This window comes from Paenibacillus sp. J31P13 (assembly GCF_056269295.1).
The window spans coordinates 173015-288357 of record NZ_JBWDNR010000006.1 but is presented as its reverse complement, the minus strand read 5'-3'; the positions used below and the strand labels follow the sequence as shown (position 1 = coordinate 288357).

General features: G+C 43.6%; 101 protein-coding genes and 2 riboswitches (2 of these 103 running past the window's edge). Of the genes, 25 read left to right on the top strand and 76 right to left on the bottom strand.

Annotated elements, in window-relative coordinates:
- The 4 genes from AC0YOD_RS21055 to arfA form a co-directional block, all read right to left on the bottom strand.
- On the bottom strand, positions 1-907 hold the 5' end (the start) of the coding sequence (locus tag AC0YOD_RS21055; protein WP_475801288.1) for an ABC transporter ATP-binding protein. 941 nt of this gene lie to the left of the window's left edge; 907 of the gene's 1848 nt are visible here — the first part of the coding sequence; its start codon is at positions 905-907; its stop codon lies off the left edge, out of view.
- Positions 900-2630: an ABC transporter ATP-binding protein gene (locus tag AC0YOD_RS21050; RefSeq protein ID WP_475801287.1), complete on the bottom strand. Its 1731-nt coding sequence runs from the start codon at positions 2628-2630 to the stop codon at positions 900-902. Before AC0YOD_RS21050 ends, AC0YOD_RS21055 begins: the two co-directional genes overlap by 8 nt.
- A 172-nt stretch (positions 2631-2802) precedes the next feature.
- The gene (locus tag AC0YOD_RS21045; RefSeq protein WP_475801286.1) at positions 2803-3723 is read right to left on the bottom strand and encodes an ArsR/SmtB family transcription factor; all 921 of its coding nucleotides are present in this window, start codon (positions 3721-3723) and stop codon (positions 2803-2805) included.
- A gap of 98 nt (positions 3724-3821) precedes the next feature.
- Positions 3822-5330 carry an arabinosylfuranosidase ArfA gene (gene arfA / locus AC0YOD_RS21040; RefSeq protein ID WP_475801285.1) on the bottom strand — a complete coding sequence of 503 codons (1509 nt, stop codon included), beginning with the start codon at positions 5328-5330 and terminating at the stop codon, positions 3822-3824.
- A gap of 323 nt (positions 5331-5653) precedes the next feature.
- On the opposite strand from arfA, the gene AC0YOD_RS21035 reads away from it, so the two are divergent.
- From AC0YOD_RS21035 to AC0YOD_RS21025, 3 genes are all read left to right on the top strand, one after another.
- Positions 5654-6565, top strand: coding sequence for a sensor domain-containing diguanylate cyclase (locus tag AC0YOD_RS21035; protein WP_475801284.1), 912 nt, complete (start codon positions 5654-5656; stop codon positions 6563-6565).
- 95 nt (positions 6566-6660) lie between these two features.
- A complete protein-coding gene (locus AC0YOD_RS21030) occupies positions 6661-8112 on the top strand; it encodes a SpoVR family protein (RefSeq protein WP_475801283.1) in 1452 nt (483 codons plus the stop codon).
- A gap of 246 nt (positions 8113-8358) precedes the next feature.
- Positions 8359-8577: a glycine zipper 2TM domain-containing protein gene (locus AC0YOD_RS21025; RefSeq protein ID WP_475801282.1), complete on the top strand. Its 219-nt coding sequence runs from the start codon at positions 8359-8361 to the stop codon at positions 8575-8577.
- 79 nt (positions 8578-8656) lie between these two features.
- Here AC0YOD_RS21025 and AC0YOD_RS21020 read toward each other — a convergent pair whose 3' ends face one another.
- Positions 8657-9568, bottom strand: coding sequence for a LysR family transcriptional regulator (locus AC0YOD_RS21020; protein WP_475801281.1), 912 nt, complete (start codon positions 9566-9568; stop codon positions 8657-8659).
- Positions 9569-9693: 125 nt separating this feature from the next.
- Here AC0YOD_RS21020 and AC0YOD_RS21015 point away from each other — a divergent pair, with 125 nt between their 5' ends.
- On the top strand, positions 9694-10734 hold the full coding sequence (locus tag AC0YOD_RS21015; protein ID WP_475801280.1) for a YeiH family protein: 1041 nt from the start codon (positions 9694-9696) through the stop codon (positions 10732-10734).
- 99 nt (positions 10735-10833) lie between these two features.
- Here AC0YOD_RS21015 and AC0YOD_RS21010 read toward each other — a convergent pair whose 3' ends face one another.
- The 3 genes from AC0YOD_RS21010 to AC0YOD_RS21000 form a co-directional block, all read right to left on the bottom strand.
- Positions 10834-11946, bottom strand: a complete 1113-nt coding sequence (locus AC0YOD_RS21010; protein WP_475801279.1) for a DNA alkylation repair protein — start codon at positions 11944-11946, stop codon at positions 10834-10836.
- 203 nt (positions 11947-12149) lie between these two features.
- On the bottom strand, positions 12150-12890 hold the full coding sequence (locus AC0YOD_RS21005; RefSeq protein ID WP_475801278.1) for a polysaccharide deacetylase family protein: 741 nt from the start codon (positions 12888-12890) through the stop codon (positions 12150-12152).
- Positions 12891-13052: 162 nt separating this feature from the next.
- Complete coding sequence (locus AC0YOD_RS21000) at positions 13053-13766, bottom strand: YhcN/YlaJ family sporulation lipoprotein (protein ID WP_475801277.1); 714 nt, start codon at positions 13764-13766, stop codon at positions 13053-13055.
- Between the two features lie 196 nt (positions 13767-13962).
- Between AC0YOD_RS21000 and AC0YOD_RS20995 the strand changes: the two genes are divergently transcribed.
- Positions 13963-15501 (top strand): FAD-dependent oxidoreductase, encoded by a 1539-nt coding sequence (locus AC0YOD_RS20995; RefSeq protein WP_475801276.1) that lies wholly within the window; start codon positions 13963-13965, stop codon positions 15499-15501.
- Positions 15502-15554: 53 nt separating this feature from the next.
- Positions 15555-16772, top strand: coding sequence for an MFS transporter (locus tag AC0YOD_RS20990; RefSeq protein ID WP_475801275.1), 1218 nt, complete (start codon positions 15555-15557; stop codon positions 16770-16772).
- 74 nt (positions 16773-16846) lie between these two features.
- Here the strand turns inward: AC0YOD_RS20990 and AC0YOD_RS20985 are convergent, their stop codons facing one another.
- From AC0YOD_RS20985 to AC0YOD_RS20965, 5 genes are all read right to left on the bottom strand, one after another.
- Positions 16847-17737 carry a transglutaminase family protein gene (locus tag AC0YOD_RS20985; protein WP_475801274.1) on the bottom strand — a complete coding sequence of 297 codons (891 nt, stop codon included), beginning with the start codon at positions 17735-17737 and terminating at the stop codon, positions 16847-16849.
- Positions 17734-18729, bottom strand: coding sequence for an alpha-E domain-containing protein (locus AC0YOD_RS20980; RefSeq protein WP_475801273.1), 996 nt, complete (start codon positions 18727-18729; stop codon positions 17734-17736). Before AC0YOD_RS20980 ends, AC0YOD_RS20985 begins: the two co-directional genes overlap by 4 nt.
- A gap of 17 nt (positions 18730-18746) precedes the next feature.
- Positions 18747-20204: a circularly permuted type 2 ATP-grasp protein gene (locus AC0YOD_RS20975; protein ID WP_475801272.1), complete on the bottom strand. Its 1458-nt coding sequence runs from the start codon at positions 20202-20204 to the stop codon at positions 18747-18749.
- 243 nt (positions 20205-20447) lie between these two features.
- Positions 20448-21446 carry a protoglobin domain-containing protein gene (locus AC0YOD_RS20970; RefSeq protein WP_475801271.1) on the bottom strand — a complete coding sequence of 333 codons (999 nt, stop codon included), beginning with the start codon at positions 21444-21446 and terminating at the stop codon, positions 20448-20450.
- Between the two features lie 187 nt (positions 21447-21633).
- The gene (locus tag AC0YOD_RS20965) at positions 21634-23529 is read right to left on the bottom strand and encodes a PrkA family serine protein kinase (protein WP_475801270.1); all 1896 of its coding nucleotides are present in this window, start codon (positions 23527-23529) and stop codon (positions 21634-21636) included.
- Positions 23530-23764: 235 nt separating this feature from the next.
- On the opposite strand from AC0YOD_RS20965, the gene AC0YOD_RS20960 reads away from it, so the two are divergent.
- The gene (locus AC0YOD_RS20960; RefSeq protein ID WP_475801269.1) at positions 23765-24496 is read left to right on the top strand and encodes a DUF2161 family putative PD-(D/E)XK-type phosphodiesterase; all 732 of its coding nucleotides are present in this window, start codon (positions 23765-23767) and stop codon (positions 24494-24496) included.
- Here the strand turns inward: AC0YOD_RS20960 and AC0YOD_RS20955 are convergent.
- From AC0YOD_RS20955 to trmL, 3 genes are all read right to left on the bottom strand, one after another.
- On the bottom strand, positions 24480-25676 hold the full coding sequence (locus AC0YOD_RS20955) for an aminotransferase-like domain-containing protein (protein WP_475801268.1): 1197 nt from the start codon (positions 25674-25676) through the stop codon (positions 24480-24482). The genes AC0YOD_RS20960 and AC0YOD_RS20955 overlap by 17 nt on opposite strands.
- Before the next feature lie 332 nt (positions 25677-26008).
- On the bottom strand, positions 26009-26257 hold the full coding sequence (locus tag AC0YOD_RS20950) for an AbrB/MazE/SpoVT family DNA-binding domain-containing protein (protein ID WP_475801267.1): 249 nt from the start codon (positions 26255-26257) through the stop codon (positions 26009-26011).
- A gap of 175 nt (positions 26258-26432) precedes the next feature.
- A complete protein-coding gene (trmL, locus tag AC0YOD_RS20945; RefSeq protein ID WP_475801266.1) occupies positions 26433-26897 on the bottom strand; it encodes a tRNA (uridine(34)/cytosine(34)/5-carboxymethylaminomethyluridine(34)-2'-O)-methyltransferase TrmL in 465 nt (154 codons plus the stop codon).
- A 146-nt stretch (positions 26898-27043) separates the two neighbouring features.
- Between trmL and AC0YOD_RS20940 the strand changes: the two genes are divergently transcribed.
- The gene (locus tag AC0YOD_RS20940; protein WP_475801265.1) at positions 27044-27760 is read left to right on the top strand and encodes a response regulator; all 717 of its coding nucleotides are present in this window, start codon (positions 27044-27046) and stop codon (positions 27758-27760) included.
- Between the two features lie 84 nt (positions 27761-27844).
- Here AC0YOD_RS20940 and serC read toward each other — a convergent pair whose 3' ends face one another.
- The 19 genes from serC to metA all read right to left on the bottom strand — a co-directional run bounded on the left by serC (position 27845) and on the right by metA (position 50008).
- On the bottom strand, positions 27845-28933 hold the full coding sequence (serC, locus tag AC0YOD_RS20935; protein ID WP_475801305.1) for a 3-phosphoserine/phosphohydroxythreonine transaminase: 1089 nt from the start codon (positions 28931-28933) through the stop codon (positions 27845-27847).
- Between the two features lie 201 nt (positions 28934-29134).
- Positions 29135-30559: a type I glutamate--ammonia ligase gene (gene glnA, locus AC0YOD_RS20930; protein ID WP_475801264.1), complete on the bottom strand. Its 1425-nt coding sequence runs from the start codon at positions 30557-30559 to the stop codon at positions 29135-29137.
- A 246-nt stretch (positions 30560-30805) separates the two neighbouring features.
- Positions 30806-31867, bottom strand: a complete 1062-nt coding sequence (gene aroF / locus AC0YOD_RS20925; protein ID WP_475801263.1) for a 3-deoxy-7-phosphoheptulonate synthase — start codon at positions 31865-31867, stop codon at positions 30806-30808.
- Between the two features lie 392 nt (positions 31868-32259).
- Positions 32260-33252 (bottom strand): 4-hydroxy-3-methylbut-2-enyl diphosphate reductase, encoded by a 993-nt coding sequence (locus AC0YOD_RS20920; RefSeq protein ID WP_475801262.1) that lies wholly within the window; start codon positions 33250-33252, stop codon positions 32260-32262.
- A gap of 60 nt (positions 33253-33312) precedes the next feature.
- Positions 33313-34827, bottom strand: coding sequence for a sensor histidine kinase (locus AC0YOD_RS20915; protein WP_475801261.1), 1515 nt, complete (start codon positions 34825-34827; stop codon positions 33313-33315).
- A 4-nt stretch (positions 34828-34831) separates the two neighbouring features.
- On the bottom strand, positions 34832-35524 hold the full coding sequence (locus AC0YOD_RS20910; protein ID WP_475801260.1) for a response regulator transcription factor: 693 nt from the start codon (positions 35522-35524) through the stop codon (positions 34832-34834).
- A 106-nt stretch (positions 35525-35630) separates the two neighbouring features.
- Positions 35631-37307, bottom strand: coding sequence for a S1C family serine protease (locus AC0YOD_RS20905; protein WP_475801259.1), 1677 nt, complete (start codon positions 37305-37307; stop codon positions 35631-35633).
- Between the two features lie 189 nt (positions 37308-37496).
- A complete protein-coding gene (locus tag AC0YOD_RS20900; protein WP_475801258.1) occupies positions 37497-37910 on the bottom strand; it encodes a YugN family protein in 414 nt (137 codons plus the stop codon).
- 79 nt (positions 37911-37989) lie between these two features.
- Positions 37990-38655, bottom strand: a complete 666-nt coding sequence (locus tag AC0YOD_RS20895; RefSeq protein ID WP_475801257.1) for a response regulator — start codon at positions 38653-38655, stop codon at positions 37990-37992.
- Positions 38656-38658: 3 nt separating this feature from the next.
- Positions 38659-39672 (bottom strand): sensor histidine kinase, encoded by a 1014-nt coding sequence (locus AC0YOD_RS20890; protein WP_475801256.1) that lies wholly within the window; start codon positions 39670-39672, stop codon positions 38659-38661.
- Positions 39673-39692: 20 nt separating this feature from the next.
- Positions 39693-40733 carry a cell wall-active antibiotics response protein LiaF gene (liaF, locus tag AC0YOD_RS20885; protein ID WP_475801255.1) on the bottom strand — a complete coding sequence of 347 codons (1041 nt, stop codon included), beginning with the start codon at positions 40731-40733 and terminating at the stop codon, positions 39693-39695.
- A gap of 362 nt (positions 40734-41095) precedes the next feature.
- Positions 41096-41230, bottom strand: coding sequence for a hypothetical protein (locus tag AC0YOD_RS20880; RefSeq protein WP_475801254.1), 135 nt, complete (start codon positions 41228-41230; stop codon positions 41096-41098).
- A gap of 60 nt (positions 41231-41290) precedes the next feature.
- On the bottom strand, positions 41291-41854 hold the full coding sequence (locus AC0YOD_RS20875; protein ID WP_475801253.1) for a 3D domain-containing protein: 564 nt from the start codon (positions 41852-41854) through the stop codon (positions 41291-41293).
- Between the two features lie 60 nt (positions 41855-41914).
- Complete coding sequence (thrS, locus tag AC0YOD_RS20870) at positions 41915-43852, bottom strand: threonine--tRNA ligase (protein ID WP_475801252.1); 1938 nt, start codon at positions 43850-43852, stop codon at positions 41915-41917.
- Positions 43853-44302: 450 nt separating this feature from the next.
- Positions 44303-45235, bottom strand: a complete 933-nt coding sequence (locus tag AC0YOD_RS20865; RefSeq protein WP_475801251.1) for a putative sporulation protein YtxC — start codon at positions 45233-45235, stop codon at positions 44303-44305.
- A gap of 185 nt (positions 45236-45420) precedes the next feature.
- Complete coding sequence (mqnC, locus tag AC0YOD_RS20860) at positions 45421-46557, bottom strand: cyclic dehypoxanthinyl futalosine synthase (protein WP_475801250.1); 1137 nt, start codon at positions 46555-46557, stop codon at positions 45421-45423.
- Positions 46558-46723: 166 nt separating this feature from the next.
- Entirely contained in the window at positions 46724-47896 is a 1173-nt protein-coding gene (locus AC0YOD_RS20855; protein ID WP_475801249.1) for a trans-sulfuration enzyme family protein, read from the bottom strand.
- 3 nt (positions 47897-47899) lie between these two features.
- Entirely contained in the window at positions 47900-49063 is a 1164-nt protein-coding gene (locus tag AC0YOD_RS20850; protein ID WP_475801248.1) for a PLP-dependent transferase, read from the bottom strand.
- Positions 49064-49090: 27 nt separating this feature from the next.
- Positions 49091-50008, bottom strand: a complete 918-nt coding sequence (gene metA / locus AC0YOD_RS20845) for a homoserine O-acetyltransferase MetA (protein WP_475801247.1) — start codon at positions 50006-50008, stop codon at positions 49091-49093.
- A gap of 133 nt (positions 50009-50141) precedes the next feature.
- Positions 50142-50250: riboswitch (SAM riboswitch) on the bottom strand.
- A gap of 391 nt (positions 50251-50641) precedes the next feature.
- On the opposite strand from metA, the gene corA reads away from it, so the two are divergent.
- The 5 genes from corA to AC0YOD_RS20820 all read left to right on the top strand — a co-directional run bounded on the left by corA (position 50642) and on the right by AC0YOD_RS20820 (position 54974).
- Positions 50642-51577 (top strand): magnesium/cobalt transporter CorA, encoded by a 936-nt coding sequence (corA, locus tag AC0YOD_RS20840; protein ID WP_475801246.1) that lies wholly within the window; start codon positions 50642-50644, stop codon positions 51575-51577.
- 156 nt (positions 51578-51733) lie between these two features.
- Positions 51734-52636 carry a LysR family transcriptional regulator gene (locus AC0YOD_RS20835; RefSeq protein WP_475801245.1) on the top strand — a complete coding sequence of 301 codons (903 nt, stop codon included), beginning with the start codon at positions 51734-51736 and terminating at the stop codon, positions 52634-52636.
- Positions 52637-52664: 28 nt separating this feature from the next.
- Positions 52665-53474, top strand: a complete 810-nt coding sequence (locus AC0YOD_RS20830) for a histidinol-phosphatase (RefSeq protein ID WP_475801244.1) — start codon at positions 52665-52667, stop codon at positions 53472-53474.
- Between the two features lie 154 nt (positions 53475-53628).
- On the top strand, positions 53629-54474 hold the full coding sequence (locus AC0YOD_RS20825; protein WP_475801243.1) for a DMT family transporter: 846 nt from the start codon (positions 53629-53631) through the stop codon (positions 54472-54474).
- Between the two features lie 191 nt (positions 54475-54665).
- On the top strand, positions 54666-54974 hold the full coding sequence (locus tag AC0YOD_RS20820; RefSeq protein WP_475801242.1) for a winged helix-turn-helix transcriptional regulator: 309 nt from the start codon (positions 54666-54668) through the stop codon (positions 54972-54974).
- Between the two features lie 45 nt (positions 54975-55019).
- On the opposite strand, the gene AC0YOD_RS20815 is transcribed toward AC0YOD_RS20820, so the two are convergent.
- From AC0YOD_RS20815 to AC0YOD_RS20805, 3 genes are all read right to left on the bottom strand, one after another.
- A complete protein-coding gene (locus tag AC0YOD_RS20815; protein ID WP_475801241.1) occupies positions 55020-55193 on the bottom strand; it encodes a hypothetical protein in 174 nt (57 codons plus the stop codon).
- Positions 55194-55416: 223 nt separating this feature from the next.
- Entirely contained in the window at positions 55417-56031 is a 615-nt protein-coding gene (locus AC0YOD_RS20810) for a DUF2812 domain-containing protein (protein ID WP_475801240.1), read from the bottom strand.
- Positions 56018-56350: a PadR family transcriptional regulator gene (locus tag AC0YOD_RS20805; RefSeq protein WP_475801239.1), complete on the bottom strand. Its 333-nt coding sequence runs from the start codon at positions 56348-56350 to the stop codon at positions 56018-56020. The genes AC0YOD_RS20810 and AC0YOD_RS20805 overlap by 14 nt, the downstream gene beginning before the upstream one ends.
- An 883-nt stretch (positions 56351-57233) precedes the next feature.
- Here AC0YOD_RS20805 and AC0YOD_RS20800 point away from each other — a divergent pair.
- On the top strand, positions 57234-58523 hold the full coding sequence (locus tag AC0YOD_RS20800) for a lytic polysaccharide monooxygenase (RefSeq protein ID WP_475801304.1): 1290 nt from the start codon (positions 57234-57236) through the stop codon (positions 58521-58523).
- Positions 58524-58673: 150 nt separating this feature from the next.
- Here the strand turns inward: AC0YOD_RS20800 and AC0YOD_RS20795 are convergent, their stop codons facing one another.
- From AC0YOD_RS20795 to AC0YOD_RS20785, 3 genes are all read right to left on the bottom strand, one after another.
- The gene (locus AC0YOD_RS20795; RefSeq protein ID WP_475801238.1) at positions 58674-59639 is read right to left on the bottom strand and encodes a metallophosphoesterase family protein; all 966 of its coding nucleotides are present in this window, start codon (positions 59637-59639) and stop codon (positions 58674-58676) included.
- Positions 59640-59685: 46 nt separating this feature from the next.
- Positions 59686-60537 (bottom strand): DMT family transporter, encoded by an 852-nt coding sequence (locus tag AC0YOD_RS20790; protein WP_475801237.1) that lies wholly within the window; start codon positions 60535-60537, stop codon positions 59686-59688.
- Between the two features lie 160 nt (positions 60538-60697).
- On the bottom strand, positions 60698-61459 hold the full coding sequence (locus AC0YOD_RS20785) for a DeoR/GlpR family DNA-binding transcription regulator (RefSeq protein WP_475801303.1): 762 nt from the start codon (positions 61457-61459) through the stop codon (positions 60698-60700).
- Positions 61460-61718: 259 nt separating this feature from the next.
- Here AC0YOD_RS20785 and AC0YOD_RS20780 point away from each other — a divergent pair, with 259 nt between their 5' ends.
- Entirely contained in the window at positions 61719-62366 is a 648-nt protein-coding gene (locus AC0YOD_RS20780) for a formylglycine-generating enzyme family protein (RefSeq protein WP_475801302.1), read from the top strand.
- Positions 62367-62543: 177 nt separating this feature from the next.
- Here the strand turns inward: AC0YOD_RS20780 and AC0YOD_RS20775 are convergent, their stop codons facing one another.
- Complete coding sequence (locus AC0YOD_RS20775; RefSeq protein WP_475801236.1) at positions 62544-63329, bottom strand: SDR family NAD(P)-dependent oxidoreductase; 786 nt, start codon at positions 63327-63329, stop codon at positions 62544-62546.
- 236 nt (positions 63330-63565) lie between these two features.
- Between AC0YOD_RS20775 and AC0YOD_RS20770 the strand changes: the two genes are divergently transcribed.
- Entirely contained in the window at positions 63566-64219 is a 654-nt protein-coding gene (locus AC0YOD_RS20770) for a TetR/AcrR family transcriptional regulator (RefSeq protein WP_475801235.1), read from the top strand.
- A gap of 121 nt (positions 64220-64340) precedes the next feature.
- Here the strand turns inward: AC0YOD_RS20770 and AC0YOD_RS20765 are convergent, their stop codons facing one another.
- Positions 64341-65627 (bottom strand): amidohydrolase, encoded by a 1287-nt coding sequence (locus tag AC0YOD_RS20765; protein ID WP_475801234.1) that lies wholly within the window; start codon positions 65625-65627, stop codon positions 64341-64343.
- Positions 65628-65774: 147 nt separating this feature from the next.
- Between AC0YOD_RS20765 and AC0YOD_RS20760 the strand changes: the two genes are divergently transcribed.
- Complete coding sequence (locus AC0YOD_RS20760; protein WP_475801233.1) at positions 65775-66776, top strand: MerR family transcriptional regulator; 1002 nt, start codon at positions 65775-65777, stop codon at positions 66774-66776.
- Positions 66777-66864: 88 nt separating this feature from the next.
- On the opposite strand, the gene AC0YOD_RS20755 is transcribed toward AC0YOD_RS20760, so the two are convergent.
- The 5 genes from AC0YOD_RS20755 to AC0YOD_RS20735 form a co-directional block, all read right to left on the bottom strand.
- Complete coding sequence (locus AC0YOD_RS20755) at positions 66865-67878, bottom strand: zinc-binding alcohol dehydrogenase family protein (protein WP_475801232.1); 1014 nt, start codon at positions 67876-67878, stop codon at positions 66865-66867.
- Positions 67875-68834, bottom strand: coding sequence for an aldo/keto reductase (locus AC0YOD_RS20750; RefSeq protein ID WP_475801231.1), 960 nt, complete (start codon positions 68832-68834; stop codon positions 67875-67877). Before AC0YOD_RS20750 ends, AC0YOD_RS20755 begins: the two co-directional genes overlap by 4 nt.
- 86 nt (positions 68835-68920) lie before the next feature.
- On the bottom strand, positions 68921-70420 hold the full coding sequence (locus tag AC0YOD_RS20745; protein WP_475801230.1) for a UxaA family hydrolase: 1500 nt from the start codon (positions 70418-70420) through the stop codon (positions 68921-68923).
- Positions 70417-71907, bottom strand: coding sequence for a tagaturonate reductase (locus tag AC0YOD_RS20740; protein ID WP_475801229.1), 1491 nt, complete (start codon positions 71905-71907; stop codon positions 70417-70419). The genes AC0YOD_RS20745 and AC0YOD_RS20740 overlap by 4 nt, the downstream gene beginning before the upstream one ends.
- Complete coding sequence (locus AC0YOD_RS20735; protein WP_475801228.1) at positions 71904-72734, bottom strand: amidohydrolase family protein; 831 nt, start codon at positions 72732-72734, stop codon at positions 71904-71906. Before AC0YOD_RS20735 ends, AC0YOD_RS20740 begins: the two co-directional genes overlap by 4 nt.
- 199 nt (positions 72735-72933) lie before the next feature.
- Here AC0YOD_RS20735 and AC0YOD_RS20730 point away from each other — a divergent pair, with 199 nt between their 5' ends.
- Positions 72934-73818, top strand: coding sequence for a helix-turn-helix domain-containing protein (locus tag AC0YOD_RS20730; RefSeq protein WP_475801227.1), 885 nt, complete (start codon positions 72934-72936; stop codon positions 73816-73818).
- Positions 73819-73908: 90 nt separating this feature from the next.
- On the opposite strand, the gene AC0YOD_RS20725 is transcribed toward AC0YOD_RS20730, so the two are convergent.
- The 4 genes from AC0YOD_RS20725 to AC0YOD_RS20710 all read right to left on the bottom strand — a co-directional run bounded on the left by AC0YOD_RS20725 (position 73909) and on the right by AC0YOD_RS20710 (position 81626).
- Positions 73909-77844 carry an S-layer homology domain-containing protein gene (locus AC0YOD_RS20725; RefSeq protein WP_475801226.1) on the bottom strand — a complete coding sequence of 1312 codons (3936 nt, stop codon included), beginning with the start codon at positions 77842-77844 and terminating at the stop codon, positions 73909-73911.
- Between the two features lie 561 nt (positions 77845-78405).
- Entirely contained in the window at positions 78406-79170 is a 765-nt protein-coding gene (gene sdhB / locus AC0YOD_RS20720; RefSeq protein WP_475801225.1) for a succinate dehydrogenase iron-sulfur subunit, read from the bottom strand.
- Between the two features lie 2 nt (positions 79171-79172).
- Positions 79173-80930: a succinate dehydrogenase flavoprotein subunit gene (gene sdhA / locus AC0YOD_RS20715; protein ID WP_475801224.1), complete on the bottom strand. Its 1758-nt coding sequence runs from the start codon at positions 80928-80930 to the stop codon at positions 79173-79175.
- Between the two features lie 24 nt (positions 80931-80954).
- A complete protein-coding gene (locus AC0YOD_RS20710; RefSeq protein WP_475801223.1) occupies positions 80955-81626 on the bottom strand; it encodes a succinate dehydrogenase cytochrome b558 subunit in 672 nt (223 codons plus the stop codon).
- 308 nt (positions 81627-81934) lie between these two features.
- On the opposite strand from AC0YOD_RS20710, the gene AC0YOD_RS20705 reads away from it, so the two are divergent.
- A complete protein-coding gene (locus AC0YOD_RS20705; protein WP_475801222.1) occupies positions 81935-82843 on the top strand; it encodes a LysR family transcriptional regulator in 909 nt (302 codons plus the stop codon).
- Positions 82844-82901: 58 nt separating this feature from the next.
- Here AC0YOD_RS20705 and AC0YOD_RS20700 read toward each other — a convergent pair whose 3' ends face one another.
- Together AC0YOD_RS20700 and AC0YOD_RS20695 are read right to left on the bottom strand one after the other, a co-directional pair.
- Entirely contained in the window at positions 82902-83564 is a 663-nt protein-coding gene (locus tag AC0YOD_RS20700) for a potassium channel family protein (protein WP_475801301.1), read from the bottom strand.
- Between the two features lie 18 nt (positions 83565-83582).
- Complete coding sequence (locus AC0YOD_RS20695; protein WP_475801221.1) at positions 83583-84923, bottom strand: TrkH family potassium uptake protein; 1341 nt, start codon at positions 84921-84923, stop codon at positions 83583-83585.
- 90 nt (positions 84924-85013) lie between these two features.
- A riboswitch (cyclic di-AMP (ydaO/yuaA leader) is annotated at positions 85014-85214 on the bottom strand.
- Positions 85215-85458: 244 nt separating this feature from the next.
- Here AC0YOD_RS20695 and AC0YOD_RS20690 point away from each other — a divergent pair.
- Positions 85459-87084, top strand: coding sequence for a CPBP family intramembrane glutamic endopeptidase (locus tag AC0YOD_RS20690; RefSeq protein ID WP_475801220.1), 1626 nt, complete (start codon positions 85459-85461; stop codon positions 87082-87084).
- On the opposite strand, the gene uvrC is transcribed toward AC0YOD_RS20690, so the two are convergent.
- Positions 87053-88975: an excinuclease ABC subunit UvrC gene (gene uvrC, locus AC0YOD_RS20685; RefSeq protein ID WP_475801219.1), complete on the bottom strand. Its 1923-nt coding sequence runs from the start codon at positions 88973-88975 to the stop codon at positions 87053-87055. The two genes, AC0YOD_RS20690 and uvrC, sit on opposite strands and share 32 nt — an antisense overlap.
- Before the next feature lie 209 nt (positions 88976-89184).
- On the opposite strand from uvrC, the gene AC0YOD_RS20680 reads away from it, so the two are divergent.
- Positions 89185-89331, top strand: coding sequence for a YqzM family protein (locus tag AC0YOD_RS20680; RefSeq protein WP_475801218.1), 147 nt, complete (start codon positions 89185-89187; stop codon positions 89329-89331).
- 167 nt (positions 89332-89498) lie between these two features.
- On the opposite strand, the gene AC0YOD_RS20675 is transcribed toward AC0YOD_RS20680, so the two are convergent.
- The 7 genes from AC0YOD_RS20675 to AC0YOD_RS20645 form a co-directional block, all read right to left on the bottom strand.
- Positions 89499-89738 carry a YezD family protein gene (locus AC0YOD_RS20675; RefSeq protein WP_475801217.1) on the bottom strand — a complete coding sequence of 80 codons (240 nt, stop codon included), beginning with the start codon at positions 89736-89738 and terminating at the stop codon, positions 89499-89501.
- A 25-nt stretch (positions 89739-89763) separates the two neighbouring features.
- A complete protein-coding gene (cysW, locus tag AC0YOD_RS20670) occupies positions 89764-90648 on the bottom strand; it encodes a sulfate ABC transporter permease subunit CysW (protein ID WP_475801216.1) in 885 nt (294 codons plus the stop codon).
- A 53-nt stretch (positions 90649-90701) separates the two neighbouring features.
- Positions 90702-91535: a sulfate ABC transporter permease subunit CysT gene (gene cysT / locus AC0YOD_RS20665; RefSeq protein ID WP_475801215.1), complete on the bottom strand. Its 834-nt coding sequence runs from the start codon at positions 91533-91535 to the stop codon at positions 90702-90704.
- Positions 91536-91572: 37 nt separating this feature from the next.
- Positions 91573-92688, bottom strand: a complete 1116-nt coding sequence (locus AC0YOD_RS20660) for a sulfate ABC transporter substrate-binding protein (protein ID WP_475801214.1) — start codon at positions 92686-92688, stop codon at positions 91573-91575.
- A 331-nt stretch (positions 92689-93019) separates the two neighbouring features.
- Positions 93020-93967, bottom strand: coding sequence for a primosomal protein DnaI (dnaI, locus tag AC0YOD_RS20655; RefSeq protein ID WP_475801300.1), 948 nt, complete (start codon positions 93965-93967; stop codon positions 93020-93022).
- A gap of 20 nt (positions 93968-93987) precedes the next feature.
- Entirely contained in the window at positions 93988-95529 is a 1542-nt protein-coding gene (locus AC0YOD_RS20650; RefSeq protein WP_475801213.1) for a replication initiation and membrane attachment family protein, read from the bottom strand.
- A 106-nt stretch (positions 95530-95635) separates the two neighbouring features.
- Entirely contained in the window at positions 95636-95926 is a 291-nt protein-coding gene (locus tag AC0YOD_RS20645; RefSeq protein WP_475801212.1) for a YuiB family protein, read from the bottom strand.
- A 164-nt stretch (positions 95927-96090) separates the two neighbouring features.
- On the opposite strand from AC0YOD_RS20645, the gene hemQ reads away from it, so the two are divergent.
- On the top strand, positions 96091-96837 hold the full coding sequence (hemQ, locus tag AC0YOD_RS20640; protein WP_475801211.1) for a hydrogen peroxide-dependent heme synthase: 747 nt from the start codon (positions 96091-96093) through the stop codon (positions 96835-96837).
- Between the two features lie 67 nt (positions 96838-96904).
- On the opposite strand, the gene AC0YOD_RS20635 is transcribed toward hemQ, so the two are convergent.
- From AC0YOD_RS20635 to AC0YOD_RS20595, 9 genes are all read right to left on the bottom strand, one after another.
- On the bottom strand, positions 96905-97921 hold the full coding sequence (locus tag AC0YOD_RS20635) for an ABC transporter substrate-binding protein (protein ID WP_475801210.1): 1017 nt from the start codon (positions 97919-97921) through the stop codon (positions 96905-96907).
- A gap of 46 nt (positions 97922-97967) precedes the next feature.
- Complete coding sequence (locus tag AC0YOD_RS20630; protein WP_475801209.1) at positions 97968-99029, bottom strand: ABC transporter ATP-binding protein; 1062 nt, start codon at positions 99027-99029, stop codon at positions 97968-97970.
- Positions 99013-100686, bottom strand: coding sequence for an ABC transporter permease (locus AC0YOD_RS20625; protein ID WP_475801208.1), 1674 nt, complete (start codon positions 100684-100686; stop codon positions 99013-99015). Before AC0YOD_RS20625 ends, AC0YOD_RS20630 begins: the two co-directional genes overlap by 17 nt.
- A gap of 40 nt (positions 100687-100726) precedes the next feature.
- Positions 100727-101824, bottom strand: a complete 1098-nt coding sequence (locus tag AC0YOD_RS20620) for an ABC transporter substrate-binding protein (protein ID WP_475801207.1) — start codon at positions 101822-101824, stop codon at positions 100727-100729.
- Positions 101825-101982: 158 nt separating this feature from the next.
- Positions 101983-103254: a PTS ascorbate transporter subunit IIC gene (locus AC0YOD_RS20615; RefSeq protein ID WP_475801299.1), complete on the bottom strand. Its 1272-nt coding sequence runs from the start codon at positions 103252-103254 to the stop codon at positions 101983-101985.
- Between the two features lie 11 nt (positions 103255-103265).
- A complete protein-coding gene (locus AC0YOD_RS20610) occupies positions 103266-103565 on the bottom strand; it encodes a PTS sugar transporter subunit IIB (protein ID WP_475801206.1) in 300 nt (99 codons plus the stop codon).
- The gene (locus tag AC0YOD_RS20605; protein WP_475801205.1) at positions 103562-105649 is read right to left on the bottom strand and encodes a BglG family transcription antiterminator; all 2088 of its coding nucleotides are present in this window, start codon (positions 105647-105649) and stop codon (positions 103562-103564) included. Before AC0YOD_RS20605 ends, AC0YOD_RS20610 begins: the two co-directional genes overlap by 4 nt.
- A gap of 98 nt (positions 105650-105747) precedes the next feature.
- Positions 105748-106017 carry a hypothetical protein gene (locus AC0YOD_RS20600; protein WP_475801204.1) on the bottom strand — a complete coding sequence of 90 codons (270 nt, stop codon included), beginning with the start codon at positions 106015-106017 and terminating at the stop codon, positions 105748-105750.
- Complete coding sequence (locus AC0YOD_RS20595; protein ID WP_475801203.1) at positions 106017-107210, bottom strand: NAD(P)/FAD-dependent oxidoreductase; 1194 nt, start codon at positions 107208-107210, stop codon at positions 106017-106019. Before AC0YOD_RS20595 ends, AC0YOD_RS20600 begins: the two co-directional genes overlap by 1 nt.
- Before the next feature lie 437 nt (positions 107211-107647).
- Here AC0YOD_RS20595 and AC0YOD_RS20590 point away from each other — a divergent pair, with 437 nt between their 5' ends.
- Positions 107648-108649 (top strand): NAD(P)/FAD-dependent oxidoreductase, encoded by a 1002-nt coding sequence (locus AC0YOD_RS20590; protein WP_475801298.1) that lies wholly within the window; start codon positions 107648-107650, stop codon positions 108647-108649.
- 90 nt (positions 108650-108739) lie between these two features.
- Positions 108740-108982 (top strand): hypothetical protein, encoded by a 243-nt coding sequence (locus AC0YOD_RS20585; RefSeq protein ID WP_475801202.1) that lies wholly within the window; start codon positions 108740-108742, stop codon positions 108980-108982.
- Between the two features lie 4 nt (positions 108983-108986).
- On the opposite strand, the gene sda is transcribed toward AC0YOD_RS20585, so the two are convergent.
- The 4 genes from sda to AC0YOD_RS20565 all read right to left on the bottom strand — a co-directional run bounded on the left by sda (position 108987) and on the right by AC0YOD_RS20565 (position 112606).
- On the bottom strand, positions 108987-109130 hold the full coding sequence (gene sda / locus AC0YOD_RS20580; protein ID WP_475801201.1) for a sporulation histidine kinase inhibitor Sda: 144 nt from the start codon (positions 109128-109130) through the stop codon (positions 108987-108989).
- Positions 109131-109501: 371 nt separating this feature from the next.
- A complete protein-coding gene (locus tag AC0YOD_RS20575) occupies positions 109502-110173 on the bottom strand; it encodes a YheC/YheD family protein (protein ID WP_475801200.1) in 672 nt (223 codons plus the stop codon).
- Between the two features lie 112 nt (positions 110174-110285).
- Positions 110286-112457 carry a DNA topoisomerase III gene (locus AC0YOD_RS20570; RefSeq protein WP_475801199.1) on the bottom strand — a complete coding sequence of 724 codons (2172 nt, stop codon included), beginning with the start codon at positions 112455-112457 and terminating at the stop codon, positions 110286-110288.
- Positions 112454-112606, bottom strand: coding sequence for a hypothetical protein (locus tag AC0YOD_RS20565; protein ID WP_475801198.1), 153 nt, complete (start codon positions 112604-112606; stop codon positions 112454-112456). Before AC0YOD_RS20565 ends, AC0YOD_RS20570 begins: the two co-directional genes overlap by 4 nt.
- Before the next feature lie 522 nt (positions 112607-113128).
- Between AC0YOD_RS20565 and AC0YOD_RS20560 the strand changes: the two genes are divergently transcribed.
- Positions 113129-114280, top strand: a complete 1152-nt coding sequence (locus tag AC0YOD_RS20560) for a metallophosphoesterase (protein ID WP_475801197.1) — start codon at positions 113129-113131, stop codon at positions 114278-114280.
- A gap of 70 nt (positions 114281-114350) precedes the next feature.
- On the opposite strand, the gene AC0YOD_RS20555 is transcribed toward AC0YOD_RS20560, so the two are convergent.
- A protein-coding gene (locus AC0YOD_RS20555) for a GNAT family N-acetyltransferase (protein WP_475801196.1) crosses the window boundary here: on the bottom strand, positions 114351-115343 show its 3' portion. It continues 36 nt past the right edge of the window; 993 of the gene's 1029 nt are visible here — the last part of the coding sequence; its start codon lies off the right edge, out of view; its stop codon occupies positions 114351-114353.

The window sequence follows — 115343 nt, the reverse complement described above, 5'->3', positions numbered from 1 at the left end:
GCACGAATATAGCCCCGATGCCTGCAATGATGGCAAAGCTTAAATTGTTCAGTGCATTCATTAGCTTTGGTATAAAGCCCGATATGGTCTGAGCCCAAAAGCCTGACACTCGAATACGTTCATTGCGCTGCTTAAACTCGCCGATAACCGTATCCTCCTGCGAGAAAGCTTTTACAATTCGCTGACCGGAGAGTGTTTCTTCTATATAACCATTCAAATCTCCTAGATTGCGCTGCTGAGCCTTGAATAAGCGTCCAGTTTGCTTCGTGATCCATTTCATTCCCAGCACCATAAGTGGCACAACGATAAATGTTAGTAAAGTAAGCATAGGACTAAGCGACAGCATAACAGAGACAGTTCCTATTAATAGAAGAACACTGGAGAACACTTGAATAACGGAGCTGTTTAATGACGCGCTCACATTCTCAATATCATTCGTCACTCGGCTCATAAGCTCTCCATGCTGACGCTTGCTGAAATAAGAGATGGGCAATCTATGCAAATGCTCAAACAATTGAACGCGCATACGATAAACCGTCTTCTGAGAAATCGTGATCATCCAAATGCTCTGCAGCCACATCGTTAAGGAATAAAGTGCATACACGGCCGCCATCCCGACTAGATAGGTTACAAACCCGCTTCCTCTATTCAATAAAAAATGATCGATCGCAGTACCTGCCAAATAAGGACCAAGCAGAGAAAATGCTGAGCTTAAAACAACCATTAAGATAACGGAAACAAGCTTTCTTTTATACTCCGTCAAATATCCCCACATCTGCTTTAATGTGCGAGAGGTGTTTTGAGCTCTTTGCTTTTTCTTCCCCTTGCCTGTGCCTCCTGCTGTTTGTTCTTCTATGATCCGTTCTGGTTTTGTATAGTGAAAGGGCTCCATAATGGACTTAAACATGGGACACACCTTCCTTTCCAAACTGCGATTCATAGATTTTCAGATATAAGCTTGATTCCCGAATGAGCTGATTATGCGTACCCTGAGCAATGAGTTCGCCTTCGTCCAGCAGCAATATTTGATCCGCTTCTGCGGTTGAGCTTATTTTTTGAGTAACAAGAAATGTCGTGCATTTCATAGCCTTTAGCGCTTGCAATAAAGCCATTTCAGTCCCAACATCAAGAGCGCTTGTGCTATCATCGAGAAGCAAAACAACCGGCTTCCGCACGAGCGCACGCGCAATCGTCAACCTTTGCTTTTGACCTCCTGATAGATTAACCCCCTTCTGACCAACAATGGTGTCGTATTGCTCAGGAAGCTTCATTATGGTTTCATGTATTTGAGCCATCTTAGCGGCTTCTATTATTTCTTCAAGCGTAGCGTCTTCCTTGCCCCAACGAATATTTTGTTCCACACTGCCTGTGAACAGCATGATCTCTTGCGGAACATATCCGATCCTTTTGCGCAGATGCTCTAATTTCATTTGACGATTATCATTTCCATCCATCAAAACGGTACCGCCCTGCACATCATATAGCCTTGGAATGAGCTGAAGAAGGGAGGTCTTTCCTGATCCGGTTGCCCCTAAAATGGCGATGGTTTGCCCCTGCTTTGCTTGGAATGAAATATCTTTCAATATGGTCTGATCCGTATCCGGGTATTGAAAGGATACATTTTCAAAGGAAACATCACCCGTTCTTAGCTTCATTGAAGCATCGCTTTCATTTGTATCCTTAAGATCGATATCGGTTAACAAAATATCCTCAACCCGCTGTGCAGAGGCGCGAGCACGTGAGAAGTTGACCACAATCATCGACATAATGGAGAGAGCTCCTGTCGTTCTCGTCGCGTAATTGACGATAGCTATTACTTCACCAGATGTGGCGCCATTTGTATCCAGCTCGATTCGACCAAACCAAAGAACAGCGATTACACTAGCATTCATAACAAGCATGACGATCGGCATCGTCGTCTCCGTCAGACGCAGTGCCGACACGGTCCGATCCACCAGTTGCTCGCTAGAGCGTGCAAATCGCTTGGATTCATGCTTCATTCGAACAAACACTCTTATAATGCGCATACCTATTAAATTTTGCTGCATCATACCATTTACCCCGTCAAGCTGCTGTTGGACGGAACGAAACAAGCCTTCACCCTTTTTAAGTACCCAAAAGAGGAAAATAGCTAGAACGGGGATAGCTGCAGCGAGCCACATGGCAAGCTTCGGTTGAACAATAAAAGCCATCACAATGCTGCCAATAACAAGCAAAGGAGCGCGAAGCATAATTCTCAAGCCCATGAACACTGTATTTTGAAGCTGCATAACGTCGTTGGTAAGTCTCGTAATGAGGGAGGATTCCGGGAAACGATTAAAGTTCGCGAAGGAAAAGGCTTGCACCTTTTCATACAGCCGTTCTCTTAAATCAAAGCCAAAGCTCTGACTCACATGAGCAGCATAGAAGGAGCTTAGTATACCGACAACGAAAGCTAAGATGGAGCAGACAATTAGTACACCGCCCCATTTCAACACAATCGATAAATCATTATGACCGATGCCGTCATCAATAATTCTGGATATGATAAAGGGCTGAAACAACTCTACCATTAACTCCATCAGCATTAGTAATATAGCAATGACGACGGCAACTCGATATTTTTTCAAATAAGAGAACATAGTCCGCATCTTCGTTCCTCCAAGCAGTAATGGATTCTTTCGCTATTAGGCGCGAATATACCCATTATAGCCCTTTAGCTCAAAAATGGCATTTATTATGAACCGAAATGATGCTGGAGAGTTTGAAAAGTGGAGGTTGGATACAGGGAACATAAGCTTACGAAATCCAAGATGCCTTTCTTTACGTGCCTTTGACATCCTCATAAAATACACGGAACATGATGTCGTGGTTGTAGTTGCCAAATCCCTTTCCATATATGGTCAGACCGCCCACATGGACCGCCTCTTCCTTCACTCCGATACGAAAAGTCCAAAAGTTTCGCTCTAAACCAATTTCACCAATTCCCACCGATGACATCTGCTGCCCATCGATAAACGTTCCATCTTCTTGAATTCTGATGACCTTCAATAAGCCGTATTGGTTAATGCGGTCCTGCCACCATGCCGGCGAGAATCTGCCTCGTACATCTCCGTAGTCGCCAGGGCTTGTCCACATGCCTATATCCAGTCCATTTAGTGCAAAATCGATATCAGAAGGCCAGTTTTCATTAACGCCCGGCGCTTCAGACCCAAGCTCCATCGTGATTTCCAATGCAATGGGACGCTGCCCTGCAAGCAAATAATTCGGAACCTTATATTCGACATAGCCTTTGCCAAACCATAAAATACCCGCATTCATTCGCTCCGGCTCCAAGAAGAAGCGCGGATCATCAAACTGACCGATCATTTTATCGACTGTCGCAATTCCGCAGGTTGGAAACACCTCGAATTGTGTAAAATGTCCTACCGGCACGCTTACCTCATGCACCTTCTTAACATCTTGTGATGGATATGGCAGCTCTATTGAAATAGAACGTTCAGCGATCGTGCATATCTTATGTGTTCCGCCATGCTTGCGGACCATCTTTGTCTGTACTATTCCAGCCTTCTCCAGCTTGCGAATGTGCATCGTCACGATTGCGCTGCTCAGTCCAAGCGCTTCTGCAAGCTCCTTCACATTCATGGAATCGGATGCAAGCAAATTAATGATAGAAAGTCGAACGGGGCTTGCCAGAGCTTCATATAAAGGCAACCATGCTTCTTCTGTATTTGCGTGAATCATTCTATCTCTCCCTTCCTCTGTCTTATAACAATAGAAGGGCATCCCAAAGACTGCAATCGCAGCTTTCGGATACCCTCGGCTAGTGTATGCTTTTATTATTATAGCTTAATACGAATAACATTCCATGATGCTTTACCTAATGTAGCTTCAATTTTGCCGCCAGCGCCAATAGCAGCGTTACCTGAAGTATGAGGCGTTACGCGGTTTGGTGCATCTGCTGTATTCGTCATTAGCAGATCCTCATGCTCAAGTACAATGTGCTCGATCACTTGGAAGGCGCCAAAGCTGCGAAGATCGATCTCAAAAGGCAATGCCTCTTCAATGTTGCGGTTAACTGCGAAGATCGTTACTTCTTCTTTCTCTTCATTATGTACCGCAACCGTCTCTAGGTATGGTACATCTGTAAAATCCTTCGAGTCGTATTTTGGGGACTTAACGAGCGGTACAAGTACCGTTCCGCGTCCAAAAATACTTGTATGCATATACGGGAAGTATATGGTTTGCTTCCATGCAGGACCGCCGTTTTGCGTCATGATTGGAGCGATGACGTTAACAAGCTGTGCGATACATGCCATTTTCACCCGATCTGCACGTTTCAACATACTTATAAGCATACAGCCTACAACAAGCGCATCCTCATGATTGTATACATCTTCAAGCTGAGGCGGAGCAATTTGCCAAGGATCAAGCTTTCTATCATGCTCATTGGAATGGTACCATACATTCCACTCATCAAAAGATAAATTAATCTTCTTCTTGCTGCGTTTTTTCGCTTGGATATAATCACATGTAGAAATGACACTATTGATATACGAATCCATACTCATGGACTGCGCAAGGAAGTTCATCGTATCTTTTTGTGAATTATTATAGTATTGGTGAATGGAAAGGTAATCAACTGTATCATAGGTCAAATCCAGAACAGATGCTTCCCATTCCGGGAATGTCGGCATACCGATATTAGAGCTTCCACAAGCTACTAGCTCGATTGAAGGATCAATCAAACGCATTGCTTTACCTGTTTCGTTAGCCAGACGACCGTATTCCACTGACGTTTTATGACCAATTTGCCACGGTCCATCCATTTCATTGCCTAAGCACCATGTTTTTACGTTATGCGGATCCTTGTAGCCATGCTGAATACGAAGATCACTCCAATAGGAACCAGATGTATGGTTGGAGTATTCAAGAAGGTTGCGCGCTTCGTCTATGCCGCGTGTGCCTAGATTAACCGCCATCATTGCTTCTGTATTTGCTTTTTTACACCAATCCATAAATTCATTAAACCCAACCCAGTTCGGTTCAATTGTTCTCCAAGCAAGCTCAAGCTTACGAGGACGCTTATCGACAGGGCCAACGCCGTCTTCCCAGTTGTAACCGGATACAAAATTACCTCCTGGATAACGAACGATCGGTACATCCAGCCCTTTTACAAGCTCAAGCACATCTTTACGAAATCCATTTTCATCGGCTTCTGGATGATCCGCTTCATAAATGCCTCCGTAAACTGCGCGACCTAGATGTTCGATGAATGAACCATAAATCCGTTTATCAACCTCACCGATTTGAAAATCCTTATCTACGATCATTGATGCTTTGTTTGCCATCTTCATCCACCTCGTCGTTAGATTAATAAGCGCATTAATTAGTAACTCAATCATTAACAATGATGACTATAGTAATATTTAACTACAGGTCCGTAATTAATTCAAGCATTAATTTCACTTAACTGAATTAATGATTTAGTTAATTCAAAACGATGGGCAATAGAAACATAAAAAGAGAGACTAAAGATGGTTACTATTCTTTTATAAAATGGGTCGAATTTCCTAATAAAACAGGATTGTTCCCTTGAGTTAGTCCTCTTTTTCGACTACTATGGAACTATAAGGCAATTATTCTTTTCCAGACAACAGCAGGAGTTGATTCCATGAGCAGCCATGCACGCTCACTAGAAGATGCAGCCGAGCATATCATAGACACCCTGAAGCATTTCCTACAAGTAAATACATTGTTTATTGCTACGAATGACGGTTTTTCCAAACGCATTTTGAGAGCGTTTAACCGTCATGAGCAAATGATCGACCCCGACCAAGCCTGCAATTCATTGCCGTTAAGCTTAGGCGGGCTTGTTTTCTCACAGCCTGATTCTATGATTAATATCGCTAATACGCTCGAGGACCCTAGAACAGCGGCTTTACCTCTTTCTGAGCAGCTTGGACCGTGCTCATTTGTTGGAATAGCTGTAAAAACAAGCGGCGATCAGTTATTAGCCTCCATCTGCTTGATGGATCGTGAGCCAATAACCTTAAATGAGAATCAACTCGCCTTCATCCAATCTCTGTCTTCTTTATTCAGCTATATTATTGAGCTGGAAAATGCGAGCGTTACAGACAGTTTGACAGGCCTTTACAATAGACGGTATTTGTCCCATTTATATCGCAATGAATCGGACAAGCAGTTTAGCGTCATGTTTATCGATATCGACGATTTCAAAGAGGTCAATGATTCATTTGGCCATGATTTTGGCGATCTGCTTCTATTGGAGATTTCTTCAAGACTCAAACGCAGCGTTCGAAAGACAGATATATTAATCAGGTATGGCGGCGATGAATTCGTAATTTGCTTTCAACATTTGGTAGACAATCATGATATCGCTTTCGTTGCTGAGAAGATCCAGGCTTCTATTAAGGAGCCCTTTTCCATTAACGGACAGCCCATTCACATATCAGCAAGCATTGGAGTCAGCTCAGCACCCGGTCGAGGCTGCAGTCTTATGGATCTCATCAGCGATGCCGACCATGCCATGTATGGTATTAAACAAAATGAAAAGAACCCTTAATCGGGTTCTTTTTTTGTTTTATTCACTGACATAACCTTGGCCATCCGTTCATACACATGGTATGAATCGTATTTTCGAATGCGGAGGGATGACGAATGAACCAAGATGAGATTCGCGCGCTGGAGCGATCCATCGATGAAATAACTGAAATTGCGCAAGGGTTTGGACTCGACTTTTACCAAATGCGATATGAAATATGTCCGGCTGATATCATCTATACGTTCGGCGCATACGGCATGCCAACCCGCTTTAGTCACTGGAGCTTCGGGAAGACCTTCAATAAAATGAAGATGCAGTATGATTTTGGTCTGAGTAAAATCTATGAGCTCGTCATAAACTCCAATCCTTGCTACGCTTTTCTTCTGGATGGAAATTCCCTGATCCAGAACAAGCTCATAGTCGCTCATGTCCTCGCTCACTGTGATTTTTTCAAGAACAACGCTCGCTTCGGGGTTACGAATCGCAACATGGTTGAGAGCATGTCTGCTACTGCCGATCGCATCCATCAATATGAGATGGATCACGGAACAGAAGCTGTAGAGAAATTCATCGATGCCATTCTTGCTATTCAAGAGCATGTTGATCCCACGCTTATAAAGCCCTATCAACTCGATAAGAAGCGGTATATCGAAATGGTTCAAAAAGACAGTGAACGCTCCGAATGGAATATTCCCGCTTCCCAGTATGATGATATATGGAATTTAGATCCCGATCGGATAGCAGCAGCCGCTTCAGCCGCCGATTCGCAAGCTCTCGATGCCAAGCGATTCCCTCCGCGCCCAGAGAAGGATATCGTATGGTTCATTGAAGAATACTCGCCGACTCTTCAGGACTGGCAGCGTGATATCTTATCCATGCTGCGTGACGAGATGCTGTACTTCTGGCCGCAAATAGAGACGAAAATCATGAACGAAGGCTGGGCTTCCTACTGGCATCAACGCATCATCCGGGAGCTGGATCTCACAAGCGAGGAAACGATTGAATTTGCCAAGTTAAACTCCTCCGTTGTCCAGCCGTCTCGCCACAGTCTCAATCCTTATTATTTGGGACTCAAAATATTCGAGGATATCGAGCGGCGCTGGGATCATCCTACGAAGGAGGAGCAGGCTCGCTTCGGGAGGGTGCCTGGGAGCGGACGTGAGAAGATGTTCGAGGTTCGAGAGCTCGATTCCGACACCTCCTTCATTCGCAACTATTTAACAAAGGATCTGGTTAATGATCTCGATCTTTATATTTTCGAGAAGAAGGGTCCGGAATGGAAAATCACCGATAAGTCATGGGAAAACATCCGTGACCAGCTCGTTTACTCCAAGGTGAATGGCGGTTTCCCCAGCCTAATGGTCAAGGATGGCGATTTCAATCGGGTCGGTGAGCTTTATCTCATTCATGAATACGAGGGTATGGAGCTGGATCTCAAATATGTGGAGCGCACCCTGCCAAGTGTAGTCCAGCTATGGGGCAAAAACGTTCATTTGGAAACGTTCGTCGAGGATAAAAAGATTGTGTTCAGCTGTGATGGGAAGAAAACGAGTCGTAAATTTGTATAATGAATATGATATTAACTCTCCCGTATTCGCTTGAAAATGTACTAAATGTGAGAAAAGGCTGCCAAAAGGCAGCCTTTTTTTAATTGCTTGTAATTAAATATTATGTCTCCAATCAGATCTATGGAACTGAAGTTCTTGATTACATTACTTTTCTAAATCAGAATCATTTCCGTTTGGTTAGGGCAATATAAGCTTTGGCACTGCACTGAAAGTAGCAATGATTATAAAAATGAAGGAGGGATAGGAATGACTAAATACAACGAACGCGATCGTAATGAAGATTCTAATAATGTTGACGCTGCAGAAGCTGTAGGAACAGTGGGCGGCGGAGCTTTAGGTGCTGTCGTAGGTTCCGTTTTGGGTCCTGTAGGAACTGTTGTAGGTGGAGCCGTAGGCGCAGCGTTGGGCAATAAAATGGGTGAAACTGACGAGGGTAATGACGACGAAACTCGTCGAGAAGAATAAACGAATGAAAGGCTGCCACTGTCAGTGGCAGCCTTTTTATATCATTATTGTCCTTTAGAATCCTGAAAATGTTCCAGTCCTAATGGCTTCCTGATGCAAAAGCAGTCAATTCTTTATTATGACGCAGTAGATGGAGAAATTCTTGGAGTGCCTTTGTCTGGTACGGGGATGTCGTAATCATTGAAAACTGCCTTAAAAACGGCAAGCCCTTGACATTAAGCACCTGCAGATCGCCATTACGAAGCTCCTTTTGAATCGCCCACTGTGATAATAAGCTGATTCCTAATCCCGCTTCAACTGCACCCTTGATGGGCTGGGTACTGCTGAAAACCATCATGTTAGCTGGGTTGATCTCGAAGCGTTGAAATAGGCTCTCAGCCGCCTCTCTTGTACCAGATCCAAATTCACGCAAAATCCATCTTTGTTCTTCTAGTTCATTTATTACTACCTCATCACCTTTATGTATAAGCGGATGATCGGGCGATGCTACGACAACCATATAATCTGCTGCAAATTCCTCTGACCGCAGTTGACTATCCTCTTTGAAATGACCTTCCACTATTCCGACATCGAGTTGATGGTCCATCACTAATTTAGCAATTTCAGCTGTATTGCCAATCGTTACGGTTGGCTTGATATCAGGATAGACTTCCTGCATTTTTGCAATAATACGAGGAAGAGCATATTCTCCAAAGGTATAACTTGACCCAATAGAAAGAGGTCCGCTTGCTTTATTTGTTAGATCATCCACAAGGTTTTGCATCTTCGTATAAAGTCCCACGATTTCTTTGGCATGATGATACACAATTTCTCCGGCTTTTGTTAGTCTTACATATTTATTCGTTCTCTCCAGCAGCCGCACACCCATATTTTCTTCAAATATACGGATGTATTGACTAACCGCAGGCTGTGTCATATGTAATTCTTCGGCCGCTCTGGAAAAATTCCTTTTCTCTGCAACCATCACAAAGACCTGCAATTGTTGATCCATTTTCCTTCTCCTTTCTACTGCAAGGCTTTTAATTTTATTATAACATTTCACTTATGATTATAATTATAAATAGTTATTTTTCTTATGATCAGAATTGAACTATAGTTAGTTCAGGAGGTGTTCAAATGGCTTTAGCAAATATAAACGCAAGGAATTATGCAGCAAAAAGGCCATCCTCACTAGCATTATGGACCAGCGGGGTAGCATTCACGCTTCTTATTGCTTTACTAGGTTACTTGTTAGTGTTAGTGCCTGGATTTGATCATGTGGGGCAGATGGCATGTGCGATCATTATCGCTGTTGTTTATCGTCAAATATTTGGGTATCCGGAGGTCATTCGTTCTGGAATCGCCTTTTCCTCCAAACATCTACTGCGAGCAGCCATCATTCTTTATGGATTGAAGTTAAATATTGCGACTGTTCTGAATGATGGAATTGGACTTTTACTTCGTGACACCGGAGTCATTGTTTTCGCTATCTTTCTAACGATTTGGCTGGCTAAACGATTCAAAGCTGATAAAATGATTTCGTTGTTGCTTGGAGTTGGAACAGGGATATGCGGGGCAGCCGCAATTGCTGCAATTGCACCCATTGTTAAATCCAAGGATGAAGATACCGCAATCAGTGTCGGTATTATCGCATTGATGGGAACGATCTTCGCCATTGCCTATACCATCTTGCGCCCGTATTTACCGCTCGATGCCATTCAATATGGCATTTGGTCAGGAACGAGTCTTCATGAGGTAGCCCATGTGCCGCTGGCAACCGCACCTGCCGGAGAAGACGCTCTAACCATTGGCCTATTAGCCAAATTGGGACGAGTCTTTTTACTGGTTCCAGTCAGCTTTGTATTTATCTATATCATGAAGAGAAAAAATAAAGGTTCCAAAGATATAGCTGCCCAGATTGAGTTTCCATGGTTCCTTGTAGGCTTTATTATCTTAAGTATTTTAGGAAGTTATGTGTTCGGTCATTCCATTCCTGTGCCCGATAGCGTTATGAGCGTTGTTTTCACTTTAACAACATGGTTACTAACTGCAGCAATGGTCGGACTTGGGCTGAATGTAAGTCTGAAAGATTTACGTACGCGAGCTTTGCGACCACTCATTGCGATGACTATTACTTCAGTTGCATTGTCCGTTATTGTTTTCTTTACCGTTTTGTAATGCTTCAATTTTGAATCATATTGCAATAGAGAGCATTTTGCCGCTTAAAGGAAAAGGAGGAAAGGGCGTTCCATAAGGAGCGCCCTTTCCTCTTTCACTCTATTTCTCTTCATCTTGAAGCATAATAACCGTTTCCGCAACTTCAACCCCATTGACTGAAAGCGTAATACGATGCTCCCCTGGATAATGGCGTCTGGTTGTCAGATCCGCCCAGCGATGTGTCCGAATACCTTTAAGAACCGATCCGCCTGAGACAGTCTTATCAGATAACAGAAACAGTTTACGAGAAGTATTTCCCTTTGCCTTCACAAAATAGATCCCATATTCGATCCTTATTCGTACCGGATCTCCGTCTCTAATAGTAAGCTCATAACACAGTTCAGAGTTGCCGCCAAACGGCAGCACTGCAGGTTCTACTGATAGCTTCGCAAAGGTCGTGAGAATCATTCCTTCTCCCGCTTCAGCATAACCGAATAATGCCAGAATTTCTGGATCAGCCTTACGGATCAAGGTTCTGCATCCATGTCGAACAATCCAATCTGTATGCGGGTGAACGCCGCTCCAGCGCCTAGCTGTTTCCAGCACAGTGGCTGGATGATCCTTGGCGATATCATTTAGATTATTAGCCACACTTTTGCGAACGTACAGAGATGAGTCCTCCTTCAGCAACTCCAAAACAGGCAGCAGCGGAGAGGGATCTCTCTTAAACATACCAAGCGCTTGTCCCCACGGCAGACGTGGACGGCAGCCTTCGCTTGCCAGCCGACGAACATGCTCACTGGGATGCTTCGCCCAAACCTCCATCTGACGCATCATTCGCTCCGGATCTCGCAGCAGGAATGGTCTAACGGCAAACTCCGAGGATGATCTGGCGGTGAATCGCTCCAAAGCCTTCATGGACAATGCCCAGTGCTCTTCCCCCTGACCGTACACCTCTACGAAATCAGGGAAAAATAAATAAGGAAAACCAACGCAGGATTCGTCTATTGCAAATAATACGTTTAGTGCTTCTTCATATCGTTTTGGCAGATACTTTCCTAGCATCTCTGAGATTTTCCGCATTCGTTCTTTTAGTTTAAGCTCATCCCAGCTCTCGTCTATCGTATCGGCAATAAATGCCGGAGTGTCAAATTCCTTATATACGGCTTTTATTTTCTCACCAAATCCCGTGATAAAGCTTTCATCATACATATCCTTTAATGGTTCAGCCATCTTTAATCTCCTTCCAAGGCAACCGCACCTGTTTGGTGCTTTAACTTATTTCCATCATAACAGCCAAACCTAGACAACAGTAGGTCAAGTTAACCTGTTATCGTTTTTCACAAAATAAAAAAACCTGACGCAATAACGCCAGATTCATTTAGAGTATGCCAAGCCTATAAGGGATCTACTCTGATGAGTGGGGGCCCTATAGGCTATATTTTAGGGATCTTATTGTTGGATTGCTCTGACATTAGATCTGATACGGTAACGAATTTGAAGCCTCTCTTATCAAGCTCAAATAAAATCACCTCTAATGCTTTTACCGTTTGCAAAGAACCTTGAATATAATCATGAAGTAAAACGATATCACCATTTCTAGCATTATTCACTACTTTATTCACGATTGCATTTACGCCTGGGCTTCTCCAATCATTCGTATCCTGATGCCAAGACCACATAATTGTTGTATAACCGAGTGTTTTAGCAATTTCAATTGATCTTTCATTATAGTAGCCTCCAGGCGGGCGAAATAATAATGGTTTTTTCCCCGTTAAGGCTTCTAATGCTTCATCGGTTTTCACAATTTCCTCTCTAATCGTAGCGGAGTTGATCGATCGTTTGAAGTATACATGATTGAACGTATGGTTAGCTACCTCATGCCCTTCTGCAACCTCTCGCTTTATCGTCTCTGGAAATCGTTCTACTTTATTGCCTATAACAAAAAAAGTAGCTTTTGCATCGTATTGTTTTAAGAGATCCAATATTTTCTCTGTCGTGTTTGGATAAGGTCCATCATCGAAGGTAAGGGCAATCAGCTTATCCTCCATGGGAACCTCCCAAATAACCTCTCCTCTTTCCTCATAAAAATATCGATCCTTCTTGATCGGATTATCAAATCCAGCCAACATCATGAGAACGAGCACTAACAATATGCTTCGCTTAACGATTACCAATATATTTCCTCCTGGCCTTTTACTGCATTTGATTATGTCTAAATTCCTTTTGACGTCATTGTAAACAATTGTTCATTACTATGTATAATGCCCTTGCAGTCTAAAATTTATTAAATAGCGGTTGGCAGCTTCGAAGAGCTGCCGACCGCTATTTTACAGTTATTAACGAAGCGGTCTTGTTACCGCTGCGCCAATATCACGAATCATAAGAGCTACATCATTGGCCAATGTTTTTACAGGATGAGCCGAACCCATATTAACATTCATCGTGTTAATTCTTTTATGCAAATTCGGATCAGATGTCACATGAATATTGTAGTGCGGATATTGATTTTTCAGCGCAGCATGAACTTGTTTTTCAATCGTCGCTTTTTTGCCAGAGTTGCTTACATCAATACCAACAATGGCGTCTTTATTATTAACTACAACTGTTGCTTTCTTCACTCCGCTTACTAATCTTGCTCGATCAGCAAGCTGTTTCGCTTCTTTGTGATAATTTACACCCACTCGATTTACATCATTACTTTTCATTCCCAATCCATCTGTTGTCGTACCTCTATTGGTTATACCCAAACCATCAGTTGTCGTACCTCTATTGGTCATGCCCAATCCGTCAGTTGTTGTTCCCATTCTGTTATTCGTCATGCCTGTTGTGTTATCAGTAAGACCAATGCCTGTTCCATCTACATAATTTCGATTATCCGCAATTCTTCCTGTATTGTAAGGCATGGTGGATCTCGTACCAATACGGTTTACATCATTTTTCATCCGTACTGCTTCTTCCCTTACCGTCCTACCTTGACCACAAGCAGTTAAAGATAATCCCAGTGTTAGTACCATTACAGACATTACGATTGGCTTCACATGTTTATTCACTCATTAACACCTCCTGTGTAATGGTTATAAGGTCTGCAAAGTTCGAGTAAACATACATGGGAAAATTACATGAGCTTGCTTCTGCATGAAAGCTAAAAAATGATGCTGACGATTGTGAAGAAGCAGCATTGATTGGATTAAATGTTAGCTCTTTGCATAGATTAAAAGCATCAATTCAACGAGAAGGAGATCCGTAATGACAAAACCGTTTTCCATTCCACAATTTCCTGAATCCTATTGGATAGCTTCTAATTCAGAAGAGACGGAGACGACATACCCTAAACTTGAGGAAAGTATAGAAACTGACGTCACCGTTGTTGGGGGAGGTATTTCCGGCATCACAACCGCTTACCTTCTCATCCAGAAGGGATTCAAGGTCGTTCTATTAGAAGCAGGCAAGCTCCTTAACGGTACAACGGGACATACGACAGCCAAAATAACAGCGCAGCATGATCTGATCTATGGGGAGCTTATAAAAAGTATTGGACAAGAAAAAGCTGCCTTGTATTTCAACGCTTCTCATGAGGCATTGAAATTTATAAAGAAAACGATACAGCAAGAAAATATTCAATGTGGATTTTTAGAACAGAATAGTTACCTTTACACCAATTCAGAAAATGATATAAGTAAGCTGGAGGATGAATTCTCTGCCTATGAGGCTCTTGGGATTCAAGGAGCCTTTACGGATAAGTTGCCCTTACATATCCCCGTTAAAGCAGCAGCTGTTATGTATAACCAAGCACAATTCCATCCCCTGCAGTATTTGAATGCACTTGTTCAAAAGTTTGTTGAGGGCGGAGGTGTTATTTATGAGAATACGACAGCTGTAGATGTGGAAACAGGCCCCATACCTCGTGTAATAACGAGCCGAGGACATCAAATTACATGCAAGCATGTGGTATCCTGCACACACTTCCCTTTTTATGACGGCCATGGTTTCTATTTTGCGCGAATGCATGCTTCCCGATCCTATGTGCTTGGAGTAACGATAGACGGAAAGTATCCGGGCGGTATGTATTTAAGCGTAGAGGAGCCAAAGCGTTCCATTCGCTTTGCTGAGACTGACGGGGAATCCCCTCTTATTCTTGTTGGAGGACAAAGCCATAAAACCGGACAAGGTATATGTACGATTAATCATTATGAAGAGCTGAAGAGATATGCCGAGCATCATTTTCAATTAAAGGATATTCATTACCGTTGGTCTGCTCAAGACCTTGCGACAGGTGATAAAATACCGTACATCGGTCGAATAACAGCTTCCTCTCCCAATATTTACATAGCAACAGGATATAACAAATGGGGAATGACAAACGGTACAGCAGCAGCTCTGCTTATTCAAGATTTGATTACCGATACGGAAAGTAAGTATGAAGAGGTTTTTTCTCCGTCCCGCTCTCTTTCATTTACAACAATCAAGAACCTTATCGTCGACAATGCTGATGTAGCAAAGCACTTAATTGCGGGCAAGCTTGAGATGGTGAACAAGACAGCTGAGGATCTTGCGAATGACGAAGGATGTGTTGTGCGTCTCCACGGCAAAAGAGCAGGTGCTTATAAAGACGAGAATGGTATTCTTCATCTTGTCGATACGACTTGCACACATATGGGCTGTGAAGTCGAGTGGAATAATGGTGATCGAACCTGGGACTGTCCTTGTCATGGTTCTAGATTTTCAATTAGCGGTGATGTGATTGAGGGGCCTGCGGAAAAACCTTTAAAACAACTGCAGCAATAGGACATAACCACATGACATTCCAAATTCACTTACGTTTAGAAAGGTGACCATCTGTGAGCGAAAAAAAGAAATGGGACTTAGCCGCTTTAGCGTCTATACCTTTAATCATGACGCTTGCCAATTCCATGCTGATTCCCGTTCTTCCGCTAATGCAAAAAAAACTGCACATCACTTCCATGCAGTCCAGTCTCATTATTACGGTATATGCTGCGGTCTCCATCATTTGCATTCCGATCGCCGGCTATTTATCCGATCGCTTCGGACGAAAACTAATCATAATCATTGGCCTCTCCATTGCCGCAATCGGCGGTTTAATATCTGGATTAGCCGCTTGGTTAATGGATTCGCATGTGTATATAACCATACTCGGAGGAAGACTCATTCAAGGAATCGGTGCTGCCGGAGCTTTTCCAATCGTTCTTCCCCTTGTTGGCGACATGTTTAAGAGCGAGGAAGAGGTTAGCAGCGGTCTAGGCATGATCGAGACATCCAATACATTTGGAAAAGTGCTTAGTCCCATTCTAGGCGCAGCGCTTGCCATGGTCGTTTGGTTTCTTCCGCTTGCTGTCATACCCTTTATATGTGCGATTTCAATAGCTGCGGTGGCTATTTTCGTTAAAGCGCCTAAACAAAAGCAGAAGTCCGAGAGCAGCCTCAAAACTTTTTTTAAATCCACAGCGTCAATATTGTCTGAAAAAGGACGATGGCTATATGCCATTTTTACAATAGGCGGCATTTCCATGTTCATTATGTTCGGGTTTCTCTACTATTTATCTTCCGTCCTCGAAGATCACTACAGTATTGATGGTATTTGGAAAGGGCTATTGTTAGCCATCCCACTAAGCGCCATCTGTCTCGCTTCGTTTATTACTGGAAAAATAGTAGGAGAAAAAAAGGGGAGAATGAAATGGTTTACCGTCATTGGCATGATCATATTAACGGCAACCATGCTGACCTGCGGGCTTGTTAACACAAAAGGGCTTGTCTTTTTATTGTCCTTCATGTTCATCAGCGGCGCAGGAATTGGTTTTGCCCTGCCTTGCCTAGATGCATTAATTACGGAAGGGATCGAAAAAAAGCAGAGGGGCACCATTACTTCCTTATACAGCAGTACGAGGTTTATCGGAGTAGCTATTGGACCTTTAATCACCTCTTTGATTATAAAAAATGAAGTTTTGCTTTTCTGCATCTTTTCCGCCTGTGCCCTGCTGTGCGCTATTTTAGCATTGGCGGCTGTTAAACCAACCAGTAAAGAACAATCTACCACGTAACTTTTAAAATCACAAAATGCTCCCTATTCTCTTGGAGAAATGAGGGGGCATTTTGTTTTTTCGTAAGCTTCCCGTTATTCTTCAACATTTTGAACATCTACGGTCACATGAAGAATTTGCTCTCCCGTACCTCTATAGACGCCCTTTACAGGAACAATATCCTTATAATCTCGACCATGACCAAGCTTCACGTATCTTTCTCCTACAGGGTCTACATTGGTTGGATCAAAGCTGCACCAGCCAAGTCCAGGGACAAATGCCTCAACCCATGCATGGGAAGCCTGCTCGAAGTCTGCACTCCCACCTTGCAAATCACCAACAAAGTGATAGCCGCTCACATATCTCGCCGGTATGTTAATCGCTCTGCAGCCTGCAATCATCAAATGCGCAAAATCTTGGCATACCCCTCTTTTTCTCTCGAACATCTCAGACGTTCTTGTCTTCACATCCGTTGCATCAGGATCATAAATGAATTCAGTCCGAATTTTGCTCGATAAGGCTGAAAGCCAGTCCAGCACGCTAACTTGAGGGGCATCTTCCTTCCCCTTAAGCTCATCTACAAACTGTTCTACCTCTGGTGTGACAGCTGTATATTCTGTCGTCAACAAAAATTCCGTAAATCGATTATTCGCGTCTTCAGACAGCAGCCACTTCCATCCTTGCTCAGGAGATCGTTTACTCAAATAAAATGCCCGTTCCTCCGGTGAAGGTGCTTCTTTCGTGACGACCGTCATATTGGTTCGTATCGTAAGCCGCTTATGAGGACTATTAACAGAAAAAGCATGCACCCTATTTCCAAAATAGTCCTCATACGTAAATAGCGAAGCATTCGGCTCAATTGAGATTGCTTGCTGGTAACAGGATTGTCGTTCATTCGTGCTAGGCGTAAGCCTTATTTCATTGACACTGTCCGTAACGGCCTCGGCGTATTGGTATTGCGTCACATGTGAAATACTCAGCTTCATGCGCTTGCCTCCCCCATGCGAAAAAAGGTTTTTGCGAATGCCACCCCCAGCTGCTGACAAGCACTCAGCAAATGTGTAACGATCGAACCATTGCGATCGATCACCATATCCTCACGCTCCAAGCAAGCCAAATCCGCTGTTATTTTACCTACTTGGCGTATAACGCGTTCATGAGCTGTGCGGAGCTGCTTATCCTGAAGCTCTATATGTCTCATATGATCATCTAATGTATGAAGGGAAAAATGAAGAGATCGCGGAAAAGCTCCATTCAACACGACAAACTCAATAATCGACTCTACTGATATGCCATCAGCATAATAACGACGGAACGCTTGGTAGCCGCTCACGGATCGAAGCACCGCCTGCAGATAAGGATAGGCGTTCGTACTATTCCAGCTATCTCCGCTCACCGCATTGCCAACCGCTTGAATAATTCGGAGCGTATTCTCCGATCGCTCTAAGTAACGGCCGCATTCTATGAAATGCCATTCATTTTCTCGAGGCATAACCGACTGACTGACTCCTAGAAATAAAGCTGTCCATTCCTTTATCCGTCCAAAAAACAAATGAGGCGACTCTCGAAGCATATCATCAGGCTGTTTTTCTCTTAGCCATAGATAAAAAGCATTGGTCACATCCCACATTTCACTGGGCACCTTCTCACGAAGTGTACGCAGATTGCCCCTTGCATGGCTGACACAGGATACGAGTGAATTAGCATTATCACGATCCAGTGTTGTATAGAACAATACATCCCGTTCATTATAAGTGCCGTATTGATTTTCATATGCTTCCCGGCTGCCTAGCGCATCAACGATTCTTGCCCACTTTGAGAAAGGCTCTTTCCTTTCATCACCGCCATTCTCTTCTGCGCTGCTGATCTCTTCTTCAACTTGAAGATGATAATGCACATCAATCAGCCTGGCATGATTTTCGGCACGCTCCATATATCGCCCTATCCAAAATAATGCCTCTGCATTCCGGTTCAGCATCGCATTCCCTCCATTATTTATCGATTAAGCACCCACGTATCCTTTACTCCGCCGCCTTGTGAAGAATTGACAACTAGTGAACCTTCAGTCATTGCAACGCGAGTCAAGCCTCCTGGAATAACATGAGTTTCCTCTCCCATAAGTGCAAAAGCCCGTAAATCTATATGTCTAGGAGTCATTGACCCATTAGCCATAACCGGCGCACGCGAAAGCTTCATTGTCGTCTGGGCAATATAGCGGCCTGGGTCTCGCTTGATCGCTTCTGTGAATGCTTGGAGCTCCTTCTGTGTTGCAGTAGGTCCGATCAGCATGCCATAACCACCCGATAAAGAGGTTTCCTTCACTACTAGCTCATGTAAATGGTCGAGAACGTATTCTCGTTCTTCCTTGCGAGATAAAATATAAGTAGGAACATTATGCAATAATGGCTCTTCACCTAAGTAATACCGAATCATATCGGGAACATAGGCATATATGGCTTTGTCATCCGCAACTCCAGTGCCTGGCGCATTCGCAATGGCAACATTCCCAGCACGATAAGCATTCATAAGACCAGGAACCCCTAGAAATGAATCAGGTTGAAAAGCAAGCGGATCTAAGAAATCATCATCAATCCTGCGATAAATGACATCGACTTGACGAAGTCCACGCAGATCTCTTAAATAAATTTTATGGTCTTTGTAGACGAGATCTCTCCCTTCAACCAGATGTATGCCCATCTGCTGTGCTAGAAAAGTATGCTCGTAATAGGCGGAATTGTAAGCGCCGGGCGTAAGTAGAACAATTAGCGGATCACGTTTACCGTTGGGGGAAAGCGCGCGGAGCGAGCTTAAAAAGCAATTCAAACTGCGGTCGATGCTTTGTACCGAGCAAGACAAATATAAATCGTGGAATAACTCACTCATTAACGTTCTGCCTTTAAAGAGATAAGAAAAACCGGAAGGAGAACGCAAGTTATCTTCAAGAACGTAATAACGCCCCTTCTCATCACGTATCAAATCAATACCTGATGCTGTAATATATACACCGCCCGGAACATGTAGACCTGCCATTTCTGGACGAAAATAAGTATTAGACACAATCATTCTCCGCGGAATTATGCCGTCTGACACAATCCGTTGTCCGTGGTACACATCATGAAGAAATGCATTCAATGCGCGGATTCGCTGCCTTACGCCTCGATCTACAACCTCCCACTCATGCCTTGGAATTACCCGTGGAATGTAGTCAAACGGAATGGTTCGCTCTAGCGGTTCATTATGCGCACCGCTATAAAGCGTAAATGTAATGCCTTCCTCCATCATTCGTTGGTTAATCGCGTTTTGACGAATCGCAAGCTCAGCTGGCTTCATTTTTCCAAATAATCGATGAACACTGTCATAGTGGGCGCGAACTGAAAAGTCCTTGTCGAACATTTCATCATAAAATGCTTGAGAATCGTAAAATTGCGATTGCGACTGTTTGGCCGTCGACATGACAACCGCCTCCTCCATGATGGGCGCAGCACCTTTTTGGTGCTTCCAGTGTGAACATTCGATCTTTAATGTTATTTTCATGTTAATAATCTTAACATTCCAAACAACATTGTATCTGATTGTTAAGAATATCATACTAAAATTTGTAAACAGAGTCAACTTACTTAACACAAAAGCAGGAACCCTCCATCTGAGAGAATTCCTGCTTTTTCTAAGCTGCATATTGAAATGTGATTCATTCCGTTAATTTAATTGCTCTAAGTCCTTCGCAACCTTCTCGACCATTTGAACAAATGAAGCAAGCTCCTTTGAACGCGCTGCTTGGTTGCGAGCCTCACTTGAGGTTAGCTCTGATTCTTGTCTAACAGATGTTAGCTTCTTATCGATCTCTAACAGTTTGTCTTGAATGCCTTCAAGTGCATTTCTTGATGATGCGGCAAGCTTGCGTACCTCATTGGCAACGACTTCAAATCCGCGGCCATGTTCACCTGCTCTTGCAGCTTCTATTGCTGCATTAAGTCCAAGCAGATGCGTTTGATCGGATAATCCTCGTATTAACGTTCCCATTTCATTAATGCCTTCTAGCTCCTCACGAAGCTCTCCCAATAGTGTATGCGTCTTATCCTGAGATTGCGAAGTTGAAATAGCCGTAGCCGCAATAGATTGCGCACCCTCGTCCAATTCCAGCATAAGCGAAGCGAGCTCCTGAACGGCGCTCGTTACAGTAGTCAACATATCCGCACGGTCATCTGCTAATTCTTGAATTTGCTGCTGCTCTTTCAGGTTGTATGCCTCAAGCACATACTGGGAATCCAGATTAAACATTTTCGATAGAGAGTGGACAACTTCCTTCCACTGGTCCGGAATAACTTTTTGAAGCAACGCAGAGGAAATATCCAAATAGACCATGTATGCCCCAAGATAATAGCTGGTTGTCAATCCAATTCGAGAATGTACTTTGCCAATCTTAATTCGGTTATCAACAAATGAATCATCGATTGTCCCTTCAGTTAGGGACATATAGTACCAACGCTGCGTGTCTTTCAAGCGCTCTATCGTGCTAAATTTCGAAATAATAGCAATAAGTTCAGGCTGCTTCTCAATATTTTCATAAAAACGATCTACTACCTCATCAACAATTTTTTCGAAAATCGGTTTGCATTCTGCGAGATATCGTAAATCACGTTCCGTGATCCCTGTATATTCAAGTTGCTTCTTACGCTCTCCCGTTAATTTGATCAATTAGTCCGACCCCTTCGGTGTATAGTAGTTAACTATCACTTATTATATCGGAAAAAGTTACGGGAAAAAGCATACTTTTCATTTTTATCCAATCAAAATTTTTTATGACATTTTCGCAAAAGAAAAGCTGACAGACATTTGTCCGCCAGCACCCCTTCACTAATTCGCCATTCCAATAAATTAAAACTTAGCGATTTAGCAAGCTTCCAACATAACGCAGCAATTCATTTCCGCATACTGGGCAATACCCATGCTCGTCAATGAGCCGCTTGGTCACTTCATTAATACGCTTCAATTGATTCTCATCCGGCGTCTTCGTAGAGGTTGTTATTTTGACGATATCCTTCAAATCTGCAAACAGTTTCTTCTCCACTGCTTCCCTGAGCCGTTCATGGCTCGTAAAATCAAACTTTTTCCCTTTCCGCGAATAGGAAGAGATACGAATCAAAATTTCTTCACGGAACGCCTTTTTCGCATTTTCGGATACTCCAATTTGTTCTTCGATCGACCTCATAAGCCGCTCGTCTGGATCCATCTCTTCACCTGTTAACGGATCCTTTATCTTTGCCCAGTTGCAGTAGGATTCGATATTGTCTAAATAATTTTCGAACAAAGTTCTTGCAGACTCCTCGTAGGAATAGACAAACGCTTTTTGAATTTCCTTCTTCGCCAGCAAATCATACTCCTTGCGCGCAACTGAAATGAAATTCAAATACCGCTCTCGTTCTTCCTTCGTAATAGATGGATGCTGATCGAGCCCCTCTTTGAGGGCGCGAAGTACGTCCAGCGCATTAATGCACTGCGTATCCTGCTTTATCAACGCGCTTGAGATGCGATTGATGACATAACGGGGATCAATTCCCGTCATTCCTTCCTCAAGGTATTCATTTTGCATCTCTTTCAAATCTGCTTCCTTGAAGCCCTCTACTTCCTCACCATCGTACATGCGCATCTTCTTAACGAGATCCATGCCTTGTTTTTTCGTTTCCTTCAGTCTTGTGAGGATAGAGAAAATAGCTGCGGCACGCAGGGCATGAGGGGCAATATGAATATGTCTCATATCGCTCTGGCCGATCAGCTTCGTATAGATTTTCTCCTCATCAGATACCCTTAGATTATAAGGAACCGGCATGACAATCATCCTGGAATGGAGCGCTTCATTTTTCTTATTGCTAATAAATGATTTGTACTCTGATTCATTGGTATGCGCAATAATAAGCTCATCGGCACTAATCAAAGCGAATCTGCCGGCTTTGAAGTTGCCCTCCTGCGTCAGCGAAAGTAAATTCCATAGAAATTTCTCGTCGCATTTCAGCATCTCTTGAAATTCCATCAATCCGCGATTTGCTTTATTCAGCTCCCCGTCGAAACGATAGGCGCGCGGATCAGATTCCGAGCCGAATTCCGTTATAGTAGAAAAGTCGATACTGCCAGTTAGATCGGCAATATCCTGTGATTTGGGATCAGATGGGCTGAACGTACCGATTCCTACACGATTATCCTCTGAAATAAATACTCTTTCCACAAGAACATGCTCGATATCACCGTCATATTCGGTTCCTATCCGCATTTGGCAGGAAGGGCATAAATTCCCCTCAATTCGAACGCCAAGCTCCTTCTCAATTTCAGGACGCAGCTCATGTGGTACGAGATGCAGCGGATCTTCATGCATCGGGCAGCCTTTAATCGCATAAACGGCTCCACGTTCCGTTCTTGAGAAACGCTCTAGCCCTTTTTTGAGCATCGTGACTATCGTTGACTTGCCTCCGCTGACGGGTCCCATTAACAATAATATCCGTTTACGTACCTCAAGCCTCCGAGCCGAGGAATGGAAATACTCCTCTACAAGCTTCTCGATCGCATGGTCCAAGCCAAAAATTTCTTGATCAAAAAATTTATACTGCTTGCGGCCCCCAACGTCCTCTACCCCATGAGCTTCAATCATTTCATAAACGCGCGCATGTGCAGTCATGGCCGGGGACGGGTCCTTCCGTAGCAATTCAACATACTCCTTGAATGATCCTGTCCATGCAAGCTTCTCACTCTCAGCCTGATACTCCGATATTCGCTTGAAAATGTCCATACCGTGCCTCCTCCCATCGCTTCCGCATTCCACTAATCTTTCTACGCCCGGGATTTGTTTCTAGACGCTCTATCGAGTGGTGCCAACTTTTATTGAAGTATTACATTTCTATGCTTATTCAGGTAGGAAATTGACCACTATTTTTGTCCTTCATCCATCAAAATACGACAAGTCGGCCTTTTGCTTTGTTATAATGGGGTTAATTACATTGGTCTTGGGAAATCGGAAGGAGATTATGAACGTGGCTGTCGCACGCGAAGAAGAGCTTTACATACCTATAAAAAAACACTATGAGCAGCTTGGCTACATGGTCAAAAGCGAGGTGCTGCATTGTGATTTGGTGGCCATTCATTCCGAGAATTCGGAAACGATTATTGTCGAAATGAAAAAAACGTTCAACCTCGCCTTGCTGCTGCAAGGGATTGAACGTTTGCGTTTAAATAGCTATGTTGTGCTGGCAGTTGAGCGAAATCGAAAAAAAAGCGGCGCACATAATCAACGTTTCGGCGATCTAACCGAGCTTTGCCGTATGCTGGGACTCGGTTTTATGACCGTTACCTTTTATAAGACGAAGCCGCCAGTTATCGAAATGCTCTGCTCACCAGGCGATCCTCCGCAGCGCGGAGTGAAGCGCAAGAAGCAAGCTCAGCTGCTTATGGAGTTCAAGGAACGCAGCGGTGATTACAACGTTGGAGGCAGCACAGGACGCAAGCTCGTTACCGCATACCGTGAGAAGGCGCTGCGGTGCGCGTATGCCCTTAACTCAGCTGGACCGCTTGCTCCGAGAGAGGTCGCTGCTATAACCGGCTACAGCCGCAGCGGGACAACACTGCGCGATAACTACTACGGCTGGTTCGACCGAATCGGCCGAGGCAAATACAGCTTGCGTCCTGAAGGCGCTGCCGCACTAGTGGAATACAACGAAGTTATCTCCGAGTGGGTCGCTTCACTTAGCTCCTCGCAGTAAACTCTTCAATCGCTTCTACGAAACGCGCAACACCCTGCTTTGTGCGTTCACCTGTGTTATAGGTGTAATTCAGACGAGCTGTGTTGCGCTGCGCATTCTCCCCATAAAATGAACTGCCCGGTACGAATGCAACGCCCTTCTTAACCGCAGAACGCAGCAATGCTTCTGCATCCAAGCCATCTGGAAGCTGGAGCCATAGGAACATCCCGCCTTTTGGTTTTACCCATGATACATCCGGAATGGCTTGCTCTGTCAAAAGTTTATGCATTTCGAGCATCCGCTCGCCGTATGATTTAGAAATAACGCTAATATGCTCATCCAGATTAAAACCTTTGAGCAGCTGACTTAAAATTTGTTGATCCAGTGAGCTTGAGTGCAAATCAGCGGCTTGTTTCGCTTTCGCTACCATGCCGATTACTTTGCTGTCTCCGATAGCCCAGCCTGAACGAAGTGCAGGGGCAACCGTTTTGGAAAATGTGCTGGTATAAAATACAATCCCGTTCTCTACCTCGCCCGCTAGGGACAGCAATGTAGGGAAGTCTTCATTTTCGTCAAATTTAATATCGCCATATGGATCATCTTCTATAATAGGGATCTCATTTTGCTGACATAGCGCAAGCAGCTTAAGACGTCGCTCTAAGCTCCATACTCGGCCAGTCGGATTTCCGAATGTAGGCACTGCATATAACAGTCTAGGACGATGCTCACGAATTAATCGCTCTGCTTCTTCCGGGATAATTCCATCCTCATCGCTATCTACGGCTATAACTTTCAATCCATGCAAAGCAAATACTTGCAAGCTGGCCAAGTATGTCGGACGCTCAACAAGTATGGTATCACCTGGTTCCGTAAGCACGCCAACCAATAAATCAATGGCTTGCTGAGAGCCTGTAGTAAGAATCATTTGCTCCGGATTCACATTCATACCCTTAACGGCCATGCGCTCGCACAACTGCTCTCTAAGCGGCATATAGCCTTCCGTTAAACCATACTGCAAAACACTAGAACCAGCAGACAGTGCGCGATCTGCGGCTTCACGAACCGCTTGAACGGGGAACAGCTCCTCTGCAGGAAGCCCACCGGCAAACGAAATCATGTCTTTACCTTGTGTCAGCTTCAAAATATCTCTGACTGCTGAAGATTTCAACTGATTAACTCTAGATGAAAAACGATAATTCATAATACAATTCTCCTCCTCGCAAGCTTAAATGCTCGCTTTGCTTATATCTCTATGTTAACAATGTGTTCACAACTTTTAAAGTTTTCTTTTTTGTAATCGTTGGGTATAATAAAGACAGCTTATTGGAGGTGCGAGAAAAGATGAATTTTATTATTGTAATGACCGTATTTGCTTTGTTTATTACGGCGATGCTGACAAGCTCGTACAACGATGACAAGACTACCGGACTATAATTGATCAAACACTTATAGTCAAAAAAAGAAGCTTCCCGCAGAGCAAATTGCTCACCGCGGGAAGCTTCTTTTTCATTAAAATGGAGGTCAGATCTCCTATTAGCGGCTGATTACTGCCATTTCTTCCATACAAACTCCACATACATAGCGTTCTTTGAAGTCACTTACTTCATCAATTGAGCCGCAAAATACACATTTGGGACGGTAACGTTCCAAAATAATATGGTCACCTTGCACGAAAATTTCAACGGGATCGCCTTCATTCATCAAGTAACGCTTCCGTAATGATTTTGGAAGTACAATTCTACCTAGTTGGTCCACTTTCCTTACTACACCTGCTGGTTTCATCACTTTCACCTCTTCTGTGTCTGGTTTCGCAAGTATTTTTGAGAAACCTCTGCGTTATAGTCTTTCGATGAACCTTTGGCTTTTCCTTCTCAAATTATTAATTTCTTAATATCCTGCAATAAATGATTGCTTTACATCAAAAATATTCCATATTCTGAGATAAAAAGTTACAAAACTATCCAAGACCGGGAAAATCATTTTGTCTTAATGCTTCATACACAATAATTGCAGCCGAATTAGACAAATTAAGCGATCTAACATTGTCCGACATCGGCATTTTAATACATGTACCCAAATTTGCTTGGATTAACTCGGGTGGAAGTCCTTTTGTCTCTTTTCCGAACACAAAAAAGTCTCCATCAACGTATTCGAATGAAGAATACAGCTTTTGCGCCTTTGTACTGGCATAGAAAAAACGACCTTCCGGGAAAAGAGCAAGTACTTCGTCGAAAGAATCATGATATTCAACATGTACAGAATGCCAATAATCAAGACCCGCGCGTTTAAGCGTTCGATCATCCGTGTTGAAGCCGAGTGGTCTAACCAAATGCAGATGTGCTCCGGTTGCTGCGCATGTGCGCGCAATATTTCCTGTGTTTGCCGGTATTTCCGGTTCTACCAATACGATATGGAATGCCATTATATTAATTCACCTCTCATTCCGACTATTATACACGAAAATAAATATTTTTTTTACACAGGCTTTACGTACCATTAATCTAGTGCATAACATTCTCCTTCATAATGGGAAAAACGAAGAAAACAATGATGAAGGAGAGTTGAACCTTGCGAAAAAAAATATTGGTCGTCGATGACGAGCCTTCCATTTCCATGTTGATTGAATTTAATTTAAAACTGGCAGGCTACGATGTCCGCTGCGTGAATGATGGTGAAGCTGTTTTCGATATGCTAAAACCTTTTCGTCCTGATTTAATTGTCCTCGATCTCATGTTGCCCAAAATGGACGGAATTCAAGTATGCCGCGAGCTGCGCAAACAGAGCAACGCTGTTCCGATCGTCATGTTGACTGCTCTTCAAGGCGTATCGGACAGAATAGCGGGACTAGATAATGGCGCAGATGATTATATGACCAAACCATTTAGCCCGCAAGAGCTTGTATCACGTATAAAAGCAATTTTCCGGCGTCTTCAATCCTTGCCCGGCACTTCTGATCATACATCCTTTAATATTGGCCGCTTGCATGTGAAAGTGGAGCAGCGCGAGGTGCTCATTGACGGCAAGCTTATCGATTTAACACCAAAAGAATTTGAGCTCTTATTATTCCTGTGCCGCCACAGAAGCAAAGTACTTAGCCGCCAGCAGCTCCTGCAGGGAGTATGGGACTATCATTTTCTTGGCGATACTCGCATCGTTGACGTACACATTAGTCATTTGCGCGATAAGATTGAGAAAAACGCTCGTACACCAGAATACATTATGACTGTTCGCAATGTCGGATATAAGCTGCATGGCCCTCAAATTGCCGAGAGTTCATTCGCATAACAAACGAAAAACCGTCCTCCCCTTCTTCGCAGAAGGTGGAGGCGGTTTTTTGTTTGAATTACAATGAAACAGCTTTATATCTGATTAGCCATTTTTCTTTTGGAATTCATTCATAAATTGCGAAAGCGCCTGACAGCTTTCCAGAGGGACAGCATTGTAAGTCGATGCACGAAGGCCGCCTACATCTCGATGCCCCTTCAATCCTACAAAACCTTCTTGCTCTGATTCTTTAATGAATTTTTTCTCGAGCTCTTCACTGTGAATGCGGAATGTAATATTCATTTGCGAACGGCTTTGAGGCTGCGCGCAACCGATATAGAAGCCGCCGCTTCCATCAATAGCGTCATAGATTAGTTTTGTTTTGTCATAGTTGTATTGCTCTAATTGCGCTACGCCGCCTTTAGCTTTAATCCACTGCAGTACAAGGTTTACCATGTACACAGAGAAAGATGGAGGCGTGTTGTAAAGCGAAGAGCTCTTCACATGCGTATCGTATCTAAACATAGTCGGGATCGTTTTCGGGCTGTCTTTCGCAAGATCATCACGGATGATTACGACAGTAACACCCGATGGTCCTAGATTCTTTTGAGCGCCGGCATAGATCATGCCGAATTGACTTACATCAACGGGACGGCTCAGAATGTCGCTGGACATGTCTGCAATAAGCGGAATGTTTCCTGTGTTAGGAAATTCCTTAAATTGTGTTCCGCCAATTGTTTCATTCGATGTCAGGTGTAGATATGCTGCATTGTCCGGAACTACAATTTCCGACATTGTCGGCATACGCATGAATTTGTCAGACTCTGTAGTAGCCGCGACAGCTGTTTCTCCAACAAGCTTCGCTTCCTTCAGTGCTTTATCAGCCCATGCTCCTGTCATAACATAAGCGCCAGGTGCGCCAGGACGAGTCAAGTTCATTGGCAGCATAGCAAATTGCGTACTCGCACCGCCTTGCAGCAATAGGACGTGATAGTTGCTTGGAATATTAAATAATTCGCGCAGCAATGCTTGTGCATCATTATTTACTCCCTCATACAACGGGCTTCTATGTGACATTTCCATAATGGACATGCCTGCGCCTTGATAATCAACAAATTGCTCTTGTGCTTGCTTAAGTACCTCTAGTGGTATTGCAGCTGGTCCTGCATTAAAATTAAATGCTCGTGTCATAATCGGATACGCACCTCAGTTTCTATATAATTGATATCGTTATGATAGCAATTTTGGAGGATTGCATCAAGTGTAATCGTACGATCATCGAACAAAAAGTCGAACGTATGTCAATTTCTTTACAATAATCATTCGGATTTAGATATAAATATTACTTATAAATAAGAAAAAGGGTCCAAATTGGACCCTTTTTTGAATATTTGACTAGCAATCGTAGTATAGGCTGAATTCATGTGGATGAATACGAATCGCAACTGCTTTTGCTTCTTGACGTTTCACTGCAACGTAGTTATCGATAAAGTCTTTGGAGAATACGCCGCCTTCTGTCAAGAACTCGGAATCTGCTTCAAGAGCGTTAAGTGCTTCGTCAAGTGTTCCAGGAACGCTGCGAATCTCTTTTTTCTCTTCTTCTGGCAATTCATAGATGTTTTTGTCGAAAGGACCGTAGCCAAGAGCTACTGGATCAAGCTTACGCTTGATACCATCTAGACCTGCAAGCAGCATAGCTGCAAAAGCTAGGTAAGGGTTAGCTGTGTTGTCTGGTGTACGGAACTCAATACGACAGCCTTTTGGTGTTACTGCTGCAATCGGAATACGAACCGCTGCAGAACGGTTACCTTTAGAGAATACAAGGTTAACCGGTGCTTCATAGCCAGGAACAAGACGTTTGAATGAGTTCGTGCTTGGGTTTGTGATAGCAATCAATGCAGGAGCATGATAAAGCACGCCGCCAATGTAGTGCATTGCCATTTCACTTAGGTTTGCATAAGCGCCTTTGTCATAGAACAAAGGAGTGTCGCCATTGAAGATAGAAGCATGAACGTGCATACCGCTACCGTTGTCACCAAATAGCGGCTTCGGCATGAAAGTAGCCGTTTTTCCATATTGGCGAGCCGTATTGTGAATAATATATTTGAATTTCATAAGATTATCAGCTGTTTTAGTCAATGTATCAAAGCGGAAGTTAATTTCTGCTTGACCAGCAGTTGCTACTTCATGGTGATGACGTTCTACGCGAAGGCCTGATTCTTGCAATAGACGAACCATTTCGCTTCGAATATCTTGTTGGGAGTCAACTGGAGCTACTGGAACGTAGCCGCCTTTAACTGGAATTTTAGAACCTAGGTTTCCGCCTTCTTCTTTGCGGTTCGTATTCCAGCCAGCTTCTTCGGATTCAACAATATAGGAAGAAGAGTTCATGGAGCTTTCATAGCGAACTTCGTCGAAAATGAAGAATTCAGGTTCTGGTGCGAAAAATGCTGTCGTACCAATACCAGTTGTTTGAAGATATTCTTCAGCCTTCTGAGCGATACTGCGTGGATCACGGTCATAACGATCGCCCTCAGGTGTATGGATATTACACATAACGTTCAGTGTAGGATGATCAGTGAAAGGATCAATAAATACGGATTCTGTATCTGGCATCATAACCATGTCGGAATTCTCAATACCACGGAAACCATGGATAGAAGAACCGTCAAAAGCTACCCCGTTTACGAAAGTATCAGCATCAACCTCAGCAGCTGGAAGCGTGATGTGGTGTGCATGACCAAGAAGATCCACGAAGCGGAAATCTACAAACATGATGCTGTTTTCTTTAATATTGTCCAAAACGTTTTGAACTGACATTAATATTTCCTCCATTTCCGAACATTAGCGTAGTTTTGAACAAGTATTGTTCAATTATTGCTCCAAATCTATGTCGTTATTATAAAACTTGGCTTCAAACTCCGTCAATAGCTATGTCAGGTATTTTTTGTGTTCATGTCAGGTATACTCACAAGTTTGACCAAAAATTCACAAACGCCTAGAATTTGAACGCAAAAAAAAACCGTACAACCCTTATATATCAAGGTTGTACGGCTATTTTCTTTCTTATATCTTCCATTCCGCAAAAGCTTCAGCTGGTGCTTTAGGCGTATCAAATTGCTTCCCTACTATAGGTGCGAGCTGCTCTAACTGCTTCAATAAGTTAGCGAATTGATCTGGGAACAGGGATTGTACGCCATCTCCTGTCATCGAATTATCAGGATCGGTATGCATTTCTACGATCAAGCCGTTTGCTCCAGCAGCGACAGACGCCTTACACATCGGCTCTACTAGCTCACGTCGGCCTGTTCCATGGCTTGGATCTGATATAACCGGCAAATGGCTAAGCGATTGAAGCACAGGAATAGCTGTCAAATCTAATGTGTTACGCGTGTAGGTTTCAAATGTCCGTATTCCCCGCTCACAGAGCATAACATTTGGATTTCCGCCTGCCAAAATGTATTCAGCCGCATTCAAAAACTCATCATAGGTTGAACTGAAGCCCCTTTTCAGCAGCACAGGCGTCTGGATTGTACCCAGCTTGCGAAGCAAATCAAAGTTCTGCATATTACGTGTACCAACTTGGAGAATATCAGCATGCTCCGCACAGACATCAACATACTCTGGCGTCATAACCTCCGTAATCGTCAGCAAGCCATGTTTCTTGCCCGCCTCTGCCATCATGACAAGTCCTTCTACGCCGACCCCTTGGAAGCTGTAAGGACCTGTACGAGGCTTAAATGCGCCGCCTCTCAGTACTTGACCGCCTGCCGCTTTTACAAGCCTAGCAATCTCATCGATTTGCTCTGGTGTCTCAACTGCGCACGGACCGCCCATAATAACGAGGTTGCTGCCGCCGATTTTAACACCTTTAATATCAATAATCGTATCATCCGGATGAAAGTCACGGCTTGCTAGCTTGTATGATTTAGAAATTTTGATAACACTTTCTACACCTTTCATCTGACGCAAATGTTCGGCAAGTGTCGGTTCTGCACTTCCAATGATACCAATGACAGTCCGATCCGTTCCTCTTGATACGTGGGCTTGAACACCTGCTCTTTCAATATGCGCTACAATCTCGGCAATACGAGCTTCCTCAATTTTTGAATTTGTAATTACGATCATAGTAATCTCTCCTCAATATTTTTTAATATTTATTGTATTGGCGTAATCAATTCCCTAACACTATTGCCAACCAGCTCATTAAGCTGATGATTGATAACTTCGCACTGCAACGCTTATACGCTTTTCAGCTTTTATGCTTCTACGCTTTTATGCTTTTATTCGTTAAAGTAAATATACAAGGAAAGTTGGCTCCCGTCAACCCATTTTAGAAAAGTTTCTCCGATTACCATAAACAACCACGATTCATCGTGACGATGCAGGAAGTATTAAACTGTTCTGGGCATCAAGAGCCTGAAGTAGGGGTGAAATGCAAACAAACCGTAATCCCTATCATGCTAAATAACGGGGATTACGGTTATTCAAATTGCTGTAAGGATAGTAACGTAAACCGTCTACTCTATTTTCTCAGCGGTAGCAGTAGCAGTAGCCGCTTCTGCTGGTACGGATTTGACACGAATGTTAGGTAATAGCTTGCTCATATTAACGGTACGCTTTATTTCCCATGTAGCAGCGTTATTATGATCGTATTGCTCCAAATAGGTAATAACCTCTTTGGTCAACGGCGTAGGAGTCGAAGCGCCGGATGTAACCGCAACGCGGTCAACCCCCTTCAGCCACTCCTGCTTGATTTCAGATACATCAGATACTCTGTACGCTGTAACACCTGCGATTTCTTCTGAAACCTGTGCCAGACGATTAGAGTTATTGCTTCTAGGATCTCCAACTACGATACATAGCTGCGCTTCTCCCGCTTGATCAGCAACCGCTTCTTGTCGAACCTGTGTCGCCAAGCAGATTTCATTGTGGACCTCTGCTGTAGGGAATCGCTCTAGCAATCGAGCAATAATATGACGGATATCCCACTGCGACATCGTCGTTTGGTTCGTAATAATAATTTTGCCTTCCGGGATAATGAGCGAAGCAATATCTTCCTCACGCTCAATAAGATGCACCATATCCGGCGCAACGCCTATCGCACCCTCTGGCTCAGGATGATCCTTCTTGCCGATATAAATAATATGATAGCCTTCTGCAGTCTTCGAGCTAATCAAGTCATGCGTCTTTGTCACATCAGGACAAGTTGCATCCACAACAGAGAGACCCTTCTCACGAGCACGCTGACGCACCTCTGGCGATACGCCGTGTGCAGTGAATATAACAGTTCCTGAATCTATTTGATCCAAGATGTCTAAACGGTTCGCACCGTCAAGCGTAATAACGCCTGCCTGCTCGAAAGCTTCTGTTACATGAGCATTATGAACAATCATGCCTAAAATATATATAGGACGTGGAAGCTCCAAGTCTTTGGCTGTTTGCAACGCAAGAACCATAGCGTCAACAACACCGTAACAGTAGCCGCGTGGAGATATTTTAACAATTTCCAATTCATGCACCTTCTTTCTGAGGAGATACGATATCCTTATATTGTATACTATCATTAATTATTATGGTTTCATTTCATCCATAACTACTATTATAGACGAATCAGACGTGTCCGCAAAGCTTATCGGAAGCCAGATTGTGAACATCGTGCCATTTCCTTCACTCGTCATAACTTCCACAGAGCCCTGATGCTCATCAATGATCCATTTGGCAATGGATAATCCAAGCCCTGTTCCTACCGTTACGCCCCTAGATTCATCAGCACGATAGAATCGATCGAAGATATGCGGAATCTCTTCCGGATTCATTCCGATCCCCGTGTCCTCAATGACAAACCCGATTTGGTCCTCATTGCGTATTGCCCGCAGCTCAATATAGCCCTCTTCTGTATATTTAAAGGCGTTCTCAATAAATATGAATAAAAGCTGCTGCAAATAATTATGATTTGCTGAAACCCGAATCCCTTCCAGCGCGGAAAGGTCGCCAACCCGCCACATAGCAGTCCTAGGGAGCAGCTGCGCTCTGCGCACAACTTCTTCTGTCAGAGGCAGGAGATCAAGCGGTGTTTTCTCCATCGTATATCCTGCATCCGCTCTAGCAAGAGCAAGCAAATCATTAACGAGCGTACTCATACGCTTCGCCTCGTCGGAAATGTCTCTCATCGCTTCCTTCGATAAATCCCAGCGATCATTATCGAGCGGCAGCCATTCCCCGCTCTCCGTGTTTAAGTTGGTTTCCTTAACCTTCGTCCACATCCGCTCCAGCAAATCGATATTGCCGCGGATCGTTGTCAAAGGTGTCCTCAGCTCATGTGATGCATCAGAAACGAATCTCCGCTGCGCCTTATAGGCCTCATTGAGTTCATTGTAAGCCATCTCCAAGCGAGAGAGCATCATATTCAGTGTGCTTACCAGCTTACCGACCTCATCCTTCGGTCCCAGAGCTGGAATACGCACGCTGAGATCAGATCCATATTCAATCTGCTCTGTAGCACGTATGACGCGTTCAATGGGACGAAGCGCCTGCCTCGCAATGAATAACCCCACTGTAAATGCAATCAAGACAACAATTAGTGATGAGAAAATAAGAATGGTACGCAAGCCGCCCAGAAATCTTTCTTCATTGTTTACGAATACAGCTACTTGAACTAATCCTAACAATTCATTGTCCAACTCAACGGGACGCTGATAGACGAGCATGACATATTTATAGTTTTCAATTTCAACGTTGGTTTTCACAAACCGATGCTTTGGATTCGTTTTTGCGTCAGGATAAGGAATGACAAATTGAGACGGAAAGTTGGTTGAATGCTTAACTACGCCTTCCTTATAATTAACCAATTGAATATACATATCTTTTTTATCAACCCGAAAATTCGGTCCTACAAACAGATCCAACGTCTGGTCAAGAAATTTTGCACCAATAATATCAATTTTACTGTCCTGTGCCTTGATCTGCTCTTTAATCTCTGCATACGTATTCCAGTTAACAAAAAAGTAAATACAAATGCCGAATACGATCATCGTAACGGCAAGCAAGCTTGAATACCATAAGGTTAGACGGAGCCGAATGGACATAATGCTACCCCGCCTCTCCGCGAAGCACATAGCCAGTGCCGCGCACTGTTTGTATTAAACGATTTTTCCCGCCATCCTCTACCTTCTGCCGAAGCATGGCAATATAAACCTCAAGCACATTGGATTCACCGCTAAAGTCATAGCCCCAAATTTTTTCCATAATGGAGTCACGCGTAAGAACGCGGCGCGGATTTTGCATGAATAGAAGCAGCAAATCATATTCTTTGGAAGTTAGCTCGATCCGTCGTCCGGAGCGAATCGCTTCTCTAGCATCCATATCCAAAATCAAATCCTCATAGAGCAGCTGGTTGCTGTGTTGTCCAACTGCTTCCGTCTTACGTCTCAGCATTGCCCGCGTACGAGCGAGCAGCTCCTCAAGCGCAAACGGCTTAACCAAATAGTCATCCGCTCCTAGATCAAGCCCTTTCACACGGTCATTGATATCATCCTTAGCGGTAAGCATCATGATTGGAACCGTGCTGCCGCTCTCGCGAACACGGCGGCAAACCTCCCATCCATCAACCTGAGGCATCATAACATCAAGTATAAGCAGATCAGGTTCAGTCTTAAGCAATACCTTTAGACCTTCCAATCCATTGGAGGCAGTCGTTACTTCATAACCCTCGAAGGCTAGGCTTCTCCGAAGCAAAGATATAATTTTCTCATCATCATCAACTACTACGATATGCTGTCTCATAAGCTTGTCTCCTCCATTTGCAGCAAAAAACGCAGAGCTTCCTGTCTCTCTGCGTTTTTCTTTTAATTGTACATGTTTTTTTGCTTATTCATGCTCTGTTAAACCATTAACCAGCATTAAACGTATTTTTATCTCCGATTTTCACTTCAATATTTACTGATTCACCTTTACGTATAATATTGAATTGTACCTTGTCATCTACATTTTTCGCTTGAATTGCAGCAATCAGTTTCTCCATCGTAGCATATTTCTTACCATCTATGCCCGTGATTACATCAAATTGCTGAATGCCTGCCAAATAGGCCGGAGAATTATAATAGACGGTACGAACAATTGAACCTTCTACTTTTTCCATTCCTAATTGCTTAGCAATTGCATCTGATACATTTGAAAGCTCTGCTCCAATAAATGGAACGGCTGGCTTAGGAATATCTTTATTATTTTTCAAGTTATCAATTACACCTTGAATGGTGCTGGTCGGTATCGCAAAGCCAATACCTTGCGCTTGCGAGCTTACAGCGGTATTAATACCTACAACCTCACCATTTACATTAAGCAGCGGGCCGCCGGAATTCCCAGGGTTAATGGAAGCATCGGTTTGCAATAAATGCTCATATTTACGCTCACCAGCCGTATCCTGAATATCAATTGGACGTTCCTTCGCGCTTAGAACCCCTACTGTTACCGTATGATCGAAGCCATATGGATTCCCAATAGCAACCACCCAGTCTCCGATGTTGATATCGTCAGAGTTGCCTAGCGGCAGGGTAGGAAATTCCTTAGTACCTGTTATTTTAAGTACCGCAAGATCCAGCTCATAGCTTGATCCCAGCAATTCGGCAGTAAACGGCTCATCATAGCCTTGAACAATGACTTTGATCTGATCCGAATCGCCAATAACATGTTGATTGGTCAAAATATAACCGGAAGCATCGAAGAAGAATCCAGTTCCGATTCCTGATTGCTGCATTTGATCCTTCTCGCCTTGTTGACCTTGCTGAGGCTGAGTCGTATCCGGATAGCTGTCCCCGAAGAATTGACGGAAGAACGAGTCATCCAGCATCGAACCGCCGCTATTTTGCTTTGCCGTATTGACAAATGTTTCAATTTTAACAACTGCCGGACTTGATTTTTCAAATAGCTGAGCAATGTTATCCGGTCTAGCTGCTACTGTATTCGCTGAAGAACTGCCGTTCGTTCCCGCTATCGAAGCCGACGAACCATTCGATCCGCTTGATTGTGTTGTCGCTGTTACACTTTGTTCTCCCGTAAACCAGTTATTCAAATCTGCCGTATACATCAATAATCCAACTACGATTACGCCAGAAAGAAATGACAAGAAAATAGCTTTAAAAGATGTACGTCGCTGCTCTCTCACCTGCCATCCACCCTTAGGTGACTGAGCAGAAGGAGTAAATGTTCTAATCTGTGATTGCTGAGGCGCTCTTGGCGTTACTTGTTCTGTGAATTGGGGCTGCGTGCTGCTCGGCTCCTGTTGGCGAGGTGCTTCTGCTCTCGCTCCAGTATTGCCGTATGGCTCATCTTGTATCAACTGCGGCTGCTCACTAGCAGTCGGTTGTTTGGATTGATTCCCACCTTCTGTCGGATTAGCCTTATAGGGTCCGTAAGAATAGTAGTAGGAAGGCTTAGCTGCCTGTTCCTGTGATTCAGATCCTGCATCATACTGCGAAACCGATTCATTCTCCTTATTTTCAGGAGCGTTTTGCTCTTCATTATTTTTCTTGAAAAAATCATCATAATCTTTTTTGTTTTGATCATCCATACAGGTTCTCCTCCTTGGATCGTATACCATTCATGCTTTTAATAGCCTATTATCGGGCTGCATGCTATTTGATTTATCTCTATCATGCACATTCTACCTTAAAACAATCTTAAAAGGAATTTAAACAGAAATAAAAAAACGCTCCCAATGTAACTTTTGGCAGCGTTTTTTTGACTTCATAACCTATAATCAGTTTGGAAACAGCTGCTCCACTTCATGAAGCAATCCCTTGCCGCGTTCCACCCACTCGGTCTCTACATCAGCATCTGGGTCAGTCGGCGCTTGAAATTGATCAAACAATGCTCCCGCTACGCGAACAGATGCTTCCGGGTCATTTCCTTCACGATAGAGATGCTTCAGCACATAGGGGGTCCCAAGCTTAATGACTGCATCCGTATCAGCCGCTTCATTGTCTATATTGCCGTTGATAACCTCAAACGGAATGCGGAGCCATACCTTCTGTGCTTCATCCAGAGAACGGTCAAAGGAGCCACTATCATAATCCCAGTTGCCGCCAAGCGAAAACTGCTTACTTTCCAAAAGATCCTTGGTTTCCAAAAACTGCTGCTCCCGTGACTCAAGCACGGATGAGATCGGTATCATGACGGTTACTCCTTTATGCTAGCTCTCAAATTGACTGTTCGCTAGGTTCTAGTAGGTAGTATTCCCATCATTCCTCCATTTATGTGCGATTTGCCCAGCCTTTGCGATGAGCAAGCACCGCAAGCTGCGTTCGGTCTTCCAGCTCGCACTTCATCAGCAGGTTGCTAACATGTGTTTTTACGGTTTTCACACTTATATGAAGCTCTTCCGCTATCTCCTTGTTGGACTGACCGTCCGCAATGAGCAGAAGCACTTCCTTCTCCCGCTCCGTCAAGCCTTCGTGACCGGATTGTGTTGTACGTTGTCTCAATCCTCTTGTTAAGGCCTGAGACACATCCTGTGTCATGACTGGCATCCCTTTGAACGCTCCGCTAATCGCATAGATTAGCTCCTCCGCGGATACCGTTTTGAGCACATAGCTAACCGCGCCCGCTTCAATTGCACCATACACCTTATCATCCTCAAGAAAGCTTGTCAGCATCACAATTTTCATATTCGGATACCTAGCCATAATCATTCTTGTCGCTTCAATTCCATCTATTCCTGGCATCATTAAATCCATTAATATAATATCAGGAAGGCTGTCCTCAGAAAATGAAGCAAGTGAATCAAATGCCGATTGTCCGTCGCTTGCTTCGGCAGTTACCTGAAACTTCGGTTCGAGCATTAAATAAGTCCGCAAGCCGGTCCTTACCATATCATGGTCATCTACGATCATTATATTTATTTGATCTGGTTTACTCATCATTTAAGTTCTCCCTCGTAACAATTTAGGAATCATAACCTTTACTCGCGTTCCGCTTCCAGGCTTGCTCCATATTTCCGCCGTCCCGCCGAGCTTTTGTGCTCGTTCCTGCATCGTAGATAAGCCATAGGAGCCGCGCTTCACTCCATCAGGTTTAAATCCTGCACCATCATCCTGCAAAACCATCACTACTTGCCTCTCATTCTCTGAAAGCGTTAAGGTACAGCCTTTGGCTTCCGCATGCTTCACTATATTGGCCATTCCTTCTTGGGCGATAAGAAACAACTGATGCTCCTTTGCTTCAGAAAGTTCATCCTTCAAGCGCCATTCCAGCTCGCCTTGGAGATGATTTTGTCTGCAATAATCAGGAAACCATTTATCCAGTGCTTCATATAAGGTTCGTCCTTCAAGCTCCATCGGACGCAACTGTGCTATAAAATTACGCATTTGCTTCTGTGCCAAATTTGACATCTGTACAAGCTGATCCAATACGGAATCAGCTCTCTCCCGATCAACCTTTTGCAGTTTAGGCAAAGAAGACGCGCACATGTGAATGGCAAAAAGCTGCTGGCTTACCGTGTCATGCAAATCTCTGGCAAGACGCTTGCGCTCCTCCAAAACGGCAGCTTCATTAGAAGCTGATTCGGTCATGACATGTTCTTCCCCCTGCTTTTGCAGCAGCTTCATCTTCTCTTCCATTTGCTCTGCAAGCACATTGAATTCACGATAAGCTTCGATAAAAGAATTATGGCCGCCTTCAATAATTCGAACGCCGTAGTTTCCGTTGGAAATTTGTTTTAGTGATAAATGAAGGGTATCAATCCGTCTTCCTATTCGCTGCGCTGCCCAATAGCCGAATGCCGCGCTCACGAGCAGGAAGACGGAGCCTGCCGCTAGGCGTGCTTCCGTCTTTCCCGTTTCATGTATTAATGCATTCCAGGTCAACCATCCTGAAATAACGGATATTGCGGATGAGAGGACGAACATGCCAATTAATTCCCACTTACCACTTCTCAAAAAACGGACCATCATGAGAATCACCCTACCTTCGTTACACGCACGTCGCCAATGAATGTACTAACAATCAGCTTGATTTTTTTGTCTACTTCTCCATAATGAGGCGATTGAATATTAATATTTGTAAATAAACCGCCTTCCTTCTGACCAAGTATTTTGACATCGCCGATAAAAGCGCTGGATATGACTTGAACGCCTACCTCGAAATCATTTGGTACATAAACCTTGACATCCCCTATAAAGGAAGAGATGTGGATTCTAGTTTCGCCCGATGAAACCTGTGCCTTCGTCAAGTCCAGAACCGTGTCACCGATAAAATGTGAGATATTAAGCGGCTTTAGATCCCAATAGTCATGACCGATATGAATATCCCCAATAAAGCCTGAACGCGTCTGCGCACTGGAGTCGCCATGATTCCACCATTCTACATGCTCCTTGTGATTCCTTTTCCATTCATGAGCATTTTTCTTATAATCTGCTTTATATTGCTGCTTCCAATCTTTATAATCCTTTTTATATGTCGAATGCATTTTATCTTGGTTATAGTCCCCGTTCGTTTGTTTCCCTTCTTGCTCGTTCATTTCTTTCTTTAAATTCACCACACTGGACGGCTCTTGTGTAGGGTCGGGATGCAGCGGTGGCGCAGGTGGAACGGATGCTTCATCCTCAAAAGGTCTATACGATTTCCAATCCTCTTCGGGAGGCTCCTGATTTTTGGATTTAGGCCGCAAAATTAACTTAATGCCGACCAAAATAATGACAGCAGGCCACATATAAGAGATGAGATCTCCTATCGACCATGTGAACCATTCCAAGTTTCTTCCAAGAAAGGTACAACCAATCAATACAACGATTGCTCCCCACCATCCCGATCCAGCACCTTGCGAGCAACCGAACAGCAGCCCTCTTAAACCGACAATAATAAGAATGACCGGCCAATACGTCGAGAATAAGTATCCTATATCTATGGTCACATGACCCATTTGCCTAAGCAGAAATAATACGCCAATTCCAATAATGATTAAACCGGTAAATAACCGATTACCAAAGTTTCTATTCATGCAGCATCAACTCCCTATGGTCCCAGTCATATTTGATAATCTTAGTATAGCGGACAATAGAAAGTAGAAAAAGGGACGACCGATTGAACTTGATATCAGCCTTAAGACTGAGTAGATGTTTTTTTTATCCAATTAATCGCTGATACATGTTATAAAATATCACGCGAATCATAGACTTAGTTCATTTTGATTAATTAAATGGAGCAATTTATATAATAAAAACCGTCTAGGCGCTGATTGCCTTGACGGTTTCTATTAAATGCCAATTAATCATTAATACCTCATTTACACTATACAGCAAAAGGAAAGAGGAACAGCTGGAGCTGTTCCTCTTTGTTATGTTTCGATTTCATTGTAAGCTGTTATTTTTCAGCTTTTTGATTAGCTGTGTTATTCGCCTGCTTACCAGCAGCATTGTTTTGGCTCAATTCATTAGAGAATTCTGCATTAAATTTGTTGTTTTGCGCTGCATTGTTATTTTTTTTGTTTTTAGCCATCGTAATCACCTCCTGGTTCAACATTAGTATGGCAATCTTGCCATCTATTATTCGAGGTTTTTACGATTCTAAATAAGTTTGCGGGATTGGTTTTCCCGCTTCAATCGCTAAGTTGATTTTGTTCAGCCATGCTTGTGAAAGCTTGCCCGTTCCCATTCGAAGTACCTGAACATCAACCGTACGCTTACCCCACTGCTCATACACCTGCTTAATCGTTTCGAAATACAAATCAATTTTATTCCCTTTTATAGCTGAGCCTGTATCAGCTACTACGCCATATCCGTAACCGGGAATATAAAGCAGCGTTCCGATCGGAAACAGCCTTGTATCAGCAGCAATCGTTGATACCTGATCCCTTCGGACCTTAACACCCGAGAATGTAATGCCATATTGCGGGTGGCCTGGACGTTTTCCTGTCGATTCCACGCCTGCTGTATAGCCTGTTGCGATCACCTTCACGGTCTCAGGTTGATCTTTATTTTCCTGCTGCGCTCGAACTGCTGGTTTATGATTGCTCGCTTCTGCGAGCTCCGAATAGCTAGGTATATTTAAACCAATCGTAATGGCAAAGATGAGCAGCAAAGCAGGTATAACCTTTTTGAAATAAAAAAAGCTTGTAACCATCTGGGTACTTCCTCCTCAGAAGAATAATACCCAGATGGTCCAAGCTTTATGCGTGGAACCTTATTGTTCTTTATCTGCGATTTGTTTCTTCAGCTGTGCAATCAGCTCTGTAACAGGGATCGCGCCTAAATCGCCTTCGCCGCGTTTGCGGACGGAAACGGCCTCAGCTTGCATTTCATTCTCTCCGACAACGAGCATATATGGCGCTTTCTCCAGCTGCGCCTCACGGATTTTGTAACCGAGCTTCTCATTGCGCAAATCGCTCTCAACTCGGATGCCGCTAAGCTGCAGCTGCTCAGCTACTTTGCGAGCATAACCTTCGTATGCAGTGGATACAGGAATGACCTTTGCTTGTACGGGCGACAACCATAGCGGCAATGCGCCAGCGAAGTTTTCAAGCAAGAAAGCAGTCATTCTTTCCATTGTGCTGATAATGCCGCGGTGAATAACAACAGGACGGTGCTTCTTGCCATCCTCACCGATATACTCAAGCTCAAAACGCTCTGGCAGCAAGAAATCAAGCTGTGCAGTTGACAATGTCTCTTCTTTGCCAAGTGCTGTTTTAATTTGAACATCCAGCTTAGGTCCGTAGAATGCTGCTTCGCCTTCCGCTTCGAAGAACGGAAGCTCAAGCTCTTCCACAACCTCACGAAGCATACGCTGAGACATTTCCCACATCTCATCGTTTTGGAAATACTTCTCCGTATCCTTAGGATCCCGGTAGGATAGACGGAAGCGGTAATCCTTGATACCGAAATCCTCATACACCTTACGAATCAAGTTAACAACGCGTGCGAATTCTTCCTTGATTTGATCTGGACGACAGAAGATATGAGCATCATTGAGTGTCATCGCACGTACACGGTGCAAGCCAGTAAGCGCTCCTGACATTTCATAGCGATGCATGGTACCAAGCTCAGCAATCCGAACTGGCAGATCGCGGTAGCTGCGCATATCGCTTTTGAAAACCATCATATGATGCGGGCAGTTCATTGGACGAAGAACAAGCTCCTCGTTGTCCATGATCATTTTCGGGAACATATCCTCGCTGTAGTGCTCCCAGTGACCGGAAGTTTTATAAAGCTCTACATTAGCTAGAACTGGCGTATAAACATGCTCATAGCCCAAGCTCTCTTCAAGGTCAACGATATAACGCTCCATTGTTCTGCGAAGCTTCGCACCATTTGGCAGCCATAGCGGCAAGCCTTGACCTACCTCTCGAGAGAAGGTAAACATTTTGAGCTCGCGGCCTAGTTTACGGTGATCCCGTTTTTTCGCTTCCTCTAAGAAATGAAGATGCTCGTCAAGCTGTGCTTTTTTCGGGAAAGCCGTTCCGTAAATACGTTGAAGCATTTTGTTCTTGGAATCACCGCGCCAGTATGCACCTGCTACACTAAGCAATTTGAATGCTTTGATACGGCCAGTAGACGGCAAATGCGGTCCGCGGCACAGGTCAAAGAATTCGCCTTGATCATACATTGTAATAACCGAATCAGCCGGAAGATCACGAATTAGCTCAAGCTTCAAATTGTCATCAAGCTCTGTGAAGATCGCTAGCGCTTCGTCTCTGCTAACGATACGACGGCGAATATCAAGATTTTGCTGAACGATCTTTTCCATTTCCTTCTCGATCTTAACAAGATCCTCAGGTGTCAAGGATTGTTCCATATCTATATCGTAGTAGAAACCATCCTCAATTACCGGACCGATTCCCAGCTTAACATTCGAATTACCGTACAGGCGTTTAATCGCTTGTGCAAGCAAATGTGCTGTACTGTGACGATAAACTTCCAGTCCATCAGCAGAATCCACCGTTACGATCTCAATGGCTGAATCCGCTTCGATTGGTGTGTATACATCAACCACTTTTCCATTAATTTTTCCTGCGATAGCATTTTTACGAAGGCCTGGGCTAATAGATCCCGCTACTTCTTCAATTGTTGTGCCTGCGGCATATTCTCTTACAGCGCCATCAGGCAAAGTTATTGCAATACTCATTCTCGTTCATCCTCCTGTTTGTAAGCCGGCAATGGCTCAGATAAGCTTTTTTCAAGCAAAAAAGAACACAAAAAAAGCACGTATCCCTAAAAAAGGGACGAGTGCTTGTGTGCTCGTGGTTCCACCCTACTTCGACTGCGTGATGCATAACTCAACAGTCCTCGTATTTTCTGGTAACGGAGAAATCCGGTATCGCTTAGTACTGCAGCATATCTCCATATAAAGATATCTACAGGTTAGGCTATACAGCTTCAAAGGGGTACATCTACAGACGTTATGGAAGGAAATTTCAGCCTAGTTTCCTCTTTCTGGGCCAAACATCATGAGCAGACACATGTCTTTTTCATTGCCGATTAGATCTTATATGTGAGTCATTATAGCTCGACTTAAGCTTTTGGTCAAGGCTCTAGCGTTAGATGCCCAAATTCACCTGTCATTTAGTATCCTTTTTTACGGCTGAAGAAGCTCATCCAGACTGCTGCTGCAGGATGCGCATTGTACACAGACGGTCACCCGCTGCTCAAAGATGGTTTCAATCGTGCGTATCACCTGCATATCCGGTTGCCTCGTGTGAATCGTGATATGTTTGGGCGATACCGATATAAGCGAGCTAATGACCATATCCTCGATATTCATTTCTGTCTCCAGCATTTCCGCAACGATGCGATCGGTTGGCGGATTAGGATCCAGCGGCTGAAAGCGTTCATCATAAATCATGAAATCATGACCGCCCTTATGAAGCAAATGCACCATAGGGATCTTGGTATCTTGCAGAAATACAAAATATTTCAACAGGGAGATGAACTCCTGATATTGCTTATCTAATACATATTCATCCAGTGCATAATCGACGATCTCCGATAATTCTTTGCGGTATGACACTAATCGAAAGCTTGTGAAGCCCTCCAGATTAAACTGTGTATGCTCCTGCAAATACTTATCCACTTCAACTGCAATCTTATTTTTTCGTCTTAAACGATCGGCATCAAGAAATTTTGTGCCGAGACCATCCCATTCCTTGCCGTGTAACAAATCATGACAGTACCTTTCAATGGCTGCTGTATCTGTTGTTATATTATTACGATATTTTTTGCGAATAATGGATGCCAGCATCCCTGTCTCCAGATCACTAACCACATACTCCGCAATCGCTTGTGATGCAGCTTTATAGAGAATTGGACCATGTACTTTAAGCTGAAAATGCGGCAAAATGGCCTGACATCTTATATCTTGCTCTGAAATCGCTTGAAATGTTACCAATGCCGCTCGTTCAACATTTGAGCCGATATGTAAATCGACGATTGCTTGTTCCGTCAATAAATGGGTTAATTTGTCCATCGATTGCTGGAGGCTACTCGGCAACGATATCGTAAACAGTTCCATAAGCTCACCCCTTTTCTTCCTTATCAGTATATGGTGCCGCTACACACGATATACGATGAAGAGATTGGAATGTAAGGAAGCCTGTTTATACGTATAAAAATAAAACGTCTGTCGAGATGTCCTCCTGCCTATGGCAGAATGGATCGACAGACGTTCCAATAATAAGTGCATGATTCTAAATATAATTAATTTTGCATAACGAAATCAAGACCGGCCATTTCATTGCCATGATAGGTTTTCAAAATATTATATTTCGTATCCCGCTGTGCAGGAATTTTACCGCACTCGCGAATGAGCTGAAGTATAAGATCAATGTTTACTTTGTGAGTCGTGCCTGCCGCTGATACGACATTCTCCTCGATCATTGTGCTTCCGAAGTCATTGCAGCCATAGGAGAGAGACAACTTACCCATTTCCGGCCCCATTGTTACCCAAGAGGATTGGAAGTTCGGAATATTATCCAGCATAATGCGGCTTGCAGCGACAATACGCAAATATTCCTCAGGAGGTGCTTTCTCCAGCTTCAAATTGGTATTATCCGGTTGGAAAGGCCAAGAGATGAATGCCAAGAAGCCTGTGGAATCATATTTGTTAGCAATGCATTCATCCTGCGCATCACGAATGCGCATCATATGTAATGCCCGCTCCTCCACTGATTCGCCTAGTCCATATACCATCGTCGCAGTCGTATTCATGCCATGACGATGCGCTGATTTCATAACGTCCATCCAATCCGTCCAAGAGCCCTTCATACGGCTTATTTTACGGCGTGTGCGATCATCCAATATTTCTGCGCCGCCCCCTGGCAAGGAATCAAGTCCCGCCTCATGCAGCTGTCTGATAACCTCATCCAAAGAAAGACCATCCGATACAACCTTCATCTTCTGAATTTCAGCAGGTGAGAAGGAGTGCATCGTAATTTCTGGGTAATGCTGTTTGATTTTGCGAAGAAGATCCAAATAATACGTAAATGGCAAATTCGGATTCGTTCCGCCTTGCATCAAAATTTCTGTACCGCCAACGTCGATCGTTTCTTGAATTTTACTCAAAATCGTTTCGTCAGGAAGCACATATCCTTCCTTAGATCCAGGTGCGCGATAGAAAGCGCAGAAGCGGCAATATACATCGCAAACATTCGTATAGTTAACATTTCGACCAACAACGAATGTCGTAATTGGATCTGGATGATGCCTTAGCATAATCTGATTCGCAACATGACCCATCTTCTCAATTTGATCCGATGAGAGCAATTCCATGCCTTCTTCAAACCCAATTCGTTCACCGCGCAATGCTTTATCCAATATATGGTCTATCGTTCCCATTTCGCAAAGGCCTCCTTTATAACAACCCTATTCAAACCTCTATCTATTCATCCTAACATATTTTGCGGCTGCTAGTCATCCGAAGCAACGATACTGTAACTTTCTAAATAGAGAAAACACGGAGCGTCTATTCGCGCAGCCGTGTTTTCCTTTCCTTCTATAGAAACTAGTTGCGAAGTGCTTGCTCTAAATCCTCTATCAAATCCTCAATGTCCTCTAAACCCACCGAGTATCGAACCAATCCATCTGTAATGCCGCGCGCATGTCTAACTTCCTTAGGCATTGCTGCATGAGACATCATAGCCGGATAGGACAGAATGCTCTCAACCGCGCCTAAGCTGACAGCTACCAATGGTATTTGAACCTTGCTCAGCATGGATTTGGCACGCTCTCCGCTGCCTACATCAAAGGAAACGACAGCGCCATAACCTAGTGATTGCTTCTCGTGAATAGCGCGTCCTGGATGTCCTTCCAAGCCAGGATAGTAGACAGCCGTCACTTCTTTACGCTCAGAAAGCCATTCCGCAAGTCTGCGTGCGCTTCGCTCGCTATATTCCATTCGAGCCTTAAGTGTCTTCATTCCGCGCATGAGCAGCCATGATTCCTGTGGGCTTAGAACCGATCCAAGACCGTTCTGAAGCTGCTTCAACCGTTTACCCAAGCTTTCATCCTTTGTAACCGCTAGACCCGCCAGTACATCGCTGTGTCCGCTCAAAAACTTTGTAGCGCTGTGCAGAACGATATCTACGCCAAGCTCTAATGGACGTTGATGATAAGGGGTCATGAATGTATTATCCAGCATCGTAAGCAGGTTGTTTTCCTTTGCCCAAGCTGTTGTCTCTGCTATATTTGTAATTTTTAAAGTTGGATTGGATGGGGTCTCCATAAATACAGCACGTGTATTTGGTTTCAAGGCTGCCTTCACAGCTTCGAAATCGGTCATATCAACGAAGGTTGATTCAATGCCCAAACGTTCCAATACTGTTGTTAGCAAGCGGTAGGTTCCGCCATAAACATCCTCCGTAACAATTACATGCTCGCCTGTTGAAAGCAGTAAGAATGCTGTTGATATCGCAGCCATTCCCGATGCAAATGCGAAGCCTCTTGAACCGCCTTCAAGGAGCGCGATGTAATCTTCCAACGCTTGCCGAGTCGGATTACCCGAACGGCTATAGTCGTAATCGGGCGGATTGAAAATGTCATGATGATGAAAGGTTGAAGCTTGGAAGATCGGCACGCTTGATGCGCCTGTATGCGGATCTATTTCCGCACCAAAATGCAAAAGTTTGGTAGCAAAACGGCGATCATCAGGTTGAATTTTATTTGTCTCTTCGCTCATCGACTAGAGCACCTCCCCAATCTCTTGAATGGCAGCAGCAAATGCTTGCTCCAGATCAGCAATCAAATCATCAGAATGCTCTATGCCGATGGAGAATCGAAGAAGGCGATCATCAACGCCGATAGCTTGACGGATTTCTAACGGAATATCGGCATGCGTTTGAACAGCTGGGTAGGTCATCAGTGACTCTACACCGCCCAAGCTTTCCGCGAATGCAATGAGCTGAATATGGCGAAGGATCGGCTCAACATATCGTGAGTCCTTCAACCGGAATGATAAGATGCCAGTATTGCCAGAAGATTGCTTGTTCTGAATGTCATGTCCTGGATGATGCGGCAATGCGGGATAATACACATCCTCAACGATAGCATGCTCCATCAAATATCCTGCAATGGTTGTCGCATTGTATTGATGGCGTTCCATCCTCAACGCCAACGTCTTCATGCCTCTCATAAGAAGCCATGAGTCCTGCGGTCCTAGAACTGCGCCGATGGAATTATGAAGAAAGGCGATTTCTGCTGACAGCTCTTTGCCCTTCGATACGATAAGACCCGCTAAAACATCATTATGTCCGCCTAAATATTTTGTCGCACTATGAATAACAATATCTGCACCCAGCTCGATTGGACGCTGGAAGAAAGGCGTAAGCAGCGTATTATCTACAATCGTAAGCATACCTTTCGACTTCGCCCATGACGCAACTCTCTCGATATCCGTAATCATCATTAGAGGATTGGTCGGCGTTTCGATAATGACTGCTTTCGTATTTGGTGTACACAATAACGACATTGCATCGATATCATTGGTATCTACATAGGAAGCCGTTACACCGAATCTGGACATAATCCGCTCAAGCAGACGGTAGGTGCCGCCATACAAATCAAGTGAAACGATCAAATGATCACCTTGGCTAAACAGCGAGAAAACCGTTTGCAAAGCAGCCATACCGGAGCTGCATGCAAATCCAGCATCACCGGATTCTAATTGCGCTGCCGCTTCTTCCAAAACAGCTCTAGTAGGGCTTTTTGTGCGCGCATAATCAAATCCTGTGCTCTGTCCTAATTTGGGATGACGAAACGCAGTCGCTTGATAAATGGGAAAGCTAACAGCACCGGTTACAGGTTCCTTAATTGATCCAATTTGAGCCAAATGACTTTCGATTTTCATAATGATACAGCACTCCCTTATCTCTATTTAAATGTCTGCGCCCAAATCAAACGGTGTCTGCTGATAAACGTAGTAGTTCAACCAGTTTGAAAATAAAAGGTTTGCATGAGCTCTCCATGTCGAACGCGGCAATTTTTCCGGATTATCACCTGGGAAATAGTTTTTTGGCACATCTATTTGAAGACCCTTGTCTATGTCGCGATCATATTCATACTTAAGTGACGTTGGATCGTATTCAGAATGACCGGTCACAAATATTTGTCTGCCATCTTTGGAAGCTACGAGATATACGCCAGCTTCATCGGATTCTGACAAAATATCCAGCGCTTCAATTGTGTCAATGTCCTCACGGCGAACCTCTGTATGGCGGGATTGAGGAACGAAGAACATCTCATCAAAACCGCGAAGCAGATTAACATTTCTTTTCTCAATCGTATGAGGGAAAACACCGAACATTTTGCTGTCCAAATTATATTTAGGAACGTTGAAGTGATGGTAAAGTCCTGCTTGTGCGGCCCAACAGATATGGAATGTGGATGTCACTCGTTTTGCGCTCCAATCCATAATCTCCTTCAGCTCTTCCCAGTAGTTCACTTCCTCAAAAGGCATATGCTCAACTGGTGCTCCTGTAATGATAAGGCCATCATAGTACTCATGTGAAATTTCATCGAATGTTTTATAGAACGCTTCAAGATGATCTGTGGATGTATTCTTGGATGTATGCGTTCGCGGGTGAAGCAATACGACCTCAACCTGAAGCGGCGTATTACCAATGAGTCTGAGCAATTGTGTTTCTGTTGTTTCTTTAGTAGGCATTAAATTCAATATGGCAATTCGCAGCGGTCTAATGTCTTGCTGATAAGCGACACTCTCATCCATTACGAAAATATTCTCGTTACTCAAAATTTCTTTCGCTGGCAAGTTATCTGGCACTTTAATAGGCATATCGATCACTCCCTGTTTAGTTACCAAAGCTTATGTGTAATAATTAAGCTTAGGCGTATGTCCGCTTAAACAACAAAAAGACCTTTTCTGTTGTGAGAAAAGGTCGTATGCTCAGTTAAGAAGCCATCCGCCTCTCTCATCTCCCAGAAACATAAATGTTTCCGCAAGAATTAGCACCGTGCATAGTTATGCCGGTTGCCGGGCTTCATCGGGCTAGTCCCTCCGCCTGCTCTTGATAAGAAAGTAGTCTATTCATTTTTTTAGCGATTACATTTCAATTCCTACTTTAATGCATTCTTTATGGCGCGTCAAGATCGTAGTTCGCATATGCTGATGTTGTAAGGGAAAAAAGCATGTATTTAGGCTTGAATGTAAAGCAGGCTGGGGAGTATACTAGACAAGAATTATGACAACTATTTTACTAATAAAGGGGTGCAAACGACATGGAGGGCGACAGACCGAAGCCTGATCAATATCGAATACGATTACTGCCGGTTCTATGTGAATCGGGCTCGTTCCGCAATCTATGCCGCAACCCAGTTACGATGACTGACTGAATGGGCGGCTAGGATAAGCCCTATGCCACCTCTTTAGCCGGCAGTTCTCTCTAATGGAAGAAAGGAGTGACTGCGGATGAAAATTCGTCTCGTTAACAACGGCGTTTTCACCACTATTGATGATATTAATGAAACGCTTGTCCCTGCCAAAGAAGGATTTTACTGGATTGATGCTGATGTTGAGGATCTCGTTGTATTGCAGCCCTTGTTCAATATGCATGATCTAGCTGTAGAGGATTGCCTCAGTGAAGAAGAGCAGCGTCCAAAGATTGAGATTTATGAAAGCCATTATTTTATCGTTATTAACAGCATTCGTTTCGATGATGAAGAAATCTTTTTACGTGCGCTTAATATATTTCTTGGGCGTCATTTTATTATTACCGTTACCAAACAGAAAATTAATGAACTCCGTTCATTAAAGCCGCTGCTGTGGGAGCAAGAGGTTAGCAGTCCCGATTACTTCCTCTATCACCTTGTTGATATGGTTGTCGATAATTACTTCCTCGTCGGCGATCGACTCGACAATCGTATTGAAGCACTCGAAGAAGCTATTCTCATGCACACAAAAAAATCTCACCTTAATGAGATCATCGGATTGCGAAGTGAAATATTATGGCTGAGGAAAATTCTTGGCCCGCAGCGCGATGTCATAGCCACACTAAATAAAAAAGATTTAAAGCTGATCGACGACCAGCTCCAAAAATATTTTAGCGATATTTATGAAAATGCTTTGAAGATCGCGGAGTCCTTTGATACGTATCGCGATCTTATGGGCAACTTACGAGAAGCTTATCAATCCAGCGTCGCCAACCGCGCCAATGAAATCATGCGCGTGTTCACCGCGATTACGACAATATTCATGCCCCTAACGTTTATAACCGGTATTTACGGAATGAATTTTGATTTCATCCCCGGCATGCACCTCCGAATGGGAAGCTACATTTTGTTAGCCATTATGCTGTTTCTCGGTGTGAGCATGTTTTACATTTTCCGCAAGAAGGAATGGTTGTAACAGAGAACGGGACCACAATATAGAAGGGCTGTGCTCGCTTAAGCTATCAAGGCTTCAAGCGAATACAGCTCTTTTTTTTTGCCGTAGTAGGTTATATCCTTTATAATGAAAAGATGCGAAAGCAGTCCAATCTTTAACCTTGAAAGGGGGATTGACGTGAACATTAGCCAGCTAGAGACACTTCTTATGATTTCCAAAACGATGAGCTTCCGCAAGGCCGGCGAGCTGCTCAATCTTACTCAGCCTGCCGTATCGGCACAAATAAAAAGTTTAGAAGATGAATTCAAAACCGTTCTTATCGATCGAAATCAGCCTGTCACCTTAACCGACCATGGACAAGTATTTTTAGACCACGCATCGAGAATGCTATCTATTGTAGAAGAACTGAAGCAAAAACTTTCCGATCTAAATTCTACCCCGCAGGGTCACATTTTGCTTGGAACAACATCAACGATGGCCATACAAATTTTGCCTCGCGTGCTGTCATATTTTCAAGATCAATTTCCTTTGATCAAAACCACTATTCATTCCATGCCCTCATCCCAAGTTATGGCAAGTGTAGAAAATGGCTCCGTAGATATCGGTATCACTTATTTAACTGAGAGAAATCCGAACGTTTCCTCCTCTGTCCTATATTACGATACGTTTGAACTCGTCGTGTCGCCGTCTCACCCTATGAGCAAGCTTACACACATAACGGTTGACACTCTAAAGGATGTCCCGATGATCATGCTTGGTCCTGATACGTTAGGCCGCAGATTCGTCGATCAAATATTACGCAAGCATAATGTCCAGCCTAATGTCATCATGGAGTTATCAAGCAGTGAAGAAGTTAAACGAATGGCGGAGATCAACCTCGGTGCTGCTGTCGTCTCGAAGCTTTCCATTACGAACGAGCTTCGCCTCGGCACGTTAAAGATGATCAAGGTTCATGAGCTGGATACAAGTCATCCAGTAGGCGTGGTCTATAAGTCAGGCCGCTATCTAAGTACTGCCATGCAGCAATTTCTGAGTGATCTAAAAGGAATGCCCGAGCATCATTTCATCAGCAGTGAATAACAACCATAGTGAATAAGGAGAGATTCTAATGAAATTCGACTTACATACTCATCACGTCAGATGCGGTCACGCCGATGGCAACATTGAAGATTATATTCTTGCAGGCATGAAGGCTGGTCTTCAAGTAATCGGTATTTCTGATCACTCGCCTTACTTCTACCATAAGGAAGATCAACCTTCACCCGGCATTGCAATGGCAAGGAGCGACTTTGCCAATTATGTTGAAGAGGTTCTGCGTTTGAAGGAGAAATACGAGGGTAAAATAGAAGTACTGCTCGGTATGGAATCAGATTTCTTCCCTGAGTATCTGGAGAGCTATCGGCAAGCATATGAGGGCATTCCATTCGATTATCTAATTGGCTCTGTTCATCAGGTCAGCGGTGTCAGCATCTTTAATCGAAATCGTTGGAAAAACCTAACGGAAGAGCAGCATATAACGGAAAAACGCAGCTACTATGATTTGATTAAGCAGTCTGCTCGATGCGGAATGTTCAATGTTTTGGGACATATTGATGCAATGAAGGGCTATTATCCTGCGTTCTCAGACATTCCTGCTGATTGGGAAATTGATGATGCCCTTCAAACAATCGCTGAAAATGATGTATCCATTGAGATCAATACATCCGGAAGCACGAAGTATGTAGGCGGTTGGTATCCATCCGATGCTATTTTGGAGCGTGCGCTTTATTTCGGGGTTAACGTGACCTTCGGATCAGACGCTCATGTACCAAGTCGTGTTGGTGATGAATTCGAGCTTGTGCAAAAGCGGCTTAAAGAAATCGGCTTCAGGCAGTGGGTATTTTATAGAAAACGGCAGCAAATTATTGTGCCTTTGTAAAGTTATAAATGGACAAAAAAAGTGGACCTGCACGCTGCAGGTCCAAAAGTATATATTTAAAAGGGGGTCTTGTTTATTATAATAGCCCATTAATGTAATGGGACGATAACAAGACTATTTCATTTGTGTAACAAATTCGAGGAGTTGGACAGTCATGTGGCTCATAACAGCCATCAGCAGCGCAATATTATTTGGATTTGCTGGCTGGTGGATGAAGGTATCACAAATGCGCGGCGGATCAACTAGACTTTTGCTGCTCGGTTTATATGCATCTGGAACGCTAGGCTTTGGTGTACATGCTGCATTCGAAGGCACCCTTGACAGGCTTGCCGAACCAAAAGTATGGATTGCCGGCGTCATTATCGGTGCAGGCTCTGCATGGGGAAATGCACTGTTCATGAAGGCTCTTCATTACGGACCCGCAAGCTTAACCTCTCCGCTCACGAATATGAATATCATATTGGTCATTGCATTAGGTACTTGGTGGTATAAAGAGCCTCTGAGCCTCTCAGAAGCGATCGGAATAATCCTCCTCCTGCTTGCCGTTGTGTTCATCGCCCATAAACGAAAAGAACCTCTAACGATCACTGAAAAGCGTTGGTTTATCATCGTTGGAGCTGCCGTTAGCCTGTTCGCGCTGCGAAACGGTGGACTTAAGGTTACGGAAGAGCTTGGCTTGCCCAGCGCACCGATTCTCTTTATCGCTTATGCGCTGTCACTGATTTGGTTTCTAATTCCCGCAAATAATAAAGATACGCGTTCCTCCAAGCGCACTGGTTTATGGCTCGGTATTGTTGCAGGGCTATTTTCTTACGGAGGCTTACAATTGTATGCCGTTGCGCTCGCAACAGGCCAAGCTAATCTGGCTGCCCCTATTTTTGCAACCAACAGTCTTGTCGTTGCTGCCGGCGCCATCGCTATTTACAAAGAAAAGCTAACCATTGTTCAATGGACAGCCTTTGCTTGTACGATTCTTGGATTGATCATTATTCGATTGTAGAGCTTAGCCTGTACTTCTAGTACAAAATGACAGCATTATGTGGAAAAGATGTGGAACGTTTCCGTATATTTCGTCTAACTTTTATATAGTAAATATATATATTTCAAAAATGCATCACTTACCATTGAAATGAACTTACTTTAAGTTTGTTGATATGCTACAATAGTATTACAAAAAGCGGGGTGATACGGTTGGATTATTCGACAATGTGCCCAAAGTATGAAGCGGCGGCTGACATATTAGGTAAGAAATGGACCGGCAGAATTATTCGGGTACTGCTTGGAGGACCTAAACGGTTTAAAGAAATAAAAGAACAAATTCCTGAAATGAGCGACAAAATGCTTACGGACCGTATGAAAGAGCTTGAATCCCTTAGCATTATTAATCGTCATGTTTATCCCGAAATGCCAGTGCGGATCGAGTATGAACTTACGAATATGGGCAGGGAGCTTGAACCAGTCATCGAATCCATTCAAAAATGGGGCGAAGAATGGATGTAATATAAGAAACCGCTTAGGCGGTTTTTTTTATTGCCTGGTTATTTACTACATACGCCTATTTCGTTTCTCATCCAAATAAATATCTAGTGCTGCAATACCCCGCAGCGCGAGTTTAATACATAAGTAGAGCAAGGTTATGCCCATCAAAATAAATAGTCCATATACAACAATGAGGATAATCGGAAAAATCGAAAACATACCAACTGTTGATCCTGACATCTAATCACTTCCTTTTTTATAAATGTATTCCGGTTTTCTTATTCAAAAATGATTGCAGTGTTTGTACTCACATTGAGTTTACACCATAATTTCACATTTTTATATTATGAATTCTAATTTGTACCGTTTGTTTCTCTGCTAACCGACTAAAATTGTTTCGTTTCACCTAACACAAAAAGCACGCCTATTGAAGGCGTGCTTTTTCATATTAGCAAATAATCTTCTAAAGAGATTTCATTTCCTTTGCCGTTCTTTGATATTTCAAATAGCTGTATACAAAAAGTAATGTCATTATAAGCAGCAGCCAGATTACACCAAACCGCATCATGGCAAACGGTGTTTCGAATAGAAATGCTGACCAAAATTCAACTCCAGCCTTATGCCAGAGCTCTGGCGTCAAATAAGCATCTTTCGGATTGAGATAAAATAACGCTGAATTTTGAGTGAAATATAACGCAAACAATATGATTAACAATGGAAATATTGATGTACCGTAATAGGTTGCTAAACGCTTGTATATGGCGGTTACCGAAGGGTTATCGGAAAAGAGCTCATCTTGACCATCTTTTTCTTTTATTAAATAATGATGGGAACTGCCCTTTCTTCCGGAGATATGCTTCCAACCGAACTCTTCATATAGACCTGCATAAGAGTCTAATTGATCTTTGGTTTTCAATACTTGAAAGTCGATCTTAATCACGCTATTGCGTTGTTCTGTTTCTACGAAAGTGTACATACCGAATCGGTTCACATTTGTTAATTCATAACCATTTCTAAGCCATTCATTCAACCATACTTCCTCTTTCTTAAAATCAATAAATAACTTAAATTTTCTCACCAACATTCCCCTCCATAAAAAGGTTGGTCATATGATACATACGCTTAGCATCCAGTCGTAAAATATAACGTCCTTTCTCGCTAAGAACATAAACCTTTCTTCGACTGTCATTATTTTCATTTATTTCCATTCGCTCAATTAATTGATGCTTCAATAAGTTTTCAATTGCACCATATAGTGTTCCAGCTGCTATGCGTACATCCCCAAGACTCATTTCTTCCACCTTTTGCATAATAAGGTAACCATGAGCAGGCTGCTGTAAGGCTAACATAATGTAGTACGTTGTTTCTGTTAATGGTAATAAAGGATTCCGCTTCATGTTTCTCCTCTCCCTATATAGTCTAACTATACAGTTCAACTACTTAATTGTATTATATACAGTTCAACTATACATTTCAACTGTATAATAAAAAATTCCACTTCACTAAAAAAGCAGCTCCATATTAACTAGGAGCTGCTCCATTTGAGTCAACGATATCGGACAGCTTCTTCGCATATGAAAGGAACGAAATGAAAAACTGCTGAAAGCAAATTAATCTTACATTTGTTCTACAAAAATGTTATAGATTCATGACATTTGCATGAAAATATTGTAGAAAGTATTTTTTTTGCATAAAAAATAGGTATGTCTCTATTACTTTATATCGGGATATAGACTTAGTCTTCATTATCCAATTCCCCCTAAAATAAGAGATTTTTCTCCTATCGAAAGTCCTAACACCGCTTCCAAAATCAGCATGAAATATATGTTAATTCCTTCTGATCAATCTCTCAAAAGCCTGTAACCATGCGATATTATCGTCATTTTTCAATCATTTTAATCCATTATTTGTTTGTTTTTATCAAATTTTTGATTAAATGCTCCAAAATACACTCAAAATATTTGCAAAGTTGTAGTACACTGAGTTCAGTCGAAATGAAACTACACATTTGTCCCCCTAAATACTCGTTACAGCCTCCTTAAGCAATTTTGCCTTTCTACACACTGATTGAGCCATTTACCAATTGTTCACCACAGAATATACAGAATAAATAGGATATGAACTCTATGGAGTTTATATATAAAAATCTCTTAAAAAAGGAGGTTTATTCTCGCTTGTCACGGCAATACAATCTTCCCAAATTTGAAGGAGGCTAATACATTGTCAACTATTCGTCTATCAAAATTAACGGTGAAGCATCTGCGTACGTACATTGGAATTATGCTTATAACTGCTCTAGGTCTCACACTTTTCTCGCAACAAATTTTTGCACATGGTTATATTGAAGGGCCTGCAAGCCGCGCTGCACTGTGTAAATCTGGTCAAAATACGGATTGTGGAGCAATTGTCTATGAACCCCAAAGTCTTGAAGCACCAAAAGGTTTCCCTGCAACAGGACCTGCTGACGGCAAAATAGCTAGCGCAAACGGTGCTTTTCCTAAGCTGGATGAACAATCTGCAACTCGCTGGGCCAAAGTGAATATGTCCTCTGGTCCAAATACTTTTACTTGGAAAATAACAGCCAATCACGCTACTACAAGCTGGAAATACTATATTACAAAACCAAACTGGAATCCAAATGCGGCACTCACTCGTGATTCCTTAGACTTAACACCATTTTGCACAGTGAATTATGGCGGTAAACAGCCACCTTCCTCTTATACGGACAGCTGTAATGTACCTGAACGGAGCGGATATCATGTCATTTTGGCTGTTTGGGAAATCGCTGATACCGGAAACGCTTTCTATAATGTCATTGACGCAAGCTTTAGCGGAAGCAATCCTGTTGATACACAAGCGCCTACAGCACCTACCGCTCTAATCTCTACAGCTAAAACTACAAACAGCGTGTCCTTGGCTTGGAATGCTTCGACAGATAATGTAAGCGTTACCGGATATCGGATTTATAACGGCAGCACCTTGGCTGCAACGGTTTCTGGAACAACTCTTACTTATAATGTAACAGGATTAGCAGCAAACACAGCTTACACATTCAACGTCAAAGCTATTGATAATGCTGGCAACCTGTCAAGCGCAAGCAATGCCCTTACAGTTACAACAAATGCTCCTGTCGGCAATGATACAGAAGCACCAACTGCACCAGGGGGGCTTCATGTTATGGGTGCGCCTACCGCCAGCAGCTTAATGCTTATGTGGAATGCTTCAACAGATAATGTGGCTGTAACCGGCTACCGCATTTATAACGGCACTACGCTAGTAACCACTGTATCCGGCTCAGCTACTGACTACACGGTTACAGGACTTAGCGCAAGCACAGCTTATACCTTTACCGTTCAAGCAATCGACGTTGCTGGCAATGTTTCCGCAGCAAGCACGGTTTCTGGAACAACGGCTGCCGCTTCTTCCGCTGCTGCTTGGGCAGCCAATACAGCTTACACTACAGGTACGCTCGTATCTTACAATGGCTCCACTTACGAGTGCCGTCAATCTCACACTTCACTGCAAGGCTGGGAGCCCTCCAATGTCCCTGCTCTATGGTTGTTGAAGTAGTACAAATGCAATCCTAATGACCACTCATTTTAAACCGCTAATTTCAAAAAAATAATAACCTCTTTAAAAAAAGGCAATCTCACAAGGTCCATTTAGACCTTGTGGGACTGCCCTCACATTGAGAATAATTTTATTTTTGAGTCACTAATCTTATGAGTGATTTCCATGTTCAGGCTGATGCTCTGTTTGATTCATAATGGAAGATCCATCATCGAGACGAAGCCACGACTCAACATGACGTTCGCCCTCCGTCAAGCGGATAACACGAGCTCCGCGTGGAAAACCTTCTTTGCCATATGTATTGAACCCTGTTGCGCGTCCGTAATGCAGCCGAATACCGTAAAGCTCTCCCCAAAAATCATTTGTATGATCATGGCCGCAGAATGCTGCTGTCACATCTCCCTGAGTCAACATTGCCGAGAAGAATCCTGATTGTACTTCTGGTGAGCAAACCTTCTCATTTTTGTTCCCATAGCAAACGGTTTGGTCCCACATGGTCTGGTACTCAGGAAGCGGAATATGAAAGAATGCAATTGCAGGCAAAATTTCACCTTCTAGACTGTTTCTCCAATTGCGGGATTGCTCCATATACCATTCAATCTGATCATGATGAATCCAATCGTATCCAGGAACGAGTGGGTTCTTCGAATAATCTCCGGAGTCAAGGCAATAGAGCAAGGCAGCTGCTTGCTCGCTACTTGCTCCCTTAACGGGAAGCACATAGTTCCCCATACCGTTGATATGCTCTGGGCCTTTTTGGACTAGAGAATACTTATGCGCTAATATACCATCCATTAATTCAGCCTTAGAAATACGGTTCTCGGTATCATGATTTCCAAATACAAATCCCCAAGGAATTTCTCTCTGCTCTACAGATGCAACTGCTTCCTGAAATGAACGAATAGGATCATCATACAAAGAAGTCCTCTCCGGATATTCGCTTGTAAAAATAGTGTCACCGGTAAACATAACAAAATCAGGCTGCTCGGTCTCCAGCACCAGCTCCATAACAGCTCGGGATTTCAAATCTATATCCGAACCATCCTTCCAATGAATATCCGTGAACTGAACAATTTTAAACGTACCGTCATTACGAAAGCGAAGCTCTTTTGACATCTTCATCCTTCTCTCACTGGTTTAATAACAATATACTTATTATGAACTACCCTGATAAAGCAATGATAATAATCCCCATCACAACAGCGATCGAAGCTGTAATCCTTCGGGACCCTTGTGTTTCTTTCAATACAAATAAGCCTAGCAGCGTACCGAACACAATACCTACCTCGCGCAGCGGTGCAACCATTGATACATTTGCACTTCTTGCTGCATACAAGAACAGTAAATAGGAACCCGGTGACAAAATCGCCCCGATCCAAATGATATTTAGATGATTGCGTATTACATTCTTTAACCGATTAAAATGAAGTGCTGCAGGCGTCAACCCAAGCATAAATCCAATATTCGTTACTTCAAGCAGCGCAAGCGGTGAAAGATAACCCAAGTTCGCTTTATCGATGAGCGTATAAGTCGTAATGCACAGACCAACACTCAGCGCGAGCAAAACCGGCTTTATAGATGTCCGAGTATGCTTTGTCCCTGGAGCTCGCCCGACCATAACGATAAAACCAACCAGCATACAGCAAATACCTATCCATCCCCACATAGGCATCTTTTCCCCTAATAACAATACGCCAATAGCTGGAACGAGCAAAGTCGGTGTACCGCGCATGATTGGATATACTTGCGACAAATCCCCTGCTTTATAGGTATAAGCGAGCAGCATCGAATACACACTTTGCATTGCCAGCGACGCACCTAGCAGCAGCCATTCATGAAGTGAGAACTGCGCACTCGACAATTCTATAAATAGTGTTGGTAATAATAGAATGGTAGCTGGGAAATAAATGACCCATAAGAATACAGGCTTATCCGTACTTTGTTTTGCAAACATATTCCACACAGCATGCGCCAAGCCAGAGCATAAAACAAGAACAAGCGAAATGACCAACATTGTAGCAACACCACCCCCTTTTCTATTTTCACAATCCACTTTACAAAACAATAACACACAAACACACATAAATTCAATATATCACAACGAAATACAAGTAAAAAAAAACGACTCCTGGCATGCTTCGCCAAGAATCGCTTTAAGATTTTCATTCATTTATTTACTCATAAATGATCTCAATCCCATTATCTTTATATTTTTTAACTAGTTCACGATCAATCTTAGAATCAGCTACAAACCGTTCGACCTCCGAGCAGCCGCAGACCTTAATCAGGGAGATTTGATCATACTTACTACTATCTGCAAGCGCAATCGTGCGTTTGGCGTTTACAAGCATCATCTTCTTCACTTGGACTTCACCGATCGCGTTATCCGTAACGCCTTGTTCCAGCGTCACACCGCTCATGCTCATTAGAAATAAATCAGCATGAAACCGTGAAGCAAATTCTTCAGCCAAATCGCCAATAATGCTTTGTTCTTCATTTCGTATAACGCCGCCGATCATAATCAACGTATAGTCAGGCATTGTAATTAATTCATTCACAATAGACAGTGAGTTGGTAATGATCGTCAGACGATTGAATTTAGCCTTGAGCGCTCTTGCAATATGCGTATTCGTCGTGCTTACATCAAGGGCGATAGACATCCCTTCTGTAACAAAACGGGTCGCAATCTGTGCGATTTCCATCTTCTCTTCTGAATATATCGATTCACGTATCGGCAAAGGAATTTCACGGCTATAGTCCGGTTCTTTCAGTATCGCGCCACCATGAACTCTTCGCAAGTATCCTTCGTTCTCTAAGTATTCCAAGTCTCGTCTTATCGTCTCAAACGAAACACCGAACATTTCAATAAGCTCAGAGGCTCGAATCGATTTGTCCCTATTCAGCATTTCGATAATTAACTGATGTCGCTGCTGCACAAACAACTGCGTCTCCTCCTTCCTGCCAAACTTCGAACTTTACTCTTAACTTAGAGTCTACCATATATCCCGATATTCGACCAAGCAGCCCATCTTAATAGGAAATAAACGTTATCCAGCATTATTTAAAATGAAGTCGTTTCAATTGTCTTTACATTAAGTTCTAAATATTGTAAATTTTATTCACTCTTTCTAATTCGTATAAAGTGAGGAGGCATGCTGAGTGGCAGAAGCTTTAAATAGCGATGTTAATTATCCCATGGTCCACATTCCAGGTGGCGAAATAGAATTAAGAGATGATCGAACAAAAAGGATATGGAAGGTGGAGTTGAAACCGTTCCTACTTGCCCAGTACCCTGTAACAATGGAGTTGTATTGTGCAATTACGGGGAAAACACCCAATACTATTGACCGAAATCAAAAGCCGGTTGTGAATATCTCATGGAATGAAGCCATTTATTTATGCAATCTTCTTTCCCAGAAAGCTGGATTGAAGGCATATTATTCAATAAGCGCAGACAATGATGAAATCATCTGTGATTGGGGATCAAACGGGTATCGACTTCCATCAGAAGCTGAGTGGCAGCATGCATGTAAAGCAGGGACTAGCGGATATAGATACGGAGAAATGGATAAGATCGCTTGGTATAATAAAAATTCAGACGGCGAAATCCATGATGTAGGAAATAAGGAGCCGAATGCTTGGGGACTGTATGACATGCTGGGCAATGTTTGGGAGTGGTGCTGGGATTTATATGACGAGAAGGTATACGGCTCCTACCGGATTTTTCGAGGGGGCAGCTGGGCTGAAGCGGAAAGAGGCTGCGGGGCAACCTGTCGTCGTCGCAGCCACCCATCATTTTGCATCGATGATCTTGGATTCCGCCTTGCTCGTTCTCTTTCATGAGGCTGATTAGAAGAGCCTAACCCCTTCCTTAATAAGGTCAGGGTTTAGGCTCGCTTACGCCTCTAAACTGCTCTAAATTTAGATAGTATCATCTTATCTTGCTCGGTAACTTCTGCCTGCAGATACGCCAATCCACATTAAGATTAAAGGAACCAATGATTATTGCGGTCTAAAAACTTAATGACGTGTACGAAGCATGCGTCCTACAACAAAAAGCATTTGTTTTCTTGTGAAGAAGCGAGTCATTTGAGCTGAGATGTAGTTCATAAACCCAGGGATAGCATATACTTTATTAGCTTTAAGCGAACGCAGAGCCACTTGAACCACATTCTCTGGCGTATCCCGCTTCCCTACAGACGCTTCGTCTGCCCCCACAACATTGAAAAATTCGGTTTCCGTTGAACCGGGGCATAATGCAAAAAATTGTACACCGCGTTTTCGGTTTTCCTCCCACAGAGCCTCTGTAAAAGATAAAACGAAAGCTTTAGTCGCACCATATACGGCCATATTGGGAAGAGGTTGAAAGGCTGCTGTTGATGCTACGTTAATGACAACGCCGCTTTTCCTTTTCAACATATCGGGTAAAAATAAATGAGTAAGATCAACAACCGCCATTACATTAAGCATCACTTCATCATGCTGTCTTGGTCCAGAAAGCTGTTCAAAAAGCCCATAAGTAGCGAAGCCTGCATTATTTATTAGAATATCTACACTTAAACCACGCTGCATACATTGTTGATAGAGCTCCATGGGAGAACCTTTTTGAGATAAGTCAGAGACCATTACCTGTGCTTGAACGCCATGTTTTTCCTGTAGTTTCTCTCGTAAAGCAATCAGTTTGGCTTCTGAACGAGCAACTAGAATCAAGTTGCTCCCTCTTGCTGCAAATTCATGCGCAAACCTTTCACCTATACCTGAAGAAGCACCCGTAATCAGCGTCCATTTGTTTTTTATTGGCATCATTATACCGTTTCTCCCCTTAACTCATAATCTGAAACGATGTTTCAATAAGAACCATTGTATCCAAATGAAATTACGTTGTCAAATAGAGAGCTTAACCTCCTCGAGCAAATGCTTCATTTCGTCTAATACATGCACAAACCATTAATAAATTGGCATTTTGCCATCCAAAACAGTAAAATAAGCTCTAGAGATAGGTACTATTCTAGAAAACTAAAGTTCTAAGGGTGTGAAATATCATGAATAATTCGTCCAAAATGCCTTCCATAGATGATCGTAAAGTTACAACATACCCAAATGCCAAACTTCAACATAACGAACTATTGAAATTCAACATTATAGAAGCTGCTGCATCAATCATGCAGGAACATGGTCCCGAAGCAGTAACCATTCGCAGAGTTTCCGAAAAAATGGAGTGCCCCACAAAAGTGATTTATAACTTATTTGGAAGCAAGGAAGGTTTGGCTAAAGAGCTATTTCTAGAAGGCTGCAAACTATTAGCGGCTGCCTTCCAAGCGGTGCCCGTACAAGCCGATCTAAAACAGTATCTTCTTGATCTTGGACAAGCCTATTGGGATTTCTCACGCCATTATACAAGTTACTATATGGTGATGTTTGGTGGTGCCTTTAGCGAATTCAAACCCGAAGAGGAAAGCTTACAAGCTATCGGTACAGCATTGCAACAAGTAATCACCCTCATTACTAAGGCCATTGAGCAGGGATTTATTACCGAGAAGGACCCCATACTTGTTGTTAATCTTGTTTGGGCATCGCTGCACGGCACGATCCACCTGTTTTTAGGGGGACATATGCCAAGTGAGGAAGCAGCTAAAATATTGTATGATCGATCCCTATCGAATCTAATCCAAACGTTTTTTCGGAGCGACAGATAAGTAAAATAGTTGTCTGTACAAGGTATACGATGAAAAGAAAATAAGCCGCTATCATGGTCATTCCCCGTGATAGCGGCTTATTTTTAACTTTGGAGTTTATAGAGTCTTTGTTATCTATTTACTAAATCCCTTCTACAATTCGTCTGGCGCGAACGGATACTTGGCTCAGAAGCTCTTCCTCATCAATCGTTAGCAGTTGGCGATTTCGCATAAGAACCTTACCATTTACAATCGTAGTATCCACATCGGCTCCATTCACGCTATAAGCAAGCAGTGATTCAACATTGTGAATGGGCTGTAAATGCGGTTTTTTCATATCTATTAAAATGATATCTGCTTTTTTGCCAGCTTCAAGTGTACCTACCTCTTCACCGATGTTCAGCAGCTTTGCACTTTCTTTGGTTGCCATACGAAGAATTTGACTAGCTGGCAGCCTTGTAGGATCGCCATAGTCTAGTTTTTGCAGCCATGAGGCAGCTTTTATTTCTTCAAACATATCCAGTGTCGTAGCACTTCCCGCACCATCTGTACCTAAACCGACTGTGATCCCTTGCTCCATCATAGCTGAGATAGGTGCGATACCGCATCCCAGCTTTAGATTACTTACTGGATTATGTGAAACGCCCCCGCGCATCCCCCTTAAAAAACGGATATCTCTTCGATTCACATGTACACTATGTGCCAAAAGAACATGTGATTTCTCAAATAATCCTAAATCATATAAGTACTCAGCCGGTGTTTTGTTGTACTTCTCTCTCATTTTGATGACTTCTTCTTTTGTTTCTGCTAAATGGATATGAATCGGTATATCCCTCTTCTCAGCAAGTGTGATGAGTTCTCTTAAGGGCTCGGGCGGGCATGTATATGGAGAATGCGGACCAAGCATGGTCGTAATTCTACCATCTGCTCCACCAGACCACCGATCTATCAGTTCGATAGCTTCGCTCATCCTCCTCCCCCCATCATCTTCCAGAAACACTAATCCTCGGGTCAATGATGCGCGCATGCCGACTTCCTCTATGGCTATAGCAATATCACTCATATGAATGTACATATCAGCAAAAGCCGTCGTTCCTGACTTAATCATTTCAGCCATCGAGAGCTTGGCGCCCCAATAAATATCCTCAGACGTCATTTTGGCCTCAGCGGGAAGCATTTTCTTATCTAACCAATCCATTAACTTAAGATCATCTGAAAATGCTCGGAGTAAACTCATAGGTGTATGCTGATGCGCATTGATCAATCCCGGCATAGCCGCCATGCCCGCACCCTGAATGACTTCCTCGGATGGAGCATTGATTTCAAATTGAATATCAGCAATCTTATCCCCCTCAATTAGAATATCACCAACGAAAGGCGTTTCATTCTTCATGGTGACGATCATGACATTTTTAATTAGTGTCCGCATAAAATACCTCCTGTTTTCTTCTTGATAACTAGAAGGATAAACCTTTCCTCAAGGAGAATGTCAACTCGAAAACAGTTATTCATTGGATTGAGCTTTACTTTCACCTAACGTGAACGTTTAATATAGAAATAGGAGATGGTGATTGAGATGAAAATAAAAGAGATAGCTAATAAGCTCAATATTTCTACAAGAGCCATTCGTTTCTATGAGGAACAAGGCTTGATTACGCCCATAAAACAAACAAATAATCAATATAGACTATTTAATGAAAAAGACATTTGGCGACTGCAAACCATTATTTCTTTACGAGAAGCAGGAATGACAATCGCTCATATCAAAAAATCACTTCTAGAGATAGATGCACAAGATACGGGAGAGCTTCAGTATTATTTGGAGCTGCAACGCTCCGTCCTCTTCTCAAAATGGTTGGAAATCAAGCATATTATTGAAACGACAGATGATATGATTGATAGCGTAAGAACGCATAAAACAATACCCCTCGACGATATTTATGCTCTAGCTGAAGGCTCAAAGCGACTAAGAGAACAAAGGGGCAGCTGGCAGGATAAATGGAATTATGATTCTTTAGCCAACAGCCATGACCAGCTAGTGTTGGAAGAAGCTTTAGCTTATAAAGGCTACGAGGAAGCTTTAAATCTCATAGTCAAATGGACATCCCCCCTGCAAGGTGAAATGGGATTGGATATTGGGACCGGAACTGGAAATCTAGCAGGAAAGCTTATTCAACAAGGCGCCGCAATGGCTGGAGTCGATCAATCCAAAGAAATGTTAAAGCACTGCAATAAGAAGTTTCCTAATATGGAGACGAAGCTTGGAAATTTTCTTGCTATACCCTATTTAGATGAAAAATTTGATTTTGTTGTCTCTAGTTTTGCTTTCCGTCATCTGACGAACGAGCAGAAACGATTAGCGATAGAAGAAATGCGAAGAGTATTGAAGCCACATGGACGCATATGTATTGCTGATTTAATGCATGCAAATGAAATAGAAATTAACCATTTCGAAGAAAATGATCATTACATATCCTTACCCGAGTTCGTTCATTTGTTCGATGATATGGGTTATATAACTAAGCATCAACGCATGAATGAACGTCTTCATGTCATTTTCGCAGTGCCAATACGATGAGGTAGTTAGTCATATAAGCTGCATTCCATCCATAAAAAAACATAAAAAAAAGCTGCCTCTTGTCAGAAGAGACAGCCTTTCTGTGTTTTTACAGCTCAACCATTGCTTTAATAACTTTTGACTCCGGTTTTAGCCATGTATCGAATTGCTCAATCATATGCTCAAATGAGGTTCGATGCGTTATAAAGCTGTTCACATCCATATTTCCGCTTTTGACTGCTTCAATGACATTTTCAAAATCCTCAATGGTAGCATTTCTGCTGCTCAGCAGCGTCATCTCTCGTTTGTGGAATTCTGGATCATTAAATGAAATATCAGCCTTCACTAGACCAACATAGACCAGCTTTCCGCCATGTCCAACGAGCTTGAAAGCATTCATCATTGATCGCGCGTTGCCCGTAGCATCGAATACGACAGTAGGAAAATCACCATTCGTCAAAGCAGCCAGCTTTTCCTTCGCTTCCTCAAGCGCATTAACGGTATGATCAACCTTCGCCCAGTCCCTGCAAAAAGCCAACCGCTCATCATTAATGTCCATCGCAATGACATTCGCGCCCTTATGCTTCGCAAATGCCATGACTCCAAGTCCGATTGGACCCGCTCCAATAACGAGGACCGTCTCTCCCTCCCTCAGCTCTGAACGTCGAACGGCATGTGCTCCGATACTGAAGGGCTCCAATACAGCAGACTGATCCAGTGTAAGCCCATTCGTCTTAATCAAATGACTAACAGGAACCGCTGCTAGCTCCCTCATGCCTCCATCAATATGAACACCCAGCACCTTCATATCCGTGCAGCAATTCGTTTTGCCGTGACGACAGGCAATGCATTCGCCGCAGTGCATATAGGGGATAACACTCACCTGATCTCCAACCTGGAGGTCTTCTTCCTCTTCGCCGATCTCTTCGATAATACCAGCAAGCTCATGGCCCAGTACGCGAGGATACGAAAAAAAGGGCTGATTTCCCTTGTAAGCATGCATATCGGTTCCGCAAATTCCAATTCTTCGAATCCGTATAATGGCTTCTCCATCCTTACGTATCGGTTCTTCTAATGCAATAAACTTAAGTTCATCAACCTTCTCGCATATGATTCCCTTCATTGCACCGAGCTCCTTGTATGTTTGATCTTGGTGTTATATTCAGCTGCGCCGCTCGCCCAAGTAACGTTATGCACCGGTTCCAAAATGGCAAGCACCTCACTAAGCAGCTGCTCATCGATTGGCTCATCTGTCCATTCTGCATTGCGGCGAATGTTATCCGGATTAGCCGTGCTCACCAGCGTTGTAGGAATTTGTTCATTAGCTGTTGCATACTGGATGGCAAGCTTTGCTATATCGGCTCCATTGTCGTTGCAGAACTGAGCAGCTTGCATCGATAGCTCCTTAAGCTTCTCGTCGGCAGGATGCCAGTCCGGCGTTCCTCTTGTGCTTAGCAGCCCCATAGAGAGCGGAGATGCGTTAACGAGTCCTACCTCTTGGCTTTCAATGAGTGGGAGCAGCTCCAGCAGTGATGTATCATTCAATGAATAATGGCAGTAAGATAGGATCACTTCAATCCCTGAATTGGGAAGCCACTTCTCAAACAACTCTAACGGCAGCCCAGAGATACCGAAATATCGAATCTTTCCTTGCTGCTTTAGCTTCTGTAGTGCTGGAATAGCTTCTTCGGCCTGAGCTGCCGTGACAAATTCCAAATCATGAAGAAACATCATGTCGATGTAATCCGTGTTTAGACGTTGAAGGCTCTCCTCAAGGCTGGCAAAAATCCGTCGTTCAGAGAAATCAAACTGATCCGATCCATACCTGCCCGCTTTTGTAGATAGCAGAAACTTATCCCTCGGAAGGTCACTTATCGCTTTTCCAAGCACCGTTTCCGCCTTCGTAAGACCATAATAAGGAGATACATCGATATAATTGATACCTGCATCAATGGCTGTATGAACAGTCCGAATAGCTTCTGCTTCGTTTGTATCACGGAATACTGAGCCGAGTGAAGATGCGCCAAAGCTCAGTACGGACACATCAAGACCGGTTTTACCTAGCTTTCTAAACTTCAATTTCTCCACTCCTTTTACTAGCTGTGGCTTAAACGATGTTTTATATTCTCTTTTGCATCGATTTGCAGCCTCACCTGCCATCATGCTTATAAAATAACGCCATCCTTAAAGATCGCAATTTCCTTGAAACCGTTGCGTTCATTATGGGTCTGCCTCTCGCCCGATGCTAGACTAATCAGCTGGTCCCATAGCTCATCAGTCAGCTCATTCATGCTCTTATTCTCCAGAAGCTGTCCGGCGTTAAAATCAATCCAGTTTTTCTTACGCGCTGCAAGCTCGCTATTCGTTGCAATCTTAACAGTTGGAACCGGACCTCCAAACGGCGTTCCTCTACCGGTCGTGAATAAGACAATATGGGCGCCGCCCGCGGATAAAGCTGTGACAGAGACCAAGTCATTACCAGGCGCTTCCAGCAGGTTCAGTCCTTCCTTAGTCACACGCTGACCATAAGGAACGACATCGGTCACTACTGCATGACCGCCCTTTTGCGTACAACCCAGAGATTTTTCCTCCAGTGTGCTGATACCGCCAGCTTTGTTGCCTGGTGAAGGATTCTCATAGATCTCCTGATCATGACGAATAAAATATTGCTTAAAATCATTGATGAGATGAACAATTTTGCCAAATACCTGCTCATTTTCCGCTCGGTTCATTAAGATCGTCTCCGCGCCGAACATTTCCGGGACTTCTGTTAAAATCGCCGTTCCGCCTGCCTCGATCAGCCTGTCCGATACGGTTCCCACTAGCGGGTTAGCCGTTATGCCGGACAGACCGTCTGAGCCGCCGCATTTCAGCCCAAGCTTAAGTCTAGACACGGGCACAGGCTGGCGTTTAAACTTCTCCGCATATTCAACCAATTCTTCAATTAGCTCAAGCGCCGTATCAATTTCATCCTCTACCTCTTGTGATTTCATAAACTTCACTCTGGCAGGATCATATTCGCCGATGGCTTCCTTAAAGGAATCAATCTGATTGTTCTCGCAACCAAGTCCCATCACGAGAACGCCCCCTGCATTAGGATGATTAACAAGAGAAGCGAGCAGCTTCTGTGTGTGAGTAAGGTCATCTCCAAGCTGTGAGCAGCCGAATGGATGAGCAAAATGATAGACGCCCTCTACTCGTCCCTCAAAAAGCTTCTCCGCTTGCCTTGCTACGACCTCGCAGGTTTTATTAATGCATCCGACCGTATTGATAATCCAAATTTCATTGCGGATACCAACATCTCCGTTATCCCTTACATAGCCTTGAAAGGATTGCTTCTGAGCAGAGCCCGCCCTCTGAGATGTCTCTTGCTCCGCAGGCTCGAACTTATAATTAACAAAGCCGCTAAGTCCTGTACCTAGATTATGTGTATGAACCCAGCTGCCAGGCTTAATATCCGATTTAGCGACTCCAATAGAATAGCCGAATTTCAATATATGGCTGCCTTCTTGCACGAGCTTTGCGGCTATTTTATGACCCTTGGGCACATCATCAAGCAGTTCAAGCTCTTGATTTCCTTCCAAAATCAGACGATCGCCTTTCAACATAGGAGTCAGAGCGATCACAACATGATCCTGTTCATTCAAGCGAAACCAATTATTCATGCTCGTTCACTCTCCATGTCCATTAAATTAGCAGCAATTGCTTCAGCAAGACCATCAAGCACAGACAAATCACGGCCCCAAACTTCATCAAGCGCAAGCAACCGCACTACTGTATCTCGCTGCGTTTCTCCTAAGCGTAATGATTCTCCATATGACGCCTCAAATGCTTCAAGCACAGCCGAATCGTCACGAACTGTATAAAAGGTACCATTCAAATCAATGCCCTGAAAACCTGAATCGGTGCGCTTCACGTTATAATAGCGAAGCAAGCCTGCAAAACCGTGAACCAATCGTTCTGGAATCGGTTCTCCCTTATCCGCATAATGAAGCAAGGATGGCAGCAGCCGCACCTTAAATTTACTAATGCTATTCATTGCTATATCCGATAGGCGATGTCTAATGAATGGATTCAGGAATCTTTCATAGACGGTTGCCGCATAATCCCTCAGTTCATTTGCTGGCAGCGGCATTGACGGAATAATCTCTTTCTCTACCGTCTCACGAATAAACGCACCAAGCTCGGGATGCTCCATGACCTCACGAACCTGTTCTAGTCCATGAACGAGAGCGAGCGGTGCCATCAGTGTATGTGCTCCGTTCAAAATACGCACTTTTCGCATTTGGAATGGTCTCAAATCATTTACCCAATGCACATTCAGTCCCGCTTGGCGCAGCGGCAGCTTCTCATCCAGCTCTGGCTCCGCTTCAATCGCCCAGAAGTGATAAGGCTCTGCTGTACTTAGCATCGCATCGGAGTAACCCCACTCCTCGAACCATTGCTCCGCTTGTGCTCCATCTGGATAGCCAGTCACAATCCGATCGACAAGCGAATTTAGAAATCGATTGTTCCGAACTACCCATTGCTTAAATGCTTCCGGCAGCTCCCAATCATCGCTATACCGAAGCACACATGCTCTCAGCTCATCCCCATTTCGTTCCAGCAGCTCACAAGGCAAACAAATCAAACCGCGATCCGCAGCGCCCCCAAATGCCAAAAATCGGCGATACAATAAATATGTCAGCTTGCCGGGAAATGATTGTATTGGCTGTCCTTCCACAAGTAACTCCGGCCGATAGATCAAGCCTGCTTCCGTCGTATTGGATATAACAAACTGCAGGTCTTCGCTTTCCGCTAAAGCGATAAGCGACTCCCAATCAGAATAAGGATCGAACGCTTGCTTGAACACCGATATGACTTCTTTCTGTTCCACGCACTCACCGTTCTGGAGTCCTCTAATAACGAGCGTATATAACCCATCCTGATCAGCGAGCGTCTCGATCTTCGCTTTACCTGTTGGTCTCGGTTGCGTCACTGCAACACTGCCCTCATATAAACCTTGTTTCCGACATTCCTGCAGCATCCAGTCCACAAATCCACGCAAAAAGTTACCTTCCCCGATTTGCAGCACCGTGATCTTGCTCCCCTGTGTTCGACTATAAAGCTCACGTTCTACTCCTTTTAATAAGGATCCATTTAATTGGCTCATCGTTTATAAAACTCCTTCGCATTTAGTCCGAATAAACGTTCACGATCCGCATCACTCCATGTTTCCGGTAGCGCTTCCATTATGATGCTGATTACTTGATCATAACTAGCTGCAAGCAGGCAAACCGGCCAATCACTGCCGAACATAACCCGATCCGGGCCGAAATGCTCCAGCACATGTGCGATATATGCCGAAAAATGCTCAGGTTTCCATGTCCTATGATCTGCTTCTGTCACCAAGCCTGACAGCTTGCAATATATATTTTTATGACGGGCTATCTCAGCCATCTGACTTCGCCAAGGCTCAAGCACGCCAGCAGCAATTGGCGGCTTTGCGATATGATCGATAACGCCTCTAAGGTTGGGGACCCTCTTGAGCAGTTCCAAGACAGGCTCCAGCTGATGAGACCTGACTAGCAAATCCACGGGAATGCTCCGCTCCGCATATAGCATCAGCGCTTCAATGAAGTAGGGTTCCAATGCCTCATTAGCATCCGGCATTTCCTGAATCATGGCACGAAAGCCAGCGATCTTCGGGTGAGCGCTGAATCGCTCATAATGGGAGTAATGATGGGGATCTTTCAAGTCCAAATAAGCCACTACGCCAAGAATACTATCATCATGCTGACTCAGAGCCAGCAAATAATCGGTTTCAGCTAACGTTGGTGCTGCCTGTACCGCAATGGTCCAGCCGATACCATGCTTATCTAAGCTTGGCTTCAAGTCCTTCGGCAAATAATCACGGTAAAGCACGGGTAGCTCTGGGCTGATCCATCCGTAATCCCCTCGTTCGATTGACCAATAATGCTGATGTGCATCAATCCTCATAACACGCTAACCCCCTGTTGAATGATGATGTTATTGCTATATTAATGATGTTGATAAAATAGGTCTTATAATATCTCTGTTACTACCTATTATAGAGAACAATAATACTTTCAAAAATAGCGTATTCTTGCATATTTGTACTCAATATTGATATTTGCTATACTTAAAATCACCCAATTCAGCATGAAGAAGGACATTTATGAAACCATTTCGCAAACAATTCGATTTCAGCTCTCCCTTCCCATTCGATTGCAACTATAGAGATAAAAAACATTGGCAGACTGAGCTTCCCGATCATCTTCATGATTGGTATGAGCTGGTCTATATTTATGAAGGAAAAGGCACCTTTTTCATTGATCAAACTTTTTATGACATGAAGCGCGGCGACCTGTTCATTATCCCAGGAAACACCATCCATCGCTCACTCCCGGATAAAATAGAGCCCGTTACATCGACTGCTATTTTCTTCAGTACTTTATTCGTCCAAACAGCCTCATTAGGCGACTCGTTTTCTTATCTGCGCTGCTTTGAGCAAGCCAAAAAGCTAAAAAGATATAAGCTTGAGCCAAGCAATCTTGAGCAAGTAAAACTCGAGAAACTTATCGACGAGCTTCAGATTGAGCGACAGGAGCAGCAGGCTGGTTATCGGCAGGCTGTGCTGCTTAAGCTCGAGCAAATACTCCTGTTATTGAACCGTAGCAGCTTACCTCACACGCTTCCAGAGCGTGACGCTAACAGCACAGAATCTGCTTTGATTGGGCCGCAATGGATGCGAAGCATTTTGCTTCATATCGACCAGCACCCAGAGGCTCCCCTTGGCTTGTCTACGCTTGCTCAGATGGCAGCCGTTACACCCGCTCATTTCTCCCGCGTCTTCAAGTCATTGACCGGCATGAATGTAACCGAGTACGTAACAGCTAAGCGCATCATACTTGCGAAAGAGTTACTGCTGGCGAGCGATGCCAATGTAAGGCTTATTGCAGAACAATGCGGCTTCGAGAGCCTGCCTCATTTTCACCGGATGTTTAAGAAATTTACAGGCTTAACACCAGCGGCATATAAAAGAAATACTGCATCTTTATAAATCATGCAAAAAAAATGCCTCAGACCTATTCAAACAAAGGTCTGAGACATTTGGGCAATCTGTGAATGACATATGATCCATATTATCCTTCTACGATGATAGCTTATTTAAAATATTAAAGATCAACTGCGCTCCTTCAGCACGGGTAGCAATCCCTTCGGGGTTGAACTGCTGATTCGACTGTCCCTCGATAAGGCCAAGAGAGAAAGCCAATGCTACATATTCCTTCACCCAAGCAGGGGATGCATTTAAGTCGGAGAATGGAAGCTGCATACTCTCTGATGTCATTTGTCCGCCTGCTACTTCGAATGCCCTTACAACCATAGCTACTGCATCTTGTCTTGTAATGGGGGCGTTTGGCATAAAACTTTTCTCTCCAACACCTTTTACAATGCCGGCTTGAACAGCTGCTGATACCGAATCCGCGTACCACTTATCAGCAGAAATGTCGGTAAACGGAGTAGAACCGTTCCCCTTCAAATCTAGTAATCGAACAAGCATAGCCGTCATCTCCGCTCGAGTCATGGATCGATTTGGAGCAAACTGCTTCTTGCTGATCCCTTCAATCACATGCTTCGCAGCTAGTTCCTTAATGACTGGATTGATCCAGTGTGAGGTTGTATCTTCATATGATTTATTAAATTCCAACACTCCATAAGTATGAGCAAGCTCAGAGATCTCTAATTTCAACTTACCGTTCTCCCATGTCCCAGCTAAATAAATAAGCTTGCCGTTCTCATCCGCTCCGTAAATGCCTGAGAGTTTGCTATTCAAGCTTGTAGATACCGGTAAAAGAATCGTTATTGCTTTGTTCAACTGAGGTAAGGTGTATGTTTTCCCTGCACTTGTTGTGATGCTAAAGCTAAATTTCAACAGATCACTTCCTATTGTAAGCGAGGCAACGGAATTATTTTCAGCATTAGCCAACCACGCTGCTAGCTCATCTCCCGTTATTCGGGATGCTTGCAATTTAATCGTGCTTCCTCCCCGTTCATCATCAGGAATCAACTTGCTCATAGTACTGAAAAGTTCAGCTGGCAGGATGAACGATACATTTGTAGCGTTAACCGTTACAGCGTTGTTTTTAAGAAGATTAGCTGCATAACCTGGAAAGATTATTTCTTGAAATGGTTTGTCCGTATTAAAAACAACATTTCCCTTGGCTATAAGCGACTCCAGTTCACTCGCACTGACTATCCATTCGTCCTTCTCTCCTGTCGAAGTATCTGGTTGTACTGGTGGAATAACCGGGATGTCATTACCCTTGGTCAAAGTGAATTCATCAACAATGCGCCCGCTCACCGTTTGCGTTACGAATTTCAACTCATCACCTGTAATATCTACGGAAGCATACATTTGTGTCTTCTCCTCATCTGTCACCCGCTGCCATTCTCTCTTCGTTTGCGAATAGAACTTTGGCCCTGTTGAGCCAGCAATGACATACGTCGTCCCCTTACCATCTGCAGTTATTTCATTATTCAGCATCGGATATGTGCGTAAATAAATATGATCATGCCCATTCAGCACAAGATCCACCTTATGCTCCTCTAGAACAGGAGCCCAAAGCCGTCTAATGTCTGCAGTGTCGTAAATACTGCCATAGGGTCCCCGATGAAAAATAGCAATTTTCCACTTTTTATTTGTTTTGGACAAATCCTTCTCCAGCCATTTCTCCTGCTCCTCATATTGATATTCACTATTTAGAACCATGAAATGAACTTCCTTGTAGTCAAATGAAAAGTTACTCCCCTTTAGGCTTTCTACTCCATTGCCTGGTTGGTTAAAATGCTCCAAGAAATCATTACTCTCTCTGTTGCCCATAACCTCATGATTGCCAATAGCACTAACCAAAGTCGTATGCAACAGAGCCTCTTGAGCTTCGCTGAACCACCATTTCCATTCTTGTTCATTAAAGCCCTTCTCAACCATATCACCCGCATGAACCATAAACTCCGCATCAGGAACGTTCGCAAATGCTGTTTTCACCGTGTTGCCCCATAATTGAAATCCAGGAATATCCGCAGCCTGAGAATCTGCAAAATATAAAAATTTCGTATGTTCTCCCGCGATCTCTGTTGTTTTGAATGTCCCTTGCGGACTATAGCTGCCATTGTCATCCCCGACTCGATACACATAAGCAGTGCCTGGCTCTAAGCCTGTGACAGACGCTTTATGCACCCTTACCGTTCCAATATCGAGCGATTGATACAATGAACTGGTTCCGACAACTTTCATAACATTTTTTTCGTCAAAACGACTGAATTCAGACTCCTTCACAATTTCGATGACTGTAGCTTCCGTGCCCGGGTTCGTGTGCCATGTAAAGCCTCGTGTAACAGTTGGATCCTCACCCATGCTTACGTTTATATTGTAAGGTATTGCCGTGCCTGAGAGCGGCGATACCTTGAAATCGGTCACTGGACTATACAAATTCCCCTTTACCGTTTGAATTGAATACGTTTTCACTTCTGAAGTGAGTATGCTTGTGATCAACTTGCCATTACTGTTCGTAGATCCGATCATCATTCCATCGGCCATTATTTGCGCACCCGCAGCTGGAGACCCCATTTCATCAACCACAGTCAATACAGTCTCAAAACCTTCTACATTTCCATTCTCTTGCCAGCTAATTGACAAACCGCTTTTGATTTCGGAGGTCAATGGGAATCCGAAGAAGCTATAGCTGTTACCCCCTGAACTAACAAATGAGACAGAACCTGATTCAAAAGCAATGACATTCGTACCAGTAGCATCCTTCTTCACAGCGTATTGAATCTGACCGATCAAATCGTCATCTGTCAAAGCGCCGTTCAGCTTATCCATGGTTACGGTAACCGTACCTTTGGAGCTATCCATCTCTGCTTGTGCCTGGGACGCATTCAGCTTGGTCCCTATGATAAATTGCAAGTTTTCTACCTTAGAGGGATCAAAAGCGAATTTGATTTGTCCTCCATTAATATCCGAGGACTTCATACCCTTAATATCTATCGTGTACGTATTACCTGTATATAAACGCTGGGGTGTATCGTATAACAATTTTGAAGAGCCTGTATCGATATTAAAAGTCCAGCTTCGAGTAGTCATATTGCCAGCCAGATCTCTTACAGTAACCTTTGCTTCATGAATACCATCAGCCAGCGGACTTGTTGGCGTGTATTGAATTTTACCGTCACTGGAATTCAGCATATGCTGAACTCGTACACCATCTAGATAAAAACGCATACGATCCGGATCAATAAGCGTCGTCTCTGGGTGTTTGACGGGATCATAGCCGACATCTTCCGCATAGACCATAATAACCGGCTGATTCATATGAATCGTTTCTCCTTCCGCCGGGGAGAAGCCTTTCAGAATTGGCGGCTCCAAATCATCCTCATTTGGCGCGTACAAAGCACGAATCTGATCCACATAGATCACTCCAGCATCTTTCTTATCTCCTGACGGCTCCATGTAGCGTACTGGCATATCCATCGTTAGCGGAAGCGTTCTACCTTCAGGAACATCAACCTCTAAGTATCTCCATCCTACCCAGTCGATGCCTACATTCTGCTCTACAAAGTTCAGCGGGATCGTTCCCTTGCTGTCGCGCAGCTGTGCACGCAACCAGTGCTCCTTGCCATCTCCGTAAACCCACATGCTTATTTTTTTGGGGTAGCCAGGAATTTCGATATTATTCTCTTCGCTTGCCGTTTGCAGATAAGCACCTGAAGTACCCGGCTTACCTGTAAAATCATATTTTAGCTTTAGTGCTCCATTGCCAAAACGAACCAGATCTTCATCCGTTTCAATGCTGACCTCGGCCGTATTAAATTGTGCTCCTGCTGATGGTAAATACCGATTGAGTCCATTTTCAAAGTCCTCCAGCACCACAGGTGCAAGGCTGCTACTGGATTCATTACTTGAAGTATCCGTTGGATTGTCCATTGTACCCTCCGCAAAAACCTGACCTATCGGCATAATCAAAACCAGCAGTATAACCATACTAAGCAGCGAGGAAACCATTCTTTTACTTTTTTTGCTTGTCATTTCACCATTACCTCCCCATTCTAGTTAAAAGATTATGAATGGTACGTTTCTCGCACCAATTCCTCCATTTGAAATTTTATTACAAATTTCATTAAATATTATAAAACTTTATTCCAAATAAAAGAAGGAACTTTATTACTAGTTAAAATTATCCATTTTTGATTAGGTAAAATATAAAAATCGTTAATAGTTCCCTTGACTTTTTAGAAGCTGAGAACCGTTAACCCGATACTATAAAAAGTAGAACTATTTCAACAGTTAGGGGGGAAGTAAGATTAATGAAGGGAGTTATTCCAAAGCGAGGCGATCATTCCTATCCTATGGCTGCGTTTGAACTATTCCACACTAGAGCTTAATCATAAGTTGTTTTTTGCAGTATTCTTTTACCGACCAGCTTGTGGCTGTTATGTACGATTTATTTGAAGCTTCGGAGCTCATACTCATCATCACTCAGCAGATTGACAAGAGTTTTCCAATCCATTATCATTGATAATAATAATCACTATCAAATAAAAAAAGAACTCTCGATAAAATCGAGAGCTCCTCTATAGTTAGCCGGCTCTATACGCCAAGCCATTTTTTGAACAAATGTTTCGTTGTATCTTTGTTGATTGCTGCAATGGAAGTCGTAAGCGGAATGCCCTTCGGACATGCGCGCACACAGTTTTGCGAGTTACCGCAACCTTCGATACCGCCATCAGTCATAAGCGCATCCAGACGTTCCTCTTTATTCATCTCACCAGTTGGATGGGAGTTGAACAAACGAACCTGAGAAATTGCTGCTGGACCGATAAAGCTGTTCCGATCATTCACGTTAGGGCAAGCTTCAAGACAAACACCGCATGTCATACATTTAGATAGCTCATATGCCCATTGGCGTTTGGTTTCTGCCATACGCGGACCTGGACCTAGGTTATAGGTACCATCAATCGGAATCCATGCCTTAACGCGTTTCAACGCACCAAACATGCGCTCACGGTTAATAACAAGGTCACGAACTACTGGGAAAGTACGCATTGGCTCAAGTCTTACAGGCTGCTCCAGCTTATCGATAAGCGCGCTGCACGCTTGACGAGGCTTGCCATTGATGACCATGGAGCATGCTCCGCATACTTCTTCCAAACAGTTCGATTCCCAGCATACAGGTGCTGTACTAGCACCATCCGATTTTTTCGGATTACGTTGAATCTCCATAAGTCCGCTTATGACGTTCATATTCGCACGGTATGGAATTTCGAATTCTTCCGTATAAGGCGCTGATTCGGGAGTATCTTGACGGGTAATGATGAATTTAACCGTTTTTTTAGCAACAGTTGTTTCAGCCATCTTTATTCTCCTTTCTTCTTATCGCTTGAGTAATCGCGTTTACGAGGTTTAATCAAGCTAACATCGATATCCTCATACGAGATTTCTGGTCCCTCTTTCGTCCATTTCGCAATTGTTGTCTTCATGAAATGGTCGTCATCACGTTCTGGGAAATCAGGCTTGTAGTGAGCACCGCGGCTCTCATCACGTAGAAGCGCGCCTTTTGTCATAGCTTCTGATAGCTCAAGCATGTTCCATAGTTGACGAGTGAAAGCAACGCCCGCATTGTTCCAAGCTGAAGTATCATTGATGTTGATGTTTGCATAACGCTGTTTCAGCTCTTTGATCTTAACGATCGTAGCTTCCAGCTTATCGTTAAAACGTACAACGGTCATGTTGTTAGTCATGATTTCGCCAAGTTCTTTGTGAATAACATAGGCGTTTTCATTGCCGTTCATTTTGAGAATGCTGTTGAACTTATCGGTTTGACGTTTGTTCTCGCGATCAAACACGGAGGAAGCAATATCCTCAGCCGATTTTTTCAAACCTTTAATATATTCGACAGCTTTCGGTCCAGCTACCATACCGCCGTAAATAGCGGATAGCAAGGAGTTAGCGCCAAGACGGTTACCGCCATGGTATTGATACTCACACTCGCCAGCTGCGAATAGACCTGGAATGTTCGTCATTTGATTGTAATCAACCCACATGCCGCCCATTGAATAGTGAACCGCTGGGAAGATCTTCATCGGAATTTTCCGAGGATCGTCACCCATGAATTTCTCATAGATCTCGATAATACCGCCAAGCTTAACGTCAAGCTCCTTCGGATCCTTATGAGACAAATCAAGGTAAACCATGTTTTCTTGGTTGATGCCTAGCTTCTGATCGACACAGACGCTAAAGATTTCACGTGTTGCAATATCACGCGGTACCAAGTTTCCGTAAGCTGGATATTTCTCTTCCAAGAAGTACCAAGGCTTGCCGTCTTTGTAAGTCCAAATCCGTCCGCCTTCACCACGCGCTGATTCGGACATCAAGCGAAGCTTGTCATCCCCTGGAATCGCAGTCGGGTGAATTTGAATGAACTCGCCATTCGCGTAATTAACACCTTGTTGGTAAACTGCACTTGCAGCTGTACCTGTGTTAATAACGGAGTTCGTTGTTTTTCCGAAAATAATGCCGGGACCGCCTGATGCCATAATAACCGCATCTGCACGAACCGTATGAATTTCCATCGAACGCAAATCTTGTGCAGAGACGCCGCGGCATACACCGTCGTCATCAACAACTGCGCCAAGGAATTCCCAGTGTTCGAATTTATTTACCAAGCCTGCTGCTTCCCAACGACGAACTTGCTCGTCCAATGCATAAAGCAGTTGTTGACCTGTTGTTGCTCCTGCGAATGCAGTACGTGAATGCTTTGTACCGCCGAAACGACGGAAGTCCAGCAAGCCCTCTGATGTACGGCTGAACATAACGCCCATACGGTCCATCAAGTGGATAATACCAGGTGCTGCATCACACATTGCTTTAACCGGTGGCTGATTCGCTAGGAAGTCACCGCCGTATACTGTATCATCGAAATGCTCCCATGTAGAATCGCCTTCGCCTTTTGTATTAACGGCGCCGTTAATACCACCTTGCGCGCATACGGAATGGGAACGTTTGACCGGCACAATGGAGAACAGATCGACGTGCACGCCTGCTTCTGCCGCTTTAATAGTAGCCATCAAGCCGGCAAGTCCGCCGCCTATGATAATAATTTTATTTTTAGCCATAACGCTTCGCTCCTTGTCTACAAACTATCCGATATTCGTCCATGCCAACGCGGCACTAGCAGCTTCTTTAAATTCATCGCCTGTGAAAGCAACCAGCGAAAGAATGAAGAGTGCAGTAACGATAACAAAAATACCCATACAAATGTACGAAGAAACTTTTTGAGCTCTAGGATTAATCGTAATACCCCAGCTAATCAAGAATGCCCATAGACCATTACTGAAGTGGAAAATAGCAGCAACTACACCGATTACATAAAGCGTAAACGTTACAGGGTTCGTTGCAATGTCATGCATCAATGAGCCAAGCTCCTCATGCGTAACTTTTCCTAAGTAAACTTGAAAACGTGTTTCGTATACATGCCAGAATACGAATACAAAAGTAATAACTCCTGTTACGCGCTGTGCAGTAAATGCCCAGTTCCGGCCGTATTTAAAGCGTCCCGTGTTTGTGTTCGATTGGTAAGCGACATACAAGCCGTAAATACCATGGAACAAAAGCGGGAGATAAATGCCGAAAATCTCGAGCAACGGCAGCAATGGCATGCTATTGACAAAATTAACACCTTTCGCAAAGCCTTCAGGTCCGCGTTCAAACGCCTGGTAGTTGGTCAAACCATGCACGACGATAAACATGCCGAGCGGAATGATCCCGAGAAGCGAGTGAAGCTTGCGCGAGAAATACGAATTTCCTTTCATGTCATTCCTTCTCCTTTCAATACTGTCAGTTCTGTCTTTCTTTTCTTCATAAAAATATAAGCGTATATAGACTGAATCTATATATTACTTATATTTCTGCGCGAAACGTGTACTCCCCCCGCAAAAAAGAAGCCAGCTAGTCTTTCACGCCAGACAAATCATTCTACATTGTAACCTCACCGTGTATCCCAGTCAACAAACTTCGACACATATTAGTCACACTTCCCATCCTACTCCTTTTCATCTTATAATGGAATTGCTTATTTTTTATAATTTCTTATAACAAAACGACATAAGGGGGTCTTTTCATGAATGAAGAGATGCATGTGTTTACGGTCATCGTGGAACAGTCCAGTATGAATAAGGCTTCTGGCCTTCTCAATTTGTCTCAGCCTGCGCTCTCACGCAAAATTGCTAAGCTCGAACAAGAGATAGGAGCTCCACTGTTTCGCCGCATCGGCAAGCGTCTTGAGCTTACCCGCATCGGTCAATTAACATACGAATATGCGCTTGAGCTAAGACAGCTGCACCGCAAATATTTGCATACATTATCTGAATTTACAGCAACTGGTCATACGACTCTGACGATTGGCGCCAGCTTGACTACACTGCAAACGACGCTTCCCGATCTCATTCAAAACCTTACCTCTAACCATCCAGAAATCGATATTACTGCCGTTACAGGTAAAACTCATGAGATAGTATCACTTGTACGCGATCACAAAGCGGATATCGGCATTGTCGCTTCCAGTATTGAGGATTCTACACTGCGCTGCATTCCTTTATTTGAGGATCATTTATCGCTAGTGCTTCCAAGAAATCAAATCATTGCTGATAAAGACAAGCTAGGCATACAAGATTTAACCGGGATGCCGATGATCTTATTCTCCAAAGGAACTTGGTTCAGACTTCTGACGGATGAGGTATTCGATAAATACCATCTTCAGCCTGATGTCCGCATGGAGATTGACTCCTTTGAAGCGATATTGCGTTTGCTGCATACATGCAGAGCTGCTACTTTGCTGCCTCATTCCTATATGCGTCATCAACAGCTTGAGGATAATGAGCTAGTGGTCGTCCCTATTCGTGAGCTGGAGGATACAAAAAGAACGACATCGCTTATTCATGCAGATTCAACAGCGTTAAGCCCATCCGTTCGTTTATGGATCAATGAGCTTGCTGCAAGCTTCGTTACACAAAAGGACAAGCGCTATTAAAAGCACTTGTCCTACATTCTTACCATTATTAGATCTCTAAATCCACATCTCTTTATCTCTACCTATAAATAGCTGTCTCAAAGCTTTCAATTTGCTCATTTGTACCAATAATAACCATAATATCGCGAATATCAAGTAAATCCGTTGCGGTAGGCGCGATAATCATCCCTTCCGGCTTATTAATTGCGACGATGCTGCAGCCGAATTTTGCCCGCAGGTTAAGATCGCTCAGTGATTTGCCATTTAAGTTTGACGGAACAGCAAGCTCAGCGATCGTATAATCTTTTGACAGCTCAATATAATCAAGCAAATTAGGCGAAACAAGCTGATGAGCAACCCGAATGCCCATATCACGCTCCGGATACACAACACGATCAACGTCGAGCTTCTCAAGTACGCGTCCATGCAATTCACTCATTGCTTTGGCTACGACCTTCTTAACACCGAGATCCTTGAGCAAAATCGCAGTCAAAATACTAGCTTGTATATCGTCACCGATTGCAACAACGCCGCAATCAAAGTTGCGCACCCCTAAAGAACGCAATGTTTCTTCATCCGTACACTCAGCAGATACGGCATGCGTCAACACATTGCTCATATCTTGAACCGCTTCCTCATCCTTATCTATACCGAGCACCTCATGTCCAAGCTGAACCAACTCGCGTCCTAAGCTCGATCCAAATCTCCCAAGACCTATTATAACGAATTGACTTTTCTTAATTGCCACTAGCCTATTCTCCTATCCAATCGTAATTTTGCCTTCAGGATGCCGATACAATTCTTTGTCTGTACGTGGACCGAGCGCATATGCGAGCGTTAATGGTCCAAGCCGTCCGGCAAACATCGTAAGTGCAATGATTATCTTACTCACCTCGGAAAGCTCTGGCGTCAAGCCGAGAGTTAACCCTACTGTCGCAAAGGCTGAGGTAGCTTCAAATAAAATATACAAAAACTTTTGACCTTCAATCATGGATAAGAGCATCGTCACCACGATAACAAGTGCAAGTGAAAGCAACGTAATGGTAAGCGCCTTAAAAATCCGATCTTTTCCTAGTCTGTAACGGAACAAGACAATATCTTCACGGCCGCGAATCATCGCGATAACCGCCCCCATCAGCACAGCAAAGGTTGTTGTCTTGATTCCACCCCCAGTAGAACCGGGAGAAGCGCCTATAAACATTAATATAATGATAAAAAATTGAGTGGCTTGACGAAGTGCCGCTAAATCAAGTGAATTGTATCCTGCCGTCCTTGGCATAACGGATTGGAAAAAGGCTGATAGGATTTTACCGCCCCAATCGAGTGAGCCTAGCGTCAAACTATTGGAAAACTCGAATATAAAAATAACGATAGTACCTGCAGCAATTAGGGTACCCGACATCGTTAGTACAACCTTACTGTGTAAGGAAAGCTTGTGATTTTTGCGCCACTCCATCAGATCGGACATAACGACAAATCCGAGTCCTCCAAAAATAACGAGCAGCATGGCAGTGATGTTCACAATGGGATCAGATACATATGCGGTAAGACTCTGATAATGACCAAATATATCAAAGCCGGCGTTGTTAAAAGCAGATATCGAATGAAATGCACCATAATAAATGGCTTTCCCAAGAGGCATATCCGCTGCAAACCGAGATGCAAATAACGCAGCGCCGACGATTTCGATGGATAACGAATAAATAATGACTCGTTGTATTAATCGAACGATTCCTTCCATGCTGGATTGATTCATCGCTTCCTGCAGCAATAACCGCTCTCTAAGTGAAATCTTTTTACGAAGAACAAGAGCAACTAAGGTGGCCATCGTCATGAATCCTAACCCGCCGAGTTGAAATAGAACCATCAATATAACCTGACCAGCCGTGGAGAAATACGTTCCCGTATCCACAACTACGAGCCCTGTCACGCATGTAGCCGATGTGGCCGTGAACAGCGCATCAATAAATGGCAGCCTGGTGCCATTCGCTGAAGCGAAGGGCATGGATAATAAACAGGCTCCCAGTAAAATAATAAGTGCGAATCCACTAACAAGGATTCGTGGAGGTGACCACGTCAGCACCTTCAAGTTCATCTTCATAATCAGCCTTCTTTTTCCTATGTCATTTGAGTAATGCAGCTATTAGCAGGCACAAAAAAAAGCACTGGAAACTCAAGTGCTTGTGCGATGAGTCCTGATCCATTTCGCCTACGAGGTTAGCTGTCGGATTCGGGCCTGGTCAGGCTGCCCTATTCAGCGGTTAGTGTAACTTCCCGCCAAAATTCACCCCATGCCGCCGCATTGGATAGTTCGACTACCCATCACATTCATTTTTTTGCGTCAGCTTTATGGTTTCCCCGTTTTCCTTCGGAAATTCGGCTTTGCTATTCTATTAGTATGACGTTAACGATTATAATCCCTAATGTAGTTTAGTACAAAGCTTGCATTACCTATAAACAGGCGATATTAGACCAAATCAGGGCAATTCGCTACCGCAGCATGCAATAAGCTTGACGGATATCGTTATTTCTCATTTTTAAGAAAAGAAACTTACTATTCCATTGGATAAATCAGGGATTAATATGATAAGGTAAGCAAATAGGAATTCTATAATATAGACAATAGAGGTGAACCGATGATTGATTCAATTAGACCGAAGGAATGGAAAAGATTCATTTGGGCAGCGATCGCTTGCTTCTTTATTTATTCAGCTGTAGATATAATCCCCATGATTAATTCCATTTCATCTGGCGAATACAACACGAAAGTTCTTGAGAAATCAGCTGCTGAGCTGCAAGCCACTGAATTTGTCCAGAAGGAAACCGGACTTCGTGTAAAATCAGCTAAAGCTGTACACCAATCAGACAAGGTGATGAACGGTTATCTCTCTAAAGAAAAGCTAGCCCAAACCTACAGTGATCGATATGATGCCAGTTTCCCTACGGATACTTTCCAAGTGGATCTCAAATTTGAGTCGAGCGGAAGCGGTTATGTTTATGTACATATGCAAAGCGGTCAAATCGTGGCCTGGAATCTGCTTGTTGGCGGTGAACAGCTGTCAGAGGCTGAAGAAAAGGAGAAAATCAAAGCCTTTCTTACACAGAAGAAATTCAACCCGGCTGATATTAAGAATGCTAAATTATATGAAAATGGTACTTGGGGCGTACAGCCAGCCGGCTTTACAATCGACAAAGCTGCATTGACCGTCGATTTAAAAGCATCAAGCGTGGATGGTCATGCCCTTATTACCACTTACAAACCAGCCTTTGTTGCACCTTCTGATTACATCAAATATGTGAAGAGCCAGGACAAACTGGCAAGCTTTCTTACCAGCTTCGGCTATTTCTTCATGAGCTTCGTTTTGTTTATTTTAGCCATTATTTACGCCGTTCTTTATCGCAAATTTACATCGTTTAAATACGGCATTATTTTGACAATCGTATACTTCATTACTTATATCATTATGAATTTAAACGTCTTGGATGGCATAAGAGCTTCACTCGGGGAAAATAACATGGCCGATCAAACCGTAGCCATCACGGCCGTATTTACGGTACTGCTTACGTTCCCAATGGCAGCGTCCATCTACATCTCTCTAGTAGCCGGTGACGGGCTTTGGAAAGCACAGGGACGTGATCTATGGCCTCGCTTTGGTCAACCGGGTTATGGCAATCATGTATGGCGCGGCATGGGCTTAGGTTATTTGTTTGCTATCATCCTGTTCGCCATTCAGGCTGTTATCTTTATTGGACTGAAACTTTCAATCGGCACTTGGGATACATCCGATGTAACGCAGTCGCCATATAATATCTCCGTATTATGGCTCATGCCGGTACTCGCCTGGGCTGCTGCTATTTCTGAGGAAGCTGTGTTCCGCTTTTTTGGTATTGGTCTATTTCGCAAATGGTTTAAGAACACCTTTGCCGCAGCGATTCTTCCAACGTTGTTCTGGGCGCTCGGTCATGTCATGTATCCGTTCTATCCATCCACGACAAGGCTGATTGAGCTTATGATTATCGGACTCATATTCAGCTATATCTTTATCCGATATGGATTGATTACAGCGATGTTCACACATGCCATATTCGACAGTGTGGCGGTTGGTATCTCGTTATTCACGATTGGCAAAGCACCTAACATTATTTCAGCTATATTCTTCATCGTATTGCCTGTAATAATCGCTTTTGTGCTTAAGCATTTCAGCATCAAAAAAGAAAAGAAGCCGTCCATTAGGACGACTCCTCCCTTAGAGCAGCAATAATTTCTCCTGCTAATTTTTCACCAATAGATAGGGGCCGAAAGTCTTCGACTGAGGCCTCTTTTATTTTTTTGATGGAACCAAAGTGCTTAAGCAGCAGCTTCCTGCGTTTCTCTCCGATACCTGGTATAGAATCAAGCTTCGAATCAACCATCGATTTCCCGCGTTGCTCGCGGTGAAACGTAATGGCAAAACGATGCACCTCATCTTGTATTCTTTGCAGCAAATAAAACTCTTGGCTGTCGCGCGGCAGCGGTACAATCTCAGCGGGGTCACCTGTCATTAGCTGCGCTGTTTTATGCTTGGCATCCTTTACAAGCCCGCACACCGGAATGAACAAGCCCAGCTCATTCTGGAGCACATCAAGGGCAGCCGATATTTGTCCTTTGCCCCCATCGACGACAATCAGATCTGGAGCGACCAGCTCATCCTTTAGTACACGCTCGTAGCGGCGCCTGATAACCTCGCGCATCGTTTCATAATCGTCTGGTCCTTGCACGGTTTTGACCTTATATTTCCGATATTCCTTGCGATCCGGCTTGCCGTCCGTGAAGACAACCATAGCCGATACGGGATTCGTTCCTTGAATATTGGAGTTATCAAAGGCTTCGATTCTGTGCACCTGCTCAAGCCCTAACCAGCCTGCGAGCGATTCTGATGCTCTAACACTTCGCTCCTCGTCCCGTTCAATTAAGCGGAACTTCTCATCCAGCATCACCCTTGCATTCTCGGTGGCCATCGTCACAACCTCGCTCTTGCGGCCCCTCTGCGGCATTAACACCTTTACCTTCAACCAACTGTGCATAGAGGCTATGATGTCGTCAGCATGCGTGGAGACTGCCTCATCCGTTACTGAGGCTCCAACAACCCCATCCTCTGTTTGACCTGCCACTGCTATGCCTTCTGCATCTGGAGGCAGCGGCAATAGTATTTGCCTTGGCAGTGCGGGATTATCGCTATAATATTGCGTGACGAACGTCATGAAATCATCGTATTGCTCTCCATAGTAAGGAAAGGTCGTCCCATGTCTCTCGATGAGCTTACCCGAACGCATATATAAGATCTGCACACACATCCAGCCCTTATCCACTGCGTAGCCAAAAATATCCCGGTCAAGCGCATCAGACATTGTAATCTTTTGTTTCTCCATAACGGCATCAATGGCAAGGAGCTGATCACGATATTCCTTAGCTCGTTCGAACTCAAGCTGCTCGGCTGCTTCCTCCATCTTGCGCTGCAGCTCGATTTTGACCACGTCCTGACCACCGTTCAAAAACCTTGTGATCTCCTGAATCATCATGTCGTATTGCGCCTGCTCCACATCGAATTCGCATGGTGCTATGCATTGTCCAAGGTGATAATAGAGACATACCTTCTCCGGCAATGTTTTGCATTTGCGAAGCGGATATAACCGATCGAGCAGCTTCTTAGTCTGCTGCGCCGCGTAAGCGTTCGGATAGGGACCAAAGTACTTTCCCTTATCCTTAACGATACGCCGAGTAACCTCAAGCTTTGGATGCTTTTCATTCGTTATTTTAATATATGGAAAAGTTTTGTCATCCTTTAGGAGGACGTTATAACGCGGTTGATATTGCTTAATTAAATTACACTCTAGAATCAAAGCCTCCATATTGCTGGAGGTGACGATAAATTCAAAATCTCGAATTTCTGATACGAGCCGCTGTGTCTTGCCGTTATGGCTTCCGTTAAAATAAGAACGCACTCGATTTTTGAGTACCTTCGCCTTCCCAACATAAATAATGAGGCCTTCGCTGTTCTTCATTAAGTAACAGCCTGATTGATCTGGAAGCAAAGCCAGTTTGTTCCGGATCGTCTCTTTTGCTTCAGCAAGCTGCTGCTGGGCTTCCAACCCATCTATTTCCTGATGTTCCATGATCTCGCCTCCGACTGCGATACGATTCTGTACACATTTTAGCATAGTTGAGCCTTTTTTTGTTTTACAATTGTCACCGGTAATTGCTTTACAACTGTTTGCCAATTTGGGTATACTAATAAAAGCTGAATAAACCGATACTACATAAAGAGACGACCGCTTATGGTTGTAACTTAAGCATTCGGTCCCTTTCAAGGAGGACGTCAACAATGGAAAATGTAAGAGATCCACGCGAGCATTATAATGAAGAACCTCGCCATGACTTGATGGATGTCGTATTCGGCTTTGGCGGTATGCTCGGTTTTATGACCGTCATTTTCGCAGTAGCTGTAATCGTTAAATTCATCATCTCGTAAGCAGCATGAACAGCCTTCTCCGTCCTTGGGCGTAAAGGCTGTTCATCCTCAAATATAAGCATAGTTTAAGCATTTAACTTACACTTTCTTATATTGCGAAAAAAAGCTCCGTATTTATGGCGATTGCCATGGATACGGAGCTTTTCTTATATTGGACGAAGGGGTTGTTACACGATACGAAGCGTATCGCCGGCAGCTCCGCTCTCACGCGGCTTGGACTGCTGCTGCTGCGACTCAGAGGAAACCCGCTTCTGAGCAGGTCCATCGAAGCGCGTTCTTTCTGTTCGGTCAATTTGTACGATTTTTCCATCATGAACGGTAATCGTTACATTTCCATATTGGAGGCCATTAACTTGATCTGCGATTCTCTCCAACCACTGCTGATCCACTTCTACCGGTTTTGCCATGCGAAACCCCTCCATTTTAACTAAATTAATCAATATGAACTGCTGGTTTATGCTGAGCTGACTTCCATTCCACAATGTTTTTCACGATCAATGTTATGACTGCAAGCATAACTAGCAGTGATGCAACCGCGAATGATGCAGAAAATTGATATTCGTTATATAAGATTTCAATATGAAGCGGAAGGGTATTCGTCTCACCGCGTATGTGGCCGGAAACGACCGATACGGCTCCGAACTCCCCCATCGCACGAGCGTTACATAAGATAACGCCGTAAAGGAGACCCCACTTAATATTAGGAAGCGTCACCTTCCAAAAAATTTGCCAGCCCTTGGCTCCCAAGCTTGCCGCAGCCTCTTCCTCCTGTATGCCTTGCGCTTGCATCAACGGGATAAGCTCACGAGCGACAAAAGGCACGGTAACGAAGACGGTTGCGAGAACAATACCTGGTACTGCGAATATAATTTGGATTCCCCTCTCATCCAGCCATGGACCGAGAAAGCCTTGTGCTCCAAACATCAGCACATAAATCAATCCGGAAATAACCGGTGATACGGCGAATGGCAAATCAATCAGCGTAATTAGAAAATTTTTGCCTCGGAAACGAAATTTACTGATTGCCCATGCTGCCGCTACTCCAAAGACCGTATTAATAGGAACGGCAATCACGGCTACGATCAAAGTAAGCTTCAATGCCGATAAGGCATCCGGCTCCGTAATAGAGTGGAAATAGACGCTAGCGCCCTTCTTGAATGCTTCCACAAATACCGATACAAGCGGCAGCAAAACGATTAAACCAAGAAACAGCATTGCAATTCCAATGAGTATCCACTTTACAAGTCCCGATTCCGTAATGTGCTTGGGTCTTATCGATGATTCATCGGAGGTGTGAACGGTAATTGCTCCAGCCATATGAATACCCTCCTAAAGTTTTGTAGAACAAAACTAACCTTTTGGCATGCGGCTTAATCTGATACTGTGCGGCGATTCATACGCCACTGCAGTAAATTAATGATCAGCAGCATGAGGAAGGAAACCACAAGCATAACAAGTGCAATTGCAGTAGCGCCAGCGTAGTCGTATTGCTCCAGCTTTGTCATAATAAGCAGCGGCGTTATTTCAGTCTTCATCGGCATATTGCCGGAGATGAACACGACCGAGCCGTACTCTCCAATGCCTCTTGCGAATGCTAGCGCGAACCCTGTTAACAGCGCAGGCATAAGCTCTGGCAGGATGACCTTCCAAAAAGTCCGTAAACGATAAGCGCCCAGCATCACAGCCGCTTCCTCTGTCTCTTTCTCTAAATCCTGCAGCACCGGCTGAACGGTACGAACAACAAATGGAAGACCTATAAAGATAAGAGCGATGGTAATCCCAATTGGGGAGTAAGCCACCTTAATGCCGAGAGGCGCTAAGATGGAGCCCATCCAACCATTTGGTGCATAAATAGCAGTCAAAGCAATGCCGGCAACTGCTGTCGGAAGGGCGAACGGCAAGTCGACCAGACTGTCGATTAGCTTCTTCCCAGGAAAACGATAGCGAACGAGCACCCATGCCACTAGCAAACCGAAAACGGCATTAACGAGTCCTGCAAGAAACGCAGTGGTGAAGCTGACGCGATAGGAAGCTAATACTCGAGCATTGGTTACGGTGCTCCAGAACTCTGACCAGCTGAGCTCTGCCGTTTTAAAGAAAACGGCAGCCAGCGGAATTAATACGATAATGCTGAGGTAAAACAATGTGAATCCAAGCGATAAGCCAAAACCCGGGAGTACATTACGGGGCTTGGAACCTTTCATGTGAAGTCAGCTCCAGTCTCTTAAAATCATTCGAATATTATGATCCTGGCGTATAAATTTTGTCGAAAATTCCACCGTCAGCGAAGTGCTTCGTTTGTGCTTCCTTCCAGCCGCCAAAGTCTTTGTCAATGGAAAGCAGCTCAAGTGTTTTGAATTGATCCTTATATTTAGCCGCTACTGTTTCAGAGATAGGACGATAGTAGTTTTTCGCGGCAATCTCTTGCCCTTCTTCTGTATACAAGTATTTCAGATAAGCTTCAGCGACTTCACGCGTTCCACGATCATCAACAACTTTGTCAACGACAGCTACTGGAGGCTCTGCCAAAATACTTAGTGATGGATATACGATTTCGAATTTGTCTGGACCCAGCTCATTGATGGATAAGAAGGCTTCATTTTCCCATGCTAGCAGCACATCTCCGATTCCGCGTTCTACGAATGTTGTTGTTGAGCCGCGAGCTCCAGAATCAAGTACGGGTACATGCTTGAATAATTCTGTTACAAACTCTTGTGCTTTTGCTTCATCATTGCCGTTTTGCTTAAGTGCATAGCCCCAAGCAGCTAAATAGTTCCAACGAGCTCCGCCAGATGTTTTCGGGTTAGGCGTAATGACTTCAACTTTATCTTTGATTAGATCATTCCAGTCTTTGATGCCTTTCGGATTGCCTTTGCGAACGAGGAATACGATTGTTGACGTATAAGGGGAGCTATTATGCTCGAATTGTGTTTGCCAATTATCTTTAAGCAAGCCTGGCTCAACGAGTGCATCAATGTCATAGCCAAGCGCTAATGTTACAACATCAGCCTTAAGACCGTCGATAACCGCACGACCTTGTTTACCAGAACCGCCATGTGATTGTTTAATCGTAACCACTTGACCAGTCTCCTCTTTCCAGTGCTTAGAGAAGGCTTCATTAAACGCTACATACAGCTCACGAGTAGGGTCATAGGATACATTCAGAAGCTCCACCGGCGGTTTAGGCTCTTCTTTTGCCGGTTCTTTCGTTGCTTCATTCGTTGCTTTACTTTCATTCGCAGGTTTATTAGTTGCTTTGTTTCCAGCATTATTGTTACCCTGACCGCAGGCTGTAATGACCAACGCTAAAGCCAATAGTATAACGACCGAACGAACATGAGTTAATTTTCTCATCATTCCATACACCCCTTTTAATTTTACAGGTTCGCAGAACTTCTTTTTTTTGCGATAACGAAAGCGTACTTGTTCTGCATGACATATAGATGCTTACTCCGGTTCGTCCGGTAGTGTTACCATTATTCCTACCTGTTTAGTTGGTTATGGAAGAATCTTACCAGTGGATACCATTAGCTGTCAATACTTAATTTCCAAATATAATGAGACCCATAAGAAAACCTTATAAAAAGATCGGAAAAGAGGGTTAAATACGCTTTTCTTACCTTAACTCAACAAAAAAAAGCCTTAAGCGGCTGCTTCCCTCACGGGTTTCTGCTGCTTAAGGCTTGCTTTATTTTTTACCGCGTTTATTATCACCTGTCACCATGACGACCTCAACATACGGTCTTATTCGATCCATGATCCGCTGTCCTTTGTGAAGCTCATCTCCATCTTTATTCGTAAAGCTGAAATGCTTCTCCAAAGCATCGAGCTCATAGTTCGATGTATAGAATGTCGGCTTGCGCTGCATACGGTAATTGAGAATCGCGCCAAGAACATGATCACGAACCCATGGATTTAAATTTTCCGCACCCATATCATCAAAGATAAGCAGGTCAGTTTCCTTCATCATCTCAACCGTTTCCTTCAGCTTGCCCGGTTCATGCATAAGCGACTTTAAGTCCTCGACAAAGTCAGGCATGTAGACGATAACACCTGAATATCCAGCCTTCGCAAGCTCATGAAGGAGATAGCACATGAGGAAGGTTTTGCCGGTACCGAAGCGGCCAGCCAAATAAAGGCCTTCCTCTTGCAAGCCATGCTCTTTCGTACGATCAATATATCTCAGCACTTGTCCTACAGCCTTCACGCGTTCCAAATCATTCGTCAGTATTTCATCGGATGAATACCCGCGCTGCAATGCCTTCTCATCAATGTAGAAGCTGCGAATGCGACTGCGAATTTGATCTTCACTCTGTCTGGCGATAAATTTCTTGCAGGCAACCTTACGATCATAAAGTTGTGTTTGACCGTTTACTGTATCGGAGCTTAGCAGCGTGTAATGCCCTTCAAAATCATTCGGACAATTATCTAGTCCAGGACAATTGCTGCAGCTCCGATATTCGGTTACGTATTGATAGACGCGGTTAAGATTGAGACGGATAGTCCGCTCATCTAGGTCCGGATATTTAACTCTCAGCTTTTCGACAAGCGGCTCTTTGAGCATCTCCGTCAGTTTTTGCTCCGCTTGCTCCGTTATAGTCGGCCACGCCTTTAGCAAATCGCCCAATGAATCTATCTCCGCTCACCTCACCACTCTTATTTTCCGTCTAATTTACGAGCCAGCTTACGCAGCTCCTCCAGCTCATCAGCCGAGACTGCAGAAGCGGACTGGCCCTCTTGTACGATTGGTATGGAAGGCTTTCTGGAAGTGCCGCGACTGTTGCCGCCGCCACGATTTCCACCTTTAGCTCCGCCATATGATCCGCTGCCTGAAGCGCCGAAGCCAGCCGCCGCTTCCTTGCGGCGTTCTTTATCCAGCTCAACCTGCGCTTGCTCGCGTACATATTTGACTGCCTTCTCAAAGGTATCAATTTGCTTGACCAGCATGTTCGACGCAACTGCATCCAAAAAGGTTTTCGTCACACGCTGCGCATCATTAGCTCCTAAAACATAATGAATAAGTACGTTAATAACCGGTGCTGCCAGCTTATAATTCAAATCAATTCGTTCAAATACCCGTTCAATCCAATCGGGAATTGCGCCAGGGAAAAAGCGCTGTAGAAATCGCGTATGCGGTTCATTGCGCATCAACATATTATATTGCTGAACATCACAGCGTCCAAGAAGCTGGTTGGGCACTTGCAAATAATCTTGCTCCTGAACCTCATATTCCTCGGTCAGCTCGTCTGATTCCACCGTTTCCTCATCGGCAATGATTTGCGTACGAGCCAGTGTTCTCTGACGATCGCCTTCCCGCTTCTTATCTTGTCGATAAAATTGATTGGCACGAAGCTGAAGCTCATCCACATTAAGTCCGCCGTTTTCTCCGAATATACCATCCTCATCGAGCAAACGACACACATCGGCAACCGTTAGATTATATTTATAAGCAACATAATTGACTTGAGCCAGCTGATCCTCATCGCCTCGCAGACGTTCAACAAAACGGCGATTGGCAGCGTTTCGTGGAAAACGCAAAATAATTTCACCATATGGGATACCTGCAGTGGCGAGCGCAGGACGCGCTGCCGATTGTCGGGTAGATGCAACTTCTGTCAAAGCCTGCTCCAGCTCATTATCTACCGATTGCATGCTGAGCTTAAACAGTTCATAAAAAGGAACGGATATATTTTCTTTCGTTAATTGTGCATCCGCAAGCTCATCTGGCTCGTTCGCACCAAATGATTCACGAAGCGATATGACAGCATACTTGCCAATCTTATCACGCAGCAGCATCGTTAAATGCATGTTGCGGAAAAACTCGGGAGGGGATAAAGGTCGTACAAGTTCATATTCATATATAACATCAGCATTATCCGGTAATCCTAACCGCGATGTCTGAAGTAAACCTACAGCTTCCAGCTTGGAAGCCTGCTCTATTAAATGCTTGCGTCCCCGTTCATTCATCTCTAGTCCTAAACCAAGAAATAGCTTGCGCTGAGGCTCTAGTGTTGAGTAACCGGAACAACCTTCTGCAATTCCATGATAAAGCTGCTGATAGAATGCGACTGCAAATGCGCCCACCATCGGCTGATAGATAAGCGATATCATTCTATAGTCTAAGCTGCTTAGCGAAAAATCACGAAATATGTAGAACCGGTGATGTTCCGTATACTCCAAAATATTATTAATACGCATATGCCAGCTCCATTTCAAACTTTCATTCTATCATCTTAGCATAAAAACAGCTCGGAGTGAGGGGTCGAAAAATAGAAAAATCCCCCGAATGAGGGATTTTTCTATATTAAAACATTTTGTAGCCGCCCTTGCGAAGCGCTTGAATAGCCCAACCGCTCACGTAGGCTCCAGCGAGCGCTCCGATGACGGGTATGTAATCCACAATCGTATAATGTGCAAAATTTTCAATGGTTGCCGTAGCATTAGGATCCCATGGCGCCCAAATGCCAAGCGGAATCAACACCAAAATAAAACCATATATCGGAAACCACGTTGTTTTGAGCAACATATTCAGTATAAAACCGATGCCGAACATCATGACCAAAAACAGCACCGTGGCTATAATTAATTGTAACATTTTGGCTTCCCCCTTCAGACTCTCGTTTATTAGTTTAATTAATGGCGCTATGGAAGTCAATTAGTGGTAGAGATTTGTCACAAGACCGCCATTTGCTCCCTCTAGCTACATTACGATACAATAGTTTCAGCATCATAAGGGAGCTTGAAAGGAGCGTTTATCCAATGAGTGAAGCAGCACAAACATTAGAGGGCTGGTACGCCCTGCATGATTTCCGCAGTATCGACTGGACAGCATGGCGCTTAGCTGACGAGAGTGAACGCGTTCGCGCGCTGGACGAGCTGCATGCATTTCTGCAGCAATGGACTTCAGTAGAAGAAAATAAAGAAGGCAGCACAGCGGTTTATTCCGTTGTCGGCCAAAAAGCAGATTTTGTTTTCATGCATTTGCGTGAAACGTTGGAAGAGCTAAGCGCAATTGAGACGGCATTCAATAAAACAACCTTTGCTAGTTTTACTTACCCTGTTCATTCCTATGTCAGCGTAGTTGAGCTTAGCAATTACATGGCTCAGCCTGGAGCTGATCCCATGCAAAATCCGGATATTATAGCTAGACTGAAGCCTACTTTGCCTAAAGCCAATCACATCTGCTTCTATCCGATGAACAAACGCCGCGATGGCAATGACAACTGGTATATGCTTGCAATGGACGAGCGCAAGACTTTGATGCGCAGCCACGGCATGATCGGCCGCCAGTACGCTGGCAAAGTTAAACAAATCATTACCGGCTCTGTCGGCTTCGATAACTGGGAGTGGGGCGTAACACTATTTGCAGATGACGCTCTACAATTCAAAAAACTAATTTATGAAATGCGCTTCGACGAGGTTAGCGCTCGTTATGCTGACTTCGGTGATTTCTACGTTGGTAATTTCCTTAACGGCGATAAATTCACTGAACTGCTAAGCATCTAATAAAATAAGAAAAAAGAAAGAGCGTTCAGAATATCTGGAACGCTCTTTCTTTTTTAACCAATAAACCCTATTTTTCAGCATCCAGCACTTCAGTCTGCCACTTGTTTATAAGACGTTCTCTATTGCTGCCTGCCCAATTCACATCATAAGGAATAACGTTCAACGATTCCAGTCGAAAAGCCTCTTCTGGCGGAATGGCATCCTTATGCGTAAGCAATTGATAGTTTCCAACCTGCTTGCCCAGTTCTTGTGCTTGCTTCGTAAGAGCCCAGTCTACAAAAGTTCTGGCTTCCTCTTGATTAGGACCATTTTTGATAATAGCTACAGCGCCTATCTCGTAACCCGTTCCTTCTTTCGGGAAAGAGATCACAATATTTTTAAAGCCTTCCTTAAAAAACTTGATCGCATCATGCGAGAAGGCGATCGCCGTTCCGACATTGCCGTTACCTGCCGCTCTGCCAGAAAGACTTCCCGAAGTGGTATAGGATACACCTTGATCCTTCAAATGCTTCAAATAATCAAACGCCTTCTCCTCTCCAAATAATTGAACGAGAGTAGCCAGCGTTGTATACCCGGTCCCAGAAGAATGAGGTGCACCCATAGCAATCATTCCTCTATATTCCGGTCTCAGAAGATCCTCCCAGGACTGGGGTGCATTTAATCCTGTCTGCTGCAGCCAGGTCTTATTGGAGATAAAGGCGATTGATCCGACGTAGATACCTGTCCAATAGCCCTCAGCATCCTTATATTGCGTATCAATCATCCCTGTGTTCAAGGATTCATAGGGCTCAAGCAGCCCCTCTGATTTGGCTTGAACAAAGGTATCGGCTGTCCCGCCAAACCAGACGCTTGCTGTCGGCTTCCCTCTCTCCTCCCGAATACGATCCAGGATTTCTCCTGCGGAGAGTCGTACATAAGATACTTTAATGCCTGTTTGTTTCTGAAAGGTTTCAATAGCCTTTATGGCATGATCCTCATACAACCCCGCATAAATGACGAGCGAGCCTTTATCTGCATTCGAGCAAGAGGTCAATAGTAGCAGGCTAATCGCAAGGAGAAACAGGCCTCGAATAATTGGTTTCATAGCATGCCTCCCGCTTGCTTTACTCATTCATTGAATGTTTAGGACTTTAAAGGGCGTGTAAGGATTGCTCCGCAAATTTCAGCGATACAAATGACCCTTCTTGGAATACATGCTCTTGAATAGGATTATGCTCGGTTATTTGAATGATTTGTCCATCATATTCAACCTCGTACTCTTGGGTTTGTCCCATGAAGACACTCTTCCTTACACTTCCTACATGTGTTGTGCCTTTCGTTAGAGATACAGCTTCCGGGCGAATAACAACGGTTACCTCACTGTTCAGCTTAAAGCCGGTCCGATTGATTTTCAGCTGCCCTGCTTTTGTTTCAACAATAATATGATCAGATTCTACCCCTTTAACCGTGCCGGAGATAAAATTTGCTGTTCCAATAAAATCAGCGACAAATTTTGTTTTTGGCCGTTGATAAATGTCCATCGGGCTTCCAACCTGCTCGATTTTACCCTTATTCATAACGATGATTAAATCGCTCATGCTTAAGGCCTCACTCTGGTCATGGGTTACATAAATCGCTGTAATGCCTATTCTTTGTTGAAGTCTGCGAATTTCATCACGCATGACAAGCCGAAGCTTGGCGTCCAGATTGGACAAAGGCTCATCGAATAATAGCACGCCGGGCTCCATCACTAGTGCCCTAGCCAATGCTACACGCTGTTGTTGTCCGCCTGATAATTGGGACGGCATCCGCAGCTTGTATTCCCGTAGGTTCATTATATCCAATACATCATTGACTTTCGAGTTAATGGCGTCCTTGGACATTTTTTTCACGCGAAGCCCGTATGCAATGTTATCAAAAATGTTCATATGAGGGAAGAGCGCATAGGATTGGAATACCATCGTACAGTCCCGTTTATTCGGCGGAATAAGATTTACTTTCTCGTCGCCAAAATAAATATCTCCGCCTGAAATCTCTTCAAAGCCAGCCACCATGCGAAGTGTTGTCGTTTTACCGCAGCCTGACGGGCCGAGCAACGTTACGAATTGACCTGCTGGGATATCTAAATTAACATCATTTACAGCATAATTCGTTTTGCCCTGATCACCTTCGTATGATTTGAATACATTTTTCAAGCTAACTGACTTTGCCATAATGATTCCTCCTTTTCGGACCGCTCAACCATTTCACTATTACATTCAATAAGACTAGAGCAATGATCATAATGATGATTAGTATGGTACAATACGCGCTTGCTGCTCCAATTCGCCCTGCCTCGACCTGCGCTAATATAGATGCTGTAATCAGGTTGTACTTTGCAGAGATGAGGAATACAACCGCACTCATAGCCGTCATGCTTTTGACAAAACTGTTTACTAATCCGCTGAAAAAAGCAGATTTGATAAGCGGCAGCACGATGCTAGAGAATACTTTGACCTGACCCGCTCCTAGATTAGTCGCTGCCTCCTCGATGCTTGGATCGATTTGCTGCAGCGCCGCAATACCCGAACGGATACCCACCGGCATTGCTCTTACAACAAAGGCGGCAATAATAATAAGGGCCGTTCCTGTTAAAGCCAGTGGAGCTTTGTTGAAAGCTAAAATATAGCCGATACCGATTACCGTACCTGGAACAGCAATGGACAGCATACTGATTGCTTCCAACGCTTTTTTGCCAAAAAACCGTTTACGAACAATTAAGTAAGCCAATATCATACCTAATAATCCAGCGATAGGTGTTGCAATTACGGCAAGCAATAAGGTATCTTTAATCGCTTTCTTGCCAAGGGAGAGTACATATTTGTAATGATCCAACGTAAAGCTGTTGTTGATTCCCCATAGCTTGATGAAGGAACCGATAGGTACTAGTGCATAGAAAGCAATAACAACAAGAGTGATTATCATGCAAATAGTGAACAGAACGTATTTGATCGGACCTGAATCAATCATTTTACGGACACCGGTAGGCTTGCCTGTTACCGTAACATAGCTTTTTTTACCAACCCAGAAGTTTTGTAAAATATATACGATAGTCGTAATGGTTAAGAGCAGCATCGCTAATGCAGCACCAGCCTGCATATTATAGCTTCCCACTGCCTGCAAATAGATTTCACGAGCAACCGTTGAGTAGTTGCCTCCAATGGTCATTGGGTTACCAAAGTCAGCGAGCGATTGAACAAAAACAAGTAGAAATGCATTCGCAATACCTGGTGTAGAGAGTGGAAGCGTGACGGAAACAAATGTCTTCCATTTTCCTGCACCCATATTTTGACTCGCTTCTTCAAGCGAAGGGCTAATCGAACGTAGCAGTCCGGACAACGTAAGAAAGGCTATCGGGAAATAGGATAACGTTTGTACGAGTACCAGACCATGCAAGCCATAAATATTTGCATTTTCCAGTCCAAAAAGATGTTTCGTGATGAGTCCTTGTTTGCCTAGCAAAAGCATTGCGGACAACGCAATAACGAATGGAGGCGAAATAACCGGAAGGATCGCGATAGCGTTGAAAAGTCGTTTAAATGGAACCTTTACATAAGCAAAAGTATAAGCGAACATATACGCTATTGCTGTGGACATCGTTGCTGTCAATAGACCGAGTACGAGTGAATTGGTCAAGGAGCGGAAGAGGCCCCCCCCTGACAACACCCGCTCATAACCTTCCATCCCGATACTTCCATCACTTGATATGAAGCTTGATTTCAATATTTGAAATAAGGGGAATAATATGAAAACAATTAAGCAGAGCGCTACTAACACGATTAGTAACGGCAGCAGCGGCTCGCGCTTGAATCTTTTAAACATTGCGCTCATACAAGCTCTCTCTCCTCTCAGGATGATGATTTTTCATGTTTTATTTGCTAACGTCTGCACTCCATTTATCGATGATGCGTTGACGCTCGGAACCCGCTTCTTCAATGTTGTAATCAATTAGATTAATCTTGCTCATATCCACCGCTTGTTCTGGACCAACTGCATCTGAGTTCGTGATGTTTTGGAAGCTGCCAACCGTTTTGCCGATTTCTTGCGCTTTAGGCGACAAAGCCCAATCTACAAATGCTTTGGCCAAGTCTTGGTTTTTGGAGTTTTTAATAATACCGATTGATCCTGTCTCGTAGCCCGTGCCATCCTCTGGGAATGACATAATCAAGTTGTCATAGCCTTCTTCTTGGTATTTGATAATATCATGTGCGAAAAGAATACCTACGCCTGCTTCGCCCATTCCAACCATGCGGCCTGGAGCCGCGCCGCTTGTTGTGTATTGCTGTACTTGAGGGTGAAGCTGTTTCAAGTAGTCAAAGCCTTTGTTCTCATCGCCAAATACTTTAAGTATGCTGTAAATCGCCGTATAAGCTGTTCCCGACGATGCCGGAGATGCCATAACGATTTCACCTTTAAGTTTTGGATCAAGCAGATCAGCCCAGCTCTTTGGAGCTTCTATTCCTTTTTTCTCAAGAAATTCTTTATTGGATGCAAAACCAACAGCTCCGACATAAACGCCTGTCCAATAGCCATTCGCATCTTTATATTTCGCATCAATTTTTTCTGCAACAGGTGACACATAAGGTTGAAGCAGATCTTCGCTTACTGCTTGTACGAAAGTATCTGCCGGTCCGCCGTACCAAACGCTTGCTTGCGGGTTATCTTTTTCTGCGCGTACTTTAGCTAAAATTTCACCTGCAGACATACGAATCATTTCTGCTTTAATGCCGGTATCCTTCGAAAACTGCTCGATCGCTTTTACCGCATGATCCTCTTGGAAGCCAATGTACACCGTTAATTTGCCGTCAAGCTTCGGTGCTGTTGTCTCCTTCGTCTCTTTGGATGCATCGGTTGGCGTGTTGCCTGCCGGCTTATTAACCGCATTATTCGTTGCATTTGACCCGCATCCAGCAAACATCATTGCCGCTAGAACAACAGTAGCCATTTTACCTGCCCATTTCATTTTCATATCCTTTGACCTCCCTTATTTATTGGAACAAGCCTAATTATAGTGAATCCGCTTACAATTAAGCTATATTAACGTTTTGCCGTTTGAAACGGCAATAAAGTACAAAAAAAAGAAAGCCTCTTCCGAGGCTTTCTTAGACTTTTGCTAAACGCTGCGTGCTATAAATTAAAAAACCATTTTAAGATGCCATGAACAATTATTCCGATAATGGAGAAATCAATATCTGCAAAGGTTGTCCGTAAATAACCGAGATTAGAGAGAAGAGGTACTAGAAATACAGGCAATAGTGTCAGAACAAAGCCATGAATGAGCGATGCGACAATAAGTCCCTTCTTCCCGCCTATTTTATAAGCGATAACACCTGCAGCTCCACCAGAGAAGAAGTTCGGAATAACACCGGGAATAATGACCGTATACTGCAGCTGCATTAACATAATCATTGCTCCAAGACCGCCTGCAAAGCTTAAAAGGAAACCTGTAACAGCCGCGAAGGGAGCGTAGCTAAACAGGACGGGACAGTCTAATGCAGGTATCGCTCCAGGCACAACACGATCAGCAATCCCCTTGAAGGCTGGCACAATCTCTGAGAGCATCATCCGTACGCCTGCTAAGACAATGTAACAGCCTCCTGCAAACCAGGTGGCTTGAATAATGGATACGATTATAAAATTGCGGCCCGCGAACATATTCTCAATGCTTCCGGGCGGAGCAAATAGGCTTGCTATAGCAAATAGCACAAACGTAAAACCAAATATAACAACCATATGGTCCTGAAATATGACGCTTAGCTTATTTCTTTTTATTGGTTTCTCTGGTTCTTTGGCAGGCTTGAACATGGATGCAATGAAACCGCTTAACAAATAACCAACACTGTTAAAATGACCGATTGCAAATTGATCGCCGCCAATAATTTTCCGTACATAGGGCTGTGTAATCATTGGAGCAAGCGACATGCTTATTGCCAGTATAATGCCTCCAGTCAGCATCGTCTGCCATGGCTCTAGTGAGCTGGCAAGCAGCAAGGCGGCAAGCAGTGCAGACATGAATAGCATATGATGGCCTGCCAAAAAGATATATTTTGCTCGAGTAAATCTTGCAATGACCAAATGGACAACCATACCGATGAGCATAATAATAGCCATCTCTTGACCATAATTAATTTGAGTCATGGCAGTTGTCGTTTCATTATGCGGGATGATGCCTATAATTTGAAAACCGTTTTGAATAACAGCTGACATATTAGACAGGGACGCACCCGTTTCCGTCGCACCAATCTGCATCAATTTAAACCCAATCATCGTCTTGATCGTTCCGCTCAGCAGCTTTTGCAAGGGCTGCTTCTGCAACAACAGTCCAATAAAAGCGATACATCCCAGCAATAGCGCTGGTTCACCTAACAAACCATTATTTATCCACTGTACAGCGTTCATCGTCACTCACCTTACTCCATTTCGGTTAGCCACTGCTGGAAAGTTATACTTTTTATCAGTTCACCTTTTAAATATTGCCTGTCCATTATATCATTGAGCGCAATGATTTCGACATTTTCAGGCTCTTCAATGGAATCGACAATGTAGGATGAACAAACGATTAATTTCGCATGATAGGCTCGCAAGGAGGTCACATCTGTATGCTCAACTGCAATATTGCAGTTCAATTCCTTCAAAATGGCTTCTAAATTTATCCGTATCATGAGGCTTGTCCCAAGTCCGCTGTTACAGGCAACCAGTATTTTTCTCATAGGACCTCCTTGTTTTGCAAGCGTTCCCATATTTCTATTGGATTGGAAGCTGTTTTTAAATCGTTTACAAAGCTCGAATCATTCAATGCATCCAATAATGTACTTAATGCCGTAATATGTTGTTCTTTATCGACAGCAGCAAGTGTAATCATTAGCCATACTGGATGCTCCGATGGCCCCATCAGCACCGGTTCACGAAACGTAACCAAGCTGAATGCGGTTTCTGTTACATCATCCGGCATGTAGGCATGCGGGAAATACACACCCGGGTGAATCAGAAAAGAATGCTTGCTCGATATAATCATATCAACAAGTTTCTGCTCATATCGAATATTGGAACAGCCTCTTGAAATAAGCAGCCGGCTTCCGAATCTTACTGCAGATTCCCAGTCCGTCGGCTCCAGCTGCAGACATATGGAGGATACGGGCAGAAGCTCGCTTAATAGATTAGACCTTTCACTTCCTTGAATGCTTGCCCCTTGCAGAAGCAGCAGCAACTCCTCTAGTAATTTACTTCGGTTATAAACAGCAGCATTCCGATCAATTATTTTCATAATATCATTAACCGTCTGTATGTTTTCCGCCGCTACTCTGTCTTCTTTCGATGTAATCCCCCAAAAATTAGCTATTTTCTGTTGATCCTCTTCAGTCAGCAAGGGAGAAACCTTTAACCAAGGAATTGGAATCGTATGGCTTATATCTATCGTTGTAAGCACCGCATCGGTCTCTTCTGAGGTTAAAGAAGCAGAGTCTTTGTAAGAGCAGGTTCTGACCACCTCTAATTGTGGAAAGATATAAGACAGTCTTCTTTTGATAATGGCAGAAGTGCCGATACCCGAGCCGCAAACAATCGTGACCCTCTTCTTTGTATTGAGCACATGGGGAACAATACCGCTTGCTATATGAAGCATAATGTAACCGATCTCATCACGGTCAAAAGTAATCGACATTTTGCCCATAACATCGTTAACGACTTTCTCCAAGATTTCAAGCAGAGACCCATATTGCTGCTCCAGCTGCTTCATCAATGGATTTTTTAATTGAAGATTAAACTTCGCACGATAAATGGCAGGCTTCAAATGAATAGAGAACCCTTTGACTGCTTGTTTTGTTAGCTGCAATTGATAACCAAGCACCACTTCCGTACGCTTAATGATCTCGTTAGCTAGCTGAACTAATACATCATCTTTCGATTGAACATTTTGTTTTTGGGCGCCTAGTACATGCTGAGTCATGTATCCAATCTCAGATTGTGGGAGCTGTACGCCAAAATGCTTCTCCATATCTGGTACGATATTCGTTTTTATTAATTGAAATATTTCCGTACTCTCCAGCTCTTTCTGCAATTCTCCATCTATCTCAATCGTATGCTGATGCTTCAATCTCTCCATCGCCATTAACAAATGAAGGGTAATCGTCGAATAACCCGCATCTGCAAACTGCATATCCAACATTTCTTCAAGCTGTTGTATCGTAGCGAAAATAATCTGTATATCTTCTGACTTAAACCACATATTCAAAAAAGAGACGGAAGAGTCCTGTTTCTCTACCCTATTGAACATATAGCGGAACAGCTTGTCTTCTGTAATCTCTGCGCGCAGAAGCTCCAAGTAGGCGCTCCGCTTGGCTTGCTCGCTTCCTGAAATCGATATCGTACCGCGTGCTTTATTAAACTTCAAGTTGCGTTGAATAACCCATTCCTTTATAACTGCTAAATCAACCAACAAGGTACTGATGCTAATTCCAAAGTCTTCGGTTACTTGTTCCATGGAAACCATACTCTTCTGCAATAGCAATTTGAGCAGAAGATTAATTCGTTGATCGGAATCCATAAAAACAGGCCGCTGACTCATTTTCTGCTCCAGCATCTCCATTTGCACAAGATCTTGAGATAATCTTACACCTTTGAGACGATGACGCTCCAGTTGAACGTTATGCTCTCTAAGCCAATCCTCCATTTGCTGCAAATCAAGGCGAACCGTTCGATCAGAAATTTGATACTGATCGCTAAGCTGGTGTAATGAAATATAATCATTCGCTTCCATAAGCTGATTTAGAATACGCTGCTGTCTGCTGGTAATCATGGATGCCACCTTTGATTTTTTTCATAATCATTACATAAAAGGCTTTCGCTGCGCAACCGTTTACTGTTGCCAAGCGAAAGCCTTTATGATTAATACTGTTATTTATCTTCGTCCTCATCATCTTCTTCTTCCAGACCGAGCCGTTTTGCTTCCAAATAACGCTCTGTAGCTCTATCGCGCTCACGACCCTTCTCCTTCAACCGTTCGATCGCAGGTTGAATGAGAAGATCAACTTCCTTTTGCACCGTATAGGCCAAGTCATAACGCGTTTGCGATTCTAGAAAGGAACCGACCTCCATCAAAGCATTGTAACGATCAAGCTCATCTCTCGTAAGCAAACCGCGAACTTGTACGCTGCAATGTCTCATTATAGAAATTTCCCTTTACGAAGAACGAGTGTAATCCCGCCGATAATGAAAAGATAACGAAGATCTATCAACTTTTTCAACCAAGCTGCTTTACGACCTTTATACTTTTTGCCAAAAGCAATACCGATTGCTTCCCCTTTACCAAGGGATGCTACTGTACCTTTATTGCTGAATGTGAAGCCCTTCAGCGGTTGATTGCGAATCGAAGCTACAAGGTTATGTGCACATACAACACCTTGCTGCATAGCAATTTGAGCAGTCGGAGGGTACGGACGGCCTTCCGGATTAAACATCAATGAATTGTCGCCAACGACATAGATGTTTTCATTGCCTGGGGAACGAAGGAATTCATCAACCTTCACGCGTCCACGCATCGTTTCAAAGCCTGCCTCTTCAATAAGACGATTACCGCGAATTCCACCCGTCCAAATAACGGTTGCCGATTTGATTTCTTCGCCTTCGCCGACAACTACGCCTTCTGGTGAGCATTCTTTAATTGCGGTACCGATACGGAATGTAACACCCTTCTTCGTCAATACTTCCATCCCATATTCAACAAGCTCAGGATCGAAGCCTGGAAGAGCTGATGGTGCAGCTTCAATATTATATATTTTCACAAGAGCCGGATCTACATCAAATTGCTTGCAAAGCTCAGGGATGCGATCAGAAAGCTCACCCACAAACTCGATACCTGTAAAGCCTGCGCCGCCAACTACAAACGTCAAATAATCCGTACGATGAGGCTCGCGCTTGAAACGGGCAAATTGGTATTCTATATGTTCACGGATCAAACGAACCGAGTTAATGCTGCGGATGTTCATAGCATGCTCGCCAAGACCTGGAATACCGAATGTCTCAGGCTCTCCGCCAAGACCAATAACCAAATAATCATAGGACAACGTGCCGTCCTCAAGGATGACCTTTTTTTCCTGCGGACGGATTTGTACCACAGTTGATTTAACGAAATCAATTTTAAATTCATCGATCAATTTGGAAATGCTCACTCGCGCATTTTCTGGATTGTCCGTGCCGGCAGCCGGCATATGCAGATGTGTCGTAATGTAGTGATAGTCATGCTTATTTACAAGCGTAACGTCGGCTTCATTGTAATTTAATTCTTTTTGCAAGCGAAGCGCAGTTAGAACACCGCCGTAACCTGCACCAAGAATAACAATTTTAGGTATGTTACTCATAGTATGATCCCATCCATTCCTCTTATCTTTGTATAAATATAAGCACATGCAAATTTTTATTTATCACTGTGCCTATACCGTACTATTTATCGTATGCAGAACCGCTTAAGGATAGCGGCATTCGTTATACTTATTCTATTGTGAAAAATTACACAAGCTAAACCGAATGTTTATTATTATCGTTCAGTGTGTTCTAAATCAAGGTTTCTTATCACTGAATTGCTCCAAATGACTTGCTAAAAACCGACAGTTTTCGCCAACTTTAGCAACCTGTTCTGTGCATTACATACATCAGAAATTTTACATAGTTTTCATTCAAAGTACAAGAGCAAAATGTACGAATTTCTTTAGAACTCTATACAAATTAATATTTCCTTCTTCATGATCAAAAGTTTATAATTGAATTTGAAACGCTTTATAAAGAGGAGGTGGCTGCACTGTCTAATGCTTTAACACCCGTAACCCCTGTCGATATCATCATTATCGGAGGCGGGCCAACTGGATTATTCGCTGCTTTCTACGGCGGAATGCGCCAAGCATCAGTTAAACTCATTGAAAGTATGCCGCAGCTGGGAGGTCAACTTGCTGCACTCTATCCAGAAAAATATATTTATGATGTAGCAGGTTTTCCAAAAGTAACAGCTCAAGAGCTAGTGGATCGTCTCAAGGAGCAGCTTCAGCATTTCAACCCAGAAATATGTTTAGAAGAGAAGGTCGTAAATGTTATCAAACATGACGAACACCTCTTTGAAATCATAACAGACAAAGCCTCTCATTATGCTAAAGCCGTTATTATTACAGCAGGAGTGGGCGCATTTGAACCACGCCGCCTTGAACTGCCGGAAGCGGCATCGTATGAGAAAAAAAATCTTCATTATTTTGTTGGTGATCTTCAGCGCTTTAGCGGAAAAAAAGTACTCATTAGCGGTGGAGGCGACTCAGCTGTGGATTGGGCGCTAATGCTGGAGCCGATAGCGGAGAGCGTTACGCTAATACATCGCCGCGACAAATTTCGTGCACACGAGCATAGCGTAGAAAATCTAATGAATTCGAAAGTGAATATCATAACACCAACAGAAATCACCGCTCTTCACGGTGATGAATTCATCCATAAAGTAACCTTAACCCACGTTAAAACAAATGAAACAACAGAAATAGATGTAGATGCTGTCATTATTAATTTCGGCTTTATTTCATCACTTGGTCCGATTGCTGATTGGGGCATCGACATACAAGGCGGATCGATTGTAGTAGATACCAGAATGGAAACAAACGTTGCAGGCATCTTCGCTGCAGGTGATATTACAACCTATCCAGGCAAGCTTAAACTTATCGCCGTCGGTTTTGGAGAAGCACCAACAGCCATAAACAACGCGAAGGTCTACATAGATCCAAGTGCGAAGCTGTCGCCTGGTCACAGCAGCAATATGAAGCTTTAAAAAATAAACATAAGGGTATCCTATTCTTGGTGAAGGTCATTCATGCACCTATCGCATACATATGCGCAGTGCGCCAAGGAGGATACCCTTATGTTTTGTCCCGTTTGCAACGGATTTCAAGCCTTAGAAGCGCTTTGTTTGTTTTGTTCCGGAAAGGTTAGTGATTTGGGCAGATTATCAGACTTCGCAGATCCTTATGCACCTTACGAGCAGATCGTGGACGAACAGCCTTTAAGCTATTCACAATTGGGAAATGATGCAGCATGCAAGCATGTTATATATTGTTCAACCTGTAAGCAAACAACGGAGATATCGGTATCGTCTACGGAATAAAGAATTATGCCGTAATTTTATGCAACTCAGGATTGACGCATCTGCGTTTCATTTCTATTGCAAGCATTAGTATAAATTCTGCTTCTAATTCAAATTGAATAGCTGCATAATAAGTGTCTACTAGCAATTCGTCAGAGAGTAGGTCCATTACTACACACCCTTTCTTCCATACTTTGGTTATTTCTTTTTAATAGTAGCATGGCACTATTCCAAAGGACAACAGTCCCGGTTATGCACAATATACTGTGGATACTATGTTAACAGTGTGTGTATATATGTAGAATAATGAGGAATAACAGCGTGGATAATGTGGATATACTTATCCACAGTCATTTCTTTGGAGGTTTCTATAAAAAACTTTAATCAGAATCTATGAATCTATTAATGGAATATTTTAACGACATTTACTATTATGCACTTTAACGATTAAAAGGACTGTACCCAAAAGGCTTTTTATCACCTTTTGAGACAGCCCTTTATTTTGCTGAAATATCTATTTAATAGAATCAGAGATTCACTTTACTGAGGACGTGTGTTCACTTCGAAAATCCAAATTTTACCTGATCTATCGATTCCGTAATCAAATCCTAACTGCCCGATTCCCGGAAATTTTCTTTCCAGTAAACTTGTCGACAACACAGTAAGCTTACGCATTTCTTGCTTCTTCGTCGATACTTGACTAGGAGACAACGAACGACTGATACCTTGTGCAGCTGTGACCAACGTGCCTCCACGGCATAAATTGGTTACAAACAGACCAGGTTTAGCAATCCGACCCACGATTGCTCGGTATACCCAGCCTTTCCCCGCCTTCACATACTTTACTCGATAATCGATCGGTCTTCCGTCCACTGTTGCCAAATAAATTCCTTTTTGAATAATATAGGCACGACGCTTCCGCTTCCTATTCAGCGAACTTACTAACGCTGCAAAATTAGAAAAACGTTTCGTCTGTGAATAATAAGTATATGCATAGCCACTAGCTTCACGGGTCACCTTGATCACACCATGTCCGCCTGCGCCGACAACTGGCTTTACGACAACCATCCCATGAGTATTCAACATGCTTCTCAAGTGATTTGCCGTAAATCGCTTTGTAGGAGGTATATGCGGTGCAATAAAGGGATGCGACAACAATACAGACGTCTTGGCCCATTTGCTTGCAAGCTGTCTTCCTTGATGTTCAACCAACGCTATCTATCCCCTTCCCTATCGCTTTATCCATAGCATATGACAGAGTCATAGCTGTCTCTTGGATGAATGACGGAGGTTAGGAGCCTTTATTAGTCAAAATGAAGCCATTCTATTTATCTGATTGTTTCTCCATCGCTGCTTTCAGCTTATCTGCCAAGCTGTTTGATAGAGAAGCATTGTCGCTATACTGTGAGATAAGCTTCTCATTCTGCTTGCGATTGACTTTACCGCCTTGCTTATCACCTAGCATTTCAATAACATTACATGGTCGACACTGCGCATATTTCCCTGCTTTGCCATCATGAATTTCCATCTTCTTGCGACATTGTGGACAGCGCTTATTAGAAAGTGCCGGTTCTGCTGCACGTCTGTAGCCGCATTCACGATCGGAGCACAGGAGCGACTTTCCGCGCTTGCCGTTTATTTCAAGCAAAGGCTTCTCGCACTCAGGGCAGCGGGAATGTGTTAAGTTATGCGGCTTATATTCCTTCGTTACGCTAATGACCTCAGATACCCATTTCGATGCCTGCTCGCGTACGTTACGCATGAAAGCAGCCGGATCACCTTTTCCTTTTGCAATCCGCTCCAAATCCTGTTCCCAACGAGAGGTCAAATCAGGGCTCTTCAGCTCGGTAACAACCAGTTCAATCAGCTGCTTACCTTTTCCAGTAGGCATCAGTTTATTTTGTGAACGAGTAATGGTATCCGTCCCAAGCAGCTTCTCAATAATATCGGCACGTGTTGCAGGGGTACCCAAACCATGCTTCTCCATTCGAGTAAGCAATGTTGCTTCTGTATAACGAGATGGAGGCATTGTACGCAGTTCTCGCACCTTTGACTGTTTGATCGGAATAGCTTGTCCAAGAGTCAGCGCTGGTAGCAGCTGTGCCGGCTGGCGATCCCCAGTACCTTGCCCAGAGGTGCTGCCTTCACTATCCTCTTCATCCTCATCACTGCTAGTTGAATAGCTCGTTGCTTGATAGATTTCCTTCCAGCCCTTATCCTTCTCAATCTTACCCTTTGCATAGAGACGATCCTTGCCAACTGCAAGAACGACGCTTGTCTCATCATAGCGGTATGGCCCATAAAATAGTGCAATAAATCGTCTGACAATGAGATCATATAACTTCCGTTCATCCGTGCTTAATGCTGCTAAGTTAACATATTGCTCCGTAGGAATGATAGCATGGTGATCCGAAACCTTACTGTCATCAACGATTCTCTTCGTGACTGGCAGCTGCACCCTCAGCAGCTTACGCGCTAACTGGGCATATGGACCAACAGCAATGCTCTCCAAGCGACCTTTTAGCGTTGAGACCATATCGCTCGTCAAATATCTGGAATCGGTACGCGGATACGTGACCAGCTTATGCTGCTCATAAAGCTTTTGAAGCACATTCGATGTTTGCTTTGCTGAAAATCCCAGCTTCTTATTTGCATCCCGCTGAAGCTCGGTCAAATCATAGGCTTGCGGATGAGACTCTGTCTTCTCGGTCGTACGAAGCTTGTCCACTTTCACAGTGCCGCTTCCCAATCGAGCAATGACCGAATCTGCTTGTGTCCGATCCCAAATTCTTCCGTCATGGGTATCCTGTTCACGCCAAAGCGCGGAAAAAGTACCGAAATCAACCGTTACATTCCAATAAGGCTGAGATTGAAAGGATTGAATTTCAGCCTCACGTTCCATCATCATATTCAAAGTAGGCGTCTGCACCCGACCCGCAGCGAGCTGAGCATTATATTTCGTAGTTAAAGCTCTTGTGACATTTAAGCCTATCAGCCAATCCGCTTCAGCCCTGCATACAGCAGAGGCATACAGATTGTTATAATCCTTACCTGGCTTCAACGTGTTAAAGCCATCCTTAATTGCCTTATCTGTCTGAGATGAAATCCAAAGCCGCTTAAACGGCTTACGCCAATGAACGAGCTCCATAATCCAGCGGGCTACCAGCTCGCCTTCTCGACCTGCATCGGTTGCTATGATGAGCTCACTAATATCTTGACGCTTGCAAAGCTGTGCAACTGCACGGAATTGCTGTGACGTTTCTTTCATAATCTTTAAATTCATTTTTGGAGGGAGAAGCGGCAAATCCTCCAAATTCCATGTCTTATATTTCGGATTATAATCCTCTGGCTCAGCCAGTGTCACTAAATGGCCGAGCGCCCAAGTTACAACATATTTAGGGCCTTCCATATATCCTTTATGCTTCTGTCCACATCCTAGAACGCGGGCAATTTCCTTTGCTACGCTAGGCTTTTCTGCTAGTACAAGCGATTTCATTCGGTTACTCGCTCCATTTCATTAGATTCGTTTTGCAATAAAAACGGATCATTCACTATGACGAAACGATACCATAGGGTTGCATCCTTCGCAACGCTTCCAACATCAACGCCCCCTAGCCCACCCAACCGAACTCCAGTTAGGCTCACGCCCATGACACTTAAAATGTCTTTTACGCCGAGGCAAACAAATGAGGAAACGTAATATAAAACCCTCGCATGACGAGACTTGATCAGCAACTAATTTCATATTCCGAAACTAATTCAAACATTCAGCTAAAATAATGTTCAATAGCTGCAATTATTGAAACTAATGCGCTAATTAGCTAGTAAACCTCACCTGTTACAAAGGATTAGTGTCAAATACTGAAACTAATTCACTCGTTCAACAAATCATTTCAATTTAATTTCATCAAACGAAACTAATCATCCAAATCCAGTACCTTAGTCCATTCACCTCGTGTACATAAACAAAATAGCAGACTTCATTCTTTATTTATTTTGATTGTCTGCTATTTAATGTTTCTTATCTAATGCGATTGTCTACTATTTAACGTCTTTTATCAAATACAAAAGTCTATCAAATCAGTCTATTTGGCTGTGCTAAACGCGGTGTGATATAGTTAATTCAGCTTATTCGTAAGCACATTAAGGGTCAAGGAGCGTTGTTGAATGAATTTTAGATTTATTGGTATATTCTTCTCTATTCTTCTCGTATTCAGCGGCATTTCCTTTTATATTGGTTGGAACGGCTGGGTATTCCTATCTACTTTATTTGGATGGAGCAGCTCAACCATTTATGCGATTGTCATTGGCATCCTTTCTTTTGCTTATATTATAGGAAGATTAGCTTACTCTTCTCCGATCCGGCCGCTTGGTGAATTCATGAAGGTAATTGGTTCATATTGGTTTGCCGTGCTGGAATATTCCGTACTTATTTTGCCTCCTTCCGACTTGATTGCCCTTATCTTAAAAGCAGCTGGTGCTGATAAATCCGTATATATTATTGGTGTTGGAAGCATCGTTTTCCTCTTGATGGCGGCACTCCTTATTCGCGGATCATGGAATGCTTGGAGTCCTGTTATTCGAACGTACAGCGTGCAGGTTCCTAAACAAGCCGGCGGAATGAATAAGCTTCGCATTGCCATGGCCTCAGATCTACATTTGGGAAACATTGTAGGTAATCGTCATCTTGCACGATTGATTAATAAAGTGGAAGAAATCAAACCTGACCTGATCTTGCTCCCAGGCGACATATTGGACGATGATATCGAGCCTTTTATTCGCAAAAAAATGTCTGCCGTACTCGGAAAGCTGGAAGCACCGCTAGGCGTGTTCGCTGTAACTGGCAATCATGAGTATATCGGTAGAAAGGTTCCAGAATTCATTAAAGCTATGCAAGCGATTGGCATACATGTATTGATGGATGAATCCGTTCTAGTTAACGATAGCTTCTATCTTATCGGACGTAAGGATAAAGCATCCGCCGGCTTCGGTTCCGACAAAAGACAGTCCATACAAGAGCTTGTCTCTTCACTGGATCAAACTCGTCCTCTTATTATGCTTGACCATCAGCCATCTGACCTCACTAACGCATCAGAAAACGGAATCGACATTTCTGTATCTGGTCACACACATCGGGGTCAAATGATGCCAAATCATCTTATTACAAGAAAAATGTTCGAGCTGGATTGGGGTTATTTAAAAAAGGGCAATCTTCATGCCATCGTTTCCTCAGGCTTCGGCTCATGGGGCCCTCCGATTCGGATTGGGAGTCGTTCAGAGGTTATTCATATCGAAGTTGAGTTCGTAACATCCTCATAAAAAAAACGGCGATCGCAGCACCCATAGGGACTGTTATCGCCATTTTTTTAACTATCTCACAATCAGCATGCTAGCGCAAAACCTTTCTTAGAAACACATTCCCTTCCAAACCTGCACCATATACATCTGGCAGCGTTGCAACAGGCACAAAACCATTTTTTCCATAGAAAGCGATGACGTCATAGTCCTCCCCGTAAGTCATCATGAATAAACAGTAGACACCGCTAGCTCTTGCAGCCTGCTCTGCATGCCTCAGCAAGATCGAACCTATTCCAGCTCTTCTGCTTTGCTTGGCAACACCAATCTGCATAATTTCCCCTCTGGCCCCTAACGCTTCAATGCCTTCCGGTGCTTGCTCATGAAGAAGTGTCACGATGCCGGAATGTTCCTTATAAAAAGCATCCTCGTATACATAAAAGACAGCTCCCCTTGCATGGAGCGTTCTCATCCGATTTTGAAGCCAGTTCTCGTGATTTGGAATATTTCTATTTAGTTGTACATGTTCTATCTCAGCCAATAGATCAAGATAAGGCTCGATTTGCGAAATCTCAATCTCCTTGATCATAAAGCTCTCACGCTTTATCACAAAATAGTCGTATTCCATATCATCAGACAGTGTAACAAGACGCTGCTTAGTAAACCCTGCCTTCTGAGCGACCCTTCTCGATGCAATATTGAACGGCTTTACAATGGCAACAATTTGTTGCAAAGAGGATGTGTGAAAGACAAAGTTTAACATGCCAATTGCTGCTTCTGTCGTATACCCGCAATTCCGGTAATCCTTTGAAATCGCATAAGCAAGCTCTCTTTCCTCTGGAGCAAGCATATCATTGGGGAAAACACCACACCAACCGATCAGCTTCGCATCATCCTTATGTTCTACTGCCAGCAGAATGCGTACATCATCCGCGTTATAATTGTCATAGCTTGCTATAACGAAACGAAGAAATTCATTTAACTGTTCCAAGGTGACCTTCCAATCGGGAAGAATATCAGTTATCTCTTTTTGCTTCGTTAGCGCATGGAGATTCTCCATATCCTCAAGCGTAAATTTTCTTAGTCG

Coding starts and splice junctions, on each gene's coding strand:
- AC0YOD_RS21050 (WP_475801287.1), bottom strand. CDS start 2,630: ATGCGGACTATGTTCTCTTATTTGAAAAAATATCGAGTTGCCGTCGTC.
- AC0YOD_RS21045 (WP_475801286.1), bottom strand. CDS start 3,723: ATGATTCACGCAAATACAGAAGAAGCATGGTTGCCTTTATATGAAGCT.
- arfA (WP_475801285.1), bottom strand. CDS start 5,330: ATGGCAAACAAAGCATCAATGATCGTAGATAAGGATTTTCAAATCGGT.
- AC0YOD_RS21035 (WP_475801284.1), top strand. CDS start 5,654: ATGAGCAGCCATGCACGCTCACTAGAAGATGCAGCCGAGCATATCATA.
- AC0YOD_RS21030 (WP_475801283.1), top strand. CDS start 6,661: ATGAACCAAGATGAGATTCGCGCGCTGGAGCGATCCATCGATGAAATA.
- AC0YOD_RS21025 (WP_475801282.1), top strand. CDS start 8,359: ATGACTAAATACAACGAACGCGATCGTAATGAAGATTCTAATAATGTT.
- AC0YOD_RS21020 (WP_475801281.1), bottom strand. CDS start 9,568: ATGGATCAACAATTGCAGGTCTTTGTGATGGTTGCAGAGAAAAGGAAT.
- AC0YOD_RS21015 (WP_475801280.1), top strand. CDS start 9,694: ATGGCTTTAGCAAATATAAACGCAAGGAATTATGCAGCAAAAAGGCCA.
- AC0YOD_RS21010 (WP_475801279.1), bottom strand. CDS start 11,946: ATGGCTGAACCATTAAAGGATATGTATGATGAAAGCTTTATCACGGGA.
- AC0YOD_RS20995 (WP_475801276.1), top strand. CDS start 13,963: ATGACAAAACCGTTTTCCATTCCACAATTTCCTGAATCCTATTGGATA.
- AC0YOD_RS20985 (WP_475801274.1), bottom strand. CDS start 17,737: ATGAAGCTGAGTATTTCACATGTGACGCAATACCAATACGCCGAGGCC.
- AC0YOD_RS20980 (WP_475801273.1), bottom strand. CDS start 18,729: ATGCTGAACCGGAATGCAGAGGCATTATTTTGGATAGGGCGATATATG.
- AC0YOD_RS20975 (WP_475801272.1), bottom strand. CDS start 20,204: ATGTCGACGGCCAAACAGTCGCAATCGCAATTTTACGATTCTCAAGCA.
- AC0YOD_RS20965 (WP_475801270.1), bottom strand. CDS start 23,529: ATGGACATTTTCAAGCGAATATCGGAGTATCAGGCTGAGAGTGAGAAG.
- AC0YOD_RS20960 (WP_475801269.1), top strand. CDS start 23,765: ATGAACGTGGCTGTCGCACGCGAAGAAGAGCTTTACATACCTATAAAA.
- AC0YOD_RS20955 (WP_475801268.1), bottom strand. CDS start 25,676: ATGAATTATCGTTTTTCATCTAGAGTTAATCAGTTGAAATCTTCAGCA.
- AC0YOD_RS20950 (WP_475801267.1), bottom strand. CDS start 26,257: ATGAAACCAGCAGGTGTAGTAAGGAAAGTGGACCAACTAGGTAGAATT.
- trmL (WP_475801266.1), bottom strand. CDS start 26,897: ATGGCATTCCATATCGTATTGGTAGAACCGGAAATACCGGCAAACACA.
- glnA (WP_475801264.1), bottom strand. CDS start 30,559: ATGTCAGTTCAAAACGTTTTGGACAATATTAAAGAAAACAGCATCATG.
- aroF (WP_475801263.1), bottom strand. CDS start 31,867: ATGATCGTAATTACAAATTCAAAAATTGAGGAAGCTCGTATTGCCGAG.
- AC0YOD_RS20915 (WP_475801261.1), bottom strand. CDS start 34,827: ATGTCCATTCGGCTCCGTCTAACCTTATGGTATTCAAGCTTGCTTGCC.
- AC0YOD_RS20910 (WP_475801260.1), bottom strand. CDS start 35,524: ATGAGACAGCATATCGTAGTAGTTGATGATGATGAGAAAATTATATCT.
- AC0YOD_RS20905 (WP_475801259.1), bottom strand. CDS start 37,307: ATGGATGATCAAAACAAAAAAGATTATGATGATTTTTTCAAGAAAAAT.
- AC0YOD_RS20900 (WP_475801258.1), bottom strand. CDS start 37,910: ATGATACCGATCTCATCCGTGCTTGAGTCACGGGAGCAGCAGTTTTTG.
- AC0YOD_RS20895 (WP_475801257.1), bottom strand. CDS start 38,655: ATGAGTAAACCAGATCAAATAAATATAATGATCGTAGATGACCATGAT.
- liaF (WP_475801255.1), bottom strand. CDS start 40,733: ATGAATAGAAACTTTGGTAATCGGTTATTTACCGGTTTAATCATTATT.
- AC0YOD_RS20880 (WP_475801254.1), bottom strand. CDS start 41,230: ATGGCTAAAAACAAAAAAAATAACAATGCAGCGCAAAACAACAAATTT.
- AC0YOD_RS20875 (WP_475801253.1), bottom strand. CDS start 41,854: ATGGTTACAAGCTTTTTTTATTTCAAAAAGGTTATACCTGCTTTGCTG.
- thrS (WP_475801252.1), bottom strand. CDS start 43,852: ATGAGTATTGCAATAACTTTGCCTGATGGCGCTGTAAGAGAATATGCC.
- AC0YOD_RS20865 (WP_475801251.1), bottom strand. CDS start 45,235: ATGGAACTGTTTACGATATCGTTGCCGAGTAGCCTCCAGCAATCGATG.
- mqnC (WP_475801250.1), bottom strand. CDS start 46,557: ATGGGAACGATAGACCATATATTGGATAAAGCATTGCGCGGTGAACGA.
- AC0YOD_RS20855 (WP_475801249.1), bottom strand. CDS start 47,896: ATGAGCGAAGAGACAAATAAAATTCAACCTGATGATCGCCGTTTTGCT.
- AC0YOD_RS20850 (WP_475801248.1), bottom strand. CDS start 49,063: ATGAAAATCGAAAGTCATTTGGCTCAAATTGGATCAATTAAGGAACCT.
- metA (WP_475801247.1), bottom strand. CDS start 50,008: ATGCCTATTAAAGTGCCAGATAACTTGCCAGCGAAAGAAATTTTGAGT.
- corA (WP_475801246.1), top strand. CDS start 50,642: ATGAAAATTCGTCTCGTTAACAACGGCGTTTTCACCACTATTGATGAT.
- AC0YOD_RS20830 (WP_475801244.1), top strand. CDS start 52,665: ATGAAATTCGACTTACATACTCATCACGTCAGATGCGGTCACGCCGAT.
- AC0YOD_RS20825 (WP_475801243.1), top strand. CDS start 53,629: ATGTGGCTCATAACAGCCATCAGCAGCGCAATATTATTTGGATTTGCT.
- AC0YOD_RS20815 (WP_475801241.1), bottom strand. CDS start 55,193: ATGTCAGGATCAACAGTTGGTATGTTTTCGATTTTTCCGATTATCCTC.
- AC0YOD_RS20805 (WP_475801239.1), bottom strand. CDS start 56,350: ATGAAGCGGAATCCTTTATTACCATTAACAGAAACAACGTACTACATT.
- AC0YOD_RS20800 (WP_475801304.1), top strand. CDS start 57,234: ATGCTTATAACTGCTCTAGGTCTCACACTTTTCTCGCAACAAATTTTT.
- AC0YOD_RS20795 (WP_475801238.1), bottom strand. CDS start 59,639: ATGTCAAAAGAGCTTCGCTTTCGTAATGACGGTACGTTTAAAATTGTT.
- AC0YOD_RS20790 (WP_475801237.1), bottom strand. CDS start 60,537: ATGTTGGTCATTTCGCTTGTTCTTGTTTTATGCTCTGGCTTGGCGCAT.
- AC0YOD_RS20780 (WP_475801302.1), top strand. CDS start 61,719: ATGGTCCACATTCCAGGTGGCGAAATAGAATTAAGAGATGATCGAACA.
- AC0YOD_RS20775 (WP_475801236.1), bottom strand. CDS start 63,329: ATGATGCCAATAAAAAACAAATGGACGCTGATTACGGGTGCTTCTTCA.
- AC0YOD_RS20770 (WP_475801235.1), top strand. CDS start 63,566: ATGAATAATTCGTCCAAAATGCCTTCCATAGATGATCGTAAAGTTACA.
- AC0YOD_RS20765 (WP_475801234.1), bottom strand. CDS start 65,627: ATGCGGACACTAATTAAAAATGTCATGATCGTCACCATGAAGAATGAA.
- AC0YOD_RS20760 (WP_475801233.1), top strand. CDS start 65,775: ATGAAAATAAAAGAGATAGCTAATAAGCTCAATATTTCTACAAGAGCC.
- AC0YOD_RS20755 (WP_475801232.1), bottom strand. CDS start 67,878: ATGAAGGGAATCATATGCGAGAAGGTTGATGAACTTAAGTTTATTGCA.
- AC0YOD_RS20745 (WP_475801230.1), bottom strand. CDS start 70,420: ATGAATAATTGGTTTCGCTTGAATGAACAGGATCATGTTGTGATCGCT.
- AC0YOD_RS20740 (WP_475801229.1), bottom strand. CDS start 71,907: ATGAGCCAATTAAATGGATCCTTATTAAAAGGAGTAGAACGTGAGCTT.
- AC0YOD_RS20735 (WP_475801228.1), bottom strand. CDS start 72,734: ATGAGGATTGATGCACATCAGCATTATTGGTCAATCGAACGAGGGGAT.
- AC0YOD_RS20730 (WP_475801227.1), top strand. CDS start 72,934: ATGAAACCATTTCGCAAACAATTCGATTTCAGCTCTCCCTTCCCATTC.
- AC0YOD_RS20725 (WP_475801226.1), bottom strand. CDS start 77,844: ATGACAAGCAAAAAAAGTAAAAGAATGGTTTCCTCGCTGCTTAGTATG.
- sdhB (WP_475801225.1), bottom strand. CDS start 79,170: ATGGCTGAAACAACTGTTGCTAAAAAAACGGTTAAATTCATCATTACC.
- sdhA (WP_475801224.1), bottom strand. CDS start 80,930: ATGGCTAAAAATAAAATTATTATCATAGGCGGCGGACTTGCCGGCTTG.
- AC0YOD_RS20710 (WP_475801223.1), bottom strand. CDS start 81,626: ATGAAAGGAAATTCGTATTTCTCGCGCAAGCTTCACTCGCTTCTCGGG.
- AC0YOD_RS20705 (WP_475801222.1), top strand. CDS start 81,935: ATGAATGAAGAGATGCATGTGTTTACGGTCATCGTGGAACAGTCCAGT.
- AC0YOD_RS20695 (WP_475801221.1), bottom strand. CDS start 84,923: ATGAAGATGAACTTGAAGGTGCTGACGTGGTCACCTCCACGAATCCTT.
- AC0YOD_RS20690 (WP_475801220.1), top strand. CDS start 85,459: ATGATTGATTCAATTAGACCGAAGGAATGGAAAAGATTCATTTGGGCA.
- uvrC (WP_475801219.1), bottom strand. CDS start 88,975: ATGGAACATCAGGAAATAGATGGGTTGGAAGCCCAGCAGCAGCTTGCT.
- AC0YOD_RS20680 (WP_475801218.1), top strand. CDS start 89,185: ATGGAAAATGTAAGAGATCCACGCGAGCATTATAATGAAGAACCTCGC.
- AC0YOD_RS20675 (WP_475801217.1), bottom strand. CDS start 89,738: ATGGCAAAACCGGTAGAAGTGGATCAGCAGTGGTTGGAGAGAATCGCA.
- cysW (WP_475801216.1), bottom strand. CDS start 90,648: ATGGCTGGAGCAATTACCGTTCACACCTCCGATGAATCATCGATAAGA.
- cysT (WP_475801215.1), bottom strand. CDS start 91,535: ATGAAAGGTTCCAAGCCCCGTAATGTACTCCCGGGTTTTGGCTTATCG.
- AC0YOD_RS20660 (WP_475801214.1), bottom strand. CDS start 92,688: ATGATGAGAAAATTAACTCATGTTCGTTCGGTCGTTATACTATTGGCT.
- AC0YOD_RS20650 (WP_475801213.1), bottom strand. CDS start 95,529: ATGCGTATTAATAATATTTTGGAGTATACGGAACATCACCGGTTCTAC.
- AC0YOD_RS20645 (WP_475801212.1), bottom strand. CDS start 95,926: ATGTTACAATTAATTATAGCCACGGTGCTGTTTTTGGTCATGATGTTC.
- hemQ (WP_475801211.1), top strand. CDS start 96,091: ATGAGTGAAGCAGCACAAACATTAGAGGGCTGGTACGCCCTGCATGAT.
- AC0YOD_RS20635 (WP_475801210.1), bottom strand. CDS start 97,921: ATGAAACCAATTATTCGAGGCCTGTTTCTCCTTGCGATTAGCCTGCTA.
- AC0YOD_RS20630 (WP_475801209.1), bottom strand. CDS start 99,029: ATGGCAAAGTCAGTTAGCTTGAAAAATGTATTCAAATCATACGAAGGT.
- AC0YOD_RS20625 (WP_475801208.1), bottom strand. CDS start 100,686: ATGAGCGCAATGTTTAAAAGATTCAAGCGCGAGCCGCTGCTGCCGTTA.
- AC0YOD_RS20620 (WP_475801207.1), bottom strand. CDS start 101,824: ATGAAAATGAAATGGGCAGGTAAAATGGCTACTGTTGTTCTAGCGGCA.
- AC0YOD_RS20615 (WP_475801299.1), bottom strand. CDS start 103,254: ATGAACGCTGTACAGTGGATAAATAATGGTTTGTTAGGTGAACCAGCG.
- AC0YOD_RS20610 (WP_475801206.1), bottom strand. CDS start 103,565: ATGAGAAAAATACTGGTTGCCTGTAACAGCGGACTTGGGACAAGCCTC.
- AC0YOD_RS20605 (WP_475801205.1), bottom strand. CDS start 105,649: ATGATTACCAGCAGACAGCAGCGTATTCTAAATCAGCTTATGGAAGCG.
- AC0YOD_RS20600 (WP_475801204.1), bottom strand. CDS start 106,017: ATGAGACATTGCAGCGTACAAGTTCGCGGTTTGCTTACGAGAGATGAG.
- AC0YOD_RS20595 (WP_475801203.1), bottom strand. CDS start 107,210: ATGAGTAACATACCTAAAATTGTTATTCTTGGTGCAGGTTACGGCGGT.
- AC0YOD_RS20585 (WP_475801202.1), top strand. CDS start 108,740: ATGTTTTGTCCCGTTTGCAACGGATTTCAAGCCTTAGAAGCGCTTTGT.
- sda (WP_475801201.1), bottom strand. CDS start 109,130: ATGGACCTACTCTCTGACGAATTGCTAGTAGACACTTATTATGCAGCT.
- AC0YOD_RS20570 (WP_475801199.1), bottom strand. CDS start 112,457: ATGAAATCGCTTGTACTAGCAGAAAAGCCTAGCGTAGCAAAGGAAATT.
- AC0YOD_RS20560 (WP_475801197.1), top strand. CDS start 113,129: ATGAATTTTAGATTTATTGGTATATTCTTCTCTATTCTTCTCGTATTC.